Below are 115,343 nucleotides of genomic sequence, written 5' to 3'. Positions count from 1 at the left end.
ACTTCGCGCTGATGACGGACGTCCTGCCCAAGGCCATGGACCGGGGCAAGGACCTGGGCGTCATCAACGTCGCCAACTCCCTGCCCCAGGTCGCCGCGCCCGCGCTCGCCGCGCCGATCGTCACGTACCTCGGCGGCTACCGCGTCCTGTACCTGGTCGCGGCGGTGATCGGACTCGCGGGGGCACTCCTGGTGAGGCGGATCCGGTCGGTGGCCTGACGGGCGGGCGCTACAGCGCGCCGGCGTCCAGCGCCGTCCACACGGACGGGAAGAACGGGCGGAAGCCCAGTTCGCGGCGGATGCGGGCCGTCGACATGACGCCGGCCCAGGGGTCCGGGTCCACCTTGTCGTACGCCTCCGGCGGCACCGGCACGCCGTTCAGCTGGAGCACGTCGACCAAGGTGACCGGGGCGTCGTCCGCGATGTTGTAGACGCCGTGCGCGCCCGGCGCGTACAGCAGCCGTTGCAGCCCCTGGGCGACGTCCGCGTGGTGGCCCATGTGCAGGCGCTGCATGGCGGGCCAGTTCGACGCCAACTGTGTCACGTCGGCCAGGTGCGAATCCCCGTCTCCGTACACGAAGGGCAGCCGGGCGATGCGGAGGTCGTCGAGGCCGTCCATCGCCCGCAGCACGCGCTCCGCCTCCCACTTCGACTCGGGGTAGGCGCCCCACAGGTGGCCGCCCGGCACCGTCTCGTCGTCCTCGACCATCGGCCTGCCGCGCCCGCTGCCGTACACCAGACCCGTGCTGACCTGCACGAACCGCCGCACGCCCGAGGCCACGGAGGCCCGGGCCAGCTCGATGGCGGCGTCCCTGTTGACCGCCCGCGCCTCCTCGTCGGGCACTCCGCGGAAGGCGGCGGCGACGTTCACCACGGCGTCCGCCCCGGCCGTCGCCTTGCCGAGCACGTCCGCGTCCCGCAGGTCGCCGACCACCACGTCCGCGCCCAGTGCGGCGAACCGCTCGCCGCGTGCCGCGTCCCGTACGAGCACCCGCACCTGGTCGCCCGGCGCCGTGTTCTGCAGCAGTCGCGGCACGAACCGCTGCCCGACCTTGCCCGTCGCGCCTGTCACCAGTGTCAGCATGGCCGCCTCCTCGTGTTCGTAGCCATGTCCTGAGCCTGCGCGCTCGGCGGGCCGGGCGGGAGAGACGCGGTTATCCGGGGACTGGCGCTCCCTGGTTACGGGGACGGTTCCGAGCGATCCTGAAGAGGTGAACCGAGCCGAACTCGCCGACTTCCTGCGCCGCTCCCGCGCCCGTCTGGTGCCCTCCGACGTGGGCCTGACCACGGGCCCGCGGCGCCGCACACCGGGGCTGCGCCGCGAGGAGGTGGCGCAGCTCGCCGGGATGTCCACGGACTACTACACGCGCCTGGAGCAGCGCCGAGGCTCCCATCCGTCGCGGCAGATGCTGACGGCGCTGGCCCGTGCGCTGCGGCTCAGCGACGCCGAGCGCGACCACCTGTTCCATCTGGCGGGCGAGGAGCCGCCCCGTCCCGGCCGTTCCTCCGGGCATGTGCGGCCGGGGCTGCTGCTGATTCTGGACCGGCTGCACGATCTGCCGGCGTCGGTGATCAGCGACTGGGGCGAGATGCTCGCCCAGAACACGATGTCGGTGGCCCTGACCGGCGACCACACCGGCAGGAACATGATCCGCGACTGGTTCACGAACCCGGCGACCCGGCCCATGTTCCCGCCCGAGAACCACGAGGCGCACGCCCGCGCCCACGTGGCGAGCCTGCGGAAGGTCGCCGCGGCCCGCCCGGACGACCCGGGCCCGGCCGCCCTCGTGGCCGAACTGCGCGCCGGATCACGGGAGTTCGAGGAGCTGTGGCAGTCCCACGACGTCGTGGTGCGCCGCCCCTCACCGAAGCGCTTCCTGCACCCCGTGGTCGGCGCCCTCGACCTCGACTGCGAGGTACTGCTCAGCGACGGCCACGACCAGCAGCTCGTCGTGCACTCGGCACGACCGGGCACGGAGGCGCACGAACGCCTGGAGCTGCTGAGGGTCGTGGGCCTCCAGGACCTGACCCCGAGCACGTACGAGGGCTAGCGCCTTTCGGACCTGGAAGCCGAGCTTGCGCAGCCGGCGCAGATTCCGCCTCAGAACCCCAGCTTGCGCAACTGCCTCGGGTCGCGCTGCCAGTCCTTCGCGACCTTCACGTGCAGGTCCAGGAAGACGGGGGTGCCGAGGAGTGCCTCGATCTGCTTGCGGGACTTGATGCCCACGTCCTTGAGGCGCTTGCCCTTCGGGCCGATGATGATGCCCTTCTGGCTGGGGCGCTCGATGTAGACGAAGGCGTGGATGTCGAGGAGGGGCCTGTCCGCCGGGCGGTCCTCGCGCGGCAGCATCTCCTCGACGACGACGGCGATGGAGTGCGGCAGCTCGTCACGCACACCCTCCAGCGCGGCCTCGCGGATCAGCTCCGCCACCATGACCTGCTCGGGCTCGTCCGTGAGGTCGCCCTCCGGGTAGAGCGCGGGGCCCTCCGGCAGCAGCGGGACGAGCAGGTCGGCGAGCAGGCCGACCTGCTTGTCGCCGACGGCCGAGACGGGCACGATCTCCGCCCACTCGAAGCCGAGCTCCTTGCCGAGCTGGTCGATGGCGATGAGCTGCTCGGCGAGCTGCTTGCTGTCGACCAGGTCGGTCTTGGTGACGATCGCGACCTTCGGCGTCTTCTTGATGGAGGCGAGCTCCTTGGCGATGAAGCGGTCGCCGGGGCCGAGCTTCTCGTTCGCGGGCAGGCAGAAGCCGATGACGTCGACCTCGGCCCACGTCGTGCGCACGACGTCGTTGAGCCGCTGGCCCAGCAACGTGCGCGGCTTGTGCAGGCCCGGGGTGTCGACCAGGATCAGCTGGGCGTCGGGCCGGTGCACGATGCCGCGCACCGTGTGCCGCGTGGTCTGCGGCTGGTCCGCGGTGATCGCGACCTTCTTGCCGACCAGAGCATTCGTGAGGGTGGACTTGCCCGCGTTGGGGCGGCCGACGAAGCAGGCGAAGCCGGCCCGGTGGGAGGCTTCCCCGGACGGCTCGGATGACTGGGTACGAACGCTCATGGCGCCCATTGTCCCTGATCCATCGCGTCCTGCCGCACCTGCGGGGCAAGCCGGTCCGCCGTGAGGCCCCGGAAACCCCCGCGCAACACGAAACACCGCGGAAACGCACGGGTCAGCGAACGGAAACGCGGGACGGTGAGGCTCGTCGTCCGCCCCCACGCCCGAGGAGACTCCCCGTGCAGACCGAGAACGCGCCGCTGGCCGCCGCCGGCGGCCTCGACACCGGCGACACCGCGTGGCTGCTGGCCGCGACCGCGCTCGTCCTCCTGATGACGCCGGGCCTGGCCCTCTTCTACGGCGGCATGGTCCGTACGAAGAGCGTCCTGAACATGCTGTTGATGTCGTTCGTGTCGATCGCGCTGGTCACCGTCGTCTGGCTGGTCGCCGGCTACTCGCTCGCCTTCGGCGACGACGCGTTCGCGGGCCTCATCGGCGGTCTGGAGCACGCGGGCATGGCGGGCATCGGCCCGCACAGCCTGACCGGCACGGTCCCCACGTTCCTGTTCTCCACCTTCCAGCTCACCTTCGCGTTCCTGACGGCCGCGCTGATCAGCGGCGCGGTCGCGGACCGCACGAAGTTCGCCGCCTGGCTGGTGTTCGTACCGGTGTGGACGCTGCTCGTATACGTTCCCGTGGCGCACTGGGTGTGGGGTCCCGGCGGCTGGATCTCGCAGTCGCTCGGCGGGCTCGACTTCGCGGGCGGCCTCGTCGTGGAGATCGCCTCGGGCGCGTCCGGTCTGGCCCTGTGCCTGGTCCTGGGCCCGCGTCTCGGCTTCAGGAAGGAGGCGATGCGCCCGCACAACCTGCCGATGGTGATGACGGGTGCGGGTCTGCTCTGGTTCGGCTGGCTCGGCTTCAACGGCGGTTCGGCGTTCGCCGCGAACGGCCTGGCGGCCGCGTCCGTCCTCAACACGCTGATCGCGGGCTGCACCGGCCTGCTCGGCTGGCTCTTCGTGGAGCACAAGCGCGACGGTCACCCCACGACGTTCGGCGCGGCGTCCGGCGCCGTCGCCGGCCTGGTCGCGATCACCCCGGCGTGCGGCGTGGTCGGCGTGCTGGGCGCCTGCGTGGTGGGTCTGGTGGCGGGCGTCGTCTGCTCGTACGCCGTCGCGTGGAAGTTCCGCTTCGACTACGACGACTCGCTGGACGTCGTCGGTGTGCACTTCGTCGGCGGTGTCGTCGGCACCCTGCTGATCGGCCTGTTCGCGACGGCCACGATGACCGGCGGCAAGGAGGGCCTGTTCTACGGGGGCGGGTTCGGGCAGCTCGGCAGGCAGGCGGTCGCCGTGGTCACCGTCGCGGCGTACACGTTCCTGGTGACGTACGGACTCGGCAGGGCGATCGACCGGGCGATGGGCTTCCGGGCCTCCGCCGAAGAGGAGCTGACGGGCCTCGACCAGACGGTGCACGCGGAGACCGCCTACGATCACGGCGTCCACGCCGGACACACCGCCCCGCACACCGCCCACTCCGCCCCGCCGAAGGAGCCCTCCGCATGAAGCTCGTGACCGCGATCGTCAAGCCGTTCCGCCTCGACGAGGTGAAGACCGCGCTCCAGGAGCTCGGCGTGCAGGGCCTGACCGTCACGGAGGCGAGCGGGTACGGGCGCCAGCGCGGCCACACCGAGGTCTACCGCGGGGCCGAGTACCGGATCGACCTCGTCCCCAAGATCCGGATCGAGGTCGTCGTCGAGGACGAGGACCTCGAGCCGGTCATCGACGCGATCGTGCGCGCGGCGCAGACCGGGAAGATCGGTGACGGCAAGGTGTGGGCGGTGCCGGTGGAGACCGTCGTCCGCGTACGGACGGGCGAGCGGGGGCCGGACGCGGTGTAGCCGTGCCGGCCCGGGGCCGGCTGTCTCAGCCGGCGGCCACGGCCCCGTGCACCACGCCGTCGGGCCCCGCGAGGAACACCGGCGTACCCGCGCCCCCAAGATCCCGTACCGCCGCCAAGTCCTCCCCGTCGACGTCCGGACCGTCGGAGACGACGGCGGCGGCCTCCAGCGACTGCGCCCCCGAAGCGACGGCCATCGCGACGGCGGTCCGCAGCGCGGAAAGCTTCAGGGAGTCCAGCGAGACGGTCCCCGCCACGTACGTACGCCCCGTCTCGTCCCGCACGGCGGCCCCCTCGGGCACACCGTTGCGGGCGCGGGCGCTGCGCGCCAGCGTGACGATCTTGCGGTCCTCGGCGGTGAGGTCGTTGCTCTCAGTCATGGGGTGAGCATAAGGAACGCCGCGACGCTCACCCGGCAACGGGGTACATGACCCCATGCCGCCCCTCGGGCGTCGCCGGCCGCTTCGGCTTCGCGGCCGTGTCGGCCTCCGGCAGCGGCGTGCGGAGGATGGTCAGCCACGGTCGAGTCTGAGGCGCTCGGCCCTCGGCAGGCCGGCCACCACGAGGTCGTACGAGTCCTCCACGAGCTCGCGGACCATCCTGTCCGGGAGTTCGCCGACGGTCACCGTGTTCCAGTGCCGCTTGTTCATGTGCCAGCCGGGCGCGACCGCGTCGTGCTCGGCGCGCAGGCGCACCGCGTCCTCGGGGTCGCACTTGAGGTTGACGGTGAGGGGCCGCGCGTCCAGGTTCGTCAGGGCGAAGAGCTTGCCCAGGACCTTGAAGACGGACGTGTCGGGGTTGAACGGGAACTCCTCGACGGCCGCGTTGAACGACAGACACAAGGCGCGCAGCTCCTGCGGCGTCACGACGTCACTTCCCCTCTTCGCCCACCGGCTCCACGAGCACGGTCACGATCTTGTTGCGCCGGCCCGCGGCGGCCTCCGCGGTGAGCCGCAGCGCTCGCCCGTCGGGCAGTTCGACGACGGACGAGGCCTCCGCGATCGGCACGCGGCCGAGCGCCTTGGCGAGGAGCCCGCCGACGGTCTCCACGTCCTCGTCGTCGTACTCCTCGATGCCGTACAGCTCGCCGAGGTCGCCGATGTCGAGGCGGGCGGTCACGCGGAAGCTTTCGTCGCCGAGGTCCTGCACGGGCGGGAGTTCACGGTCGTACTCGTCGGTGATCTCGCCGACGATCTCCTCGAGGATGTCCTCGATGGTGACGATGCCCGCGGTGCCGCCGTACTCGTCGATCACGACGGCGACGTGGTTGCGCAGCTGCTGCATCTCGCGCAGGAGGTCGCCCGCGTTCTTCGTGTCGGGCACGAACGTGGCGGGCCGCATCGCGGTCGAGACGAGTTCGCTCTCGGCGTCCCGGCTGATGTGCGTCTTGCGGGCCAGGTCCTTCAGATACACGATGCCGACGACGTCGTCCTCGCTCTCGCCGGTGACCGGGATGCGGGAGAACCCGGACCGCAGTGCCAGCGTGAGCGCCTGCCGGATCGTCTTGTACCGCTCGATGGCGACCAAGTCGGTGCGGGGGACCATGACTTCGCGGACCAGGGTGTCCCCCAGCTCGAAGACGGAGTGCACCATGCGGCGCTCCTCGTCCTCGATGAGGGACTCCTTCTCGGCGAGGTCGACCATGGCGCGCAGCTCCGCCTCGGAGGCGAAGGGCCCGCGCCGGAACCCCTTTCCGGGGGTCAGGGCGTTGCCGATGAGGATGAGCAGCGGCGGGATGGGCCCCATGATCCGGGCCAGCGGCAGCAGCACGTACGCGGCGGCCGTGGCCGTGTTCAGCGGGTGCTGGCGCCCGATGGTGCGGGGCGAGACGCCGACGGCCACGTACGAGACGAGCACCATCACGCCGATGGCGACGGCCAGCGCCTCCCAGGTCGCGTCGAACTCCTGGAGACAGGCGTACGTGACCAGCGAGGCGGCGGCCATCTCGCAGGCGACCCTGACCAGCAGGGCCACGTTCAGATAGCGGGTCGGGTCGGCGGCCACCTGGGCGAGCCGGTCGCTGCCGCGCCGCCCGGACCGGACGGCCTCCTCGGCGCGGAAGCTGGAGGTGCGGGCGATGCCGGCCTCGGCACAGGCCGCCAGCCAGGCGACCACGACGAGGGCGACGGCGCCCGCGACGAGCGAAGGACTCATGACACGGTGGGCGCGGGGGACGGACCGGTCAGGCCCTTGTCACCCCGCCACCCGTCCACGATGGCCGCCTGAAGTCCGAACATCTCGGCCTTCTCGTCGGGCTCCTCGTGGTCGTAACCGAGCAGGTGCAACACCCCGTGCACGGTGAGCAGCTGGAGCTCCTCGTCCATGGAGTGCTGCGTGTCGGCGTCCTCGCCCTGCTTCTTCGCGACCTCCGGGCACAGCACGATGTCGCCGAGCAGGCCCTGCGGGGGCTCCTCGTCGTCCTTCGACGGCGGCCGCAGCTCGTCCATCGGGAACGACATGACATCCGTGGGCCCCGGCAGGTCCATCCACTGCATGTGCAGCTGCTCCATGGCGTCGGCGTCCACGACGATCACCGAGAGCTCGGAGAGCGGGTGGATGCGCATCCGCGCGAGCGCGTAGCGGGCGATGTCGAGGATCGCCTGCTCGTCGACCTCGGTTCCGGACTCGTTGTTGACGTCGATCGACATGCGGTGCTTGCTACTTCCCTCTGCCGCGGCCCTGGTGCGAGCCGTTCTCGGTGCCCTGCTGGCTGTCGTACTTCTCGTACGCGTCGACGATACGGCCGACGAGCTTGTGCCGGACGACATCCTGGGACGTGAGCCGCGAGAAGTGGACGTCGTCGAGACCCTCCAGGATGTCCTGGACCTGCCGCAGGCCGCTCTTCGTGCCGCTCGGCAGGTCGACCTGCGTCACGTCACCCGTGACCACGATCTTCGAGTCGAAGCCGAGCCGGGTGAGGAACATCTTCATCTGCTCGGCGCTCGTGTTCTGCGCCTCGTCCAGGATGATGAAGGCGTCGTTCAGCGTGCGGCCTCGCATGTAGGCCAGCGGCGCCACCTCGATGGTGCCCGCGGCCATCAGACGGGGGATGGAGTCGGGGTCGAGCATGTCGTGCAGCGCGTCGTACAGGGGGCGCAGATAGGGGTCGATCTTCTCGTAGAGCGTGCCCGGCAGGAATCCGAGCCGCTCCCCCGCCTCCACGGCCGGCCGCGTCAGGATGATGCGGTTGACCTGCTTGGACTGGAGGGCCTGCACGGCCTTGGCCATGGCGAGATAGGTCTTGCCCGTACCGGCGGGGCCGATCCCGAAGACGACGGTGTGCTTGTCGATGGCGTCGACGTAGCGCTTCTGGTTGAGGGTCTTCGGACGGATGGTCCGGCCCCGGGACGAGAGAATGTTCTGAGTGAGAACCTCGGCCGGGGTCTCCTGGCCGTCACCCTCCCCGTTCTCGCTCGCCTTGAGCATGGCGATCGAGCGTTCCACTGCGTCCTCCGTCATCGGCTGTCCGGTGCGGAGCACCAGCATCATCTCGTCGAACACGCGCTGGATGAGGGCGACTTCCTTCGCGTCGCCCGCAGCGCTGATCTCATTGCCCCGGACATGGATGTCGGCCGCCGGGAAGGCCTTCTCGATCACGCGAAGGAGCGCGTCGCCGGATCCGAGGACGGTCACCATGGGGTGGTTCGCCGGGACCGTGAAATGCGCTCGCGCCTGAGCGGTGGGTGTCTGAGTCATGGGCCGGCACTGAAGGCCTGCTCATCCTCCTCGTGCGGGGGCTCGCGCCGCGTCGACAGCCTTGCACTGCCCAGGGTACGACGGTGCACCGACAACGCCGTAGGCCTTTTCCGCGGGCCTAGGCGGACCGTCCGAAGCCGATGGTCGGCACCGCACGCCGCAGGGGCCACGGCCGGCTCACCTCGGGCAGCAGCGCCTCCAGGAAGGCGTACCGGCGCAGGGCCGCGGGCTCCTGGTCGTCGTAGGCCTGCACATGACGCCACCAGGCAGCTATTTCCGACCAGCCGGGAGCGGACAGTGATCCGCCGAACTCCTGCACGGACAGGGCGGCGGTCAGTCCGGCGAAGGCGAGCCGGTCGGCCAGCGGCCACCCCGCGAGGGTCCCGGTCACGAACCCGGCGACGAACACGTCACCGGCCCCGGTGGGGTCGAGGGCGGCGACCTCGATGGCGGGCACGGAGGCGGTCTCCCCGCTCCGGGCATCCACGGCGTAGGCGCCCTCGGCACCCAGGGTGACCACGGCCAGCGGCACGTGTTCGGCCAGGGCGTGCGCGGCGGCCCGGGGGCAGGACGTACGGGTGTAGCGCATGGCTTCCTCGGCGTTCGGCAGGAAGGCCTCGCAGCGCGACAGGTCGTCGAGGGAGCTCAGGTCCCAGCTGCCCGTGTCGTCCCATCCCACGTCACCGAAGATCCGCGTCCCGCGGCCCGCGGCCGTGGCGATCCAGGGTTCGCTCACCCCGGGGGCCAGCGACGCGACGGCGGCCCGAGCCTGCGGCGGGCACTCGGGGGCGGGCTCCTCCGGCGGCGGCTCGTGACCGTGGCTGACCATGGTCCGCTCGCCCTCGTACGCCATGGAGACGGTGACGGGCGAATGCCAGCCGGCGACGGTCCGCGACGACGTCAGGTCGATGCCCTCGCCCTGCTCCAGGCTGTCCCAGCAGTACTCGCCGTAGTGGTCGTCCCCGAAGGCGGCGGCCAGCGACGTCCGCAGCCCGAGCCGCGCGAGGGCGGTGGCCATGTTGGCGACGCCACCGGGGCTGGACCCCATGCCGCGCGCCCAGGACTCGGTCCCCCGCACGGGGGCGCTGTCCAGCCCCGTGAAGATGATGTCGAGGAAGACGGTCCCCGTCAGATAGACGTCGCAGGGCGGATCGGCGGGGGTGCGCAGCCGAGCGAGCGGATCCACATGCGCCGGGTCGTTGGAGTTCACGGTGGGCTCCCCAGAGTGGTGAGGGTCCGCACAGTGTGCCTGATACCCCCCGGACAACGCGCGTAGCACGGCGTACGGAACGGGAGCCGGTGCCCCCGGAACGGCGCCGCAGCCAGAGCCCCGGCACCCCGGAAAAACAGGCTCGCCTACCCCTACTCCTACCCCCCAAACAGAACGTGGCCCAGATCACACCGGCCCGGCTGTTTTCACCCTCCCCGCGCTTGATACAAATTGGCCGCGCCCCCTCGTATCGCGAGCCCCCGGCGCACCCCCCAAATCCCCTTGCCTGTTCAGGCATCCCCGTAATTCCGCACGCCCTGATCCCCGTACACCGCCACGCCTTGGAACGCCCGTGTCCCGCCGCACTCCCCGGCCCCTTGTCGCTCTCTTCACGGCCGGTTATCTGGCCCCGTATCTGCTGCCCACCGTCGTGGGCCGCCTCGGCGACAGCCTCCATCTCCCCCCGGCGCAGGCGGGCCTCATCGGCAGTGCGCTGCTGATGAGTTCGGCCGCGGCGGGCTTCACCTTCGCCGGCCGTGTGGACCGCATGGGCCCCCGCACCCTCGCGAGAGCGGGCCTGCTGCTCGCGGCGCTGGGATACAGCGCGGCCGCGGCGACGTCCTTCGTACCGCTGGTGGTCATCGGCGCGATGGCCGGAGGCTTCGGCTCGGGCACGGCGACGACGGTCGCCGCGACGGGAATCGCAGGGCAGCGCGACCCGCACCGGGCGTCGACGCTGGGCCTGCTCAGCGTCTCGGCGCTGGCAGGCGCGCTGTATCTGACGATGCCTCATCTGGGCACCGGTCACGCGCTGCCGTTCGCGGCGATCGCGCTGACGGCGCTGGCGACGTGGCCGGCGACCTCCGGTCTGGAGAGCGGCACCGCCCAACTCGCCACCCCGGCCGGGCAGCCCAGGCCCGCCGGCCCTCTCCCCTTCCGCCGCTCGGGTCTGGTCCTTGCCGCGGCGATGCTCTGCTGGTCGATGGCGCAGAACTCCCTGTGGGGCGTCAGCAGCCGCATCGGCACGGACCAGGCGGGCCTGACGGAGATCACCGTCGGGGCGGTCTTCGCGGTGGCGCTCGGCACGGCGCTCGTGGGCGTGCTCGGCGCGGGGGCGCTCGGGTCCCGGCTCGGCCGCGCCGCCCCGATCGGCGCGGGCACGGCACTGATCGCGTGCTGCATCGTGGTGAGCGCCCGCGCGGACGACCTCACGTCGTTCGCGACCGGTGAGATCGCGTGGAACACGCTGTACCCGGTCGTCCTGTCGTATCTGATCGGCCTGGCCGCGTCCCTGGACCCGCGTGGCCGCTGGGCGGTCCTCGTCGGCTCGGCGGCGTCGCTCGGCACGGCCTGCGGGCCGCTCACCGGCAGCGTCCTCTCGCAGACGGCGGGCTACCCGGCGATGGGCACGACGCTCGCCGTGGCGCTGCTCGTCCTCGCGCTGCCGCTCACGGCGGTGGCGCTGCACACGGGCGGCAGCCCGCTGCTGCGGCCAGGCACGGTCCGCAGGAGGGGCGGCGCACCCGCCGCCCTGGTGGCCGGTGTGACGGGCGCCCCGGCGGGCGCGGTCCCGCAGATGGGCGCGCCGGAGCAGCCGGTCGTGGAGATCACGGTGAGCACGCCCCAACCGGCCCCGACGCAGGAGGAGTTCTCCACGGCGGGACCGCGGGGCGGTTCGGCGGGGCTCGGTCAGTCGTCGAACGCGAACGCGTCGACCTCGGCGAGGTAGCGCGAGCGCAGCTCCTCGTCGTCGTCGAGGAACGACGCGACGAACGAGTTGCGGGCGAGCTCGCGCAGCCGCTCGTGGTCGAGCGCGAGCGCCTCGTGGACCGCGTGGAAGGTGTCTCCGACGTACCCGCCGAAGTAGGACGGGTCGTCGGAGTTCACCGTGCAGAGCAGACCGGCGTCCATCATCCGCGGCAGCGGGTGGTCCTCCAGTACGTCGACGGCGCGCAGCCGCACGTTCGACAGCGGACACAGCGTCAGGGGCACCCGGTCCCGCACGAGCCGCTCGACGAGCGCCGGGTCCTCGACGCAGCGGAGCCCGTGGTCGATGCGCTCGACGCCGAGCACGTCGAGCGCCTCCCATACGTACGAGGGGTCGCCCTCCTCGCCCGCGTGGGCGACCTTGCGCAGGCCGAGCGCGCCCGCGGCCTCGTACACCTCGCGGAACTTGGAGGCGGGGTTGCCGACCTCGGCGGAGTCGAGACCGACACCCACGATCCGGTCGAGGTAGGGCTTCGCGGACTCCAGGGTCTGCATCGCCGACTCGGCGGACTGGTCGCGCAGGAAGCACATGATGAGCCGGGTGGAGACGCCGTGGCGCTCCACGCTCTTCGACAGGGCGGCGCTCAGGCCCTCGACGACGGTCCCGATCGGCACGCCGCGGGCGGTGTGGGCCTGCGGGTCGAAGAAGATCTCGGCGTGCCGCACGCCCTGCTCGGCGGCGCGCGCGAGATAGGCGTCGGCGAGCTGCTCGAAGTCCTCCTCGGTCCGCAGGACTGCCATCAGGCCGTAGTACAGGTCGAGGAAGGACTGCAGGTCTTCGAAGAGGTAGGCCTTGCGGAGGGCCTCGGTGTCGGCGAACGGCAGGTCGACGCCGTTGCGGGCCGCGAGCTCGAAGGCGAGCTCGGGTTCGAGCGTGCCTTCGATGTGCAGGTGGAGTTCGGCTTTGGGGAGCGAGGCGAGGGACATCAGAGCATGGTACGCCCGGTATTAGATACGTTTGGGCACCTGGACCCGGTCCAGGTCGCGTGCCACCGTCAGCTCTCCGGTGAAGCCGACGGCGCGGGCCTGGCGCTCGAACTCCTCGGGGTCGGAGTAGCGCTGACTGAAGTGCGTGAGCACGAGATGCCGCACCCCGCCCTCGGCCGCGACGCGCGCGGCCTGTCCGGCGGTCAAGTGGCCGTGGTCGGCCGCCAGTTGGTGGTCACCATCGAGGAAGGTCGACTCGATGACGAGCATGTCGCACCCCTCGGCGAGCTCGCTCACCCCGTCGCAGAGCCGGGTGTCCATGACGAACGCGAACCGCTGCCCGCGCCGCACCTCGCTCACGTCGTCGAGGGTGACGCCGCGCAGGGACCCGTCGCGCTGAAGGATCCCCACGTCGGGCCCGGAGATGCCGTGTTCGGCGAGCAGTCCGGGCAGCATGCGGCGCCCGTCGGGCTCCACGAGGCGGTAGCCGTAGGACTCGACGGGATGGGAGAGGCGGCGCGCGTCCAGCGTGTACGACGGCGTCTCGGCGAGGACGCCGCCCACGCCGCCCACCGGCTCCTCGGCGAGCGCGACGCTCTCGCGGTACGCGGTGGCGTACCGCAGCCGGTCGAAGAAACGCTGCCCGGAGCGCGGGTAGTGCGCGGTGACGGGATGCGGCACCCGGTCCAGGTTGATGCGCTGGATGACCCCGGCGAGGCCGAGGGAGTGGTCGCCGTGGAAGTGGGTCACGCACAGCCGGTTGAGGTCGTGCGCGGCGACGCCGGCCCGCAGCATCTGGCGCTGCGTGCCCTCGCCGGGATCGAAGAGGATGCCCTCCCCGTCCCAGCGCAGCAGGTAGCCGTTGTGGTTGCGGTGCCTCGTCGGCACCTGGCTCGCGGTACCGAGCACCACCAATTCCCGTACGGACACGGTGCGTTACCCGGCGCCCGCTAGCCGGGGGGCCACTGGAGGCCGCGGCCCCCGAGGACATGGGCGTGGGCGTGGAAGACGGTCTGGCCCGCGCCGCTGCCGGTGTTGAACACGACGCGGTAGCTGTCGAGCTTCTCCCCGGCGGCGACCTCGGCCGTCTCCCGCAGCATGTCGGCGGCGATCTGCGGCTCGGCGGCGGCGAGGGTCGCGGCGTCGCGGTGGTGGACGCGCGGGATGACGAGGACATGGGTCGGCGCCTGCGGGTTGATGTCCCGGAAGGCGACGGTGGTCTCGGTCTCCCGTACCAGCGTGGCCGGGACCTCCCCCGCGACGATCTTGCAGAACAGGCAGTCGGCCTGCGGCTCTCCGGCCACGATCACGTCTCCTCACACCGTCCGGTCAATACGCCGGGAATGCTATCCGGCCCGCCGCCACCCGCGACGCCTGCCTCCTACGACAGGCCCTGCGCCCGCCCGCGCGGCTCCGGGAGTTCGGGTGCCGTCCGCGCCGGGCTCTCGGCGAGCGCCGCGAGGGCGATGCGCACGGCCTCGTCGAGCTGCGGGTCGCGCCCGGCCGCGTGGTCCTGCGGGGCCGCGACCACCTCGACATCGGGGTCGACGCCGTGGTTCTCCAGCCCCCACTCGTAGCCGTCCAGCCAGGTCGCGTACTTCGGCTGGGTCACCAACGTGCCGTCGACGAGCCGGTAGCGGCTGTCGATGCCGATGACGCCGCCCCAGGTGCGTACACCGACCACGGGCCCGATCCCGAGCGCCTTGATCGCCGCGTTGACGATGTCGCCGTCGGAGCCGGAGAACTCGTTGGCGACGGCCACCACGGGGCCGCGGGGCGCGTCCATCGGGTAGCTGAAGGGGCGGGAGCCGCGCGGCAGGTCCCAGCCGACGACCCGGCGGGCCAGCTTCTCGACGACGAGCTGCGAGGTGTGTCCGCCGCGGTTCTCGCGCACGTCGACGACGAGTCCGTCACGCGCCACCTCGACCCGCAGGTCGCGGTGGATCTGGGCCCAGCCGGGGGCCTGCATGTCGGGCACGTGGAGATAGCCGAGGCGGCCGCCCGACTGCTCGTGGACGTGGGCGCGGCGGTCGACGACCCAGGCGTGGTAGCGCAGCGGCTCCTCGTCGGCGACGGGGACGACGACCGCGTGGCGCGGGTCGCCGCCGCCGGCCGGGGAGACGGTCAGCTCGACGGGCTTGCCCGCCGTCCCGACGAGGAGCGGTCCCGGACCGGTGACGGGGTCGACGGGTCGTCCGGCCACCGCGATGATCGCGTCACCCGCGCGCACGGCCACCCCGGGCGCGGCGAGCGGTGCGCGGGCGAGCGGGTCGGACGTCTCGGTGGGCAGGACGCGGTCGATGCGCCAACTTCCGTCCTCGTGGCGGGAGATGTCCGCGCCGAGGAGGCCCTGCCGCCGGTCGCCGCCGCTCCAGCCGCCGCTCGGTGTGACGTAGGCGTGGGAGGTGCCGAGTTCGCCCTGGACCTCCCACAGGAGGTCGACGAGGTCGTCGTGGGTGGCGACGCGGTCGAGGACGGGCCGGTAGCGCTCCAGGACGCCGTCCCAGTCGACGCCGTCCATGTCCGCGCGCCAGAAGTTGTCCCGCATGAGGCGGCCCGCCTCGTCGTACATCTGCCGCCACTCGGCGACAGGGTCGACGTCCTGGCGGACCCGGCTCAGGTCGACGGTGATGTTGGTGTCGCTGTCGTCGTCGGAGGAGGCGCGCCGGTCGCTCGGCACGACCTTCAGCTTGCCGTCGGTCCACAGCAGGACGCGCTTGCCGTCGCCGCTGACGGCCAGGTGGTCGGCGTCGGAGGCGAGGTGCTCGATGCGCTGCTGGGCGAGGTCGTAGCGTTCGAGCTCGCTCTTGGGGTCGGGGTCGTCGGGGGTGGCCCGGGACGCGCCGAGTACGCCCTGGAGCGGGTGCCGCAGCCACAGGACGCCGTCCTTGGCCGCCCGCAGGGTCGTGTAGCGGGCGGCCTCGACGGGGAACGCGACGATGCGGTCGGCGAGCCCTTCGAGGTCGATACGGGTGGTGGGGGTGCCTTCGCTGTCGGGGGTCTCGGCGGCGGGGCTGTCCGGGGTGTCGAAGGGGCGGCCGTGGCGCTGCGGGCCGAACGGGGACGGCGTCGCCGCGGCGAGCGTGATCAGGTGGGGCCGCGAGCCCCCGACGAACGCGAGGTCGAAGACGTGCTCGTCGTAGACCGGGTCGAAGGAGCGCGCGGAGAGGAACGCGAGGTGTTTGCCGTCGAGGGTGAACGCGGGCGCGTAGTCCCGGAACCGCAGCGGCGTCGCCTCCGTCACCGACAGGTCGGCGGTGTTGGCGAGCTTGAGGTGGCGCAGGGGCGAGGGGCCGGGGTGCGACCAGGCGAGCCACGCCGAGTCCGGCGAGAAGACGAGACCCGTCACGTCGCCGTCCTCGCTGCGGTCGACCTCCCTGACCTCGCCGCTCTCGCGCTCGACGAGCAGCACGCGCCCGTCGTGCGAGGCGACGGCGGCCCGGCTGCCGTCGGGCGCCATCGCGAGGTTCAGTACGCGGCCGAGCTGCCCGGCGGCGAGCCTGCGCGGGGTGGCGCCGGGCGCGATGCCGGTGGCGGGCGCGAACTCCAGGGCGTCGTCGCCCTCGGCGTCCGTCACCCACACCACGTGTTCCTCGCCCTCGACGCGGAAGGTCCGCGGGAGGCGGGCTCGTACGCCGGATCGGGCGGCCAGCGCGCGGGCGGGCCCGGAGCGGTGGGTGACCCAGTGGACCGCGCCGCGCACCGCGACGGCGCTGCCGCGCGCGGTGTGGTCGGGTGCCGCCGCGCCGAACCAGCGGGCGGCGCTGACGGGGTGGGGCTGGAGGTCGACGCGCTGCCCGCCGAGGCGGACGTCCAGGCGGCGCGGCGCGGCGTCCTCCGCGCCCGGCGCGCTGTCGAGGTCGTCCACGATCCACAGTTCACCGGCCGACGCGTACACGACGCGTGTGCCGTCGCTCGACGCGTGCCGGGCGTAGAAGCCGTCGAGCGGCGTGTGCCGGCGCAGTGAACTGCCGTCCGCGAGAGACGAGTACAGGGCGCCGACGCCTTCGTGGTCGGACAGGAAGGCGACCCGGTCTCCCACCCACATCGGGTACTCGATGTTCCCGTCGAGCTCCTCGTGGAGGCGGACGAACTCGCCGTCGCCCGCCCGGTCGATCCACAGCTTCCCCGCGGTGCCGCCCCGGTAGCGCTTCCACCAGGCGGCCTCGCGGCCCATCGGCGCGGACAGCAGGACGACCTGCCCGCCGGGCCCGGTCACGACGTCGCCCACGGGCCCGTAGGGGAGCGTGGTGGCGGGTCCGCCGTCGAGGGGTACGGCCCTCGCCCAGCTGCGGCGCAGGGACGCCTGGCCCTGGGTACTGAGCGCGAGGACCTGCCCGTCGGGGGTCCAGCCACGCACCGTCGTCCTCGAACTGCCCCAGTACGTAAGGCGTTTCGAGGGTCCGCCGTCGACCGGGGCGATGTGCACCTCGGGAGCGCCGTCGCGGGTGGACGTCCAGGCGACGGTGGTGCCGTCGGGCGAGATCCGGGGGTGGCTGACGGGAACGTTGTCGGCGCTGACGCGCCAGGCGCGCCCGCCGTCGAGAGGGGCGACCCAGACGTCGTCCTCGGCGGTGAAGGCGGCCAACTCGCCGTGCAGATGCGGGAACCGGAGATATCCAGAGTGCGCTGTCCGTGTCACCCGATCACCCTAGGCACGCGCACGGTGCCCGGTCAGGGCTTTCGTCACTTGCCCGCGGCGATACGGCTTGTTCCGGCGCCCTGCGGGACCGAAGATCGCTGCGTGCTCAGCCGCCCATCAGCAGCCATTCCTGGAGCTCCACGATGTTGCCCTCGGGGTCCTTGAGGTGTGCGACCCGCATCCGGTCGGTCATCGGCGCGGGCCCGTGGAGGATCTCGGCGCCGCGCGCGACGATCTGCTCGCAGTACTCGTCCAGGTCGTCGACCCGCAGCACGACGAGGGAGCGGTACCCGTCCGGGGCGCCACTCAGATCGCCGATGACCTGCGCCATCAACGCCCGGTCCTCGAGCGCGATGCCCGCGGAGCCCGCCGCGGGGCTGAACTTCTCGTACGGGCCGTCCTGAGCGCCCGACTGCGGCTTGAGACCGAGCACGTCCGCGTAGAAGCGGTAACAGGCACGGAAGTCGGTGACGAGGAGTCTGACCTGGGCGAGTTCCACGCGTTCCCCTCGGGGGTTGATCAGGACCAGCGGCCGGTACGGCCGAGGAGCAGCGCCGTCGCGGCGGTCCCCGCGGTCGACGTACGCAGAACGCTACGCCCGAGCCGGTACGGACGCGCGCCCGCCTCGGCGAACGCGGCGAGCTCGTCGGGCGAGACGCCGCCCTCCGGGCCGACCACGAGGACGATGTCCCCGGCCGTGGGGAGCTCGGCGGTGGCGAGGGCGCCGCTGTCGCAGTCACGGTCCTCGTGCAGGACGGCCGCGAAGTCCGCCCCGGCGAGAAGCGCCGCCACCTGCTTGGTCGTCGCGGCGTCGGCGACGTCCGGGAAGCTCACCCGGCGGGACTGCTTGCCCGCCTCGCGCGCGGTGGCCCGCCACTTGCCGAGCGCCTTGGCGCCGCGGTCGCCCTTCCACTGCGTGATGCAGCGGGCGGCCTGCCACGGCACGATCGCGTCGACACCGGTCTCCGTCATGGTCTCGACGGCGAGTTCGCCCCGGTCGCCCTTGGGCAGGGCCTGGACGACGGTGATCCTGGGCGCCTGCGCGGGCTCCTCCTGGACGGGGCCCGCCGTGACGACGAGACGGTCCTTGCCCTCGGCGGCTTCCACGACCGCCTCGGTCCAGCGCCCGCGCCCGTCGGTCAGGACGACGTCCTCACCGGCCCGGAGCCGCTTCACGGATACCGCGTGCCGCCCCTCGGCCCCGTCGAGCACGAACGTTTTGGCGGACGGCACCTCGTCGACGACGAACACCGGCGCCGTCATGCGGCACCCCGCGTACCCAACGCGTCCTTCGCCTCGGCGAGTTCGGCCGCGAGCACCTCGACGAGCTGTCCGGCGGGCAGCTCACGGGCGAGCCGGTGACCCTGCCCCGCCCACAGCGCCATCCCCTGCGGGTCCCCGGCCTTGGCGGCGGCCTTGCGCAGCGTCGACGTCATGTGGTGGATCTGGGGGTAGGCGGCGGGCGCGTACGGGCCGTGCTCGCGCATGAACCGGTTCACGAGGCCGCGCGCCGGGCGCCCGGAGAACGCCCGGGTCAACTCGGTCCGCACGAACAGCGGGTTGGTCATGGCCTGCTTGTGCAGCAGGTTGGCGCCGGACTCGGGGCAGACCAGGAAGGCCGTGCCGAACTGTCCGGCGTCGGCGCCCGCGGTGAGCACGGCGGCGAGCTGCCCGCCGCGCATGAGGCCGCCGGTGGCGATGATCGGGATCTGCACGGTCTCACGGACCTGGGCGATCAGCGCGATGAGCCCGATGCCGGAGCCGTCTGCCTCCGGGTTGTCCCGGTGGGTGCCCTGGTGGCCGCCCGCCTCGATGCCCTGGACGCACACCGCGTCGGCGCCGACCCGCTGGGCGGCCTGCGCCTCCTCCGGGGTGGTCACGGTGACGGCGGTGAGGGTGCCGACACGGGCGAGGGAGTCGAGGACGTCGCGGCTCGGGCAGCCGAACGTGAAGGTGACGACCGGTACCGGGTCGTCGAGGAGGATCGCGAGTTTCGCGTCGAAGCCGTCGTCGCGGCCGCCGTCCGGATCGCCGAGCTGCGTCTCGTACCAGGCGGCCTCACCGGCGAGCTGGCTGGCGTAGACGGCGACGGCCGCGGGGTCCGCGTACTCGGGCTGCGGCATGAAGAGGTTCACGCCGAACGGCTGGTTGGTCAGCCCCCGTACCTGCTTGATCTCCTGGTACATCCCGTCGGCGGTTTTGTACCCGGCGGCGAGGAATCCGAGCCCGCCGGCCTCCGACACGGCGGCGGCGAGCTGCGGACAGGAGGCACCGCCCGCCATGGGTGCCTGCACGATCGGATAGTGACAGAGATCGGTCAGCGTGGGGGACATGACCGCATCGTGCCACGTCCCCCGCATCGGACCGAATCGGCCCTTCCGCGTGGCATGTGCCACGCGTGATGCGGGGGACGTGGTCCCTGCTTCTTGTGTACGCCGGGCTCGGTCAGCGCCCGTTGAACGCGTCCTTGAGCCGCGAGAACAGCCCCTGCTGGCCGGGCTGGAACTGCCCCGTGGGACGTTCCTCGCCGCGCAACTTCGACAGCTCACGCAGCACCCGCTCCTGCTCGGCGTCCAGCTTCGTCGGCGTCAGGACCTCCACGTGCACGATGAGGTCGCCGCGGCCGCCGCCGCGCAGGTGCGTGATGCCGCGCCCGTGCAGCGGGACCGACTGACCGGACTGCGTGCCCGGCCGGATGTCGATCTCCTCCAGGCCGTCGAGCGTCTCGAGCGGCACCTTGGTGCCGAGCGCCGCGGCCGTCATCGGGATGGTGACGGTGCAGTGCAGATCGTCGCCGCGCCGCTGGAAGACGGGGTGCGGCAGCTCGTGGATCTCGACGTACAGGTCACCGGCGGGACCGCCGCCGGGGCCGACCTCGCCCTCGCCCGCGAGCTGGATCCGCGTGCCGTTGTCGACGCCGGCCGGGATCTTCACGGTGAGCGTGCGCCGCGAGCGGATGCGGCCGTCGCCGGCGCACTCCGGGCACGGCGTCGGCACGACCGTGCCGAAGCCCTGGCACTGCGGGCACGGCCGCGAGGTCATGACCTGGCCCAGGAAGGACCGCGTGACCTGGGACACCTCGCCGCGGCCGCGGCACATGTCACAGGTCTGCGCGGACGTGCCGGGCGCGGCACCCTCGCCGCTGCAGGTCGTACAGACGATGGCCGTGTCGACCTGGATGTCCTTGGTGGTCCCGAAGGCGGCCTCGTCCAGCTCGATCTCGAGCCGGATCATGGCGTCCTGGCCGCGGCGTGTGCGCGACCGGGGACCACGCTGGGACGCCGTTCCGAAGAACGCGTCCATGATGTCGGAGAAGTTCCCGAAGCCGCCGGCGCCGAAGCCACCGGCCCCGCCTCCGCCCGCCTGCGAGAGGGGGTCGCCCCCGAGGTCGTAGACCTGCTTCTTCTGCGGGTCCGACAACACCTCGTAGGCGGCGTTGATCTCCTTGAACCGCTCCTGTGTCTTCGGGTCCGGATTGACGTCCGGGTGAAGCTCACGGGCCAGCCTGCGGAAGGCCTTCTTGATCTCGTCCTGGGAGGCGTCGCGGCGCACGCCGAGTACGGCGTAGTAGTCCGTGGCCACTTACGACTCCGCCAGGATCTGTCCGACGTAACGTGCCACTGCGCGTACTGCTCCCATCGTTCCCGGATAGTCCATGCGGGTCGGTCCGACCACGCCGAGCTTGGCGACTGCCTCGCTGCCCGAACCGTAGCCGACCGAGACCACGGAGGTTGAGCTGAGTCCCTCATGGGCGTTCTCATGACCGATCCGTACGGCCATGCCCGAATCGTTGACCTCACCAAGGAGCTTGAGGAGCACGACCTGCTCCTCCAGTGCCTCCAGCACGGGCCGGATGGTGAGGGGAAAGTCATGTCCGAAGCGGGTGAGATTGGCGGTGCCGCCGATCATCAGCCGCTCCTCGGTCTCTTCGACGAGCGTCTCCAGCAAAGTGGAGAGCACCGTCGCGACCGTGCCGCGGTCCTCCGTGTCGAAGGACTCCGGCAGGTCCTGCACCAGCTGCGGCACGTCCGCGAAGCGGCGTCCCGCGACCCTGCTGTTGAGCCGGGCCCGTAGATCGGCGAGAGAGGTCTCGCCGAACGGCGCCGGGCAGTCGATCATCCGCTGCTCGACCCGCCCCGTGTCCGTGATCAGTACGAGCATCAGGCGGGCGGCGGCGAGCGAGAGCAGTTCCACGTGGCGCACGGTGGACCGCGTCAGGGACGGGTACTGCACCACGGCGACCTGCCGCGTCAGCTGCGCGAGCAGCCGCACGGTCCGGCCGACGACGTCGTCGAGGTCGACGGCGCCGTCGAGGAAGTTCTGGATGGCGCGGCGCTCGGGCCCCGTCATCGGCTTGACCGCCGTCAGCTTGTCCACGAACAGGCGGTAGCCCTTGTCGGTCGGGATCCGCCCGGCGCTCGTGTGGGGCTGGGCGATGAAGCCCTCCTCCTCGAGCGCCGCCATGTCGTTGCGCACCGTCGCCGGTGAGACGCCGAGGCTGTGCCGCTCGGTGAGCGCCTTGGAGCCGACCGGCTCCTCGGTCCCCACGTAGTCCTGGACGATGGCGCGCAGCACTTCGAGCCTGCGTTCACTGAGCATTCGCGCGCACCTCCAGCTGTGTCGTCCGCGGCTGGCACTCGGTGCGGCCGAGTGCCAATGGTCTCCGAGTCAGTGTACGGCCGGTGGGTACGGGCCCGGCAAGGGCGCTAGCGTCGGCCCCATGGACGACCTGGACTGGAATGCGGTGGGCTGGGAGGAGCTGTCCGCTCGGGCGGGGCGGGTCCGGCTGCCGGGCTGGGACTGCACGACGGGCCTTGTCGTGGGCGACGGGGCGGCGTTGCTCGTCGACACGGGTTCATCACTTCGTGAGGGTGCGGCGCTGCGGGCGGACACCCGGCGCCTCATCGGCCCGCACGCGCGCGTGACGCATATCGCGCTGACGCACCCCCATTTCGATCACGTTCTCGGCACGGCGGCGTTCGCCGGTGTCGAGGTGTACGGCGCCGCGGGCATCGACACGGTGTTCACGCGGGGCCGTGACGAGCTGCGGGCGTCCGCGGTGGCGCACGGCGTGCCGCACGAGGAGGCGGCCGAGGCCGCTGACGTGCTCGTCGTGCCGCACCACCGGGTGTGCGGGGAGTGGACGCTCGATCTGGGCGGCGGGCTCCAGGTGCTGCTCGCGAACATGGGCCCGGCGCACAGCGGGCACGACCTGGCGGTCCTGGTACCGGGCACGCCCGAGGTCGTCTTCTGCGGCGATCTGGTCGAGGAGTCGGGCGAGCCGCAGGCGGGCCGTGACGCGGTGCCGAGCCGCTGGCCGGCCGCCCTGGACCGGCTGCTGGAACTGGGCGGTGAAGATGCCGTGTACGTCCCCGGGCACGGAGCTGCGGTGAATGCGGAGTTTGTCCGTGCGCAGCGTGCCGCGCTGGCGGCGCGTTTCGGCGTGTCGTGACCCTCGGACCGCACCTTCTTCCTATCGTCGTTCGAATGCGCCAGTACTCCCCCGACTTCACCCCGCCATGGAAGAAGCAGCAGGCCGCGCCCGAGGTGGCGGCGGACGTGGATCTCGTGGTCGAGGAGGTCACGACCGGGTTCTGCGGGGCGGTCATCTGCTGCGAGAAGACGGCCCAGGGCCCGACGGTGACCCTGGAGGACCGCTTCGGCAAGCACCGGGTGTTCCCCATGGAGCCGCGCGGCTTCCTGCTCGAGGGCCGGGTCGTCACCCTCGTACGTCCTGCGTCCGCCGCGCCCGTACGTCCCACACGCACGGCCTCCGGGTCGGTCGCGGTGCCCGGGGCACGGGCCCGGGTCGCGCGGGCCGGGCGCATCTATGTGGAGGGCCGGCACGACGCGGAGCTGGTGGAGCGGGTCTGGGGCGACGACCTGCGCATCGAGGGCGTGGTCGTGGAGTACCTGGAGGGCGTCGACGACCTGCCCGCGATCGTCGCCGAATTCGCCCCGGGGCCCGACGCGCGGCTCGGCGTCCTCGTCGACCATCTGGTGCCCGGCTCGAAGGAGTCACGCATCGCGGCGCAGGTCACCGGCGAGCACGCGCTGGTCGTCGGCCACCCCTACATCGACGTGTGGGAGGCCGTGAAGCCGTCGGCCGTGGGCATCCGGGCGTGGCCCCGGGTGCCGCGCGGCCAGGACTGGAAGACGGGCGTGTGCCGGGCGCTCGGCTGGCCGGAGAACACCGGCGCAGCCTGGCAGCACATCCTGTCGCGGGTGCACAGCTACCGCGATCTGGAGCCCGAACTCCTGGGCAGGGTCGAGGAGTTGATCGATTTCGTGACGCTGCCCTGACGCTCCCCCGACAGCGAGGCTGCGCGGGCTCAGTCGACGAGGTCGCGGACGACCGCGTCGGCGAGGAGACGGCCGCGCAGGGTGAGGACAGCGCGCCCGGACTCGTACGGGGCCGCTTCGAGCAGGCCGTCGGACAGGGCCCGGCCGGCGGCGGCGCGGCCCGCCGGCTTCAGGAGCGACAGGGGGCAGCCCTCGAGGAGGCGCAGCTCCAGCAGGATGCGCTCGACGCGCCGGTCCTCGTCCGACAGGAGCTCGCGCCCCGCGCCGGGCGAGCGCCCCTCCGCGAGGCGCCCGGCGTAGGCGCCCGGGTGCTTCACGTTCCACCAGCGCACGCCGCCGACGTGGCTGTGCGCGCCGGGACCCGCGCCCCACCAGTCGGCGCCGCGCCAGTACAGCTCGTTGTGCAGGCAGCGCCCGGCGTCGGTGGTGGCCCAGTTCGACACCTCGTACCAGTCGAAGCCCGCCCCTGCGAGGACCTCGTCCGCGATCAGGTAGCGGTCCGCGTGGACGTCGTCGTCCGTCATCGGGACCTCGCCGCGGCGGATGCGCCGGGCGAGCTGGGTGCCCTCCTCGACGATCAGCGCGTACGCCGACACATGGTCGGGCCCGGCGTCGATGGCCGCCTCCAGCGAGGCCCGCCAGTCGTCGTCGCTCTCGCCTGGGGTGCCGTAGATCAGGTCCAGGTTGACGTGGTCGAAGCCCGCGGCGCGCGCCTCGGCGACGCAGGCCTCGGGGCGTCCGGGGGTGTGGGTGCGGTCGAGGATCTTCAGGACGTGCTGCTTGGCGCTCTGCATGCCGAAGGAGATCCGGTTGAAGCCCCCTTCGCGGAGGGTCTCCAGGTAGGCGGGGCCGACGGACTCGGGGTTGGCCTCCGTCGTCACCTCGGCGTCGGTCGCGAGCCCGAACTCGTCGCGGATCGCCCCGAGCATCCGTACGAGGTCGTCGGCCGCGAGGAGCGTCGGGGTGCCGCCTCCGACGAAGACGGTGCGCACCTGGCGCGGGTCGTCGCCGAGTACCTTGCGGGCGAGGCGCACCTCGTCGACGAGGGTGTCCGCGTAGTTGTCGCGAGAGGCGAGCACACCGCCGGAGCCGCGCAGCTCGGTCGCGGTGTACGTGTTGAAGTCGCAGTAGCCGCAGCGCGTGGCGCAGTACGGGACGTGCAGATAGAACCCGAGGGGCCGCTCGGCCGCCCCGGCCAGGGCGGAGGCGGGCAGCGCGCCGTCGTCGGGGACGGGCTCACCGTCGGGGAGTGCGGAAGGCATGGACCTATTGTCCCGCAGCCGTGAGGTTGCCCTGCCGGTCGCTGCTCCGGGGGTCACCGCGCCTGGAGGACCAGGAGGGCGAGGTCGTCGTCCGGCGGGCTCTCCGAGAACTCGTGGACCAGGCGTTTGATCCGCTCGGCGAGCAGGGGTGCGGTGAGTCCCGTGCAGCCGGCGAGGGCGTGGGAGAGGCCGTCGCCGTCGTCGAACTGGCGGTGCCCGTCCCTGCGCTCCGTCACCCCGTCCGTGACGCACAGGAGGGTGTCGCCGTCGTGGAGTACGAGGCTCTCGCTGGTGTAGCCGGGGTCGTCGACGACGCCGAGGAGCACCTGGGGCTCGGCGGCGGACCCGACCAGGCCGTCGGGCCGCAGCAGGAGCGGCAGCGGGTGTCCGGCGGAGGCCAGGGTGCAGCGCATCCCGTCCTCGGTGGGCACCAGCTCCCCGTAGAGCAGGGAGAGGAAGCGGGGGGCTCCCTCGGATGTGAGGCCCTGGCCGCCCGCGGCGGCGAGCGCGCGGGCCGCGGCGTCGGCCGCCTCCGTGGCGTCGTCGAGGAGGAGCCGGTTGAGACGGTCGAGGACCTCGGCGACCTGGTACCCCTCGCGGGCGAGCAGCCGCAGCCAGGGCCGGGCGAGGCCGATGACGACGGCCGCCTCCGGGCCCTTGCCCTGGACGTCGCCGAGCGCGAAGCACCAGCGGCCGTCACCGGCGGGGAACACGTCGTAGAAGTCGCCGCCCGGGCCGCCCGCGTCGCGCGGCTCGTAGACGAGCGCGGACTCGATGCCGGGGATCTGGGCGACGGCGGAGGGCAGCAGTCCGCGCTGGAGGATGCGGCTGATGGTGGCCTGGCGGGCGTAGCGGCGGGCGGCGCTGACGGCGAGGGCGACGCGGCGGGCGAAGTCCTCGACGAGGCCGGTGACCTCGTCGGGGAAGCGGGTCAGGCCGGCCCGCCCGATGAGGAGGGTGCCCACCGCGCGGCCGCCCGCGCTGAGGCGGTAGGCGAGCGCGGCGCCGGCCGGGTCGCCGCCGAGGGACTCGAAGGGCCACGGCACGGGGACGGCCGCGCTGCGCGCCGCGTCGGTGGGCTGTGGCGGGTCCTTCTCCAGGATCTTGCGGAGCTCCTCCATGCGGTTCTCGCTGGTGTGCCAGACGCGGGCGAGGCGGGGCGTGGCGAGGGCACCGGTGCCGCGGGCCGCCCGGTCGGCGGCGCCCCGGTCCGGCCTGCCGTCCTCGTCGTCGAGCCAGACGGCGCACCAGTCGGCGAGACGCGGCACCAGCATCTGTCCGGCGAGTGAGGCGACCTGGTCCTCGTCGAGCTGTCCCGCCAGCAGGTCGGAGGCCTCGGCGAGGAAGGAGAGCGCGCCGCGGTTGACCCAGTCCTGGTCGTGCGGGAAACGGCGCGGCGTGGGAGCCAGTATGTCGGCGGCGCGCAGCCCGCGCTGAAAGGTTCTTGCGCCGGGGAACGCCTCGGGGTCACCGCCCCGCGGCTCGGCGCCGTCGACGGGGAGGCGGGCCCAGACGGTCTTGGTGCCGTGCTGGTACGTGATCCCCCAGGCGTCGGAGAGGGAGGCCACGAGGCGCAGGCCGCGGCCGCACTCGGGGGTGTCGGGGCCCATGTCGGTGCGGTCGCTGCGGACGGCGCGGGCGGGGTGGTGGTCGGAGACCTCGATGACGAGGGCGGCGGGCGCGCACCCGCCGTCCAGGTCGTCGGGGTGGCCGGTTTCGAGACGGCACAGCAGCTCGACATTGGTGCCGGCGTGGACGACGGCGTTCGTGACGAGTTCGCTGAGTACGACCACGGCGTCGTCGGTGAGCCGGTCGCCGACGCCGTCCGTGGCAGTCAGGCCGAGCTCGGCCCAGTCGGTGAGAGCACCCCGTACGAAGCGGCGGGCGGCCGCGGGGGCCAGCGGGTTTCCGGGCAGCGAGGTCCGCACGACGGCCGGTGCTCCCGGCGGACGGGAGGGCTCGTCGGTGGCGTAGGTGGTCTCCCGTTGCAGCGGAATGGACCCCACGGTGCGGCTCCTGAGCAGTTCGGGCATAGACGCCTCAGGCGACACGGACAGAGTGACAGACTGATCCCGCCCATAAGCACCGAGTTACCGAAGTGGGCCACCATGAGCGCGAACAGTGCTACGCGTACTCCGGATCCGGACCGGATCGAGGCCGCCGAACCGCGTGCGCTGCTCGCCGCGATGACGTCGGCGCGGGACGGGGATTTCGCCAAGGCCCCGGAGACCGGGGAGAGCCTGGCGGCCGAACGCGGCGCGATGTTCCACCAGATCATGGACCGCAGCCGGCACTACGACGCCGAACTCACGCGTGTGCGGCAGGAGATCGTGCGGCACGGGCGGCTCGACGAGCGGGTCGAGGCGAGCCAGGGGAGGGCTCGCACTGGTGACGACGGCAGCGGCGCGGGGCGATCCGGCGCGTACGGTCACGATCGAGGCGACCGGTGAGCTGCTCGAACCGAATCTGACCGTGAACACGAGGCCGACCAACTATCCGCGTTCGCCGACGAGGTCACGCGTGTGGCCCGCGAGGCCGGCACCGAGGGCCGGCTCGGCGGCCACGTGCCGGAGCTGACGGCCCGCCGGTCCGCCGTCGAACGCGAACTGACGGCCGGCACCCTGCCGGACGCCGCCAAATGGCGCCGCCAGGTGACACAGATGATGGAGCTGTTACGGGAGATGCGTCGCGGCCGCACACCGTAGTGGCGGACCGCGACACATCCCTCAAGCGGTGACGCGGGGCGTCACTTCTCGCGCGAGGCCGCGTACATCTCGTCGATCAGGTGCCCGGCTGCATCGGTGCGGGGGCCGACCCCCGCACCCCCAGCCGCACAACCGCCGCCTCACGCCTCACGCCTCACGCCTCACGCGAGCCCGCGTACATCTCCTCGATCAGGTGCCCGTACTCGCGCTCGACGACCGGCCGCTTCAGCTTCAGGCTCGGGGTCAGCTCGCCGTGCTCGATGTCGAGGTCGCGCGGCAGGAGCTTGAACTTCTTGATGGTCTGCCACTTCTGGAGGCCCTGGTTGAGCTCCTTGACGTAGCCCTCGACCAGTTCGACCGTGACGGGGGCCGCGACCACATCGGCGTACGACTTGCCCTCCAGCCCGTGGCCCTTGGCCCACTCCAGGATGGACGGCTCGTCGAGGGCGATGAGCGCCGTGCAGAAGTTCCGGTCGGCGCCGTGCACCAGGATGTTCGAGACGTACGGGCACACGGCCTTGAACTGGCCCTCGACCTCGGCGGGCGCGACGTACTTGCCGCCCGAGGTCTTGATCAGGTCCTTCTTGCGGTCGGTGATCTTGAGGTAGCCGTCGGGCGACAGCTCGCCGATGTCGCCGGTGTGGAACCAGCCGTCGGACTCCAGGACCTCGGCCGTCTTCTCGGGCAGCCCGTGGTAGCCCTGCATGACGCCGGGGCCGCGCAACAGGATCTCGCCGTCGTCCGCGATCCGCACCTCCGTGCCGGGCACCGGCTTGCCGACCGTACCGGTGCGGTACGCCTCGCCGGGGTTGACGAAGGACGCGGCGGAGGTCTCCGTGAGGCCGTAGCCCTCCAGGATGTGCACACCCGCGCCGGCGAAGAAGTAGCCGATCTCGGGGGCGAGCGCGGCGGAGCCGGAGACGCAGGCGCGCAGCCGGCCGCCGAACGCCTCACGCAGCTTGGAGTAGACGAGCGCGTCGGCGACCTTGTGCTTCGCACCGAGTCCGAACGGCACCGAGGCCGAACCGGTCCTGCGGAAGTTGTCCTGGCCGGCCTTCGCGTACTCGCGCGCGACCTCGGCGGCCCACTGGAAGATCTTGTACTTGGCGCCGCCGCCCGCCCGCGCCTTGGCCGCGACCCCGTTGTAGACCTTCTCGAAGATGCGCGGCACCGCGGCCATGTACGTCGGCTGCACGATGGGCAGGTTCTCGATGATCTTGTCCACGCGGCCGTCGACGGCGGTGACGTGCCCGACCTCGATCTGCCCGGAGGTGAGGACCTTGCCGAAGACGTGCGCGAGGGGCAGCCACAGGTACTGCACGTCGTCCGGGCCGACCAGGCCGGTCGCGGAGATGGCCTTCGCCATGTACGACCAGTTGTCCTGCGGGAGGCGCACACCCTTGGGGCGGCCGGTGGTGCCGGAGGTGTAGATCAGCGTCGCGAGCTGGTCCGCGGTGATCGCGCCGACCTTCTCCTTGATCAGGTGCGGGTGCTTCTCCAGGTACGCGGCGCCGCGCTTCTCCAGGTCGGCGAGCGTGAGCAGCCAGCCCTCGGGGTCCGCGGCGTCCGGCTCGACCCCGGCCTCGTCGATGACGACGACATGGGCGAGGTCAGGCAGCTCGGCCCGGCGCTCGCGGGCCTTGGCCAGCTGCGCCGCGTCCTCGGCGATCAGGACCTTGCTGTCCGAGTCCGCGAGAATGAACGCCGACTCCTCGGCGTTGGTCTGCGGGTACACGGTGGTCGTCGCGGCGCCCGCGCACAGGATGCCGAGGTCGGCCAGGATCCACTCGACCCGCGTGGAGGAGGCGAGCGCGACCCGCTCCTCCGGCTGCACGCCCAGCTCGATCAGGCCGGCCGCGATGGCGTAGACCCGCGTCGAGGCCTGCGCCCAGCTCAGCGACTTCCACTCGTCGGGGCCCTCACCGGCGGCTGGTACCGGGTAGCGGTAGGCCTCGGTATCCGGCGTGGCCGCCACGCGCTCCAGGAAGAGGGCCGCCACTGACGGCGGACGGTTCTCGATCAGGGTCTGTGTGTCGCTCACGACGTCCTCCGGGGGCCCGCGGCAGCGCGGCGAGACTGGGCGCGGCTGGCTGATGGCGGCTGTTGTTTAACTGGCGAGTAACTACCGAGCAGTGATCAGAGTAGAGCGCGGTCGCCCGGTGCGTAAGGGGCCGCAGCCTGTCACTTCTTGTCGACAGCCGCTGTACACACGGCCCCCACAAAAGGCCCGCACAACAATGCCGGGAAATCAAGAGGCCCGCCGCACTGACGCGCGACGGGCCCCGGACAGCTGTGCCGACCGGCCTACTTCTTCTTCGTGCCGCTGTCGTCGCTGGAGAGCACGGCGATGAAGGCTTCCTGCGGCACCTCGACGGAGCCGACCATCTTCATGCGCTTCTTGCCCTCCTTCTGCTTCTCGAGCAGCTTGCGCTTACGGGAGATGTCACCGCCGTAGCACTTGGCGAGGACGTCCTTGCGGATCGCGCGGATCGTCTCGCGGGCGATGACCCGGGAGCCGATGGCGGCCTGGATCGGCACCTCGAAGGCCTGCCGCGGGATGAGCTCACGCAGCTTGGCGACCAGCCGCACACCGTACGCGTACGCCGCGTCCTTGTGCGTGACCGCGGAGAAGGCGTCGACCTTGTCGCCGTGCAGCAGGATGTCGACCTTGACCAGGCTGGAGTCCTGCTCGCCGGTGGGCTCGTAGTCCAGGGACGCGTAGCCGCGCGTCTTGGACTTCAGCTGGTCGAAGAAGTCGAAGACGATCTCCGCGAGCGGCAGCGTGTAGCGGATCTCGACGCGGTCCTCGGAGAGGTAGTCCATGCCGAGCAACGTGCCGCGGCGGGTCTGGCAGAGCTCCATGATCGAGCCGATGAACTCGCTGGGGGCGAGGATCGTGGCGCGCACGACCGGCTCGAAGACCTTGTCGATCTTGCCTTCGGGGAACTCGCTCGGATTGGTGACCGTGTGCTCGGTGCCGTCCTCCATGGCCACGCGGTAGACCACGTTGGGCGCGGTGGCGATGAGGTCGAGCCCGAACTCGCGCTCCAGGCGCTCACGGATCACGTCGAGGTGGAGCAGGCCGAGGAAGCCGACGCGGAAGCCGAAGCCGAGGGCGGCCGAGGTCTCCGGCTCGTAGACGAGCGCGGCGTCGTTGAGCTGCAGCTTGTCGAGGGCCTCGCGCAGGTCCGGGTACTCCGAGCCGTCCAGCGGATAGAGGCCCGAGAAGACCATCGGCTTCGGGTCCTTGTAGCCGCCGAGCGCGACGGTGGCGCCGTTGTGCAGGGAGGTGATCGTGTCACCGACCTTGGACTGACGGACGTCCTTCACGCCGGTGATGATGTAGCCCACCTCACCGACGCCGATGCCGTCGGCCGGGGTCATCTCCGGCGAGGAGACACCGATCTCGAGCAGCTCGTGCGTGGCGCCGGTGGACATCATCCGGATGCGCTCACGCTTGTTGAGCTGGCCGTCGACGACTCGTACGTAGGTGACGACGCCGCGGTAGGAGTCATAGACCGAGTCGAAGATCATCGCGCGGGCGGGCGCATCGGCGACACCGACCGGGGCCGGAATCTCGGCCACGACCTTGTCGAGCAGCGCCTCGACACCCATGCCGGTCTTCGCGGAGACCTTCAGCACGTCGTCCGGGTCGCAGCCGATGAGGTTCGCGAGCTCCTCGGAGAACTTCTCGGGCTGGGCGGCCGGCAGGTCGATCTTGTTGAGAACCGGGATGATCTTGAGGTCGTTCTCCATCGCCAGATAGAGGTTGGCGAGAGTCTGCGCCTCGATGCCCTGGGCCGCGTCGACGAGCAGGACCGTGCCCTCACATGCCGCGAGGGACCGTGAGACCTCGTACGTGAAGTCCACGTGCCCCGGGGTGTCGATCATGTTGAGGATGTGAGTGCTGCCCGGGTCCTCGCTCGGGGCCCAGGGCAGACGCACCGCCTGGGACTTGATCGTGATGCCGCGCTCGCGCTCGATGTCCATCCGGTCGAGGTACTGAGCACGCATCTGCCGCTGATCGACCACACCGGTCAGCTGGAGCATCCGGTCGGCGAGCGTGGACTTGCCGTGGTCGATGTGCGCGATGATGCAGAAATTGCGGATCAGAGCCGGGGCGGTACGGCTCGGCTCGGGCACATTGTTAGGGGTCGCGGGCACGCAGGGTCCTGTCTCTTGAGGCGCCTGTCGCCTCGGGTCGGATCGATACGTAGATTCCATGGTCCCACGGACGCGGGACTGCGCCCGGTTTGGGCCGCTCGGAGCACGGCTGGTAACGTTGACAGCTGTGTCTCTTGCCTTCTCAGCACGAGGCACCTCAAGAGAAATCACCGGCACGTGGGCGTGAGCTCGCGTGCCTGAACCTGAAAAGGCTCATTTCGTGGCGAACATCAAGTCCCAGATCAAGCGGATCAAGACCAACGAGAAGGCTCGTCAGCGCAACAAGGCTGTCAAGTCCTCCCTGAAGACCGCGATCCGCAAGGCCCGCGAGGCCGTTGCCGCGGGTGACACCCAGAAGGCCGAGGAGCTCACGCGCGAGGCTTCGCGCAAGCTCGACAAGGCCGTCTCCAAGGGCGTCATCCACAAGAACCAGGCCGCCAACAAGAAGTCGGCGCTTGCTTCCAAGGCTTCTTCCCTCAAGGGCTGAGTACCCGCTCCCTCACGGGACGGGCACTCCTTTGATGTGATCGCCGGACGGACCCGAGCGGGCCCTCTCTCTCCGCTCCCGGCCGGCACCCCGGATCTGCACGCGACTGCGTTCGCCACGCGGGTGCGGATCCATCGAGCTTGAACCTGAAACCCCGCACAGCCGCCCTTCCCCGGGACGGCAGGGCGGGGTTTTTGGCGTTCAGGCGGTCACGTGTCCCAGGACCCGTATTCGGATGGCTCAGCCGCGGCGGGAGCGGGCGGCCCTTGCGATGGCGACCACGGCTTTCTCCAGGGCGTACTCGGGATCGTCCCCGCCGCCCTTGACGCCCGCGTCGGCCTCGGCGACGGCCCGCAGCGCGACGGCCACTCCGTCCGGCGTCCAGCCCCGCATCTGCTGACGCACCCGGTCGATCTTCCACGGCGGCATCCCCAGCTCGCGGGCGAGATCAGCGGGCCGGCCGCCGCGTGCCGACGACAGCTTGCCGATGGCGCGGACCCCCTGGGCGAGCGCGCTGGTGATCAGCACGGGCGCCACCCCCGTCGACAACGACCACCGCAGCGCCTCGAGCGCCTCCGCGGCGCGGCCCTCGACGGCCCGGTCGGCGACGGTGAAGCTGGATGCCTCCGCCCGGCCCGTGTAGTACCGCGCGACGACCGCCTCGTCGATCGTGCCCTCGACGTCCGCGCTGAGCTGCGTCACGGCGGAAGCCAGCTCCCGCAGGTCACTGCCGATCGAGTCGACCAGGGCCTGGCACGCCTCCGGCGTCGCGGAACGGCCGATCACCCGGAACTCGCTGCGCACGAACGCCAGCCGGTCCGCCGGCTTGGTCATCTTGGGGCAGGCCACCTCGCGGGCCCCCGCCTTGCGGGCCGCGTCGAGCAGCCCCTTGCCCTTGGCGCCGCCTGCGTGCAGCAGCACCAGCGTGATCTCCTCGGCGGGAGCCGCCAAGTAGCCCTTCACGTCCTTGATCGTGTCGGCCGAGAGGTCCTGCGCATTGCGTACGACCACGACCTTGCGCTCGGCGAAGAGCGACGGGCTGGTCAGCTCGGCGAGCGTGCCGGGCTGGAGCTGGTCGGACGTGAGGTCACGCACATCGGTGTCCGCGTCGGCGGCGCGGGCGGCCGCCACCACCTGCTGCACGGCGCGATCGAGCAGCAGGTCCTCCTGCCCCACGGCGAGGGTGACAGGGGCTAGCACGTCGTCTGTTGCAGTCTTCCTGGCCATCGCGGTCAAGCATCCCACGCGGCACTGACAACCCCCGCAGTGCCGGAGAATGGCCGGGTGACCGATGCACGACATGTACTGGTGCTGCCCGACCGCGACGCCGCGGAGGAGGTGGCCGAGGAGCTTCCCGACCGGTTCGGAGTCACCGAGGAGCCCCAGCTCGTACGGGACGCGCTGGCCGGTGAGGACGACGCCGAGGACGCCCAGTGGCTCGTGGTGATCGAGGACCCCACCAGCCGTCTCGACACCGCCTCACTCGACGAATTCGCCGCGGAACACGACGGCTGGCTCGAAACGCCTTAGCCGGGGCTGCCCTGGCCGGGGCTGCGGGGGCCGGGGCTGCGGGGGCCGGGGCTGCCCTGGTCGGGGCGGCGGGGGCGTTGCGTCAGCCCTTGGGGACGATCTGGATGTCGAGCTCGATCGTCACGCTGGAGCCGACCGCCGCGATCCCACGGGCCAGCATCGTCTGCCAGTTGACCGTGAAGTCGTCGCGGTGCAGCTCCGTGGTGGCGCGGCAGGCCGCACGGGTCTCCCCCTCCATGCCGTTGCCCAGACCCAGGTACTCCGCGTCGAGCGTGACCGTACGCGTCACACCGTGCAGGGAGAGAGCGCCCGTGATCGCCCAGCGGCTGCCGCCCTTGTGCACGAACCGCTCGCTGTAGAACTCGAGCGTCGGGAAGTGGTCCACGTCGAGGAAATCGGCCGACCTGAGGTGGTCGTCGCGCATCTTCACGTTCGTGTCGATGGACGACGCGTCGATGACCACGTGCATCGCCGACTGCTCGACCCGCTCGGCGATGCGCAGCGCGCCCGCGAATGTGTTGAACCGGCCGTGGATCCGGGCCAGTCCGATGTGGCGCGCCGTGAACCCGACAGACGAGTGCATCGGCTCGATCTCCCAGTCCCCGGCGTCGGGCAGGGCGGGCGGCTGGGCGACCTGGAGCATGACGTCACCGAGAGAGGAGTGCGCGCTGTCGCCGACCGAGGCGCTCCCCCGGTACGGCGTGTAGCCCTCCGCCGTGACCGCGAGCCGGTAGTCACCGGCGGGAACGGCCGCGACGAACGAGCCGAACGGGTCGGCCCCGCCACTCACGACCGTGCGCCCCATGGCGTCGCTCACCGCGAACTCGGCGCCGCGCACGGGCTCGTTGACGGGGTCGAGCACCCGGCAGCTGACGAACCCCGCACCGGGCGGCACGCTCACCCCCGCGAGCGGACTCGTTCGTTGAGCCCGGTTCGTACGGTTTCCCAGCCAGCGGCCGAACATGTGCGAGACACCCCAGTGAAGCTTGACACCACCATCAACGAAGATGCATTCGACCATCGTTGTGGCATTCGAGGCAACACGGGCTCACATCGCGGGAATGCCAGAGACTGTTACCCCCTGTACAGAGATGCCTGAATTAGTCATTCCGCTTACCGTTTCACCAGCTCGGAGGCATTTCTACCAACCGGTAACAGCGCGTCCGACTCGGGGCACCCGTCATGACCCGCCCGCCACCACACCGAGCCCCGCGCCCTCCCGCTCCCCCGCCCCGGAACGGGCCGGCCCTGATCCGCCCTGCCCTGATCCGCCCTGCCCGGACCCGTCCTGCCCGGACCCGGTGACCGCCAACACCCCGTCCCGGTCCGTCCGGAGGACCACCGCTCCCCCGGCCCGCAACTCCGCGACCGTACGCGCCGACGGATGTCCATATTGGTTGTTCTCGCCGCAAGAGATCAGAGCAAGCCTGGGCGCGACCCGGCGCAGGAGTACCGGATCCTGGTAGGCCGAGCCGTGGTGGGCGACCTTGAGAACGTCCACGGGTGGCAGCGCCGCCACCCCGGGGGATCTCAACAGGGCGCGCTGCGCCGGTGGTTCGAGGTCACCCATGAGCAACAGGGTGAGGCCCGCGGTGCGGACCAGCAGCGTGACGCTCGCGTCGTTCGGGCCGTCCGGGTCCGGGGCGGGTCGCGGCGGCGGCCACAGCACCTGCCATGCGAGCCGGCCCGTCCGCCGCTGCTCCCCCGCGGCGGCCCGGGTCATCGTGATGTGCCGCGCTTCCGCCAACCCCCTGACAAAACGCACCTGCTCAGGCGGCTCGTCGAACCCCGTCGTCTCGATCGCCCCCACCTCACGACCCCGCAGCACCCCGGGCAGACCCGCGACGTGATCCGCGTGGAAGTGGGTCAGCAGGACGAGCGGGACCCGGGTGATCCCGAGCGAGCGCAGACAGCGGTCGACCAGCACCGGATCGGGCCCCGCGTCGACCACCACGCCGGCCCCCGCGCCCACCGCGAGCACCAGCGCGTCCCCCTGCCCCACATCGCACATGACCATCCGCCACCCCGGCGGGGGCCACCCCGTGATCACCCGGGTCAAGGGTCTCGGCTGCATGACCACGAGAACCAGCAGCAGCACACATATCCCCATGGCCCACGCAGACTTGAGCACCTGACGGCCCACGAGGATCACGCCCAGAGTGACGACTGCGAGCAGCAGCCCGCCACTCGGGCCACCGGGCCAGTCCACGCCTCCGCCGGGCAGTGCGGCGCCCGCGCGTGCGATGTCCGCGATCCATCCGGCGGGCCAGCTCGCGCACCAGGCAAAGGCCTTCGCGACCGGCATCGCCAGCGGCGCGGCGGCCAGCGCGGCGAACCCCAGCACCGTCGCCGGCGCGACCGCGAACTCGGCGAGCAGATTGCAGGGCATCGCCACCAGACTCACCCGTGACGCGATGACCGCGACCACCGGCGCACACACCGCCTGCGCCGCGCCGGCGGCGGCGAGCGCCTCCGCCAGTCGCGGCGGACACCTGCGCCGTCGCAGTGCCTCACTCCAGCGCGGTGCCAGGGTCAGCAGCGCACCCGTGGCCAGGACGGACAGCAGGAACCCGTAACTCCGGGCCAGCCAGGGGTCGTACAGCACCAGCAGCAGTACGACGGTGGCCAGGGCCGGGATCAGGGACCTGCGTCGCCCGGTGCCGATGGCGAGCAGCGCGACGGACCCGCAGGCCGCCGCCCTGAGCACGCTCGGCTCCGGTCTGCACACGATCACGAAGCCGAGCGTGAGCGCGCCGCCGAGCACAGCGGTTGCCCGAAGCGGGATGCCCAGCCTCGGCGCGAGGCCACGGCGCTCGGACCGGTGGGCGGTGCCGGGCGGGCCGATGAGCAGAGCGAGCAGGATCGTGAAGTTCGCCCCGCTGACCGCCGTCAGGTGCACCAGGTCAGTGGCCTCGAACGCCTCGTGCAGCTCAGGCGGAACACGTGAGGTGTCCCCGACGACCAGCCCGGGAAGCAACGCGCGCGCATCCCCCGGGAGCCCCTCGGTCGCCTCCCGCAGCCCTCCCCTCAGCTTCCCCGCGAGCCGCTGAGCCGTGGAGGGCGCGCCGACGACCCGCGGGCTCTCGTCCCGCCCGACGCGGAGCAGGGCCGCGACCCGGCCTCCGCCGGCCGACGCGGGCGCCAGCCCTCCGTGCACGACCAGCCGCGTGCTGGGCAGGAGCGACAGCCACGGCGTCCTCCCCGCGGCGGCGCGGTCCACGTCGACGAGGACCAGGACCGGTGTACGCACCCGCGTTCCGGCACCGCCCGAGGACCCGCCCTGCGCGCCGACTCTCAGCACATCGGCGGCGATGACGACGGAGGAGGGAGCCGGGCGGTCCCCCTTCACGCGGGGGCGCGTCAGCCGCGGGTCGGCCGTCACCTCCAACTCGACCGTCACCCGAGCGAATTGCCGGGCAAGCCCGGGAACAGGCCCGCGCGTCAGATCCGCGCCGTGCAAGGCGGCCGAGGCCGCGGACGCGGCAACGCACAGCAGCACGGCGGCCACGGACATACGAGGCCAGAGCGAGAACACTCTGTCGGGAGGGCGGGGTGGCGGTGACCGTAATCCCGAGGGCGGGGGCTGTAGTGGCGGACACGACGGCTCCGTCCTTCCGTGCCGCCCCCGCGTCGCCCCTCCCAGTAACAACACTCCGGCCACCGCCGCGCAGGTCAGCGCCAGAGCCGTCACCCAGACCGCCGGAGCGTCCAGGGTCACCGCTGCCGTGGCCCATGCCGCGAGCGCCGGAGGGACGAGACGGAGGTCTGCCGGACCCTCCTGCCGAGGGCTCGAGTCGCCCAAGGAAGAGTCCGAGGCCGGTGCAACTCCCCTGTTCCTCATGGCCGTACGAGATTCTGGAGGTCGGAGAAACGCCGGTCGCCGATGCCGTTGACCTCGCGCAGCTCGTCGACGGAACGGAACCCTCCGTGCTCGGTGCGGTAGTCGATGATGTGCTGGGCCAGCACCGGTCCGACGCCCGGCAATGTGTCGAGTTGCTCTGCGGTAGCGGTGTTGAGCCCGATCGGCCCCGCAGCCGCGGCCCCGGTTCCGGCCCCCGTCCCGGCAGAACCCGCCGAACCCGCGGAACCCCCCGAGCCGATCCCTCCCGGGGCCGCCGGTACGCCCACGACCACCTGCTCGCCGTCCGCAAGCAGTCGTGCCCGGTTGATTCCCGTGGGGTCCACGCCCGGACGAATCCCTCCGGCGGCGCGCAATGCGTCGGCGACCCTGGATCCGGCCGGCAGCCGATGGATCCCGGGACTCCGCACCTTCCCGCTGACGTCCACGACGATCCCCGCCCCCGACGCCCCGGCCGCCTCATTCGTACCGCCCGCAGCCGACGCCCCGGCCGGGGCGGGTACCGACGGCCCGGTGTCCGGCTCCTGACCGGCGGCGGACGAACCCGCCGCCTCCTCGGGTGCCGCCGATCGGACCACCTCGGGCACGCTCACCGGCTGAGCCCGTCCGGTCCAGAAGTGGTGCACGGCGAAGCCCGCCGCCGCGACCAGGACCACGACCAGAGCGATCACGCTCCGCCGCTCCAGCCCGCACCGCGTCTGCATCCACAGCGGCAGCCGCTCCCTCACGGCGAGCCCTGCCCGCTCCCGCCACGAGGCCGTATCCGTCTCCGCCTCGCCCGCCGGACCGTCCCACTCCTCCCTGAACTCCCTCGGCGCCGCCCCCACCCCGACCCCGCCCTCGTCGGCATCGGCATCGGCATCGGCATCAGCCCGTGCCCACCGCGGCGGACGTGAAGAGACTGTCCCGGCCCACGGTGGAAGTGGCGGACGCAACGGCGGCACCCACTCGGCCGGATCAGGCGGACCCGGCACTCCCGGCGGACCGGGAGGGCCGGGCGGGCCGGGCGAGAGACTCGGGGCTCCAGGCAAACCCGGTGAGCCCGGCTGTCCGTCCCGCCCCTCGGCGAATAACGCCTCCGCCCGCAACCTCAACGCCTCGGCCGACGCCTGCCGATAGCGCCGCCGCACTCGCCTACGCCTCTGCCACGTCCCCGACTCCGCCCCGGCGCCGGACGCCACCCCCGACGCCACATCCCCCGCGGCCGCGTCCGGCGTCACTGAACGTACCGGTGTGCCTGAACGTACTGATGTCCCTGAAAGTGCTGATCCAAGTGCCATGCCACGAACGCTAGGCACTCCGCCGAAGCTGCGGTGATCTTGCTCATTTCCCGGGGACAACCGGGCAGTTGTGGATAACTCCGTCACCCACAAGCGCAGCCCAACTCACGGACCACGCCCCCGGCTCAGCGCACTGCACCTCACCGAGGCGAGACAACCGCCCCCAGCAACCCCGGCCCCGTGTGCGCCCCGATCACCGCGCCGACCTCGCTGACATGAAGGTCCATGAGCCCCGGCACCCGCTCCCGCAGCCGGTCCGCGAACGTCGCCGCCCTGTCCGGCGCGGCGAGATGGTGCACCGCGATGTCGACCTCGCTCGTTCCCGCGCGCTCGGCGACGATCTCCTGGAGCCGGGCGATCGCCTTCGACGACGTGCGCACTTTTTCCAGCAGTTCGATGCGACCGCCTTCGAGCTGCAACAGCGGTTTCACGGCGAGCGCCGAGCCGAGCAGAGCCTGGGCGGTGCCGATACGGCCACCGCGGCGGAGGTAGTCCAGGGTGTCGACGTAGAAGAAGGCGGACGTGGCGGCGGACCGCTTCTCCGCCGCGGTCACGGCCTCGTCGACCGTGCCGCCGCCGTCGGCCACCTCTGCGGCGGTGAGCGCGCAGAAACCGAGGGCCATCGCGACCATGCCGGTGTCCACGACTCTGACCGGCACCGGCGCCTCGCGCGCGGCGAGTACCGCGGCGTCGTAGGTGCCGGAGAGTTCGGACGACAGATGGAGCGAGACGACGCTGGTGGCACCCTCTTCGGCCAGCTTGCGATAAGTGGCGGCGAAGATTTCGGGGCTGGGCCGGGACGTGGTCACCGGCCGGCGCTTCTGCAGGGCTTCGGCGAGTGAGCGGGTGGAGATCTCGGCGCCCTCTTCGAGGGCCCGGTCGCCAAGGACCACGGTCAGGGGGACCGCGATGATGCCGTGGCGCTCCATCGTCCGCCGCGGCAGGTAGGCCGTTGAATCCGTGACGATCGCGACATGGCGGGACATGAGCTGGAGATTACCTGCCCGGGCCGGTGGACGGCAGCCCGGCCCCGGTGGCCCGGTCACACGTCAAGTCGTGCTCTCCGGGCGGGCTTTCTTCTGCCAAGGATAGGCCGGGCGCGGGTCAGTGGGTGAGAGCGCGGGCCGGTCGGGCTCCTCGGCCTGTCCGCCCTGGGGAGTCCCTGGCCAGGTCTGATGCGCGCCAGGGCGCTCCGGGGCCGATGCCTCGGGCCACGAGGGCGGCGTCTGCGCGGGCTCGGGCGACGGTTCGGTCGTCCAGTGCCGCAGTGCGCCCGCCTCGATGTCGATCTGGGCGCTCAGGGAATCCAGGTCATCATCGGCGATCCGGTGGGCGCGGTCCCTGGCCGCCCGGCGCAGGGAGTCGGCCGACGCGGTGATCTGCTCCGTCCGCTTGCGCAGGTCGGGCAGGAGTTCGGCGAGGTGCGCCTTGTCCGGCTCGGTCTCAAGACGCTTGAGGTCGTCGTCCAGCTCGCGCCCGTGCACGCTGAGCCGGCCGAAGAGGTCCAGCGATTCCTTGAGCGAGGCGTCCTCGGCCACGCGCGCGTGGAGCGCGTCCTGCGTGGACCTCATCGACGTACGCAGCTTGAGCCGCAGTTGCGCGAGCTCGCCGGCCGCGCCCGGCTGCACGAAGGTCCGAGCCTTGAGCGTCGTGTCCTCGACGGACCGGCGGGCCTGCGCGACCGTGCGGTCCACTCCCCGCTTGGCAGCGCCGACGACCTTCACCGTCACGTACGCGCCCAGGGCCAGGAACAGTACGAACATGAGCGCCACGATCGCGATCACAGCCTCTCCCATGACGCTCCTCCCGACAAGGTCGGCGGTCCGTCCGCCTCTTCCACCGTAAACGGAAAAGGCAGGCCGGAGGTTCCAGCGGAACCCCCAACCTGCCCGTAGGGAACAACCCTGATCCGGCTGAACGGAGTGGCCGCCCAGCACCGGCCACCGCTCACGCGAGGCCGAGGTCCCCACTCACGCGGGAACGATGTTCACCAGCTTCGGCGCCCGCACGATGACCTTGCGGATGCCCGCGCCGTCCAGCGCGGCGACGACGCGCTCGTCGGCCAGGGCCACCTTCTCCAGCTCCTCGTCGGAGATCGACGGGGACACCTCCAGGCGCGCCTTGACCTTGCCCTTGATCTGCACGACGCAGGTCACGGACTCGTCCACGACGTACGCGGGGTCGGCGACGGGGAAGTCCTGGTGCACGACGGAGTCGGTCCGGCCCAGCTTGCGCCACAGCTCCTCGGCGATGTGCGGGGCCAGCGGCGCGACCAGCAGCACCAGGCGCTCGGCCACGCTGCGTGACAGCGGGCCGCCGACCTTGGTCAGGTGGTTGTTCAGCTCGGTGACCTTGGCGATGGCGGTGTTGAACCGCATGCCCTCCAGGTCCTGGCGGACGCCGTCGATCGCCTTGTGCAGTGCACGCAGCGTGGTCCCGTCGATGGCGGAGTCCTCGGTGTCGACGACAGTGACCTCGCCGCTCGCCTCGTCGACGATGTTGCGCCACAGGCGCTGCAGCAGACGGAACTGGCCCACCACCGCGCGCGTGTCCCACGGCCGCGAGACGTCCAGGGGGCCCATCGCCATCTCGTACAGGCGCAGGGTGTCCGCGCCGTACTCGGCGCAGATCTCGTCCGGCGTGACGGCGTTCTTCAGGGACTTGCCCATCTTGCCCAGCAGACGGGAGACCTGCTCGCCCTCGTAGTAGTACGCGCCGTCGCGCTCCTCGACCTCGGCGGCGGGCACCGCGATACCGCGGCTGTCGCGGTACACGTAGGCCTGGATCATGCCCTGGTTGTACAGCTTGTGGAACGGCTCGGCCGACGAGACGTGGCCCAGGTCGAACAGCACCTTCGACCAGAAGCGGGCGTACAGCAGGTGCAGCACGGCGTGTTCGGCGCCGCCCACGTACAGGTCGACTCCACCGGTCGGCTGACCCTCACGGGGGCCCATCCAGTACTGCTCGATGGCCGGGTCGACCAGCTTCTCGCTGTTGTGCGGGTCCAGGTAGCGCAGCTCGTACCAGCACGAACCCGCCCAGTTGGGCATGGTGTTGGTCTCGCGGCGGTACTTCTTGGGTCCGTCGCCCAGGTCCAGCGTGACGTGGACCCAGTCGCCGTTGCGGGACAGCGGGGTCTCGGGCTGGGTGTCGGCGTCGTCCGGGTCGAACGTGCGGGGGCTGTAGTCGTCGACCTCCGGCAGCTCCAGGGGCAGCATCGACTCGGGCAGCGAGTGGGCGACGCCGTCCTCGTCGTAGACGATCGGGAAGGGCTCGCCCCAGTAACGCTGGCGGCTGAACAGCCAGTCGCGCAGGCGGAAGTTGACGGTGCCTCGGCCGATGCCGGTGCGCTCCAGCCACTCCGTCATGCGCGCCTTGGCGTCGGTGACGCCCAGGCCGTCGATGGAGATCTGCTCGCTCGCGGAGTTGACCAGCCGCGCCTCGTAGGAGGCGAACGCGTCGTCCCACGTGGTGGTGTCGGTGCCGCGGTCGTCCGAGGGCTCCACGACGCAGCGCATAGGCAGCTCGAAGGCGCGCGCGAACGCGAAGTCGCGGGTGTCGTGGGCGGGGACGGCCATGATCGCGCCGGTGCCGTAGCCCATCAGGACGTAGTCGGCGATGAAGACGGGGACCTGCTCGCCGCTGACCGGGTTGGTCGCGTACGCGCCGGTGAAGACGCCGGTCTTGTCCTTGGCCTCGGCCTGGCGCTCGACGTCGGACTTCGAGGCGGCCTGCTTGCGGTAGGCGGCGACGGCCTCGGCGGGCGTCGCGTGGCCGCCCGTCCAGACGTCGTGCGTGCCCTCGGGCCAGGCGGCGGGGGCGATCCGGTCCACCAGGTCGTGCTCGGGCGCCAGGACCATGTACGTGGCGCCGAACAGGGTGTCCTGACGAGTCGTGAAGACGGTGATGGCGTCGTCGCCGACGGGGAAGTCGACGCGGGCGCCCTCGGAGCGGCCGATCCAGTTCCGCTGCTGCAGCTTGATCGCCTCGGGCCAGTCCAGGGCGTCCAGGTCGTCCAGCAGGCGGTCCGCGTAGGCGGTGATGCGCATGTTCCACTGGCGCAGCTTGGCCTTGAAGACGGGGTAGTTGCCGCGCTCGGAGCGGCCGTCGGCGGTGACCTCCTCGTTGGCCAGGACGGTGCCCAGGCCGGGGCACCAGTTGACGGGCGCCTCGGAGGCGTATGCCAGCCGGTTCTCACTCAGTACGTCGGCCCGCTCGGCCCCGTTCAGCTCGTGCCACGCGCGCGTGGAGTCCGGTACGGCGCGTTCACCGCTCTCGAACTGCGCGATCAGCTGGTCGATCGGACGGGCCTTCTTCGCCTCGTCGTCGTACCAGGAGTTGAAGATCTGGACGAAGATCCACTGGGTCCACTTGTAGTACTCGGGGTCGATCGTGGCGAACGACCGGCGCTTGTCGTGGCCCAGGCCCAGCCGGCGCAGCTGGGACTTCATGTTGACCATGTTGGCTTCGGTGGACGTGCGCGGGTGGGTGCCCGTCTGCACGGCGTACTGCTCGGCGGGCAGGCCGAAGGCGTCGAAGCCCAGCGTGTGCAGGACGTTGTGCCCGTTCATGCGCTGGAAGCGCGCGAAGACGTCCGTGGCGATGTAGCCCAGCGGGTGGCCGACGTGCAGGCCCGCACCCGAGGGGTACGGGAACATGTCCATGACGAACTTCTTCGGCTTGGCGGCCAGCGCCCTGTCCGCCTCGGTGTCGCCCGCCAGGTCACCGCTCGGGTTCGGCGCCTCGTACGTGCCGTCGGCGTCCCAGAAGTCCTGCCAGCGTGCCTCGATGTCGGCGGCCATCGTCGCCGTGTAGCGGTGCGGCGCGGCCACCTCGGAAGCGGCAGCGGAATTCGTCTCGCTCATGATCCTCAAAGCTCCATCGATCGTCTCTGCTTACGGAACTGACCGCGCTGGCCAAACAAAAATGCCCCTCGCACAGGAGGGGGCGCCGCGCCGATTCCGATCCGCGATTCGTCAGCGGTCGGGACTGATCAGCGCGGCTCGCTAAGCAGAAGGCGTACGGCACGCATGGCGTCAGGGTACCGCAGGGCCCACACGGGCCGCGACGAGCTTACCGGGGAGGGCCTCGGGACGGCCGCGCAAGGGCCGAAGGAGGCCTTCGGAACGTGCATGGGCCAAGGGTTACCCCGCGTACCGACCCCTATCGGGGCAACACAAAGTCCACACCTCCGATAGATAACAACGAGATAACTCAAACCTCGTACTGGCTGGTATGGGTCGACCTAGAGTGCGGCAGCGGGACCACTTTGCCGAACCATTCGGAGTCGCCCCCATGAACCCTCCACTGAACTCCCCGTTGAACTCCCCGACGAACGGGCAGCCGCTGAATCCGTTCCCCCCGCTTCGAAATACCCGGCGCCCCCGGCGCAGGATCCGCCCGTCCCCCGCGCCCAGCCGGACGGCACGAGGGGCCCTGTGCGCGGCGGCGCTGCTGCTGATACCCCTGGTGGTGCTCGTCGGGAGCGACGCCTTCCGCGCCGCGCTCGACTTCACCACCGGGGTGCTGTCCCTGGTCTCCCTGACGGCGTCCGTCGTCTGGGGCCTGGTCGCCTCCGACCGGCTGTTCCTGACCTCGCGCCAGCGCCTTCTCTCCCAGGGCGTGCACCGGGCCACGGCGGTCGCCTCGATCGGCTTCCTGCTGCTGCACGTCACGGTCAAGCTGGCCCTCGACCATGTGTCCGTGGTCGGCGCGCTGATCCCCTTCGGGCTCGGCGTGACCGGCAGCGCGGGCCTGATCGGCCTCGGCTCGCTCGCCGGGCTCCTGATGGTCACCACCGGCGTCACCGGCGCGCTGCGCAAGGCCTTCGCCTCCCCGGCCCAGATCGCCTCCCGCTGGCGCGCCCTGCACATGCTGGCCTACCCCGCCTGGTGCTCCGCGCTGATCCACGGCCTGTACGCGGGCCGGCAGCCGAAGACCTACGTGGTGGTCCTGTACTGCCTGTGCCTGGTCGCTGTGGGCGGCGCGGTCGCCCTGCGTGCGGCGCCGGGAGCGGTCAAGCGCAAGGTCGCCTCCCGTGTCCTCGCACTCCTCGACGGGGACGGCAGGACACAGGGCACCCGCCGCAGGGACGTCACCGAATCCCCGCTGCCCGGCGGCGCCGGACGCCCCGCACCGTCCGACCCCCGCTTCGACGTGAACCGCGAGCCCCCGCCGCGGCCGCGCGACAACCCGCTCCAGATGCGGTCCCCCGGCATGCCACCGCTGTACGAGGCCCCGGCGCGCCCCGCGTTCGAGCCGCGCCCCGCCACTGCGGGCATCGGCTTCTCGGCCGCCTACCGCGCGGTCTCGACCCCGGTGGACCCGCTCTTCGGCGACCCGCCCCACGGGGAGCCGCTGACCCTCCTGGACCTCCAGCCCACCGAGGCCCTCCCGTTCGTCGACCCCGAGCCCCCCGAGCGCTGGCCGGCCCCGTCCCCACCGCCCCCCGCTCCGGCACCCCCCTCGGCGTACGACCCCACTCTCGACACCCCCTACGGCGGCATCCCGAGCTTCGAGGAAGAGTCCGCCACCGAAACGCTGCCCGGCCCGTTCCAGGCCCCCGCCGCGGGTGAACCCTGGAACACGCCGCCCGGAGGCATTCAGTGAACACCGCGCTGCCCGACGTCCCCGAAGTCCGCGTCGTCGGTCTCCCCCAGCTCACCTCGGGCTTCGACCTGGTCGAGCGACTCGACCTCGACATGCATCTGAAAGTGCACGGCCCGCTCGAACCGATGGGCGGTGAGCAACTGGCCGCGCTGGCCGGGCAGATATCGCTGCGCGGCCGCGGCGGCGCGGGGTTCCCCTTCGCCAAGAAGCTGCGCGCCGTCGCCCAGTCCGCGATACGCCGCGGGGTGCGCCCCGTCGTCGTGGTCAACGGCAGCGAGGACGAACCCGCCTGCCGCAAGGACACGGTGCTGATCAACCGCGCCCCGCATCTCATCCTCGACGGCGCGCTCCTGGTCGCCGAGGCGCTCGGCGCCCGCACCCTCGTGGTGGGCGTGACCCGCGACTCCACCGAGGCGTCCATGCAGGCCGCGCTCCTCGAAAGGGGCCTGTCCAACCGCCGTGGCGCCCCGCTACGCGCGCGCGTGCAGCGCAACCCCGTACGCATGGTCACCGGGGAGTCCTCCGCGCTGATCCGCTCGGCGGACGGCGGACCCCCGGTGCCTCCGGGCCGCAAGGTGCGCGCCTCCGACTCCGGGGTGGGCGGCGCGCCCACGCTGCTGTCGAACGCCGAGACCTTCGCCCAGCTCGCCGTCGCGGCCCGCACCGGGCCCGAGCGTTACTGCCGCACGGGCCTGCGCGACGAGCCCGGCACGATCCTGCTGACCCTCTCCGGAGCCGTCGCCCGCCCGATGGTCCTCGAAGTGCCGGCGGGGGTGCCCCTTCGGTACGTGCTCCAACTCGCGGGCGCCCCGCCGATGCCCCAGGGCGTGCTCACGGGCGGCTATCACGGCAAGTGGCTCGACGCCTTCGCGGCGCAGGAGGCGGTGGTCTCCCGCGCCTCCCTGGAGGCCGCCGGTGGCGCGCTGGGCGCGGGCGCGATCCTGCCGATCGGCCCGGACACCTGCCCGCTCGGCGAGGCGCTGCGGGTGGCGCAGTGGCTGGCCTCGGAGAGCGCGGGCCAGTGCGGGCCCTGTTATCTGGGTCTGCCGGCGGCGGCGCGCGGCCTGGAGGACGTGCTGAACGGCGGCGGCCCCACCGCCCTAGAAGCCCTCCAGCAGGTCACCAGGGCGGTGAAGCGGCGCGGCGCGTGCAAGCACCCGGACGGTTCGGCGGCGTTCCTGGAGTCGACGATCTCGGCGTTCACGGACGATCTGGCCGCGCATGTCCTGGGCGGCGGCTGCGGACGCCCGGTGCAGGGCGTGCTGCCCCTGCACACGGAGGCGCCGCAGGGTGAGTCCCCCAGCGGCCGGCGGCTCGCGGTGGACTGGACGCTGTGCGAGGGCCACGGCCTGTGCGCGGACATCGTGCCGGAGCTGATCCAGCTGGGCCCCGACGGCTATCCCTCGGTGGCGGAGGCCCCCGTGGCGCGCTATTCGGAGGCGCGGGCCGTACGGGCCGTACGGCGGTGCCCCGCGCTGGCGCTGCGTATCGAGGAGGACCCGGCGGCGGTTCCTGCCCGCCCGGCCCTGCCGCCGGCGCTCCCGCCGGGCCGGGGGCGCAGGGCGCTGGGCAGCGGGCGCGGCTGACGCCGTGAGCGCCCCCCGCGGGGCTGCGTGAGGGCATACGAAAGCGGGCCACCCTGTTCGGGTGGCCCGTCTTCATGTCCAACTATTGTGGAGCTAAGGAGAATTGAACTCCTGACCTCCTGCATGCCATGCAGGCGCTCTACCAACTGAGCTATAGCCCCGTGTGGCCACGCGGCGGAGCCGCATGTTCACCGTGTCGCCCGGTTTCCCCGGCGGCGACGCCAACATTACCGGGCACCCGGTGCATCACCAAATCGTTTCCGCCTTGGTCTGATTTGCCCGAATTTAGGCCACCCTCAGGCCGTGGCGAACGAATAGAACCGCTTGAGCGTGCAGTGCTCGTCGAGCAGCCGGCCGTAGATCGGCTCGCCCTCCAGTTCCCGATATGTCTCGATCGGGTCGCCCTTTATGATCAGCGCCCGCGCGCACTCCTCGCACCAGTACTGATAGTCGGGGTTGACCGGCTCCATGTCCCTGACGATGGGCGTGCCGCTGCCGCACCAGTCGCACGTCCTCCTGTGTGCACCCATCGATCAGCTCCAGCTGTGGCCGCAGGCCGTGCACACGTACGAGATCCCGCCGTTGTCGCCGAGCATCTGCGCGACGTGGAGGGAGCCGCAGGACGGACAGTCGGGGAAAGAGGAAGAAGAGGGGGAGGGGGAAGGGGAAGTCATGTGCTGCCCGCAATGGGCTGCTTCGGCCGGTCTCACTGTCACGCCGAGGGGGCGGTCGGCCGCCTCGGTGATGCGCGCGGGCATCGCGTTCTCCCTCCCGTCGGGCCGTCTTCGTCGATCGGACGCGGCCCTCTACCGGCCGTCCGATTCTGCCACGGCCGGAGCGTCACGGTCAGCGACGCATGAGTACCGGTCCGGACACGGCGCCGAGTTCGCCCGCTCCGGCCAGCACTTACGCACAGACCCACACACGAGGACCACATCCGCAGACCTATACGCTCCTGGACACCAAGCGCCTCAGGGCAGTTGGAAAAAGTGTGCCGGGTAACAAAAAATCCCGCCCTTACCCGGACGGGATCTTTGTGAAGCGGACGCTTCGACTGTGGAGCTAAGGAGAATTGAACTCCTGACCTCCTGCATGCCATGCAGGCGCTCTACCAACTGAGCTATAGCCCCTTGCGTTCTCCCCGCTCTGCGCGGCTGCGAACAAGAAGAACTTTAGCCTGCGACCTGCCGGAAAGTGAAATCCGGCCGTCCGGCCCCGTCGGGGGCTCAGTCGTCGTCGCCGAGCACCGGCTCCGGGAGCGTGCCCGCGTTGTGCTCGAGCAGCCGCCAGCCGCGTGCCCCCTGGCCGAGGACGGACCAGCAGCAGTTGGAGAGACCGCCGAGACCTTCCCAGTGGTGGGACTCGAGACCGAGGAGGCGCCCGATGGTGGTGCGGATCGTGCCGCCGTGGCTGACCACGACGAGCGTGCCGTCCTGCGGCAGCTTCTCCGCGTGGCTGAGCACGATGGGGGCGGCCCGGTCGGCGACCTCCGTCTCGAGTTCTCCGCCACCGCGGCGCACCGGCTCGCCGCGCTTCCACGCGGCGTACTGGTCGCCGTAACGGCCGATGATCTCGTCGTGCGTGAGGCCCTGCCACTCACCGGCGTAGGTCTCGCGCAGGCCCTCGTCGTGCGTGACGTCGAGGCCCGTGAGCGCGCCCAGCTCGGCGGCCGTGGCGGCGGCCCTGCTGAGGTCGGACGCGACGATGGCGTCCGGCTTCAGCGAGGCGAGCAGCCGGGCGGCCCGGCGGGCCTGGGCGACGCCGGTCTCGGTCAGGCCGATGTCCGTGGAGCCCTGGAAGCGGCGCTCCAGGTTCCAGGCGGTCTGGCCGTGCCGCCACAGGATGACGCGCCGTCCGCGGGCCGGTCCCCCGGCCGCTCCGGCGCCGGCCCCCGCGGCGGTCAACGCAGCTCTCCGCCCAGCTCGCGAAGCTCCTCGGCCTCCTCCGCGGCCTGCGTCCGCTGGGCGTGCTCCGCCGCCTTGCCACGGGTGGCCTTGGCGTCCTCGGGAAGCTCCAGCTCGGGGCAGTCCTTCCACAGGCGCTCGAGGGCGTAGAAGACGCGCTCCTCGCTGTGCTGGACGTGGACGACGATGTCGACGTAGTCGAGGAGGATCCAGCGGGCGTCGCGGTCGCCCTCGCGGCGGACCGGCTTGGCGCCGAGCTCCTTGTTCAGGCGCTCCTCGATCTCGTCGACGATCGACTTGACCTGGCGGTCGTTGGGCGCGGAGGCCAGCAGGAAGGCGTCGGTGATCGACAGCACATCGCTGACGTCGTACGCGATGATGTCGTGCGCGAGCTTGTCGGCAGCCGCCTGTGCGGCGGTGGTGATGAGCTCGAGGGAACGGTCAGTGGCGGTCACTACAAGGCTTTCCGTCGGCGGGCAGTAATCCCCTGAAGGGATACCCCAAGGGTCTCACGGACCGCCGACGGCCCTTACTGGATTCTCCTGGCCCCGGGAGCGCGCCCCCGGGGCCGGGCGCGCCTACTGTCCGCCCGTGTAGTTCTGCCCGAGGACCACGGACACGTCCGCGTTCGCCACGGTCTTCCCCTTGCGCACCGCACTCGTCGGCAGACCCAGGGTCTTGGCGACCTCGACGGCGTCCTGCTTGCGGTCGGCGTCCTGGTACGTGACCTGCGACGCGGGCTGGGCCGCGGTGCCCGTCCCGGCGTCGACGAAGGTGTAGCCGCCGTTCACGAGCGAGACCCTGGCCTTCTCCGTGCGGGCCTTCACGCCGGTGGCGTTCTTGATGCCGACGCGTACGGAGGCGTCCTTGCCCGGGTTCTTGACGGTGCCTCCGAGGACGTCCTTGACGACGCTGTCGGTGGCCTGCTCGGACAGGGTGCCGTCCTGCTGCACGGGCAGGAGCGCCGTCTTGTAGTCGCCGCCCTTGGCCCGGTCGGCGAGCTTGGCGAGGAACGCGCCGAGGTCCTTCTCGCCCAGCGACGGGTCGAGGATCTGGGCGAGGGACTGGACGGTGACGGTGGCGGCGTGCGGGTCGGACGACAGCTTGCGCAGTACGCCCTGCATGACTTGGCCGAACCGCATGAGCTGCGCGGTCTCGGACTCGCCGGGCGCGCGGTAGGTGGCGTACGCGACGGCCATGGGGCCGCTCAGCGTCTGCTGCTTGCCCTTCTTGACCAGCGGGGACGTCGCCTTCTTCCCGGACTTGGCGGCCGGGTCGGGGACGTCGGCGTTCGTGTCGATGTCGATGTTGCCGACGAGTTCGACGAGGTTGTTGAGGTACGGGGTGTCCAGCCGCCACGTGCCCTCGACGTCCGTGCCGAGGACGGTGTCGATGGCGTCGCGCGTGCCGGAGGACCCGTCGCCGCCGACGGACTTGCCGAGCGTCGTCGTGCTGCCCTCGTCGTCCGTCAGGGCAAGGGAGTTGGGGAGCAGGACGGTGGTGCCCTGCTTGGTGGTGGTGTTGTTGACGAGCAGCGCGGTGGAGGTGCCGCCGCCCTTGGTGTTGTGGAGATGGACGACGATCACGTCGCGGTTCTGCGGGCCCGCGGTGTCTGCGGCGCCCTTGCCGGAGTCGGCGGAGCCGAAGCCGGGCAGCTTGCCCGCGTACCAGAGGTAGCCGACACCGCCGGTCACGCAGAGCACGAGGACTATGACGAGGGCGACGACCCGGCTGCGGCCGCGGCGGCGGGCCTCCTCGCGGCGCTCGGTGCGCGACTCGGTGAACTTCAGCCAGTCGATGACGTCTTCGGAGTTCTCGTCCGGCTCCTCGACGAAGGAGAACTGCTCGGTGCGGTACTCGGGCGCCCCGTCGCGCTCGCGCGCCGCGGGCTCGGTCCGGGGAGCGGCCTGCGCCGGGATGTGAGCGGTCGCGGTCTGCTCCTCGACGCGCTGCTGCTGCCCCGTTCCCGCGACAGCCCCGTAGGGGTCGTAGGAAGGGGGCGGCCCCTGCTGCGCGGGCGCACCCGCCCCGTAGGGGTCGTACGTGTCGTACGAGGGCACCGGCGGCTGCTGGCCGGTGGCGTACGGGTCGTAGCCGTAGCCCTGGCCCTGGGTCGCTTGCGGATACTCGTACTGCGCAGGCTGCTGGGGCACCTGCCGGTACACGGGCTGCCCGTACTCGTCGTAGCCGACGAGCTCGTACTGGTCGGACGTGTTGGACGCGTCCCCCGAGTAACTGCCCGAGTAACCGTCGTATCGGTCGTTCACCGGTGCCCCTCTCGGCTCACTCGCCGCGGTACAGCTCGCGCTTGTCGATGTAGCGCACCACACCGTCCGGGACCATGTACCAGACGGGGTCACCCTTGGCGACCCTCGCTCGGCAGTCCGTGGACGAGATGGCGAGGGCCGGCACCTCGACGAGCGAGACACCGCCCTCCGGCAGACCGGGGTCGGTCAGCGGGTGGCCCGGCCGGGTGACCCCGATGAAGTGCGCCAGGGAGAACAGTTCTTCCGTGTACCGCCAGGTGAGGATCTGACCCAGGGCGTCAGCGCCCGTGATGAAGAAGAGGTCCGTGTCCGGGTTGAGCGCGCGCAGATCGCGCAGCGTGTCCGTGGTGTACGTCGGCCCGCCACGGTCGATGTCGATGCGGCTCACCGAGAACTGCGGGTTCTCGGCGGTCGCGATGACCGTCATCAGGTAGCGGTCCTCGGCCGGCGTGACCAGGCGGTCCGTCTTCTGCCACGGCTGCCCCGTCGGCACGAACACGACCTCGTCGAGGTGGAACTGCGCGGCGACCTCGCTGGCCGCCACCAGGTGTCCGTGGTGGATCGGGTCAAACGTTCCGCCCATGACGCCGAGACGCCGCTTGGCGGTGCTGATCCGGGCCCGGTCCGGGCCGCCGGCCGGGCCGTTGACCGGGCCGGTAGGCATGTCCTGCTCTCCCATGCGTGCAGAGCCTACTGGCCCGGTCGGGGTGCCTTCGCCCTCAGGGCCTAGCGGTCCCGGTTGAAGCGGGTGACGATCCACAGCAGCAGCAGCAGGAGGAACAGGGCGCCGCCGCCGGTGAGGTAGGGGCTGAGGCTCGGGTGGTTGCCGCCGCCCTCGCCGCCCTCGGCGGCGAGAGTGGCCAGCTGGGCAGCGGTGCTGTGGAGGCTCATCGTCAGCAGGACCTATCCGGGTGAGACGGGATGGGGAGTCGGGCTCTGGGTGGTGACATGAGGTCTGGATAAAGACTTCCCGCTCATCGTATGCGGGGGTGTCCTCGGCGATCACGCCGACTCTGCCGTATGTGTGTCCGCCCCGCGGCCGCGTCAGTCGTCGCGCTTGTAGCCCCGCAGCAGGAACCAGCCCAGGAACACGCTGCCGAGGACGCCCACGACGATCACGGTGCGCAGCAGATTGCCGGCGCCCTGCTGGTCGGAGGCGGCGGCGTTGACCACCTGGGTGAGCCAGGCGGCGTCGGGTGTGTGCTCCATGGCGTTTCGCTCCTTCGGTGTGCTGCCCCGCCACGGTATCTCCGCCTACTGTGGAGACCTCCTCGGGGGCACAACCGAACATGACGGCACACGAACATGGGGGACGCATGCCCGACGTCAACGACGGCAACGACGACCAGCGCGAGCACGTACCGAGCAGACAGCGCCGGCGCTTCGAGGGGATCTCCTCGCGGGCGTACGAGCACCCGGCGGACCGGTCGGCCCTGGTGGCACTGCGCAAGCTCAGCGGTTTCGACACGGTGTTCAAGGCGCTCAGCGGTCTGCTGCCCGAGCGCAGCCTGCGCCTGCTGTTCCTGTCGGACTCGGTCCGGGTCTCCGACGAGCAGTTCGCGCACCTCAACGACATGCTGCGGGACGCCTGTTACATCCTGGACCTGGAGAAGGTCCCGCCGATGTACGTCAACCAGGACCCCCAGCCGAACGCGATGTGCATCGGCCTGGACGAGCCGATCATCGTCGTCACGACCGGCCTGGTGGAGCTGCTCGACGAGGAGGAGATGCGGGCGGTCGTCGGCCACGAGGTGGGCCACGCGCTGTCCGGCCACTCGGTCTACCGGACGATACTGCTCTTCCTGACCAGCCTGGCGCTCCGCGTCGCGTGGATCCCGCTCGGCAACTTCGCGATCATGGCGATCGTCACGGCGCTGCGCGAGTGGTTCCGCAAGTCGGAGCTGTCCGCGGACCGCGCCGGCCTGCTGGTCGGCCAGGACCTCAACGCGTCGATGCGCGGCCTGATGAAGATCGCGGGCGGCAACCATCTGCACGAGATGAACGTGGACGCGTTCCTCAAGCAGGCCGAGGAGTACGAGGCCGGGGGCGACCTGCGCGACTCCGTGCTCAAGATCCTCAACGTGATGCCGCGCACGCACCCCTTCACCACGGTCCGCGCGGCCGAGCTGAAGAAGTGGGCCGCGACCCGCGACTACCAGCGCATCATGGACGGCCACTACCCGCGCCGCACCGAGGACAAGGACACCTCGGTCACCGACTCGTTCCGCCAGTCGGCCTCGCACTACGCGGACAACGTGCGCAGCTCCAAGGACCCGCTGATGAAGCTGGTCACGGACATCGCGGGCGGCGCGGGCGACCTGGGCGGCAAGCTGCGCGGCAAGTTCGGCGGCGGCAACGGCGGTGCGAACACGGGCAACCACGGGACGCCGGAGGACGGCGCGTAGGTCCCGCGGGGCTCAGAGCGAAGGCTGGGCGCCCGGCGCGAGGGCACCGCACAGCGAGGTGGTGCCGCCCGTGGCGAACGGGTCGGTGCCGGCCGGGCCGCCCTCCTTCGGTGTCTGCCCCGCGAGCAGCGGGCGCAGCTGCGCGGTCGAGTCGACGGAGCAGGACAGCGGCCCGGCCTGCACATAGCTGACGAGCACCTCGGCCTGATGCATGCGCAGGTCGTCCCGGTCGAAGCGGAAGTGCAGCTCGCGGCGGACGGTGAACAGGGACGCCTTCGCCTCGGCGCCGGCTCCGGCCGGGCGCAGCGCGTAGACGAAGGTGTGGTCGGAGACGACCTCGAGGGTGTCCGCGTCGGACTCCGTGGCGCGCAGCGTGCCCTGGACGCGGATCCCGTTGTCGGCGAGCTCGGCCTGCTTCGGGTCGAAGCGGACGAGCCAGCCGGTGGCCTGGTGCCGTCCGTCGGCGGCGGGCCGGTCGAAGCTCCGGTCGAACTGGTCGAGCTGCTGCGGGTCGAGAAGGATCCGCACGGGCCGCACGGCCTTCCCGGTGAGCACGTCGGGGTCGAGCGAGGACTCGACGAGATAGTCCTTGGCGGTGGTCAGGGCGGCGTAGACCTGGCTCTCGGAGAAGTGCGCGGTGTGCTGCTCCGGAGGCAGATTGATGCCCTCGGCGGCCGTCCTGAACTCGGCGGCGGGACTGTGCGCGTAGAGCTCGGACACCGAGACCGCGCCGGGCACCCGGCCCTGCGGCGAGAGCGGGATGACGGTCATCCGCAGCGGTTCGGGCCGGCGGGCGGCGGTGACGCCCTGGTAGGGGTTGCGTACGCCCATGTAGATCGCGGTGCCGAACGCGATGACGATCAGGATGACGAGGATGACGGCCTGCCGGGTGAGGCCGCGCCGCAGTCCGGGGCGTCGGCGTACGGCGGGCGCGTGGTCGGTGATGCGCTCCTGCGCGGAGAACTCCTGGAGCCGGGCAGCGCGGATGAACGACTCGTCGAAGACGACGGATCGGTACTCGTCCTCGCCACCACCGCCGGGAGCGCTCTCGGGGGTCCCCTCCGGTGGGTCTCCTGGCTCGCCCATACCTTCAGGGTAGGTCTGCGGGGGGTCCGGTAAACGCCCTGGTACGCGACAACTTCCGACAGGGTCTCAACCCTGTGCTGACGGGGTGTGCCCGTGTGTGGTCAGGGGAGCCGCGGGGTGGCGGGGACCGGTGACTGGGAGTAGTCGGCGGAGGCGCTGGGGGCGGACGGGAAGCCCTTCTCCAGCTCGGTCGTCGCGGGCGGCGGGACCCGGTCCTGGCGGCCGCCCGACGAGGCGCCGCGGTAGACGGCGGTGAAGGCGAGCGCGACCATGCCGATGCCCATGACGAGGGCGAGCAGCCAGGCGACGGGGCGGCGCCAGCGCACCTTCGCGGCGTACGCGCCGGGGCGCGGGTAGCCGTCCTCGTCGACATCGGGGTCGTAGAGGTCGTCGGCGTCAAGGCCGTGGCCGTAGCCGCCTCGTGGGTCGGGGCCGTACCCGTCGTCGTAGAGGTCGTCGTCCACCGCGGAGCCACGCGTGCGGGCCCTTCGCGCCTCTGCTTCCTGGGCCTCGGCGCGCGCCTGCGCCGCGGCGAGCAGCCGCTCGACCGCGGTCGGTTCATGGACCTCGGCGGCCTGCACGAAGTCCTCGTCGAAGACCACGGAGGCGAACTCTTCGTCCGCACCCCCGCGGTCGCGGTCGTCGTCGGGCTCCCAGCCGTCAGGGAACGGCGTGCCCCCCACGTCCTCCGGCACGCGTCCAGAGTAGACCTGGGGGGTCGTTTTGGGCAGTCGGTGCGGGAATTCCCTTTGTCGCCGTCCGCATGCCCACGGCTACCGGATGTGGCCGTCGCCCGTGACGATGTACTTGGTGCTCGTCAGCTCCGGAAGGCCCATGGGACCCCGGGCGTGGAGCTTCTGGGTGGAGATGCCGATCTCGGCGCCGAAGCCGAACTGGCCGCCGTCGGTGAAGCGTGTCGAGGCGTTCACGGCGACCGTCGTGGAGTCGACCAGTTGGGTGAAGCGGCGGGCCGCCTGCTGCGAGGTGGTGACGATCGCCTCGGTGTGGCCGGACGACCAGAGGCGGATGTGCTCCACGGCGGCGTCCAGGGAGTGCACGACGGCGGCCGCGATGTCGTACGAGAGGTACTCGGTCTCCCAGTCCTCGGGGGTCGCCTCGACGACGGTGGCCTTGGAGCCCTCGGCGTACGCCAGGACGCGCTCGTCGGCGTGCACGGTGACGCCGGCCTCGGCGAGGGCCGCGAGGGCGCGGGGCACGAAGACGTCGGCGATGTCCTGGTGGACGAGGAGGGTCTCGGCGGCGTTGCAGACGCTGGGTCGCTGCGCCTTGGAGTTGATCAGGATGTCGACGGCCATGTCGAGGTCGGCGTGGGCGTCGACGTAGACGTGGCAGTTGCCGGTGCCGGTCTCGATGACGGGGACGATCGAGTTCTCGACGACGTTCTTGATGAGGGAGGCGCCGCCGCGCGGGATGAGGACGTCGACCAGGCCGCGCGCCCGCATCAGCTCGGTGACGGAGTCGCGGCCCTCGCCGGGCACGAGCTGGATGGCGTCGGCGGGCAGCCCGGAGCCGCCGACGGCGTCGCGCAGCACCCGCACGAGGGCGGTGTTGGACTCGTACGCGGACGAACTGCCGCGCAGGAGAACGGCGTTGCCCGACTTGAGGCAGAGGGCGGCGGCGTCCACGGTCACGTTCGGGCGGGCCTCGTAGATGATGCCGACGACGCCGAGCGGGACGCGGACCTGGCGCAGGTCGATGCCGTTCGGGAGGGTGTTGCCGCGGACGACGGTGCCGACCGGGTCGGGCAGGGCGACGACGTCGCGCACATCGGCGGCGATGGCGCGGACCCGCTCGGGCGTGAGCGTGAGGCGGTCGATGATCGACTCGCTGGTGCCGGCCTCGCGGGCGCGGGCGATGTCCTTGGCGTTCGCCTCGACGATCTCGGCCGTGCGCACTTCGAGGGCGTCGGCGATCGCGGCGAGGGCATCGTCCTTCGCGGCCCGCGGCAGCGGGGCGATCACACCGGCCGCGGACCGGGCGCGGTAGGCGGCCTGGGTGACGGGGGTCATCGAGTCGTACGGCGAGAGCGAGGTCATATCGGCAGGGTAATGGGCGCGCCGGGGCCGTCCGGCTGCTGTTCCGAACCCTGAGATGTGACCTAAAACGGGTGTACGCCGACCGGGGTGGCCGGCAGGGGCCCGTATCCCTCGGCGATGCGCTGGTGGTACGTGTCGCGGTCGATGACCTCAAGGCCGACGATCTCCCACGGCGGGAGCTGGGAACTCTGGCGGTGCTCGCCCCACAGGCGCAGCGCCACGGCTGCCGCGTCGTGCAGGTCGCGGGCCTCTTCCCAGTAGCGGATCTCGGCGTGGTCGACGGCGTACCGGCTCGTCAGCAGAAAGGGGTGGTCGTGCGCCAGTTGTTCGAGTCCCCGCCGCACCTCCGCGAGGGGCGCGTCGGCGCCGGAGACGCTGAGAGTGACATGCCAGAGGCGGGGGCCTTCCTCCGTCACGGCGCTCTCCTCCTGCCCGCTACCCTGGTACGACTCGCCGGCCGCGACGCTGGTCAGTGCCCGCTCCGCCGACCCTCGGGACGTCGCCCCCGGGCGCGCTCGTCTCACGACGGCCTCCTTTTGCGCAATGGTCGTGCGGAACTTCCTGAAACAAAGTTGAGCAGGCCAAGGGCCGTCGTGGGGCGGTTTTGGGGAAGGTGCCCCGCCGGAGGCCCGGCTTTCGGCCGTCTACACGGTTTACGACCGGTGCGGACGCCGGATCTTCACGTATCGCCGGGCGGTCAGGCCTGCAGCAGCACGAGGTCGTCCCGGTGGACGACCTCACGCTCGTAGGCGGGTCCCAGCTCGCGGGCCAGCTCGCGGGTGGAGCGGCCGATGAGCTGCGGGATCTCCTTGGCGTCGAAGTTCACCAGGCCGCGCGCGACCGCGCGCCCCGTGGTGTCGCGCAGCTCGACGGGGTCACCCGCGTTGAACTCGCCCTCGACGGCCGCGATGCCCGCGGGAAGGAGCGACTTGCGGCCCTCCACGACGGCCTTCACCGCCCCGTCGTCGAGCGTGAGCGCGCCCTGCGGCGTGGAGGCGTGCTGGAGCCACAGGAGCCGGTCGGCACTGCGCCGGCCCGTGCGGTGGAAGTACGTGCCCGTGTCGCGGGCGGCGAGCGCGTCGGCCGCGTGCACCGCGCTGGTGAGGACTACGGGGATGCCCGCGGCCGCGGCGATCCCGGCCGCCTCGACCTTGGTCACCATGCCTCCGGTGCCTACGCCCGCCTTCCCCGCACTGCCGATCTTGACGTGCGCGATGTCGGCGGGACTGCGGACCTCGGAGATCCGCGAGCTGCCGGGCTTGGCGGGGTCGCCGTCGTAGAGGCCGTCGATGTCGGAGAGGAGGACGAGGAGGTCGGCGTGGACGAGGTGGGCGACCAGGGCGGCGAGCCGGTCGTTGTCGCCGAAGCGGATCTCGTCCGTGGCCACGGTGTCGTTCTCGTTCACGACGGGCAGGGCGCCCATCGCGAGGAGCTGGTCGAGGGTGCGCGACGCGTTGCGGTGGTGGGCGCGGCGGGCCATGTCGTCACTGGTGAGCAGAACCTGGCCGACGCGGACGCCGTAGCGGGCGAAGGAGGCGGTGTAGCGGGCCATCAGGAGACCCTGGCCCACGCTCGCGGCCGCTTGCTGGCGGGCGAGGTCCTTGGGGCGCCGGCGCAGGCCGAGCGGCGCGAGCCCGGCGGCGATGGCGCCGGACGAGACGAGCACGATCTCCTTCTCACCGCCGCTGCGGACCTTGGTGAGCACGTCGACGAGGGCGTCGACCCGGTCGGCGTCGAGGCCGCCCTCGGCGGTGGTGAGCGAGGAGGATCCGATCTTGACCACGATCCTGCGGGCTTCCGCCACGTCCTGCCTCATGTCCTGCCCTGCCGCTGACACGTGCGTTCCCCATCGGTGCTGACCGGCCGCGGGCCTCGTCCCGGCCACGGCCCAGGTCCTGCAATCTACGTGAGCGACACGGCGCGGCGCCTCCGGGTTCCGAGGGGCGGACGGCAGGCTCACGCGAAAGGCATTCCACCGGAGGCGGCGAAAGGAATCGTTGCCCAGAGATCGTGGGGCCTTTGCCCCTTTATCCGGTGATTGCTGTCACGAAGGATTGCTAGCGAGGGCGCGAAAGTCATACGGTCAGTGGTCGGCCTTCGTCGAAGAATGCCGCACCCCCCGCAAATCTTCCCCCCCTCCACCCGACCCCCCCTGCCAGGAGCCCCGCCCAGTGCCCTCCGCCGGCCTTGCCCCCCGCCGCGTCGTGCAGCTCTCCGCGCTCTTCGCGATGTTCGCGCTCTACACGGCCCAGCTCGTCAGCGCGCTGATCCCGTACGTCCCGGTGTTCGTCGCCGCGAGCGCCGCAGGTCTCGCGCTCGACACGTATCTCCAGTACAAGCAGCCCGGCCTGCTCTCCCTCCTCGGCAAGATCCGCTTCGATGTCACCGTCCGGCAGCTGCTGCGCGACATGCTGATCCTGGTCGGTCTCCTGCGCATCGACGGCATCGAGCCGCTGGCCGAACAGTCGCCCCTCACCATCGCGCTGCTCGCCTTCTACGCCCTGCACTTCGTGTGCCAGGCGGTGGCCGTGCTGGTGCGGCGCACGCGCGCACTGCCCATCGTGACGCGGAACATCGACGCGTCCGAGCTGCGGCTCTCCGCGGCCCCGCCGCGCATCCTGGCCCGCCGCCAGGGCCACCGCCTGCTCAGCTTCGCCGCCCCCGGCACCGTCGGCCTGCTGATCACCGCGGCGACCACCGACGCGCTCTGGGGCGGCATCGGCCTCGCCGTGTCGATCGTGCTGCTCGGCGGCGGCACGGTCCACCTCGCGACCTGGCTGCTCCCGAAGAAGCGCGCCCTGAGCGAGCAGAAGGTCATGGCCTGGCTCGACCGGTGGCTGGCCGACTACGAGCCGACCGTCGCGATGTACTTCTCGGGCGGCACGTCGTCCGCGTACCAGGCCAACATGTGGCTCTCCACGCTCTCCGAGGTCGACGGCAAGCCGCTGATCGTGCTGCGCGAGCGGTTCATGGTCCAGAAGATCGACGCGACCGACGTGCCGATCATCTGCTTCCCCAAGGTCGCCACGATGTTCTCCCTGGAGAACTCGACGCTGAAGATGGTGCTGCACCCGGCGAACGCCGCGAAGACCTCCCAGGTCCTGCGCATCCCGACGATCAAGCACGCCTTCATCAACCACGGCGAGAGCGACAAGCTGTCCTCCTGCAACCCGTACGCGAAGGCGTACGACGAGGTGTGGGTGGCCGGGCCCGCGGCCCGCGAGCGCTACCAGCTCGCCGACATCGGCGTCGAGGACAAGGACGTCGTGGAGGTGGGCCGCCCGCAGCTGTCGCCCATCACGCGCTCCACCGGCGCGCACCAGGGCACGTACACGACGGTCCTCTACGCCCCCACCTGGGAGGGCTGGGACGGCAACCCGGGCAACACGTCGGTGCTGCTCGCCGGCGAGAACATCGTCAAGCACCTGCTCGCCGACGACTCCGTACGCCTCCTCTACAAGCCGCACCCGATGACCGGTTCGGTCGACCCGCGTGCGGGCGTCGCGAACGAGCGCATCAAGGCGATGGTCCGCGAAGCTGCCGCGAAGCGCTCCGGCGCCCGGCCCGGCCCCGAGGCCGCCGCCGAGCTGGTCCGCCGCACGACGGAGCTGGACAGGCTGACGTCGACCGCGTTCCGCGCCAGCGCGGACGAGATGGAGCGCATGATGCTCCAGGGCGCGCCCGACGGGGACCGGCAGTCCGCCGTCGCCGAGGCGACCGCCGCGTGGGAGGCCGCTTACTGGGCGTCCTTCCCGGAGTGGGAGCACCTGGTCATCACGGACGCCCGCCCGGCGATCTTCACCTGCTTCAACCAGGCCGACGTCCTCATCAGCGATGTCTCCTCGGTCGTCTCGGACTGGCTGACGAGCGAGAAGCCGTACGCCGTCGCGAACACCTCCGGCATGTCCGAGAGTGATTTCCGCGCCGGATTCCCGACGGTGAGCGCGGCGACGATCCTGACGCCCGCGGCAACGGAGGTACCCGCCCTTCTCGCGGCCGTACGCGCCCCGGAGACGGATTCCCACGCGGAGGCCCGCGCGGAGCTCAAGGAGCACCTCCTGGGCCCCTCCGACCCGCCGTCCCTGGACCGCTTCAACGACGCGGTGCGCGCGCTGTGCGACCGGGCCGACGAGCGCCGCGTCCGGATGGAGTCCCGCCTCGCGGCGGAGATCCCCGGCCAGCGCGACACGGACGGGGACGCGGACGAATTCGCCGAGGCTCTGGACTCCGACTCGGAGTCCGGCGACGCGGTCACGGCGTAGCGCTCGGCGCGCAGGCCGAACACTGAGGCTCGGCGCGCAGGCCGAACACTGAGGAAGGCCCCCGGGAGAATCTCCCGGGGGCCTTCCTCATGAGCTGGGCCGGAACGCCCGACTGCGCCTAGAACGGCTTGAACTCGTCGTACTCCTGCTCCGCGTCGTCCCGCTCCGTCTGCTTGTCGCGGCGGCGCTGGGCCGCGGGGCGGGGCTCCTCGAGGCGGTGGTCCTCGCCTCGGCGGCCGAGCATCTCGGCGCCCGCCATGACCGTGGGCTCCCAGTCGAAGACGACCGCGTTGTCCTCGGGGCCGATGGCCACGCCGTCGCCCGTGACCGCGCCGGCCTTCAGGAGGGCGTCCTCGACGCCGAGGCGGTTGAGGCGGTCGGCGAGGTAGCCGACGGCCTCGTCGTTGTTGAAGTCGGTCTGGCGCACCCAGCGCTCCGGCTTCTCGCCGCGCACGCGGAAGAGGCCGTCCTCCTCCTGCGCGACCGTGAAGCCCGAGTCGTCGACCGCCTTCGGCCGGATGACGATGCGCGTCGCCTCCTCCTTGGGCTTGGCGGCGCGCGCCGCGGCGACCATCTCGGCGAGGGCGAAGGACAGCTCCTTGAGGCCCTTGTGGGCCACGGCCGACACCTCGAAGACGCGGTAGCCGCGGGCCTCCAGGTCCGGGCGGACCAGGTCCGCGAGGTCCTGGCCGTCCGGTACGTCGATCTTGTTGAGGACGACGAGGCGCGGGCGCTTGTCGAGGCCGCCGTACTGCTTGAGCTCCTCCTCGATGATGTCGAGGTCGGAGACCGGGTCACGGTCCGATTCGAGGGTGGCCGTGTCGAGCACGTGGACCAGGACCGAGCAGCGCTCGACATGGCGCAGGAACTCCAGGCCGAGGCCCTTGCCCTGGCTGGCGCCCGGGATGAGACCCGGCACGTCGGCGATGGTGTACACAGTCTCGCCGGCCGTCACGACGCCGAGGTTCGGGACGAGCGTCGTGAACGGGTAGTCGGCGATCTTCGGCTTCGCGGCCGACAGGACCGAGATGAGGGACGACTTTCCGGCGCTCGGGTAGCCGACGAGCGCGATGTCCGCGACCGTCTTGAGCTCGAGGACGATGTCCTGGAGATCACCGGGCACACCGAGGAGCGCGAAGCCGGGCGCCTTGCGGCGGGCCGAGGCCAGCGCCGCGTTGCCGAGGCCGCCGCGGCCGCCCTGGGCGGCGACATAGGTCGTGCCCTGGCCGACGAGGTCGGCCAGCACGTTGCCCGCCTTGTCGAGGATGACGGTGCCGTCCGGCACGGGCAGGACGAGGTCCTGGCCGTCCTTGCCGGAGCGGTTCCCGCCTTCGCCCGGCTTGCCGTTCGTGGCCTTGCGGTGGGGCGAGTGGTGGTAGTCGAGGAGCGTCGTCACCGCCTGGTCGACGACCAGGATGACGTCGCCGCCACGGCCGCCGTTGCCGCCGTCCGGGCCGCCGAGCGGCTTGAACTTCTCACGGTGAACGGAGGCACAGCCGTGGCCTCCGTTACCCGCGGCGACATGCAGTTCGACGCGGTCCACGAAGGTGGTCATGGTTCAGTGCCTCCTGGGGGTTCCTCCGGCGAGAGGCCGGAGGAGTACGAAATGTCTTTGCTCGTCGTTCATTGGAAACACACGAAGGGCGGACCTGCTTCCCGATCCGGAAGCCGAAGCTTCTGGCCGGGCAAGCAAGGTCCGCCCTCGCGAAAACGCTCTACGGAGCCTGAGTCCTAGGAACTAGGGGTTTCAGGCGACCGGAACGATGTTCACGACCTTGCGGCCGCGGTGCGTACCGAACTCCACCGCACCGGCGCTCAGCGCGAACAGGGTGTCGTCGCCACCGCGACCGACGCCCGTGCCCGGGTGGAAGTGGGTGCCGCGCTGGCGGACCAGGATCTCACCGGCGTTGACGGTCTGACCGCCGAAGCGCTTCACGCCGAGCCGCTGAGCATTGGAATCGCGCCCGTTCCGAGTGGACGATGCGCCCTTCTTGTGTGCCATCTTGTCTCAGTCCCTTACTTCGCAGCCGCGGGGATGCCGGTGATCTTGATCGCCGTGTACTGCTGACGGTGACCCTGACGACGGCGGTAGCCGGTCTTGTTCTTGTACCGAAGGATGTCGATCTTGGCACCCTTGTGGTGGTCCACGACCTCGGCCTGCACCTTGATGCCGGCCAGCACCCACGGGTCGCTGGTCACAGCGTCGCCGTCGACAACGAGCAGCGTAGAGAGCTCTACGGTGTCGCCAACCTTGGCGGTGGAAATCTTGTCAACCTCAACGATGTCGTCGACAGCAACCTTGTGCTGGCGACCACCGCTGCGCACGATGGCGTACACGCGGATCTCTCTTTCGCTCGGAACGAAACCCCTGAAGCCAGCCGCTCACACGTGCCCGAGGACCCGTGATGTTCCGGATTGGACGAGCGGCCTCCCCCGGCGGACCGGGAGGTGAGGTGCTCAGGGGTGCGGCGCTCAACAGACGCCGACGGTCAAGGTTACGGGTCACCCGCCGAAAGGGTCAAACCAGCCCCCTTCCGCCGGGTGCGTGCGGGCTACGCGGGCGGCTTCTCACCGTCCTGCGGCAGCGGCTGCACGCCCTTGCACAGGTCCGTGGCGTCGGCCGTGCCGGGCCAGCTGACGTTCCACACCCGGTTGAAGTGGTCGCGGTAGGCGTCGTGCACGGAGTCGTCGTCGACCTTGACGATCGCCTCGTCGTTCTCGCGCAGCGCGGGGCCCGTGTAGTTCTGCGACCCGGTGAAGGTGATCTTGTTGCGCTTGCCGTCGTACATGCCGTCCACCAGCAGGTACTTCGAGTGGATGATGTACGGCGTCGTGAGCTTCTTGCCGGGGTTCAGCGGGTCCCGGTCGTCGTTGAGGCAGCGCAGCGAGGGCCCGCCGGTGGCGTGCAGCGCCTCCCACGTCCCCTTGGGGCCGCCCAGGCTCTTGGCGCTGTCGGTCTCCGCGTACATGAGGCTGACGGTGCAGCCCTGCTTCTTCAGCGAGACCAGCTTGTCGGCGATCTGCTTGCGGGTGACCTTGAAGATCGCGGCCCGGATGACGGTCTTCTTCGCGGCGCCGGTCACCGGGTCCTTGTAGGAGCAGGCGACGTTGTTGAGGACCGAGTACATCGTGTCGGACTCGTTGACCGTGCCGGCCCGCGGGAAGAAATACGCCTTGTACAGACCGCTGCTGACGGTGCGGTAGTCCCAAGTCGACCAGCTCTTGCCGGTCATGTCCGTGAAGTAGTCCGAGTACGCCTCGTACATCACGCCGTTGTTCGGCAGCATCAGCGCGTCGTTGTAGAACTTCGTGTGTGCCGACGGCGTCGAGTTCGACGTGGTCTGCACGACGACGTTCGTGGCGCCCTCGACCGCGGAGAACAGCCAGAACTTGTTGTGCATGATCGACTGGCCGTACTTGGGATCGCCCAGGCAGGATTTGTGCGCCGGGCAGAGCGTCACGAAGGACGGGCTCGTCCTGGTGGTGCCCAGGGCCGTTTTCAACTGGGTGTACGACGTGTTGGTGGGGCGGTCGCTGACACTGGACTCGTCGAGCAGTATCTGCACGTTCACGCCGCGGTTCTTGGCCGCGACGAGCGCGTCGACGACCGACTGCTCCCACACGTGGTAGACCGCGACCTTGATCACCGAACCGGGCAGCGCCGCGTTCGTCAGCTGGATCAGCCTGGTGCGGATCGCGTACTGCTGGTCCGTGGTGCCGTGCGGGTCGTTGAATATCGGCCCCTCGGTCCACGTCGGGGTGTCCGCGGCGGCGGTCCCCACGGACGCGGTGGCCTGGATCCCGGCCGCCGAGAAGACCGTGGCGATGGCCACGGCCTGTCTGGCGCCCTTGACCGGCTTCACGGCACGGTGACGGCCCGTGCCTCTCAGGCGCGCGTGCGCCATTGGTACCCCTCCCCAGTTTCACGGGCCGCGTGTTCTCCCCAACGCGCGGTCGCGTGATCGTTCATGTTCACTCGTGCGACTCCATGAGTTTTACAGGTAGTTGGCCGGTCTCCAAGAGCAGGGTGCGGTCCAGTCGGAGTTACGTGAGCTGCGACATGCCGACGCCCCCGTTCCGCGTAGTGCGGCTCGGGGGCGTCGGATCCGGATCTACCGTGTTGCTCAGGCCTCGTCGGCCGCGGCGGAGACGGACGGCTGAGCCTGCTGCTCGGCCGCCACGGTCTTCTTCGCGGTCGCCTTCTTGGCGGCGGTCTTCGTCGCCGCCTTCTTGGCCGTCGTCTTCTTCGCGGCCGTCTTCTTGGCCGCGGTCTTCTTGGTGGCGGCCTTCTTCGCCGTCGCCTTCTTGGCCGTCTTACGGGCCGTCTTCTTGGCGGCGGGCGCCTCCTCGGCGGCCTCGGCCTCGGCCTGCTCCGGCTCGGCCTGCGCCTCCGTGGCCGACGGGACGACCACGACGGCCGTCTCCTCGGACGCGGTGGGCGCGGTGGCCTTGCGGACGGCGCGGCGACGCGGGCGGGCCGGAGCCGCGCTCTCGACGGGCGCCTCGGCCTTCTCCTCGGCCTCAGCGGCCTTGGGCTCCTCGGCCACGACGGGTTCCGGCTCGGGCTTGGCGGGCGCCGTGACGGTCACCTCGGCCTCGGCGGCGGCCTTCGGCGAACCGGCCGGAGCCGTCGCCTTACGGGTCGCCCGACGGCGCGTACGCCCCTTGGGAGCGGCTTCCTCGACCGGGGCGGGCTCCGCCACGACCGGCTCGGCCACGACGGGCTCCGCCTCGACCTGCGGGGCCTCGGCCTTGGGAGCCTCGACCTGCGGGGCCTCCACCTTCGGAGCCTCCGCCTTGGTGGCCTCCTTCGGGGCTGCCTCGCCCTTGGGCGCGCCGGCCGGAGCCGACGCCCTGCGGGTCGCACGACGGCGCGAACGGCCACCACGGGCCGCGGCCTCCGCCTCGGCGGGGCTGCTGTACAGCTCCTCGTCGCGCACGAACTCGGGCTCGGCCAGCGCGACGGGGGCCGCGACCTCGGCGGCGACCTCTGCCTCGGTCTCCACCTCCGTCTCCAGCGCCGCCTGCTCGTGGTCGTGCTCGTACGTGGGCTCCGCGCCGTTGCCGCCACGGCCGCGCTTCTTGCGCTTGCCGCCACCACCAGCGGACGTGGGCTGCTCCATGTGGACGATGACACCGCGCCCGTTGCAGTGGACGCAGGTCTCGGAGAAGGACTCCAGGAGGCCCTGGCCCACACGCTTACGGGTCATCTGGACCAGGCCGAGCGAGGTGACCTCGGCCACCTGGTGCTTGGTCCGGTCACGGCCCAGGCACTCGAGGAGCCGGCGCAGGACCAGGTCCCTGTTGGACTCCAGGACCATGTCGATGAAGTCGATGACGACGATGCCGCCGAGGTCACGCAGGCGCAGCTGGCGCACGATCTCCTCGGCCGCTTCGAGGTTGTTCCTCGTCACGGTCTCTTCGAGGTTGCCGCCCTGGCCGGTGAACTTGCCGGTGTTGACGTCGACGACGATCATCGCCTCGGTCTTGTCGATCACCAGCGAGCCGCCGCTGGGCAGCCAGACCTTGCGGTCGAGCGCCTTGGCGAGCTGCTCGTCGATCCTGTACGTCGCGAAGACGTCGACCTCGGAGGTCCACTTCGAGAGGCGGTCGCCCAGGTCGGGCGCCACGTGGTTGACGTATCCGTGGATGGTGTCCCACGCCTCGTCACCGCTGACGATGACCTTGGAGAAGTCCTCGTTGAAGATGTCGCGCACGACGCGGACGGTCATGTCCGGCTCGCCGTACAGCAGGCTCGGCGAGCTCGTCGAGATCTGCTTCGACTTCTTCTGGATCTCCTCCCACTGGGCCTGCAGACGCTCGACGTCGCGGCTCAGCTCCTCCTCGCTCGCGCCCTCGGCGGCGGTGCGCACGATGACGCCCGCGTCCTCGGGGACGATCTTCTTGAGGATGGTCTTCAGACGCGCGCGCTCGGTGTCGGGCAGCTTGCGGCTGATGCCGGTCATCGACCCCTCGGGGACGTAGACCAGGTAGCGGCCGGGCAGCGAGACCTGGCTGGTCAGGCGGGCGCCCTTGTGGCCGATCGGGTCCTTGGTGACCTGCACGAGGACGGACTGGCCGGACTTGAGGGCGGTCTCGATGCGGCGCGGCCCGTTGGCCATGCCGAGCGCCTCGAAGTTGACCTCACCGGCGTAGAGCACGGCGTTGCGGCCCTTGCCGATGTCGATGAAGGCGGCCTCCATGGACGGCAGCACGTTCTGGACCTTGCCCAGGTACACGTTGCCGACGTACGAGGTCGACTGCTCCTTGTTGACGTAGTGCTCGACGAGGATGTCGTCCTCGAGCACGCCGATCTGGGTGCGCTCGCCGTGCTGGCGGACGACCATGACCCGCTCGACGGCCTCGCGGCGGGCCAGGAACTCGGCCTCGGTGATGATCGGCACACGACGGCGGCCCTGCTCGCGGCCCTCGCGGCGGCGCTGCTTCTTCGCCTCGAGTCGCGTCGAGCCCTTGATGGACTGCACCTCGTCGGCGCCGGTGCCCCGCTCCTCCTGCTTACGGGGCTCGCGGACCTTCACGACCGTGCGCTCGGGGTCGCCGTCGCCCGGCTCGCCCTCGGTGGAGGCGTCTCCCGCGCGGCGACGACGGCGACGACGGCGACGGCTGCTGCTGGAGCCGGACGGGCCGGACTCCTCGCGCTCGTCGGCCTCGTCGGCCTCATCGCTCTCGTCGGCGTGCTCGGCGCCCTCGTCGGCGTGCTCGGCCTCTTCGTCGCCCTGCTCGTCGGACTCGGCGTCCGCGGAGTCACCGCGACGGCGACGGCGGCCACCACGGCGCCGGCGGCGCGTGGGGCGGTCGCCCTGCTCGTCGTGGTCCTCGTGGTCTTGGTCGCCCTCGGCGTCCTCGGCCTCGGCCTCGGCAGGCTCCTCGGCGGCGGCGGGCCGCTGCGGCTCGGCGGCCGGTGCGGCGGGCTGCTCCTCGGCGGCACGGCCACGGCGACGGCGACGGCGCGGCGTCTCCTCCGCGACCACATCGGCCACGGTCACGGCCTCGACGGGAGCCTCGGCCTCGGCCGGCTCCTCCTCCACCGCGGCCTCGGCGGCGGCCGCTGCGGCGGCGGCGCGCTCCGGGGTCTGGAACATCGGCTCGGCGAAGACCGGCGCCTGGAAGACGGCGACGGACGGCCGCGCGGGACGGCGCGAGCCCTTCGTGCCCTTGGTCTCGTCGGCGGCGGGGGCGGCGGCGCGCGAGGCGGCCTTCTTGGCGGAGCGCTGCGCGGGCTCGGAGAAGCCGACCGCGGCCTTGCGGGTGGCACGGCGGCGGGGGCGGCGCCCACCTTCGGCGTCCTCGTCGGACGCGGCGGCGGGGGCCTCTGTCTTGGGAGCCTCGGTCTTGGGAGCCTCCGCCTTCGGAGTCTCCGCCTTCGGAGTCTCCGTCGCGGCGGGCTCGGCGGCGGCCACGGGCTCGGCCTGCTCGGGCGCGCCGGCGGGGGCGGTGGAGCGGCGGGTGGCGCGGCGGCGGGTACGCCCGGCGGGCGCGGCCTCCGGCTCGGTGACAGGCTCTTCCGCGGCCACGGCGGGCGCGGCTGCGGGCTCGGTCACCGCAGGGGCCTCGGCCTGCTCGGGGGTACCGGCGGGGGCGGAGACGCGGCGCGTGGCACGGCGGCGGGTACGCCCGGCGGGCGCGGCCTCCGGCTCGGCGACAGGCTCTTCCGCGGCCACGGCGGGCGCGGCGGCAGCGGCAGCGGCAGCGGCAGCGGGCTCGGCCTCGGCGCTCTCTGCCGCGTCGGAAGTCTTGGGTGCGCCGACGGGCGCGGAGGCGCGGCGGGTGGCACGCCGGCGCGGGCGCCCGGCGGGTGCGGCGTCCTGCGCGGGGGCCTCGGCGGCGGCCGCGCCTGCCTCGGTCTCTTCGGCCTCGTCGGCGACGGGGTCGGCGGCGGCCTTCGCGGCCGGAGCGGTGTCGGCGGCGGCACCCGTGGGCGGGCCCGCGGGGCGCGAGGCCGCACGGCGCCGGCGGCGCGGCGGCAGGGTGTCGCTGGGGCTGTTGTTGTCGGTTCCCACGGACGAAGACGTCTCAGTGGGTTCGGTCGGCTCGAGCATGCGGGTGGATCTCCCGTCAGGCTCCCGGGCGCCGCGCCTGGTCCGGTGACGTCCGCGGCTCGCGCGTTCATGCGCGGTGCCGCCGTCCGGGGCGCGGGCGCCGCACGGGAGCTCTCTGTCTGTTCTCGCCGGTTCCGTACGCCATGTGTGCGTACGGCCTGGCGAAAGTCCTTGGGTTCGTGCGCTGCCCGACCCAGGTGGCTCCCGAGTACGAGGGCGGCGCTTCGACGACCGTCCTTACGCGGAACCTGGCACCGGCGCCGTCGCGGCGGCAGCTGCGGCGCTCCCCCCGCTTGCGGGAGATGCGGCCTCGACTGCCTCGCGGTCGGGCGCGAGCGGGTCGGTCACCGTGCCGGTCTCTTCATCGAAAAGCCCCTGCGCCAGCCTGGTCACCGCTGCGGGGACCGGCGGCGCCAGGTCGGCCACAGCTCGGAGACCGGACAGAACGTCGTCGGGTCGAACGGCAGGCGTCACGTGCCGAACAACCAGGCGCAGTATCGCACAGGCCTTGTCGGTCGGCCTATCAGCCTGGGCGTCGTTCGCCTGCGGGGCCTCGACGGCCTCAAGGCTCACGACGGCGGCACGGGCGTCGAACGTCCGCATCCCGTTCTTGGTCCTTCGCTGGACCTCGACGGCCTCCGCCGCGACGAACGCGTCCGTGGCGGCCTCGGCCTCAGCGGCGTCGACGCCGTCGAGCCGCAGCTCCCAGACGGATGCGGTGAGCCTGTCGGCGAGGCCCGAGGTGCGGGACTCGACGGCCTCGATGATGTCGAGCCCCGTGGGGAGCGACTCGTCGAGGAGCTCGCGCAGCGTGTCCGGATCGCGCGCTTCGGTGAGCGCGATCTCCAGATACTCGGCTTCGCTGCCCGTGCCGGTGGGTGCGGCATTGGCGTACGACACCTTCGGGTGCGGCGTGAACCCCGCCGAGTACGCCATGGGCACCTCGGCGCGGCGCAGCGCACGCTCGAAGGCGCGCTGGAAGTCACGGTGGCTGGTGAACCGGAGGCGGCCGCGCTTGGTATAGCGCAGTCGGATGCGCTGCACCGCGGGTGCGGGCGGCGGGCCTTCGGGCTGTCGCTTGCCCAGTGTTCTAGTCCTTCGTGAGAGCGGTCGTACTGCTACCTAGAGTACGTGCCTGCGGCGGGCCAGGTTCCCGCCGGTCCCTGACCAGCTGTTCGGGCTCCGCCCGTTTTGCTCCGAAGAGCGCCCGGCGGACGTCGGCCCTGGCCTGGCGCACGCTCTCGCGCGCCGCCGCGAGGGCCTGGCGCGCGGTGCGCCCCGCGTCCTTGACCGCCTGGGCCGCGGGCCGCCATACGGAGTCCCGTACGAGGTGTCCCAGCGGGGTGCACACGTTGCGGTACGCCCAGCGCACCGGGTCCACGAAGATCCACCGCAGGAGCCGGCCGAGGAACCGTCCGACGGCCCGCGACATGTGTCCGGCGACACGCCACGCGTGCCCGAGCGCCTCGCCGGTCTCCCGCACGAGGACGACGACTGCCCGCCCGACGGGCACGAGCACCCAGCGCCAGAGGGCGACGGCGGGCACGACGAAGATCCACCGTACGAGGGTGACGGCGACGGTCCGGACCCCACGCCCGAACCATGCGACGCCGGCCCACACTCCACGTGCGAGCCACGCGAGCCCTGACCACACGCCCCGGCCGAGCCACGCCAGGCCCGCGCCCAGCGCTCGGCCGGCGAAGACGAGATGGGCCCCAACCAGCTTGAAAAGAAAGGCAGTTGCGCGTCCGACGGGTGCGAGTACGCGGGTGTGGAGCCAGACCCAGGGCCAGACGAAGAGGGCCTTGGCGAGCCAGGTGACGGCGGTCGCCGTGCCGCGCGCGAGGAGAGCGATGCCGGGGCCGAGCGGGCCCAGGGCGTGTGCGTATAGCCACACCGCGGGGACGACGAGGGCGCGCAGCAGTGCGGCGAGGCCCGCTCCCAGGGCACGGACAGCCGCCGCGATGCCCCGCGCCAGCCAGGCGATCCCGCCGCCGAGAGGCAGGAGCACGCGCGCGTACAGCCACACCCACGGCACCACGAAGAGCGCCCGCAGCAGCCACACACCACCCACGCGCAGGCCGCGCCCGGCCGCGGTGAGCCCGGCCCAGACGGAGGAGGCGAGGTGCGCGATGCCCCGGCCCACGGAGGCGAGACCCGCCCCGACCGCCCGCGAAAGCCACCCGGCCCCCCGCCCCACCGCGACAACCCCGCCCCGGACGACGGAGGCGAGCCGCGCGATCCCCCGGGCCACGAAAGCGAGACCCGCCCACACCCCCCGCGCCAGCCACGCGATCCCGTGCCCGGCCGGTGTCATCACCCGGAGGTACCACCAGGCGACCGAGGCGACGACGCCCTTCCACCACACCCACAGCGCGACGGCCCGCACCCCGCGGCCGACCGGCGCGAGGGCGTGGCGCCACAGCGCGACCCACGGCCGGACGAAGAGCGCTCTGCCGGTCCATGCCAGCGCGACGGCGACCCCCCGGCCGACCGGAACCAGCACGCGCCTCCACAACGCCACCCACGGCCGCACGAACAGCGCCCCGCCGAGCCACGTCAGCGCGGCGCCCACGCCCCGCGCCGCCGGAGCCAGTACGCGGACCCAAAGCCACACCCACGGCACCACGAACACCGCGCGCAGCGGCTGTCCGGTCCCGCGGGCCAGGGGCACCAGGCCACGACGCCACACAGCACGACCGCCGGCGGCGACGGCGTCCCAGGTCAGGCGGATCGGTACGACGAGGACCAGGACGACGATGCGCACCGGGATGCGGATCGCGGCCACGAGGCAGCCCTCGGGCGGCCGTTCGGCGGCAACGGGCTCCGCGGGCGTCGGGTGCTGCTCCCAGTCCATGTCTTCTCAGACGCCGGAGCGCGGCATACGGATCCGCGTCATGGGAACTTCACGCACACCTCTGGCCACGGCCACTTCTGTCTCGTATTCATAACGGGTCTGGGCCAAACAGGCCGCTTGCAGAAGGACGTTGGAGGACACCCCCGATGAGCACGAGCTCACCGCACCCCGAGCACAGACCCGAACTCTCCCGCCGCACCCTCATGGGTGGCGCCGCTGCCGCCGGAGTGCTGGCCGCGCTGCCACTGAGCCTGCGCACCGCGCTCGCCGCGCCGGGCAGGCCCGGCACGCTGGAGGACATCCAGCACGTCGTGGTGTTCATGCAGGAGAACCGGTCGTTCGACCACTACTTCGGCACGATGCAGGGGATACGGGGGTTCGGTGACCGCGCCGCCGTGCGCGGGATCAACGGCCGGCCCGTGTTCCACCAGCCCGACCCGTCGCGCGCCGAGGGCTGGCTCGCGCCGTTCGCGATGAACGCCGCGCACACCAGCGCCTACCAGCAGGGCGCCGCCGCCTTCGGGTTCGGCGACTCGATGAACGCCCGCAACGACGGTATGGCCGACGGCTACGTCACCCGACGCGGCAGCGGCTGGCTCGGCCAGGGCTACTACGAGCCCGCCGACATGCCCTTCTACAACGCGCTCGCCTCGGTCTTCACCATCTGCGACCACTACTACTGCTCGACCGAGACCAGCACCAACCCCAACCGCGAGCACCTGATGACCGGCACCAGCGGCGGCACGGTGCGCGACATCGCCGTCGTCGACAACCAGGAGCCCGGCTTCGAGTGGACGACCTACGCCGAGCGCCTCGAAGCGGCGGGCGTCAGCTGGAAGACGTACCAGGCGCAGGAGAACTTCGACGACAACGCGCTCGCCTGGTTCAACACCTTCCGCGCCGCCAGGCCCGGTGAGTCGCTGTACGAGCGCGGCATGAAGAAGGTCGGCAACCCCGCGCAGACGAACGACCCGTGGGCGATGGGTGACGCGCTGGTCGCCGCGTTCGCCGAGGACGTGAAGAACGACACGCTGCCGCAGGTCTCCTGGCTCGTCGCGCCGGCCGCCCTGTCCGAGCACGCCAGCTACGCGCCGCCGCACGGGGAGGATCTGACGGCGCGTCTGCTGTCCGCGCTCGCCGACAACCCCGAGGTCTTCGCCAAGACCGCGTTCATCCTGAACTACGACGAGCACGGCGGCTTCTACGACCACCTGGTCGCGCCCGTGCCGCCGGTCGCCGAGGGCCGCGGCCGGTCGACCGTGACGCCCGACGGCGAGGTCGTGGTGCGGGTCGGCAAGGGCAGCTCGACCTTCTACCGGCCCGTCAACCAGCGGGGCCAGTACCGCGTGAAGGGTGCCGACGGGTCGCTGACCTGGTCCGACACGCTGCCCGCCGGTGAGACGAAGGCCGCGGGGCCCTTCCCCCTCGGGCTCGGCATGCGCGTACCGATGATCGTGGTGTCGCCGTGGACGCGCGGCGGCGCCGTGGCGTCGACGGTGTGCGACCACACGTCCGTCATCCAGTTCCTGGAGAAGCGCTTCGGGGTGCGCGAGCCCAACATCAGCCCCTGGCGCCGCGAGATCACCGGCGACCTGACCGACGTCTTCGACTTCTCCGGCAAGAACCCGTCGTGGCCCACGCTGCCCGACACCAGCGGCAACCGCCAGAAGGTCACCGACACCGGCAAGCTGCCCGCGCCCACCGTGCCCGAGCCGCAGCTCCTGCCCGCGCAGCAGCGCGGCAGCCGCACCGCCCGCCCCACCCCGTACGACCTGCGGGTCACGCCCCGCGTGCGCGGCGGCAAGGTCACCCTGGACCTCGCCAACCACGGCCGCCAGGGCGCCGTCCTCGCGGTGTACCCCGAGCCCGGCATCGCGCCCAAGCACTACACACTGAGCCCCAAGTCGAAGCTGTCCGACGTGTGGAGCCCCGGCGACAACGGCTACGACCTGCGCGTCCACGGGCCGAACGGCGCTCTGTGGCATCTGCGCGGCGACGCGGCGGGGATGTACGAGGCGCACCTGGACCTCGCCGACGACGGCCGCGGCGCCGACGTCGAGCTGACCAACCACGCCCGCACCGCCCGCACGTTCCTCGTCGGCGACCTCGCCTACGGCGGCGGCACCCGCGAGTTCCGCGTCGGCGCGGGCGCACACCGCACCGTCCGGATCCGCGTGCCGCGCGAGGGCTGGTACGACGTGGCCGTCACCGTCCGCGACGAGCCCGGCTTCCTGCGCCGGTACGCGGGCCGGGTCCCCGGCAAGCTCGAAGGCGTCACCGACCCCGCGATGGGGCTGCCCGACGCGCTCGGCGTCACGGTGTCCCTGGAGGCGGCGTCGACCACGATCGACGAGGCGATCCTCGTCCCCGGCAAGGCCGCCCGCGTCCGCGCACGGTTCGACGCGACGAGCGCCTTGTCCGCGATCGAGGCGCACCCGGTGGTGCCCAAGGGCTGGGCGGTGAAGGAGGTTTCGGCGCCGCCGGCCTCGCTCGCGGCGGGCGCGTCGGCGACCGCCGAGTGGGAGGTACAGGTCCCCGGCGAGCTGTCGGGCACGGCCGCGTACCGGCTCCTCGTGACGGCGCTGGCCCGCTCCGGCGAACGGTTCGTCCTGGCCGACGGCGAGGTCTCGGCGCGTACCGCCCCGTCCATGGCGGGCCGTCTGCTCGGCGAGGACTTCGAGTCGGTGGCGGACTCGCTCCAGCCGGTGTCGGGTGTCGTCGGCTGGACCGCGACAGCCCCCAAGGGCTGGTCCGTGGTGAACGCGGCCGCCATGCCGCAGGGCACCGCCCGCCTCCAGGGCTGGACGTTCCACACCAAGCGGGCCTGGTCACCGGCCGGCCAGGACCGCGGCGGCTTCGGCCGCGCGCTCGGCGTGGTCGCGGTCGCCGATCCGGACGACTGGGACGACACCGGCTCGCCCTCCGCGAAGGGCACGTTCGACTCGACGCTGGTCTCCCCCGCGGTCCCGGTCCCGTCCGGCACGGCGAAGCTGTACGTGGCCTTCGACTCGCACTACCGCCAGGAGGCCCCGCAGAAGGCGGCCGTGACGGCGGTCTTCGACACGGGCGAGGAGACGCGCCTCCTCCACTACAGCTCCGACGCGACGGGCAACGACAACGCCGGCCAGGACGCCGAGAACACCTTCGTGACGAAGGAACTCGCGGTCCCGGCGGGCGCGAAGACGGTCACCCTGAAGTTCCGCATGTACGACGCGGGCAACAACTGGTACTGGGCGGTCGACCACGTCCGCGTGGACAGCAAGCCGATCACGGCCTGACACGGCTGAGGGGCCGGGACGCCATGACGGCGTCCCGGCCCCTCAACTCCCACTGTTCGTGCGCTACTTGACGACCGTCAGCGGCAGCAGCTTCTTGCCCGTCGGGCCGACCTGGATGTGCGTGTCCATCTGCGGACACACGCCACAGTCGAAGCACGGCGTCCACCGGCAGTCCTCGACCTCGGTCTCGTCGAGCGAGTCCTGCCAGTCCTCCCAGAGCCAGTCCTTGTCGAGACCGGAGTCCAGGTGGTCCCAGGGCAGGACCTCCTCGTACGTGCGCTCGCGCGTCGTGTACCAGTCGACGTCGACACCGAACTCGGGCAGCGTCTTCTCGGCGCAGGCCATCCAGCGGTCGTAGCTGAAGTGCTCGCGCCAGCCGTCGAAGCGGCCGCCGTCCTCGTAGACCGCGCGGATCACGGAGCCGATGCGGCGGTCACCGCGGGAGAGCAGGCCCTCGACGATGCCGGGCTTGCCGTCGTGGTAGCGGAAGCCGATGGAGCGGCCGTACTTCTTGTCACCGCGGATCTTGTCGCGGAGCTTCTCCAGACGGGCGTCCGTCCCGGCGGCCGACAGCTGCGGGGCCCACTGGAACGGCGTATGCGGCTTGGGCACGAAGCCGCCGATGGAGACGGTGCAGCGGATGTCGTTGCCCGCGACCTCACGGCCCTTGGCGATGACGTTCGCCGCCATCTCCGCGATCTGCAGGACGTCCTCGTCGGTCTCCGTCGGCAGGCCGACCATGAAGTACAGCTTCACCTGGCGCCAGCCGTTGCCGTACGCCGTGGCGACGGTCCGGATGAGGTCCTCTTCCGAGACCATCTTGTTGATGACCTTGCGCATGCGCTCGGAGCCGCCCTCGGGGGCGAAGGTCAGGCCGGAGCGGCGGCCGTTGCGCGTGAGCTCGTTGGCCAGGTCGACGTTGAACGCGTCCACACGGGTGGACGGCAGCGACAGGCCGATCTTGTCCTCGGTGTACCGGTCGGCGAGGCCCTTGGCGATGTCACCGATCTCGGAGTGGTCGGCGGAGGACAGCGAGAGCAGGCCGACCTCCTCGAACCCGGTCGCCTTGAGACCCTTCTCGACCATGTCGCCGATGCCGGTGATGCTTCGCTCCCGCACGGGGCGCGTGATCATGCCGGCCTGGCAGAAACGGCAGCCGCGGGTGCAGCCGCGGAAGATCTCGACGGACATCCGCTCGTGGACGGTCTCGGCGAGCGGGACGAGGGGCTGCTTCGGGTACGGCCACTCGTCGAGGTCCATGACGGTGTGCTTGCTGACGCGCCACGGCACGCCGGACCTGTTCGGCACGACACGGCCGATACGGCCGTCCGGCAGGTACTCGACGTCGTAGAACCCGGGGACGTAGACACCACCCGTCTTCGCGAGGCGGAACAGCACCTCCTCGCGACCGCCGGGGCACCCCTCGGCCTTCCAGGCGCGGATGATCTCCGTCATGTCGAGGACGGCCTGCTCGCCGTCACCGATGACGGCGCAGTCGATGAACTCGGCGATCGGCTCGGGGTTGAAGGCCGCGTGGCCGCCCGCGAGGACGATCGGGTCGTCGATCGTACGGTCCTTGGCCGCCAGCGGGATGCCGGCGAGGTCCAGGGCCGTGAGCATGTTCGTGTAGCCGAGCTCGGTGGAGAAGGAGAGCCCGAACACGTCGAACGCCTTGAGCGGCCGGTGCGAGTCCACGGTGAACTGCGGCACCTTGTGCTCGCGCATCAGCGCTTCCATGTCCGGCCAGACGCTGTACGTGCGCTCGGCGAGAACGCCCTCGCGCTCGTTCAGCACCTCGTAGAGGATCATGACGCCCTGGTTCGGGAGCCCGACCTCGTAGGCGTCCGGGTACATCAGCGCCCAGCGGACGTCGGAACTCTCCCACGGCTTGACGGTGGAATTGAGCTCACCGCCCACGTACTGGATCGGCTTCTGCACATGCGGGAGCAAAGCTTCGAGCTGTGGAAAGACCGACTCTGCGGCTTCGGCAGGCATACCCGGGACCTTCGTGAGCTGACAGGGATGACTGTCAAGCGTAACGCGGTCAGGAGACAGCCTTCGCCCACAGCGGCGACAGCTCCGCCTCGGCCCGCTCGGCGAGCGCCTCCTCGCGCCCGTACAGCAGCCCGTATGTGAAGGAGCTCTCCCCCGCCGCGTGGGCCTGCGCCGCCAGGTCGAGCAGCGCCTCGCGCGCCATCACGCTGTCCTGGTGCTCGCCCAGCAGGGACTGGAGCGCCTTCGCGTGCTTGCCGACGTCCTTCGCCCGGTGGCCGAGCGCGGGCGTCGCGACCTCGGCCGCGTACCGGCTGCGCTTGGCGGCCTTGCGGGCGTTGTGCAGGGCGAGGTCGCGGGCCGGGCCGGGGTCCGTGTCGAGCGCACCCTCGACACGGCCCGCGAGCCGCTTGTAGTCCCGCAACACGGCCTTGGACAGGGCGTTCTCCGGCTGCTCGGCCCGCAGCGGGGGCGCGTCGACGAGTGCGTCGAGCGCGGCGAGGAGAGCGAGGTAGCGCTTGCCGTCGAGTGCGTCGATCAGATGGCGGCGCGATCCGCGGCGCCGGGCCTGTGACCAGGCCTGCAGCCGGGCCCGGACGGGGCCCGTGGGCAGCTCGCGCGGCAGTTCGTCGAGGGCCGCGGTCAGCCGCTCGGTCAGGACCTCCTGGTCGCGGTCGACTCCGAGCTCACCGGCGAGCCACTTCAGCTCGTCGCCGATGGGGTCGGTCACGTCCCGGTCGAGAATCCTGCGGTACGAGCGCAGGGCGCTGCGCAGCCGGCGGGTGGCGACGCGCATCTGGTGCACCGAATCGGGCAGGTCGCGCCGGACGGCGGGGTCGAGGTCGACGATCGCGTCACGCTGGGCCCTGAGGTAGACGAGGACGTGGTCTGCGGAGGTCTCGGGATCGTCGGCGGGCCGGGGCGGGCGCGGGCCGATGCCGGTCTCCGTGAGCGCCCGCGCGAGCTTCGACGGGGAGGCCGAGCGGCTCGCGCCCGCCTTGCGGAGCTTCTTCTCGACCTTGCCCAGGAACGCCGGGTCGCCGCCGTCCGCCAGCTCGACCTCGATCTCGGTCCAGGCGGCGGCGCCGGCCCCGCCGGTGAGCCGCTCGGCCCGTACGCCGTCGACGCTGACCTCGGCGAGGAGCGCGCCGTCGGCGCCGGTGAGATCGCGGACGTCACGCGAGGAACGCAGCCTCATCACGGGTACGAGATCGGCCTCGCGCACCCGGGAGCGCACGAGGCCGGTGAGGTCGCGGGGCACGTCGTCGGAGAGCGGGGCCCGGATCTCGTCCCGTACGCCCTCGGCGAGGGAGACGGGGAGTTTGAGGTGCCAGCCCGCGTCGGCGCCGCCGGTGCGGCGCCGCAGGGTGATCGCGGCGGCCGCGAGGCGCTGGTCGGCGGTGTCGTAGTAGACGGCGTCGAGGTCGACGACGCCTTTGTCGATGACGGCCGAGACTCCGGCGACATGGCTCAGATCCGGCAGCCCGAAGCCTTCGTCGGCCACGGGCGCCTCGTACTTCCGCTCGATCTCGCGCTTCGTCTCCGCCATGAACCGAATTTAGTCGCGAATCCGGATTCTGGGCAGACCCCCTGGCAGAGCAGGCTCGTTCCTACGCCGACATGGGCCTTTGCACGCGGATCGACTGGAGGAGCCCGATCGCCACCCAGACGGCGAACATGGACGATCCTCCGTACGACACGAACGGCAGGGGCAGGCCCGCCACCGGCATGATGCCGAGCGTCATGCCGATGTTCTCGAAGGCCTGGAAGGCGAACCAGGCGATGATCCCGGCGGCGACGATCGTGCCGTAGAGCTCGGTCGTCTCGCGGGCGATGCGGCAGGCGCGCCACAGGACGACGGCGAGCAGGAGCAGGATCAGTCCGGCGCCGGCGAAGCCGAGTTCCTCGCCGGCGACGGTGAAGACGAAGTCGGTCTGCTGCTCGGGGACGAACTGGCCGGTGGTCTGGGAGCCGTGGAAGAGGCCGGTGCCGGTCAGGCCGCCCGAGCCGATCGCGATGCGGGCCTGGTTCGTGTTGTAGCCGACGCCGGCCGGGTCGAGCGCCGGGTTGGCGAAGGCCGCGAAGCGCGCGATCTGGTACTCGTCGAGGACGCCGAGCTTCCAGACGGCGACGGCGCCGAGGGCGCCCGTGCCGAGGAGCCCGAACACCCAGCGGTTGGAGGCGCCGGAGGCGAGCAGCACACCGAGCACGATGACGACCGCGACCATGATCGTGCCGAGGTCGGGCATGAGCAGCACGACGAGCATCGGGACGGCGGCGAGGCCCAGCGCCTGCAGCACCGTGCGGTGGTCGGGGTACTGCTTGTCGCCCGCGTCGACCCGTGAGGCCAGCAGCATCGCCATGCCCAGGATGATCGTGATCTTGGCGAACTCGGCGGGCTGGAGCGACACTCCGCCCGCGGACAGCCAGTTGCGCTGTCCGTTGATCGTGTCGCCGAGCGGGGTCAGCACCAGCAGCATCAGGAAGACCGAGGCGCCGTAGAGGATCGGCACGACCGTGCGCAGGGTGCGGTGGCCGAGCCAGATCGTGCCGATCATCAGGGTCAAGCCGATGCCGGTGTTCATGAGGTGCCGGAACAGGAAGTAGTACGGGTCGCCCTGGTTGATCACGGTGCGGTTGCGGGTCGCCGAGTAGACGAGCGCCGAGCCGATGAGGGACAGGGCGAGCGACGACAGAAGGATCGGCCAGTCGAGGCGGCGCATCACCGAGTCCCTGGCCATGAGCCGGGACAGGGTGGAGCGCTCGGGTCCGTACCCGGAGACGGAGAAACCGTTGGTACCGGCCATGGTGTCAGTGCCGCCTTCCGGTCACCGGGGTGCCGAGGACCGCCGCCAGTTGCGGCGTGGGGGACGGGCTCGGGTCGGCGGGCTTGTAGGGCTTGATGGTCGGCGCGTCGATCGAACCGTCCTGCTTGATCTTCGGCAGGTTCTTCTCCGGCGAGGGCAGCAGGGCCTTCTTCTTGTCGATCGTGCCGTCGGCGGAGACGCCGTACAGCGCGTTGTAGATCTTGCGGACGGCCTCACCGGAGGCTCCGGAGCCCGTACCGGCCTGGGAGATCGTCATGATGACCGAGTAGTCCTTGGAGTAGGTGGCCAGCCATGACGTGGTCTGCTTGCCGTAGACCTCGGCGGTGCCGGTCTTGGCGTGCAGCGGGATCTTGTCCTGGGGCCAGCCGCCGAACTTCCAGGCGGCGGTACCGCGGGTGACGACGCCGGCGAGAGCGTCGTTCATGCCCTTGAGGGTCGCCTTGGTGATCGGGAGCTTGGCCTTGACCTGGGGCTTGATCTTCCTGACCGTCTTGCCGTCGGCGCTGATGATCGCCTTGCCGATGGTCGGGACGTACTCGGTGCCGCCGTTGGCGAGGGCCCCGTAGATCATGGCCTCCTGAATCGGCGTGAGGAGGGTATCGCCCTGGCCGATGGAGTAGTTGATCGAGTCGCCCTCGCGCATCTTGTTGCCCTCGAGGCAGTTCTCGTAGGCGATCTTCTCGACGTAGCTGCCGTCCTTCTTGCCGGTCTTGCACCAGCTGTCCTTGTTGGCCTCCCAGAAGTCCTTCTTCCACCGACGGTCGGGGACGCGGCCCGTGACCTCGTTGGGAAGGTCGATGCCGGTGGTCTTGCCGAGGCCGAACTGGTGGGCGGCCTTGTAGAAGTAGTCCTTGGGGGTCCCCTTCGGATTGATGCCGCCGTCCTTCTTCCACTCCCGGTCGGCGAGGCCGTAGAAGACGGTGTCGCAGGAGACTTCCAGCGCGCGGCCGAGAGAGATGGGGCCGAAGTTCTCCCCCTCGAAGTTCTTGAAAACCTGGCCGCCGACCGAGTACGAGCTGGTGCAGGGGTAGCCGCCGTCCCACTTGTAGCCGGCTTCGGCCGCGGCGGCCGTGGAGATCACCTTGAACGTCGAACCGGGCGCGGACTGACCCTGGATGGCCCTGTTGAGCAGCGGGTAGTCGGAGCCCTTGCCGGTGAGCTGCTTGTAGTCCTTGGCGGAGATGCCGCCGATCCAGACGTTCGGGTCGTACGACGGTGCGGACGCCATGGAGACGATCCGGCCGGTCTTGGCCTCCATGACGACGACCGCGCCGGAGTCGGCCTTGTAGTTCTCGCCGGTGATCTTGTCGAACTGCTGGCGGGCGGCCTTCATCGCCTCGTTCAACTCGCGCTCGGCGACGCCCTGCACGCGCGCGTCGATCGAGGTGACGACATTGGCTCCGGGCTCGGCCTCGTCGCTCTTGGCGCGCCCGATGACGCGGCCGAGGTTGTCGACCTCGTAGCGGGTGACGCCGGCCTTGCCGCGCAGCTCCTTGTCGTAGGTGCGCTCCAGGCCGGAGCGGCCGACCTGGTCGGAGCGCAGGTACGGCGACGAGGTGTCCTTGGCCTTCTCGATCTCGGCGTCGGTGACGGGCGAGAGGTAGCCGAGGACTTGCGCGGTGTTGGAGTCGCCCGGTCCCGCGTAGCGGCGCACGGCCTCGGGCTCGGCGGTGATGCCAGGGAAGTCCTCGGAGCGCTCGCGGATCTGGAGGGCCTGCTTGGGTGTGGCCTCGTCCGTGATCGGGATGGGCTGGTAGGGCGAGCCGTTCCAGCAGGGCTGCGGCGTCTTGGCGTCGCAGAGGCGGACCTTCTCCGTGACGTCCCCGGTCTTCATCCCGAGGACGGCGGCGAGCTTGGCGAGGACGGCCTTGCCGTCGTCGGGCATCTTCATCAGGTCCGTGCGGGACGCGGAGACGACCAGGCGGGTCTCGTTGTCGGCGATCGGCACACCGCGGGCGTCCAGGATCGAGCCGCGCACGGCGGGGCTGACGACCTGCTGGACGTGGTTGCCGGAGGCCTCCTTGGCGTACTCGGCGCCGTTGCGGATCTGGAGGTACCAGAGGCGGCCGCCGAGGGTGAGCAGGAGGGAGAGGACCAGGATCTGGAGGATGACGAGCCGGATCTGGACGCGTGGGGTCCGCCCGGTCTCGGGAATGTTGGTCATGCTGCCTCCCCCTCCTCAGTGCGTGTACGCGGTGATGTGCGCGGCGGTCACAGGCGCTTGACCCCCTTGATGCGGCCGGCCCGCGCGGTGCGCGCCCTGGTGGCCTTCAGGCGGATTCCGCCGCGCTGGTTGCCGATGCGCAGGCCGGTGCCGGAGGAGAGCCAGCCGGCGGTGACGTCGGTGGCCTTGCCGGCGCCGGGCGAGGAATCGGCGAGCGGATCGTTGTCGGCGCGTCTGGCCAGGGCGATGATGAACGGCACGGTGAACGGCGCGAGGAGCAGGTCGTAGAGCGCGGCCGTGAACAGCAGGCTGCCGATGCCCACATGGCGGGCTGCGGTGTCGCCGACGAGGGCGCCGACGCCCGCGTAGAGCAGGGTCGAGCCGATGGCCGCGGCGACGACCACGACCATCGGGCCGAAGGCGGACCTGAGCTGGCCGTTGTCCGGCTTGGCGAGGCCGACGAGGTAGCCGACGACGCACAGCACGAGGGCGTAGCGCCCGGCGGCGTGGTCGGCCGGCGGCGCCAGGTCGGCGAGTAGACCCGCGCCGAACCCGATGAACGCGCCGCCGACATGGCCGTACACGAGGGCGAGGCCGACGACGGTCAGGAGCACGAGGTCCGGCACGGCGCCGGGCAGTTGGAGTCGGGCGAGTACGCACACCTGGACGACCAGGGCGACGATCACCAGGGTGGTGGAGAGCAGCAACCGGTTGAAGCGCATGGGATCCAGCTCCTACTGCTCGTCGTTGCCGTTGGCGCCGGCCGGGGGCCCGGACGGCGTGGCCGTGACGGTGACGGTGGGCGTCGGCTTGGGCTTGGCCGGCTTGGACGGCAGTACTTCGTCGCGCGGATCGGTGCGCGGAGCCTGTACGACCACGCCCACGACGTCGAGCTTGGTGAATCCGACGTACGGCTTCACATAGATCGTCCGGGTCAGGTCGCCGCCGGACGGATCGACGCGCACCACCTGCCCCACGGGCACGCCGGGCACGAACGGCTTGTCGGCCTGGGACCCGAAGGTCACCAGACGGTCGCCCTTCTTGACGTTGGCCTTGCCGTTGAGAAGCTGCACGCGCAGCGGCCGGTCGCCCTGTCCGGAGGCGAAGCCGAGCTCGTCGGTGCGCTCCATGCGGGTACCGACGGTGAAGTCGGGGTCGTTGGCAAGCAGGACGGTCGCGGTGTTGGGTCCTACGGTGGTCACGCGCCCCACGAGCCCGTCCCCGTTCAGAACGGTCATGTCGCGCTCGAGGCCGTCGTTGGCGCCGGAGTCGATGGTGACGGTCCAGGAGAATCCCTGGGCTGCTCCTATGGCGATGACCTGCGCCCCCTTGATGCCGTACTGCCCTGCGCCCGCCGTCTTCAGCATGGAGTCGAGCTGGCGGATCTTGCTTCGGTTGCGGTCGTCGCTGCCGAGCTTCGCCTTCAAGGCGGCGTTCTCGCGCTCCAGTTCGCTGACGCGGTTGTGCCGCTTACCGGAGTCCTTGACGGCAGCTATGGCGTTGCCGATCGGGTCGACTGCGCTGGAGACGCCGTTCTCCACGGGGCCGAAGACCGTGGCGGCGACCTGGCGGGCACCGTCGACCGGCGAGTCCTCCCCACCGCGGATGTCCACCGTGATCAGTGCGAACGCGATGGCGATCAGCAGCACCAGGAGCAGCCGGCTCTCTCGTGTGTCCCTCACGTGCGGCGGCCGTGCCTTCCTCAATCGGATTCTGCGGAACCCTGAGGTACCGCAGGTTATGGGGAATTACTACGCCTTGCCTATATATCAACGATCCGCCGTACGAAGTGGCAGGCACTCGTACGGCGGACGTCTCGCGTCAGGTCATCTGCGCGGCTGGGCGTCCAGCACCTGCTGGAGCGCCTCGAACTCCTCGACACACTTGCCGGAGCCGAGCGCCACGCTGTCGAGGGGGTCCTCGGCGATGTGGATCGGCATGCCCGTCTCACGGCGCAGCCGCTCGTCGAGGCCGCGCAGCAGAGCGCCGCCGCCGGTGAGCACGATGCCCCGGTCCATGACGTCGCCCGACAACTCGGGCGGGCACTTGTCCAGGGTCGTCTTGACGGCGTCGACGATCGCGTTGACCGGTTCCTCGATCGCCTTGCGCACCTCGGCGGCCGAGATGACGACGGTCTTCGGGAGTCCGGACACGAGGTCGCGCCCGCGGATTTCGGTGTGTTCGTCGGAGTCGAGGTCGTACGCGGAGCCAATCGTGATCTTGATCTGCTCGGCAGTCCGCTCACCAAGAAGCAGCGAGTACTCCTTCTTGATGTGCTGGATGATCGCGTTGTCCAGCTCGTCCCCGGCGACCCGGATGGACTGTGCTGTGACGATTCCGCCGAGCGAGATCACCGCGACCTCGGTGGTGCCGCCGCCGATGTCGACCACCATGTTGCCCGTGGCCTCGTGGACCGGGAGGCCGGAGCCGATGGCCGCGGCCATGGGCTCCTCGATGATGTGCACCTGGCGGGCACCGGCCTGCGAGGAGGCCTCGATGACCGCGCGCCGCTCGACACCGGTGATGCCGGAGGGCACACACACCACGACACGGGGGCGAGCGAGGTAGCGCCGCTTGTGGATCTTCAGGATGAAGTAGCGGAGCATGCGCTCGGTGATCTCGAAGTCGGCGATCACGCCGTCCTTCAGCGGGCGCACGGCGACGATGTTGCCCGGCGTGCGGCCGATCATCTTCTTGGCTTCGGCGCCGACAGCGAGGATGCCGCCGGTGTTGGTGTTGATCGCGACGACGGACGGCTCGTTGAGTACGATCCCGCGACCCCTGACGTACACCAGCGTGTTGGCGGTCCCGAGGTCGACAGCCATGTCACGGCCGATGAACGACATTGAGTTCCCCATCAGGATTCGTCTGGCCTTCCCAAGTGGAGCGTTTGATGGCTTGTTAGGTAGGCGAGGTGGGTGCGAGTGGCGTGGAGGCTTACATCGTAGTCTCGCCTGCACGAACACGGCGCGAGGGTCTTCGCCATTGTCAGCAGATGAATCCCCGCTCCGCTAATGGGGACGTGCCGACGGAGTGTCGCGTTCCCCCAATGGGGGCGCATATGCCAAAAGGCGGCCGAATTTCTCCGGCCGCCCCTGTTCAGCGGCGCTCCCCGACTGACGGAGTGTCAGAAAAAGAACTTTCCGGTCTCACGGACCGGACTACACCTGTCCGGGGAAGAAGATCTTCAGCTCGCGCTCGGCCGACTCCTCCGAGTCCGAGGCGTGGATCAGGTTCTCTCGGACGATGGTGCCGAAGTCGCCACGGATGGAGCCCGGAGCGGCGGCGATCGGGTCGGTCGGGCCGGCCAGCTGACGCACACCCTCGATGACCCGCTCGCCCTCGACGACGAGAGCCACCACGGGCCCGGACGCCATGAAGGCGACCAGCGGCTCGTAGAAGGGCTTGCCCTTGTGCTCGCCGTAGTGCTGCTCCAGGGTGTCCTGGTCCAGGTTCCGCAGCTCCAGCGCGCTGATCGTCCAGCCGGCCTTGCGCTCGATCCGGCCGATGATCTCGCCGACGAGACCCCGGCGGACGGCGTCGGGCTTGAGAAGGACAAGAGTGCGCTGACTCATGGTGCGGCTCCAAAATCTTCGTGGGATGTCCGCACGATACCGGGCACGGCTACGCGGTGTTACCTCCGGCCTCGGCCTGGGCGGCCCACCTGGCCTTGGCCTCGTCGATCCTGCGGCCGAAGTGGACGGAGGCCCACCAGAGCCCGGCGAAGCAGAGACCCAGGATGAACATCATCGGCACGACGAACCCGCTGGCGACGAGCGCCGCTTGAAGCACCCACCCCAGCTCGATGCCGCCGCGCCGCCCGAGCGCCCCGCACAACAGCACGGACAGCAGCATGGCGACACCGCACACGCCCCACACGAGCCCGCCCGAGAGGTCGGGGTCCTTCATGGCGACGAGTCCGGCGAAGCCGATGACGAAGAACTCACCGATCAGGGTCGATGAACACAGCACGCGCACAGCGGATCAGCCCTTCCCCAACAGCAGCCGGGCCTCGCCGACAGTGATCACGGACCCGGTGACGAGCACACCGCCGCCGGAGAACTCGCCCTCTTCCTCGGCCAGCGTGATGGCGGCCTCGAGAGCGTCGTCGAGTCGGGGCTCGACCTGCACGCGCTCGTCCCCGAAGACCTCGACCGCGATGGCGGCGAGCTCGTCCGCGTCCATCGCGCGATGGCTGGAGTTCTGCGTGACGACGACCTCGGCGAAGATCGGCTCGAAGGCCTCGAGCACCCCGCGCACGTTCTTGTCGCCGCTCGCTCCCACGACTCCCACCAGCCGGCTGAAGTCGAAGACCTCACTGATGGCTTCGGCGGTGACGCGGGCACCGGCCGGGTTGTGCGCGGCGTCGAGCACCACGGTCGGCGAACGCCTCACGACCTCGAGCCGGCCGGGCGACGTGGCGCCGGCGAAGGCCTGACGGACGGTGTCCACATCGAGCAGCCGGGCCTGCTCGGCCCCGATCCCGAAGAAGGCCTCGACCGCGGCCAGCGCGACAGCCGCGTTGTGCGCCTGGTGGGCGCCGTGCAGCGGGAGGAAGATCCCGTCGTACTCGCCGCCGAGCCCCCGCAGGGTCAGCAACTGCCCGCCCACGGCGACCTGGCGGGAGACGACGCCGAACTCGAGCCCTTCCCGGGCCACGGTGGCGTCCACGTCGACGGCCTTCTTGAGGAGCACCTGCGCGGCGTCGACGGGCTGCTGCGCCATGATCACCGTGGCGCCCTGCTTGATGATTCCGGCCTTCTCCTGGGCGATCTCGCCAGGGGTGGAGCCCAGCCGGTCCGTGTGGTCCAGATCGATGGGCGTCACGACGGCCACCGAAGCGTCGATCACATTGGTGGCGTCCCAGCTGCCGCCCATTCCGACCTCGACGACGGCGGCGTCGACGGGCGCGTCGGCGAAGGCGGCGTACGCCATCCCCGTGAGCACCTCGAAAAAGGAAAGCCGGAATTCCTCTTTCTGGTCGACCATCTCCACATACGGGGCAATGTCCCGATAGGTCTCGATGAACCTCTCGTAGTCGATCGGCGCACCGTCGAGACTGATGCGCTCGGTGATCGACTGGACGTGAGGCGACGTATAACGCCCGGTGCGCAGCTCGAAAGCGCCGAGAAGGGCCTCGATCATGCGGGCCGTGGACGTCTTGCCGTTCGTCCCCGTGATGTGGATCGAGGGATAGGCGCGCTGCGGGTCACCGAGCACGTCCATCAGAGCGGCGATACGCGAGACGGACGGCTCCAGCTTGGTCTCGCCCCACCGCCCCGCGAGCTCGGTCTCGACCTCTCGCAGGGCCTCGGCCACCTGGGGATCCTGCGGCCGCCCGGGCACACCGTCCCCCTGCGGAGCACCCCCCTGCGTCCGGAGGGTACGGCTGCCGGCCTCGATCAGTGCCAGATCGGGGTCACGCTCGGTCTCGGCGTCCACGATGTCGTCGAAGCCGTCGGATTCGCCGCTGTCACGCGGGGGGAGCTCACTCACACCAGCCAGTCTACGGAGAACCACCGACACGGCCCGGCCCGCACCCCACCCGGCAAGTCAGGGACTTTCGGCCCGTCCGTTTCGGGACCTTGGTCCATCCGGACCGCGGCATCACCCTGCAAACTTGGCGATCATGGACATAGGCATCGATCTCGGCACCGCCAACACTCTTCTCTACGTACGCGGCAAGGGGATCGTGCTCAACGAGCCGTCTGTGGTGGCGCTGAAACAGAACAAGACAACCGTCGCCGTCGGCACGGAAGCCAAGGCGACGCTCGGCCGCACCCCGGGCTCCATCACCGCCATCCGCCCCCTCCGCGACGGCGTGATCAGCGACTACGAGGCGGCGGAGGAGATGCTCCGCCACTTCGTGCGCAAGGCGGTCCCGGGTCGCCGCCCCAGGACCCGCATGGTCATCTGCGTCCCGAGCGGGGTCACTCCGGTGGAGCGCCGGGCGATCGTCCACGCGGCACAACGAGCCGGAGCCCGGGCGGTCCACGTCATAGAGGAACCCATGGCCGCGGCGATAGGCGCGGGCCTCCCGGTGGCCGAGGCACGCGGCTCGATGGTCGTGGACATAGGCGGCGGCACCACGGAGGTGGCGGTGATCTCGCTGGGCGGCATCGTCACCGCCCAGTCCCTGCGCGTCGGGGGCGACCGCATGGACGAGGCGATCACGGACCACGTGCGCAAGGAACACGGCCTGCTGATCGGCGAACGCACCGCGGAGGCGGTCAAACTGGCCATCGGCTCAGCGGCCCCGGCCGAGGAACTCTCCGAAACGGGCACCTTCACGGTGCGAGGCCGTCAAAGGCTGGCCGGCCTCCCCCACACCGCGACCCTCACCACCCAGGAGATCCGGGAAGCCCTCAACTCCCCCGTCGAAGCGATCGTCTCGGCGCTCAGGGCGACCCTCGAGGAGTGCCCGCCGGAGCTCTCCGGTGACATCATGGAGCACGGCATCGTGCTGACGGGCGGTGGCGCGCTGCTTCCGGGCCTGGACGTGCGCATGACGGAGGCGACGGGCATCCCGGTCTTCCCCGCGGAAGCACCACTGGACAGCGTGGCGCTGGGCTGCGGCAAGTGCGTGGAGGACTTCGACTCGCTCCAGCGCCTGCTGAAGGCCGCGTAAGTGGCCTGAGCCCACAGGTGCGTGGGGCCGGAAAGGGCTGACCCGAACCGGGGACGCCGGGAGACCCCCCGGCGCGGTGCGCCCCCGGCCCCGTACGGAGAAGGTCCAATCGGACCATGTGGTACGCACACAACCCCGGCCGCCGCGCATGCCAACTCCTGGGCGACGGCGCCGCCCTGCTGTGGACGGCGCTCTGGGCGGCGGTGGCGCTGGCCGTGCACCGGCTGGTGCTGCCGGCCTCCCAACCGGCCTCTCACCGCCCCCGTATCCCGCTCCTCGGCAGCTCGGTGGACGGAGCGCTGCGGGGCGTGGCGCACGCGGGCGATCGGATCGTGAGCGCGGCACCGGCCCCGCAGGGCCCCGCGGCCGCACAGGCCCTCGCGGTCCTGGGCGCGGTGGCGCTCTTCGTGATCCCGGTGAGCCTGATGCTCACGGTGTGGCTGCCCCGCCGCGTCCGCTGGACGCGCCAGGCGGCGGCAGCGCAGGAGCTGGCGGGGACGGAGGACGGCCGTGAACTACTGGCGCTGAGGGCGCTGTTGCGCCCGCTGGACGAACTGGCGGCTACGGCGGAACTGCTCCCGGCCGCGCCCCACGAGACCCCGGACATGGACCCGGACCTGGATCCGGACCCGGACCTGGACATCCCCCCGGGCCCCGGGCCGGGCTCGCTGGCGAAGGGCTGGCGAGAGGCGGACCCGGTGGTGCTGGACGCGTTGGCGGACGCGGAGCTGCAACGCCTGGGGCTACGAACGTAGAACCCCTCCGCCACCCGGAGAAACGCGAAGGCCCCCCGGAACCATGAGGATCCCGGGGGGCCTTCAGCGCACATCACGCACCTCACGCGCGTCGGACGCGTCGCACGTCGGAGGCGTCAGTCACGTCAGGCCTGAGGCAACCGGTCCAACTGCTGCTGAATGCGGGCGATGTCCTCGTCCGCCTTGGCGAGGCGCCCGCGGATCTTGTCGACGACGGCGTCCGGCGCCTTGGCGAGGAACGCCTCGTTGCCGAGCTTGCCCGTGGCCTGGGCCTTCTCCTTCTCGGCGGCGGCCAGATCCTTGGCGAGCCGCTTGCGCTCGGCCGCCACATCGATCGTGCCGGACAGGTCGAGCGCGACCTGCGCACCGCCGACCGACAGAGTGGCGGTCGCCGAGAAGGCGTCGCCCTCGGGCTGCAGCCGCAGAAGCTGCCGGATGGCGGCCTCGTGCGAAGCGAGCGCGGTGCCGTCGAGGCCGAGCCGGGCCGGCACGCGCTGACCGGGCTGCAGGCCCTGGTCGGAACGGAAGCGCCGGACCTCGGTGATGACCTGCTGAAGCGTCTCGATCTCGCGCTCGGCGGCCTCGTCACGGAAGCGGCTGTCCTTCGGCCACTCGGCGGTCACGAGCGTCTCGCCGCCCGTCAGCGTCGTCCAGAGCGTCTCGGTGACGAACGGGACGATCGGGTGCAGCAGACGCAGCGTCACATCGAGGACCTCGCCCAGGACACGGCCCGAGACCTTCGCCTGCTCGCCGCCCTCGAAGAACGTCGTCTTCGACAGCTCGACGTACCAGTCGAAGACCTCGTCCCACGCGAAGTGGTAGAGGGCGTCGGAGAGCTTGGCGAACTGGAAGTCGTCGTAGAAGGCGTCGACTTCGGCGACGGTCTTGTTGAGCCGGGACAGGATCCAGCGGTCCGTCGCGGTCATCGCCTCGGGCGCCGGCAGCGGTCCCTCGACGGTCGCGCCGTTCATCAGCGCGAAGCGCGTCGCGTTCCAGATCTTGTTGGCGAAGTTACGGGAGGCCTTGACCCAGTCCTCGCCGATCGGCACGTCGGCACCGGGGTTGGCGCCGGTGGCCAGGGTGAAGCGAACGGCATCGGAGCCGTACGCGTCCATCCAGTCGAGCGGGTCGACGGCGTTCGGGTTCGACTTCGACATCTTCTTGCCGAACTCGTCGCGGACGAGACCGGTGAGGGCGACGGTCTTGAAGGGGACCTGGTCCTCCATGGCGTACAGGCCGAACATCATCATCCGGACGACCCAGAAGAAGATGATGTCGTGGCCCGTCACCAGGACGTCGGTCGAGTAGAACTTCTCGAGGTCCGGGGTCTTCTCCGGCCAGCCGAGCGTGGAGAACGGCCACAGGCCGGACGAGAACCAGGTGTCGAGGACGTCCTCGTCCTGGGTCCAGCCCTCGGCCTCCGTGCCGGGGATCGGGTCGTCGGGGCCGACGCACACGACCTCGCCGTTCGGCCCGTACCAGACGGGGATCCGGTGGCCCCACCACAACTGACGTGAGATGCACCAGTCGTTGAGGTTGTCGACCCAGTCGAAGTACCGCTTCTCCATGTCCTTCGGGTGGAGCGCGACGCGCCCGTCACGGACCGCGTCACCGGCGGCCTGGGCGAGCGTGTCGACCTTCACCCACCACTGAAGGGACAGGCGCGGCTCGACCGTGGTCTTGCAGCGCGAGCAGTGGCCGACGGAGTGGACGTACGGACGCTTCTCGGCGACGACACGGCCCTGTTCGCGCAGGGCGGCGACGATCGCGGAGCGCGCCTCGAAGCGGTCGAGACCCTGGAAGGGGCCGTGCACGGTGATGACACCGCGCTCGTCCATGATCGTCATGGACTCCAGGTCGTGCCGCTGGCCGATCGCGAAGTCGTTCGGGTCGTGGGCGGGCGTCACCTTGACGGCGCCGGTCCCGAACTCGGGGTCGACGTGCGTGTCGGCGACGACCGGGATGGTCCGGTCGGTGAGCGGCAGCTTGATGCGCTTGCCGATCAGGTGCGCGTACCGCTCGTCGTCGGGGTGCACCGCGACGGCGGTGTCACCGAGCATGGTCTCGACGCGGGTCGTGGCGACGACCACCGTCTCGTCGCCCTCGCCGTACTTGAGCGAGACGAGCTCGCCGTCGTCGTCCTGGTAGTCGACCTCGATGTCCGAGATCGCCGTCAGACAGCGCGGGCACCAGTTGATGATGCGCTCGGCGCGGTAGATGAGCCCGTCGTCGTACAGGTTCTTGAAGATGGTCTGGACGGCCTTCGACAGGCCCTCGTCCATCGTGAAGCGCTCACGCGACCAGTCGAGGCCCGCGCCGAGGCGGCGCAGCTGGCCGAGGATCCGGCCGCCGTACTCGTCCTTCCACTGCCACACGCGGTCGGTGAACGCCTCGCGGCCCAGGTCCTGGCGGGACTTGCCCTCCTCGGCGAGCTGCTGCTCGACCTTGTTCTGGGTCGCGATGCCGGCGTGGTCCATGCCGGGCAGCCACAGCGTCTCGTAGCCCTGCATGCGCTTGCGGCGCGTGAGGGCGTCCATGAGCGTGACCTGGAAGGCGTGGCCCAGGTGGAGCGCGCCCGTGACGTTCGGCGGGGGGATGACGATCGTGTACGGCTCCTTCTCGCTGTTCGCGTCAGCGGTGAAGTAACCCCGGTCTACCCAGCGCTCGTAGAGCGCCCCCTCTACCTCGGCCGGCGCGTACTGGGTCGGCAGTTCGGTGGTGGGCGCTGGATTCTGCTGCTGAGTGTTCTCGGTCACGGGCCCAGTTTAGGGGCGCGGCAGGGGTGCCCCGAAACCGGATTCCCGTGCGACGCGGCGGCCGCCCCGGCCGTCTGGCACAACCTTTCAACAACCTGGCACCGATCCGACCCTGGGTTCCCCACACATGGCCACCTTCCGCCAGGATGTTCGGAACGCATAAGCATCGGGAGGGAACCCCAGAAATGAGCTACAACCAGCCGGGCCCGTACGGCGGGCAGCAGCCTCAGCAGCCCGGACCCTACGGCCAGCCGCAGCCGGGCCCTTACGGGCAGCAGCCCCCGGCCGCGCCCCAGCCCGGCTACGGGTACCCACAGCAGGCCCCGCAGGGCGTCCCGCCGCAGCAGCCCCCGTACGGCCAGCCCCAGCAGCCGTACGGCCAGCCTGGCGGCTACAGCCAGCCCCAGCAGCCGGGCCCCTACGGCCAGCAGCCCCAGGCCCCCTACGGGCAGGTCCCCCCGCCTCCCGGCCCGCCCCAGGGCGGCAAGAAGAAGACGGGCCTGATCATCGGCGCGGTGGCCGTGGTCGCGGCGATCGGCGTGGGCGCGTACTTCGTGTTCGGCGGTGGCGGCTCGTCCGTGGCGGACGACGGCCCGCACAAGCTGACGACGCCGGCGACGGTGCTCGGGGAGTACAAGAAGGCCGCGAGCGGCGACGACTCCAGCATGAGCGACAAGGACGTCAAGGACGCCGAGAAGAACGGCGTCAAGAACGCCCAGGGCGTCGGCGCGGAGTACCAGGCCGGCGACACCAAGACGAACCCGCTCGCGGTCAAGTACCTGAAGTTCATGGGCGTGTACGGCGAGATCTCCGACCCGGAGAAGGTCGTCGACGGGATGTTCGCCGAGATGAAGAAGAACTCGTCGAAGGACAACTCCGACACCGGCGAGCTGGTCGGCAGCCCGCAGAGCTTCGACTCCGACGGCGCGGTGATGAAGTGCCAGGAGACGAAGATCAAGAACGACACGCCCAGCAGCGGCGAGACCACCTCCGCTCCCAAGGAGATGTCGATGCCGGTCTGCATCTGGGGTGACCACAGCACCCTCGGCATCGTCATCCCCGTCGACCTCGCGACGGCCATGACGGGCAAGACCGCGGACCTGCAGGGCGCCGCCGACACGTCGACCAAGCTCCGCGGCGAGGTCCGCGTCAAGTCCTGACCTCGCTCGGCACCTCAGGCACGGCATGGAAGAAGGGCCCCGGTCAACCGACCGGGGCCCTTCCCATGCCTCACATGTGCGCTACGCCGACTTCTGCTCTCCGCTGCCCGAGCCGCGGACGTCGCGGGGGATCAGCGTCGGGTTCACGTTCGAGTGGACGGCCTCTGCCGTGATGACGACGCGGGCCACGTCCTTGCGGGAGGGGACCTCGTACATCACGGACTGGAGGACTTCCTCCATGATCGCACGCAGGCCGCGCGCGCCTGTGCGGCGCAGGATGGCCTGGTCGGCGATGGCCTCCAGGGCCTCGCGCTCGAAGTCCAGCTCCACGCCGTCGAGTTCGAAGAGGCGCTGGTACTGCTTCACCAGGGCGTTGCGCGGCTCCAGGAGGATCTGGAGGAGCGCCTCGCGGTCCAGGTTGTGGACCGAGGTGATGACGGGGAGACGGCCGATGAACTCGGGGATCATCCCGAACTTCACCAGGTCCTCCGGCATGACCTCCTGGAACTGGTCCTTCTCCTCCAGCTCGCGCTTGGAGTGGATCGTCGCGCCGAAGCCGATGCCCTTGGCACCCGCCCGCGACTCGATGATCTTCTCCAGGCCGGCGAACGCGCCGCCCACGATGAACAGCACGTTCGTCGTGTCGATCTGGATGAACTCCTGATGGGGGTGCTTGCGGCCGCCCTGGGGCGGGACGGAAGCCGTGGTCCCCTCGAGGATCTTGAGCAGGGCCTGCTGGACGCCCTCACCGGACACATCGCGCGTGATCGACGGGTTCTCGCTCTTGCGGGCGACCTTGTCGATCTCGTCGATGTAGATGATCCCGGTCTCGGCCTTCTTGACGTCGTAGTCGGCCGCCTGGATCAGCTTCAGGAGGATGTTCTCGACGTCCTCGCCCACATAGCCGGCCTCCGTGAGCGCCGTCGCGTCGGCGATGGCGAACGGAACGTTCAGCATGCGGGCCAGGGTCTGGGCCAGGAGCGTCTTGCCCGAGCCCGTGGGGCCCAGGAGCAGGATGTTGGACTTCGACAGCTCGATCGCGTCGTCGCGTCCCTGGGCTCCGCCGTTCTCACCGGCCTGAACCCGCTTGTAATGGTTGTACACAGCGACCGAGAGGGCTTTCTTCGCGGCCTCCTGGCCGACGACATAGCCTTCGAGGAACTCGTAGATCTCGCGAGGCTTGGGAAGTTCTTCCCAGCGGACCTCGCTCGTCTCCGCGAGCTCTTCCTCGATGATCTCGTTGCAGAGGTCGATGCACTCGTCGCAGATGTACACACCGGGGCCTGCGATGAGCTTCTTGACCTGCTTCTGGCTCTTTCCGCAGAACGAGCACTTGAGCAGATCGCCGCCGTCACCGATGCGTGCCACGAGGTGCTTCCCCTTCGCCTGGGAGACGCTCGCGTAAGCGACTCCTGGTGCCTGTATCCGACGGTACCTTGCCGGGCCCCCCGTTCGGGCCCCCCTTGGCACGGTTCACTTCTACGTGAAGCGTGCCAAGGAGCGGCAGACGATACAGCGCTGCGTCACGCGGCCGCGGAGTTGTTCATCTTCCGGGTGGAGATGATCTGGTCGATCAGGCCGTACGCCAGGGCGTCCTCGGCCGTCAGGATCTTGTCGCGCTCGATGTCGTCGCGGATCTTCTCGATCGGCGTCGTGGAGTGCTTGGCCAGCATCTCCTCGAGCTGCTCACGCATCCGGAGGATCTCGTTCGCGGCGATCTCCAGGTCGGAGAGCTGCTCACGGCCGGTGCCGCCGGAGGGCTGGTGGATCAGGACGCGGGCGTTCGGCAGCGCCATGCGCTTGCCCGGCGTACCGGCCGCGAGGAGCACGGCGGCCGCGGAGGACGCCTGGCCCATGCAGACCGTCTGGATGTCCGGCTTCACGAACTGCATCGTGTCGTAGATGGCCGTGAGCGCCGTGAAGGAGCCGCCGGGGCTGTTGATGTAGATGGAGATGTCGCGGTCCGGGTCCATCGACTCCAGGCACAGGAGCTGCGCCATGACGTCGTTGGCGGACGCGTCGTCGATCTGCACGCCGAGGAAGATCACGCGCTCCTCGAAGAGCTTCGCGTACGGGTCGTACTCACGCACGCCCTGCGAGGTGCGCTCGACGAAGCGCGGGATCACGTAGCGGTTGTCGACCTGCGGGCCGGTGTACAGACCGCTGCCGGGGATGTTGTTCATGGTCGGTGTTCCGTCCTGGTGAGGTGGGCTTGGATGACCGCGCAACCGGGGTTTCAGGCCCCGGTGCCGCCGCCGCCCGGAACACCCGTAGCGGCACTGATGATCTCGTCGATGAGGCCGTACGCCTTGGCCTCGTCGGCGGTGTACCAGCGGTCGCGGTCACCGTCACGGATGATCGTCTCGACGGTCTGCCCGGAGTGCCGGGCCGTGATCTCCGCCATGCGCTTCTTGGTGCGCAGCAGGTACTCGGCCTGGATCTTGACGTCCGAAGCCGTACCGCCGATGCCGGCGGAGCCCTGGTGCATCAGGATGTCCGTGTTCGGCAGCGCGAAGCGCTTGCCAGGGGTACCGCCGGTCAGCAGGAACTGGCCCATGGAGGCGGCCATGCCCATGCCGATGGTGACGACGTCGTTCTGGATGTACTGCATGGTGTCGTAGACCGCCATGCCGGCCGTCACCGAACCGCCGGGGCTGTTGATGTAGAGGTAGATGTCCTTGTCCTGGTCGGCAGCGGCCAGGAGGAGCATCTGGGCAGTGATCTTGTTGGCGATCTCGTCGTCGACCTGCTGGCCCAGGAAGATGATGCGGTCGTTGAGCAGTCGGCTGTAGACCTGGTCGCCGAGGCCACCACCGAGGGACGGCTCACCGGCGGCAGAAGGCATCAGATTCGTCACGTATCCACCTGCTCGTCTCTGACGGCAACGCGCCGTCTCGCGTCTTATCCGGAGGGCCGGGGCCCCGCACCTGCACACCGCCGTTCGGCGGCGGCTGCGGGGACTCATCTGCCCTCGTATTCATGGACCCTAACGCGCGGGTCCCTTCGGTGAATCCCGCAAGGGGAACTGTTCGCTGTGAGCGCATGTCGCGCCCCGCCCCGCAGGTACGACCGGGCCCCGGGACGATGTCGTCCCGGGGCCCGGTTACGCAGAAGAGATCAGACCGAGGCTCAGGCCTCGTTCTTGTCCTCGGCCTCGGCGGAGGCGTCCGCCTCGACGGTCTCGCCGGCGGCAGCCGACTCGTCCTCGTCGTCCTCGAGGTCGACGATCTCGCCGTTCGTGTCCTTGACCGTGGCGGCCTCGACGACGACCGCGAGGGCCTTGCCGCGGGCGACCTCGCCGACCAGCATCGGGACCTGGCCGCCTTCGACGACGGCCTGGGCGAACTGGTCGGGGGACATGCCGGAGGACTGCGCGCGCCGCATGAGGTGCTCGGTGAGCTCCTCCTGGTTGACGTTCAGCTTCTCCTTGTTGACGAGCTCGTCGAGGACGAACTGCGTCTTGATGCCCTTGACGGCCTGCTCGGCGGTCTCGGCGTCGAACTCCTCGACCGTCTTGCCCTGGATCTCGAGGTACTTCTCGAGGTCGAGGCCCATCTGGCCGAGCTGGTGGTGCTCGAGGTTGTGCTTGCGGGTCTTGACCTCGTCCTCGAGCAGCTTCTCGGGAACGGGGACCTCGACCAGCTCGAGCAGCTTCTCCAGGACGCGCTCCTGGGCCTGCGTGGCCTGGTCGTACTGCTTCATGTTCTCGAGGCGCTTGCGGCTGTCGGCCTTCAGCTCGTCGAGGGTGTCGAACTCGGAGGCGAGCTGCGCGAACTCGTCGTCCAGGGACGGCAGTTCACGAGCGGCGACCTGGGTGACCTTGACGGTGACCTCGGCCTCCTTGCCCTCGGCGGAGCCGCCCTTGAGCTCGGAGGTGAAGGTGGCCTCGCCACCGGCCTCCAGGCCCTTCACGGCCTCGTCGATGCCCTCGAGGAGCTCGCCCGAGCCGATCGTGTACGAGACGCCGGACGCAACGCCGTCCTCGAGCACCTCGCCGTCGACCTTGGCCTCGAGGTCGATCGTGACGACGTCGCCGTCCTCGGCGGCACGCTCGACCGGGGAGGTGGAGGCGAAGCGCTCGCGGAGCTGCTCCACCGACTTGTCCACGTCCTCGTCGCTGACCTCGATGGCGTCGACCTCGACCTCGATGCCGGAGTAGTCCGGAATCTCGATCTCGGGACGGATGTCGACCTCGGCGGTGAAGTTCAGCGTCTCGCCGTCCTTCAGCTCCGTGATGTCGACCTCGGGCTGGCCCAGCACGTTGAGCTCGGCCTCGTTGACCGCTTCGGTGTAGAACTTGGGAAGCGCGTCGTTGACGGCCTCCTCAAGCACCGCACCGCGGCCGAACCGCTGGTCGATGACGCGGGCAGGGATCTTGCCCTTGCGGAAGCCCTTCACCGTGACCTGCTGGTTGATCTTCTTGTACGCCGCGTCGAGGCTGTCCTTGAGCTCCTCGAAGGGCACCTCGATGCTGAGCCGAACCCGGGTCGGGTTCAGGGTCTCCACGGCGCTCTTCACGGTTCGGTCTCCTTGGGGGCTGACTTCTGGGTTCCTGCCCGGTTAAGAGACACACGGGCACGCAGCTTGCATAGTAACGGCAAGCCGGAGCCGACCCACAACGCGATCTTGAGGAGGCGTTTACCGCTTGAGACGCTGCTGTTGCGACGCTGGTCGGGGTGGCGGGATTTGAACCCACGGCCTTCCGCTCCCAAAGCGGACGCGCTACCAAGCTGCGCCACACCCCGTCGGTGCGAGACGTAGGGTACATGCACGCGGCCGGTGCGGCTCCCGCATTACGAGCGGAGTGAATGCGGTGTGCGACGAGGGGGTCCGACCCGCTACGATGCTTCCCGTTGCCGCGGTCACCGACCTGCGGCGCAAGCTGTGCGGGCGTAGCTCAATGGTAGAGCCCTAGTCTTCCAAACTAGCTACGCGGGTTCGATTCCCGTCGCCCGCTCTTGTGGCCCCGGGCCCGGTTCTCACGAACCGGGCCCGGGGTTTTTCACGTCCTGGGCCGGACAGTCTCCCGAGCGGTCAGAACTGGATCGAGTTGATCGTGTCCGCTATCGAGTTCAGGAACCTCTGAATGTCGTCGGCCATTCCGGTCGAGGCCAGGAAGAACCCGAACAGGACCGCCACGACGGCAGGCCCGGCCTTGATCGACCCTCCCCGGATCAGCACCACGAGAATGATCGCCAACAGCAGTACGACTGACAGCGAAATGGCCACACTGATCACACCCTAGGTCGGTCCGCACTCCCGGCCCGGGGGGTACGACCCCGCACACCCCCGCCAGAACCATCGTGCCACCAACACGGCCCCCGTATGCGGCGGGTGACGCATCGTCGGCCACTCCCGTGCGGCGGCGCGCCGGCCGCGCACCCTTGGGGCACATGATCGGCGCGCGCTCCCCGGGCAATTTCGCGGGTTCCCGTGGCCGGTAATTCGGCCTGATCGTTTCCATGCACACACAGCATGTCCACATCGCGGGCACGCGTGATCACGCATGTGCCGTTCGCCGCGAATTCGAATTGTCGCGGGGGCCACATCCAGGGTGGTCGAGTCCGGCCGATATGCACTATTTAATCAGGATGAGAGTGGTCATAACGGACTCATATGGATGCCTCCCGAAGTCCCTTCAGAAGACCTGCGAAAACTTCGCCATCGCTATGCCGACTTCTCCGAATCGGGGGTACTCGCGCAGTAAGGAGGATTTGACGTGAGGGTTTTACGAAATACCGCGGGCGCCGCTAAGGTGCCTCAGATGTTCCGCGCTGCCCCCACCCGAGCCCCGCTCCCTGCGGCACAGACGGCCCCCGCTCATCAGCCACCGAATACGGCAGCCGCTCCCCCCACACCGGCCGCCAAGCCCGCGAAACAGCGGGACGCGTTCTTCGACAACGCCAAGTACCTGGCCATCGTGCTGGTCGCGATGGGTCACTCCTGGGAACCGCTGACGGATCACAGCCGCGTCGCCGAGGCGCTGTACATGACCGTCTACACGTTCCACATGCCGGCGTTCATCGTGATCTCCGGCTACTTCTCCCGCAGCTTCGACATGCGGCCCGACCGGCTCCGGCGGCTCATCACCGGGGTCGCGGTGCCGTACGTGATCTTCGAGGTCGCGTACACCTTCTTCAAGCGCTGGGCGGACAACGATCCGACGCAGCCGTTCAGCCTGCTCGACCCCTGGTATCTGACCTGGTTCCTGGTCGCCCTGTTCATCTGGCGGCTCACCACCCCGCTGTGGAAGATCGTCCGCTGGCCGGTGCCGCTCGCCGTCGCCATCGCCGTGCTCGCCGCCGTCTCCCCCGACATCGGCGACGACCTCGACCTCCAGCGCGTCCTGCAGTTCCTCCCCTTCTTCGTGCTCGGCCTGTTCCTGAAGCCCGAGCACTTCCAGCTGGTGCGCCGGCGTGAGGTGCGGATCCTGTCCGTGCCGATCTTCGCGGCGGCCCTGATGCTGGCCTACTGGGCCGCTCCGCGGATGACGTCGGCGTGGTTCTACCACCGCGACAGCGCTCAGGAGCTGGGCGCGCCGTGGTGGGCCGGTGTCGTGATGACGTTCGCGCTCTTCGGCTGCTCGGTCGTCCTCACCGCGTGCTTCTTCGCCTGGGTGCCGCGGCGGAAGATGTGGTTCACCGTGCTGGGCGCGGGGACGCTGTACGGCTACCTGCTGCACGGGTTCATCGCGAAGGGCTCGCGGTTCTGGGGCTGGTTCGACGACTACGCCTGGCTGCACAAGCCGATGGGCGAGGTTTTCGTGACGGTCGTCGCGGCATCCCTGATCACGGCCTTGTGCACTCCCCCGGTCCAGCGGATGTTCCGTTTCGCGATGGAGCCGAAGATGGAGTGGGCGTTCAAGAAGGACGCGGCTCAGCTGGCGCGGGACCGCGGGCGCGTCAAGGCCTAGGGTCCCTCGTCCGGGCCTGGGTACCCAGGCCCAGCAGGGCCCGCATCCCCGCGTACTTCTTCGTCAGGCGGTCTCTGGTCGCTGTGTCCAGGACCGCCAGACGGGCGGGGTTCGCGTTGTGAGCCAGGTCCGACTCCTTCACCAGCAGCGCGCCCGGAGTGGCCAGAACTCGTTGCGCGTAGGCCTCTTGAGGCTCTCCGGAGCGCTTGGTGAGGGCGAGGACGACGGCCTTCGTGCGGTCCGTGAGGTCCGCTGCGGCCAGCCACTGCCGTGAGAGCGCGTCGTCCTCGATCGCGTCGTGCAGCCAGGCCGCCGCGATCTGCTCGTCGTCGCCGCCCCGGGCGCGTACGCCTTCGGCGACCGCCTCCAGATGTTCCGCGTAGGGGCGTCCGGCCTTGTCCGTCTGGGTGGCGTGGGCCCTGCGTGCCAGGGCCTCCACCTCGGCGAGGGTCAGCATGCGGCCGACCCTACGGCCTGTGCAGGGCCGCCCGAGCGCGGTCGCGGCCGGGCCGAGGACCAGGACGGACCCGGCGAAGGAGCCGTACACGAGCGGCGGGATGTACGGGGACTGCCCCGTCAGGCCGTTCATCATCGGCACCAGGGAGACGACGGCGATGCCCGCGCCGAGCCCGATGCCGGCGAGGACACTTCGCCTGGGTGCGGTCCGCGGTCCGCGGTGAGCTTCTCGCCGGTGAATGCGATGGAGCCCCAATTTGTGGGCGGCGACCGAGGCCTGGAAGACGGAGCCGAGGCGGGTGCGGCGCAGGGCGAGGTCGATGCCGTGCAGGGCGTGCACGGCGCCGCCGCGGCCGTACCGACGGAGGACGCCGCTGTTCGACGGCCCACCTGTCGTCACGCGATGCCTGATCGTGCCGCTTCTTGCGCAGGCCCATGGTCGCCCATGAGGCCGCCGGCGCAACAGGGGTGGGGAGAACCCCAACCGTGGCTCCGAAAATGGTTTGGTAAGCTAACTATTGACGCGTTCTTGACCTTCTCTTGACCTGAGCCACTCATTCGACCAAGCCAAGAACGGAAGGAACGGACCCATCGGACATGCAGACACCCTGATAGCCATGGGCGGCGCCTTTCTCGCCGCCGCTGTCCTCGCCCGCCTCGGCGGACGCATCGGACTCCCCACCATCCCCTTGTTCATCCTGGCCGGGATCCTCCTCGGCCCCCACACCCCCGGCATCGTGCTGGTCGCCGACCCGCACGACCTGGAGATGCTCTCCGCGCTCGGCCTGGTCCTGCTGCTCTTCTACCTGGGCCTCGAGTTCCATCTGGACGACCTCAAGACCGGCGGCCGGAAGATGGCCGTCGCCGGGGGGACGTACCTCGCGCTGAACGTCGGCGCGGGCCTCGGCTTCGGATTCGCCCTCGGCTGGGGCACCTCCGAGGCTCTGGTCCTCGCCGGGGTCCTCGGCATCTCCTCGTCCGCGATCGTCACGAAGGTGCTGGTCGACACCGGCCGCCTCGGCAATCCGGAAACGAAGCCGATCCTCGGGATCATCGTCGTCGAGGACATCTTCCTGGCCCTCTACCTGGCCGCGCTCCAGCCGATCCTGTCCGGCGCGGACAGCCTGGCGTCGGCGGTCATGGACGGCGGCAAGGCCTTCGGCTTCCTCCTGCTGCTCGCGCTCGCGGCGCGCTTCGGCACCCGCATCGTGGGCCGTCTCTTCAACACCAAGGACGACGAGCTCCTCGTCGTCTCCTTCCTCGGCGCGGCCGTGTTCGTCGCCGGGGTCTCCGAGTGGTTCGGGGTCGCGGACGCGATCGGCGCGTTCATGGTCGGCCTGATGCTCGGCTCCACCACCTCGGGCGAGCGCATCCGCAAGCTCGTGCACCCCCTACGGGACGCGTTCGGCGCGATCTTCTTCTTCGCGTTCGGCCTCTCCATCGACCCGGGGGACCTGCCGACGGTGCTGTGGCCGGTGCTGGCCGCTGTCGCGGTGACGCTGGTGATGAACGTGTTCGCGGGACTCGGTGCGGCGCGCGTGTACGGGTTCGGGCCCGGCCCCGCCGCGAACATCTCCACGACGCTGCTCGCCCGGGGCGAGTTCGCCCTGATCCTCGCCACGATGGCGGCGGGCGCGGGCCTGGACGAGCGGCTGTCGCCGTTCATCGCGGGCTATGTGCTCCTGCTCGCGGTCCTCGGGCCGATGGCGGCGGGCCGCTCGGAGTGGCTTGCGCGGGTCCTTCCAGGAGGGCAGGGGAATGGGGCGCCCCTCGATGAGCGGGTGGGCGCCGGGGTGTGACGGATCCGCGCCACAGGGGCGAGCTTTCGTTGCCGGGTGCGACGTACATCGTGGCTGGTCGCGCAGTTCCCCGCGCCCCTGAAGGCATGCGGCTTCGCCGCAGCCTCATCAAGCGCCCCTGAGGTGGCGCACGAAGTGCGCATCTCAGGGGCGCGGGGAACTGCGCGACCAGCCACAGAGGACCCGCACCCGGCAACGAACCCGCACCGACGCGGAGCGTCACGCGTCCCGGCAGATCAGCAGCAGCGCACGGTCGTCGTTGACGTCCTTGGCCACCGCCTCGATCAGGTGCCAGGCCGCGCCGTGGAACCCGCCCGACACGTAGCGGTCCGCCTCGCCGGTGAGGCGGTCGATGCCCTCGGTGATGTCGCGGTCGGACGTCTCGACCAGGCCGTCCGTGAAGAGCATCAGGACGTCGCCGGGGCGCAAAGAGCCCTTGGTGGAGTCGAACTGCGCGCCGTCGTAGACGCCGAGGAGCGGACCCTCGGCCGCCTTCTCCTCCCAGCGGCCGCTGCCCGCGCTGAGCTGGAGGCCCGGCGGGTGACCCGCCGAGAAGAGTTCGTAGTCGCCCGACTCCAGGTCGAGGACGAGGTGGATGGACGTGGCGAAGCCCTCGTCCCAGTCCTGGCGGAGCAGATAGCCGTTGGCGGCCGGCAGGAAGGCGTGCGGCGGCAGGGACCCGAGGAGCCCGCCGAAGGCTCCGGACAGGAGCAGCGCCCTCGACCCCGCGTCCATGCCCTTGCCCGATACGTCGGTGAGGACCGCCTCCAGCGTGCGGCCGCCGTTCGTACGGGCCGCGACGACGAAGTCGCCGGAGAAGGACTGGCCGCCGGCCGGGCGCAGCGCCATCTCGCGGTGCCAGCCCTTGGGCAGCTGCGGCAGCTTGCTCTGTACGCGGATGCGTTCACGCAGGTCGAACAGCATCGTGCCGCCACGCCGCCAGGGCACGCCGACGCGGCTGCGGAACTGGGCTATGAGCAGGCCGAAGAAACCGCAGGCGGCCACGACCAGGACGGTGCCGGGGGTGACCCGGGCGGCGCCCTCCGAGTACGGGCCGAGTCTGACCGACTCCACGATGAGCGCCGCGGCGGCCGCCGCGTACAGGCCGAGGAGGCTGGCCGGGCGCAGCAGCAGTCCGCCCGCCACGATCGGCAGGACGAGCGCCGTCGGGGAGCACCAGACCGGGTTGAGGAGGGTGCCGCAGGCGATGACCGGGACCATGAGGAGCAGGCCCACCATCGCGATCCAGTCGGAACCGTCGCCGCGGAAGTAGTCGACACCGGATTTGCGCATGCCGATGCGGGCCCGGTGCAGTCTCATCTTCATCCGGGCCGGAAACGTCTCGGCTTGCGCGCGTCGTCCTGCCATTGCTCGTGGACCTTATCCATCGGGCCAGGGGCTTCGCACGGGAGGTCCCACTTGTCCCTCTTCCAGGCAGCTCCGGCGCCTTCCGCGGGCGGGGAAAATCTCTCGCTTCGTCCACGGTGTCCTGGTAGGGATGCCTCATGACGATGGACGTACGGGTGCTGCGCCAGGACGACTGGCACGAGTGGTACGCGAAGCTGGAGCTGGCCTTCGGAGGAGTTCCCGAAGCGCCCGAGGAACACGCCCTGTGGGACGACCTCACCGAGTTCGACCGGTCCATCGGCGTGTGGGACGGCGACCGGTGCGTGGGGACGGCGGGGGCATTCACGTTCCGGGTGACGGTGCCGGGCGGGGCCCAGGTCCCGGCGGCGGGCGTCACGATGGTGTCCGTCGCGGCGACGGACCGGCGGCGCGGGGTCCTGACGTCGATGATGCGGCGCCAGCTCGACGACGTACGGTCCTGGGGCGAGCCGCTCGCCGTCCTCACCGCGTCCGAGCCCGCGATCTACGGCCGCTTCGGGTACGGGATCGCGACGCGGCAGGCGAGCGTGGAGATCGACTCGACGCGGGTGCGGATCAACGCTCCGGCGGGCACGGACGACGTACGGCTGCGGTTCGCCGACGTCGCCGAGGCCGCCGCCGCGTGCGAGGCCGTGTACGTGCGGACGATCGGCACCCGCCCCGGCATGCTCGCCCGCAGGCCCGGCTGGGAGCGGCTGCCGCTGCTCGACCCGCCGTCGGAGCGCGAGGGCGCGTCGCCGATGCAGTGCGTGCTGGCCGAGCGGGACGGCGAGACGGTCGGCTACGTCCGGTTCCACAACAAGCCCGAGTGGGACGCGGCCGGGCCCAAGGGCCGGATCACGCTGCGGCACATCGACGCGCTCGACCCGGCGGCGTACGCGGCTCTGTGGCGCTTCCTCCTGGACATCGACCTGACGTCGGCCGTCCAGGCGCGCAACCGACCGGTCGACGATCCGCTGTTCTCCCTCGTCAGCGACATCCGGCGGTGCCAGGTGCGGCTGCGGGACTCGATGCACGTACGGCTCGTGGACCTCGGAGCCGCGCTGGAGGCCCGCACGTATCAGGCGCCGGTCGACGTCGTCCTGGACGTGACGGACGAGTTCTGTCCGTGGAACGCGGGGCGGTGGCGGCTGACCGGGGACGCGAAGGGGGCGTCCTGCAAGCGCATGGGGGACAGCGAGGGCACAGCCGATCTCGCCCTGTCCGTACGGGAGTTGGCGACGGCCTACCTCGGTGACACGTCACTTTCGGCGCTGGCGGCGGCCGGACGGGTGGAAGAGCTTCGTCCTGGTTCCGTCGACGAGGCGGCGCTCGCGTTCGGGTCGACCGTGGCGCCCTGGCTGCCGCACGGGTTCTGACGCGGCGGGTGACGGGTCCCGGTCAGCGTGGGGGCTGGCACCTCGGGCACCAGAAGAGGTTGCGGGCCGCGAGGGACGCCGTGCGGATCTCCGTGCCGCACAGATGGCAGGGCATCGTGGCCCGCCGGTAGACGTACACCTCGCCGCCGTGGTCGTCGACGCGCGGCTGGCGGCCCATCGCCTCGGGGGTGTGCTCCGGGCGGACGGTGTCGATGCGGTTGTGGCGGACGCCCTCGCGCATGAGCGCCACCAGGTCCGTCCAGATCGCCGTCCACTCGCCGGGCGTGAGGTCCTTGCCCGGGGTGTACGGGTCGATGCCGCGCCGGAAGAGGACCTCGGCGCGGTAGACGTTGCCGACGCCCCCGATGATCTTCTGGTCCATGAGCAGCGCGGCGACGGTGGTGCGGCTGCGGGAGATGCGGTGCCAGGCGCGGTCCGGGTCGTCGCCGTTCCTGAGCGGGTCGGGGCCGAGACGGTCGTGTATCGCCTGCTTCTCGGCGTCCGTGATCAGGGCGCAGGTCGTGGGGCCGCGCAGGTCGGAGTAGTGCGTGTCGCTCAGCAGCCGCAGGCGGACGGTGTCCGTGGGCGGCGGGGCGGGGGTCTCTCCGAGGGCGTACTTGCCGAAGAGGCCCAGGTGGATGTGGATCCAGCCGGTTTCCGCGAAGCCCAGGAAGAGGTGTTTGCCGTGGGCGTCCACTCCGTCGAGGACCAGGCCGTCCACGAGGGCGGCGCTGTCGGAGAACTTGCCCTGCGGGCTGCGGACGCGTACCGGCCAGCCGGCGAAGCGCTCCAGGTGGTCCTGGGCCAGGCGGTGGATGGTGTGGCCCTCTGGCACGGGTCTCTGTCTCCTGGGGTTGGCGGGGGCGGGCGTGGGGGGATCTTCTCCCCCCACGCCCGCCCCTTCCCGAAAGTCCTGGGGCTCCGCCCCAGACCCCGCTCCTCGAACGCCGGAGGGGCTGGATCGAGGGGCTGGATCAGCCCTGCGGGTGATGGGGCGGGATTGCGGGGAGTTCGCCCGTCTCCTCGTAGCGCGACAGCATCTCGATGCGGCGCGTGTGACGCTCCTCGCCCGAGTACGGGGTGGAGAGGAAGATCTCGACGAACTTCGTCGCCTCTTCCTGCGTGTGCATGCGGCCGCCGATGGAGACCACGTTCGCGTCGTTGTGCTCGCGGCCCAGCGCAGCGGTCTGCTCGCTCCAGGCGAGGGCCGCACGGACGCCCTTCACCTTGTTCGCGGCGATCTGCTCGCCGTTGCCGGAGCCGCCGATCACGATGCCGAGGGCGTCCGGGTCCGCCGCCGTGCGCTCCGCGGCGCGGAGGCAGAACGGAGGGTAGTCGTCCTGGGCGTCATAGATGTGGGGCCCGCAGTCGACGGGCTCGTGGCCGTGGGCCTTGAGCCATTCGACGAGGTGGTTCTTGAGTTCGTAGCCGGCATGATCCGAGCCGAGGTACACGCGCATGGGTCCGAGTGTGGCACGTCCCACCCGGACACGGCGCGGTCGGGTCGTTGTCGCCGTTCGTTTACGCGCAAACCTCTCGGAGTCGAAAATCACGATACGGAGTCAGGTCTTCCGTCCGGTACGTCCCTGGGTTTGAATGCGTGGGCTCGTGACCCGAGACTTAAGGATTCGTCCATGACCTCGCAACCCTCCCTTGCGAAGGCCGACCAGGCGCCCCACAATCCTGGAGATTCACAGCCTGACAGCGGTCAGACCGGAAGTAACGGTCCCGACCAGCTGAAGGCCGGCCTCAAGAACCGACACCTGTCGATGATCGCCATCGGCGGCGTGATCGGCGCCGGCCTCTTCGTCGGCTCCGGCTCGGGCATCGCCAAGGCCGGACCCGCCATCCTCATCTCGTACGCCCTCGTCGGCCTCATGGTCGTCATGGTCATGCGGATGCTCGGAGAGATGGCCGCCGCACGGCCGTCGTCCGGCTCCTTCTCCGCCTACGCGGACCAGGCGCTCGGCCGCTGGGCGGGCTTCTCCATCGGCTGGCTTTACTGGTTCTTCTGGGTCGTCGTCCTCGCGGTCGAGGCCACCGCCGGCGCGGTGATCCTCAACGGCTGGGTACCGGCCGTGCCGCAGTGGGGCTGGGCCCTGATCGTGATGGTCGTCCTGACCGCGACGAACCTGGCCTCGGTCGCCTCGTACGGCGAGTTCGAGTTCTGGTTCGCGGGCATCAAGGTCGTCGCGATCGGCGGGTTCGTGATCATCGGCCTGCTCGCCGTGTTCGGCGTGCTGCCGGGTTCGGACAACCCGGGCGCGGGATTCGCTCATCTCACGGACGCGGGCGGATTCATGCCCAACGGCGCCGGGTCGATCCTCACCGGCGTCCTCATGGTCGTCTTCTCCTTCATGGGCAGCGAGATCGTCACGCTGGCCGCCGGCGAGTCCGAGGACCCGCAGCGTGCCGTCACCAAGGCCACGAACAGCGTGATCTGGCGTATCGGCGTCTTCTACCTCGGCTCGATCTTCATCGTCCTGACGCTGCTGCCGTGGAACGACAAGTCGATCGCCAAGGACGGCTCGTACGTCGCGGCCCTGAACTCGATCGGCATCCCCCACGCCGGTCAGGTCATGAACGTCATCGTGCTGACGGCCGTGCTCTCGTGCCTGAACTCCGGGCTCTACACCGCCTCCCGCATGGCGTTCTCGCTCGGTCAGCGCGGTGACGCGCCCAAGGCGTTCGCCAGGACGAGCAAGCGCGGTGTGCCGCAGGCCGCGATCCTCGGGTCCGTCATCTTCGGCTTCGTCGCCGTCTGGTTCAACTACCAGTGGCCGGACACCGTCTTCAATTTCCTGCTGAACTCCTCCGGCGCCGTCGCCCTCTTCGTCTGGCTCGTCATCTGCTTCACGCAGCTGAAGATGCGCGGAATGATCCTGCGCGAGCAGCCCGAGAAGCTCGTCGTGAAGATGTGGCTCTTCCCCTATCTGACGTGGGCCACGATCGCGATGATCTCGTTCGTGCTCGTCTACATGCTCACCGACGACGCGGGCCGCGAGCAGGTCGTCCTGTCGCTGCTCGTGGCGGCCCTGGTGGTCGGGTTCGCGCTGGTGCGTGAGCAGGTGCAGAAGCGGAAGAAGGTCTCCGCCTGACCCTTCCGGGCATTCCCGGAAAGGTCTCAGCAAAAAAGCTGACGGCGGGTGTCAGGTAATGCGGGCAGAGTCCGCCGCATGAACTCCGACGACATCCGCACACAGCAGCTCGTCCTGCGGCCCGGCGACGCCGGGTACGACGAGGAACTGGCCGGTTTCCAGACCGGTTTCGCCCAGCGGCCCGACGTCATCTATGCGGCAACCTCCGCCGATGACGTCGAGGCCGCTGTCGCGTACGCGGCCGGTGCCGGCCTGCCCGTCGGCGTGCAGGCCACCGGGCACGGGCTGCCCGGAGACTCCGAGGGCGGGGTGCTGATCTCCACGCGGCGCATGGACGAGGTCGTGGTGGACGCGGCGGCGCGCACGGCGCGGGTCTCTGCGGGGACGCGCTGGGGGCAGGTCGTCGAGGCGGCCGCTCCCCACGGCCTCGCTCCGCTGAACGGCTCGGCGCCGGGCGTGGGCGCGGTCTCGTACACGCTGGGCGGCGGACTCGGCATCCTGGCGCGGGAGTTCGGTTACGCGGCCGATCACGTCCGGTCGGTCGACGTCGTCACGGCGGACGCACGCCGTCGCACGGTCTGTGCCGATACCGAGCCGGAGCTCTTCCGCGGCCTGCTCGGCGGTGGCGCGAATCTGGGCGTCGTCACGGGTCTGGAGATCGCTCTGGTGCCGGTGGCCCGGCTGTACGGGGGCTCGCTCGCCTATGACGGCGCGAAGGCCGACGCGGGGGCCGTGCTGCGGGCGTACGCGGACTGGGCGCGGACCGTGCCGGACGCGCTGACGTCGTCCCTCTCGGCCCTCGCCCACCCGGACATCCCCGCGCTCCCACCGCACCTGCGCGGCCGGTACGTGATCTCCGTACGCGTCGCCTTCACCGGGAGCGCGGACGAGGGCGAGCGGCTCGTGGCACCCCTGCGGGCGGCGCTCGGGCCGGCCCTGACGGACAGCCTGCGCGAGATGCCGTACGCCGAGAGCCACACCATCCACAGCGACCCGGACTTCCCGCACGCCTACTACGGGGACAGCGCGGTGCTGCGGGAGCCGGCTGTGGAGGGCGTGTCCGACCTCCTCGCGCTGTGCGGGCCGGACGCCTCATCCATGCACGTCGTGCAGGTCAACCACCTGGGCGGGGCCCTGTCGAGGCCCGCCGCGAACTCCGTGCCGTACCGGGAGGCGGGGTGGCTGGTGCGGATCCTGTCGCCGCTGGACGGGACGGACCGTGAGGCCGTCCGCGCTCATCACGCCCTCGCGTTCCAGCAGGTCGAGGAGCAGCGGATGGGCCGGTCCCTGAACTTCGCGTTCGGCGGCGGCGACCGTACGGAGGGGCTGTACGACGCACAGACGCGGAAGAGGCTCGCCGATGTGAAGGCCGCGTACGACCCGGCGAACCTCTTCCGGAGGAACTACAACGTGCGCTGAGCGCCCGTGGAGCGAGAACTACTTGTTGGCGAACTTCCAGGCGGTGGGCAGCACGCCCATCGCCAGGGCCGCCTTCACGGCGTCGCCGATGAGGAACGGGGTGAGGCCCGCGGCGACCGCCTGCGTGAAGGTCATGCCGGTGGCGGCGGCGAGGTAGGGCACGCCGACCGCGTAGATGATCGCGGAGCCGAGGACCATCGTGCCCGCGGTGCGCAGGACGGAACGGTCGCCGCCGCGCCGCGCGAGCGCGCCCACGACGGTGGAGGCGAGCAGCATGCCGATGACGTAGCCGAAGGAGGCACCGCCCGCACCGGAGGTGCCCTGCGCGAACCACGGCATGCCGGCCATGCCGACGAGCGCGTACACGGCGAGGGACAGGAAGCCGCGGCGGGCGCCGAGCGCGGTGCCGACGAGGAGAGCGGCGAAGGTCTGCCCGGTGACCGGGACCGGGGAGCCCGGCACGGGCACGGCGATCTGGGCCGCGATGCCGGTGAGGGCGGCGCCGCCGAGCACGAGCGCGATGTCGCGGGTGCGCGAGGCGGGCAGCAGGTCGGCCAGGACCTTGCCGGGGCGGGTGGAGACGGCAGCCGTACTCATCGGGACTCCGCGGGGGTGAGGGCAGGTTGGGACACCGTGACGCTATCCCAGGGGCCGATCCCCGATCACGGTCACTGCTCGACAAAGGGTGACGGCGGGTGTTGGTGGGCTCTTCACAAAGGACGTTGCTCATGCGCGACTTGGCGTGATGCTCATCACTGGGGCCAGAGCCGAAACGGACCGTTTTGCGCCCGGGGCCGGCCGCCGGGGAGACTGTAGGTTCCTGCCAAACCCGCGCGACCCCCGAAAGCAGTCTGAACCTCCCATGCACGACCAGCTCCCGTCCGGACCCGAACCGCTCGGAGGCGGGCTCAAGCAGCGGCATCTGACGATGCTGGGCCTCGGCGGTGTCATCGGGGCGGGGCTCTTCGTCGGCTCGGGCGCCGGTATCGCCGTCGCGGGGCCTGGCATCGTCGTCTCGTATCTGATCGCGGGCACGCTTGCGATGTGCGTGATGCGGATGCTGGGCGAGATGTCGGCAGCGATGCCGGCGTCGGGTTCGTTCTCCGTGCACGCGGAGCGGGCGCTCGGCCGCTGGGCCGGGTTCAGCGTCGGCTGGCTCTACTGGTTCCTGCTCGTCGTCGTCCTCGCCGTGGAGGCGACGGGCGCGGCGCAGATCGCGAACGGCTGGGCGCCGGGCGTGCCCCAGTGGGCGTGGGTGCTGGTGTTCATGCTGGTCTTCACCGGGGCGAACCTGGCGGCCGTGAAGAACTTCGGCGAGTTCGAGTTCTGGTTCGCCGCCCTGAAGGTGTTCGCGATCGTCGCGTTCCTGATCCTCGGCACGCTCGCGGTCTTCGGGCTGCTGCCGGCTGCGTCCGATTCTTTTGGGGACCCGGTCGGCTTCACCAACCTCACCGGGCAGGGCGGCTTCCTGCCGCACGGCTGGCAGGGCGTCATCTCCGGTGTGCTCGCCGTCGTGTTCGCGTTCGGCGGCCTGGAGGTCGTGACGATCGCGGCCGCCGAGTCCGACGACCCGGTGCGCGCGGTCTCGCGGGCGGTGCGCAGCGCGGTCTTCCGCATCCTCTTCTTCTACGTCGGCTCGATGCTGGTCATCGTGACGGTGCTGCCGTGGACGGCACAGAAGGCGGGCATCAGCCCGTACGTCACGGTCCTCGACGCGATCGGAGTGCCGTCCGCGGGCCAGATCATGAACATCGTGGTGTTCGTGGCGCTCCTCTCGGCGCTCAACGCGAACCTCTACGGCTCGTCGCGCATGGTGTTCTCGCTGGCCGAGCGTGGTGAGGGGCCCCGCGCGCTGCTGAAGGTGAGCGGCGGGGGCGTGCCGCGTCGGGCGGTGTTCGCGTCCGTCGCGTTCGGCTTCGTCTCGGTGCTGCTCAATCTGGAGTGGCCGGAATCCGTCTTCCTCTACATGCTCAACTCGGTCGGCGCGGTGCTGCTGTTCGTATGGGCGCTGATCGCGGCGTCGCAGCTGCGGCTGCGGCGACTCGTCGAACGGGAGGCGCCCGAGCGGCTCGTGCTGCGGATGTGGGGCTTCCCCTGGCTGACGTGGGTGACGCTCGCCGCGATGGCGGCCGTCATCGGGCTGATGCTGACCGACGACACGGCCCGTCCGCAGCTGCTGTGGTCGACCGGCGCGACCGCGCTCGTCGTGGCCGTCGCGGGAGTGCGGGAGCTGCGCGCGCGGCGTGCCTGAACCTTCACGATGTGTGAGCGTCGTGTCCGTATACCGGTCAGCTGTTCCCTGTACGCGGTGCCGCTGCTCAGACTGTGGGCCTTTCCCCGTCTCAGCTAATGAACAGGGCACATCCATGTCTCGGACGTCCGCGCAGTCGCCGGTCGACGCGCAGCCGATCGACCAGTCGCCGGCCGAGCCGTCGCTGTCGCGCGGCCTCAAGCAGCGCCATCTCTCCATGATCGCGCTCGGCGGTGTGATCGGCGCCGGCCTCTTCGTGGGCTCCGGAACCGCCATCGCGGCCGCCGGCCCGTCGATCATCCTCGCCTACGCGATCTCGGGCGCACTCGTGATGCTCGTGATGCGCATGCTCGGCGAGATGGCCGCCGCGTATCCCGCCTCCGGCTCGTTCTCCGTGCACGCGGAGCGGGGCATCGGCCCGTGGGCCGGGTTCACGGCAGGCTGGTCGTTCTGGTTCCTGCTCTGCGTGGCCGTGGGCCTGGAGGGCATCGGCGCGGCGGGCATCGTGCACGGGTGGCTGCCGGGCGTGCCCGAGTGGGCGCTGGTCGCGCTGTTCATGCTGCTGTTCACCGGCACGAACCTCGCGGCCGTGAAGAACTTCGGCGAGTTCGAGTTCTGGTTCGCGACGCTCAAGGTCGGCGCCATCGTGCTCTTCCTCGTCATCGGCGTACTGGCGATCCTCGGCGTCCTGCCCGACGTCTCCGCGCCCGGCATGGACAACCTCACCGGCCACGGCGGCTTCATGCCCAACGGCACGGAGGGGCTGATCGTCGGCCTCCTCGCCTCGGTCTTCGCGTACGGCGGTCTGGAGACCGTCACCATCGCCGCGGCCGAGTCCGAGCACCCGGTGCAGGGCGTCGCGAAGGCGGTCCGTACGGCGATGTGGCGCATCGCGCTCTTCTACGTCGGCTCGATGGCCGTCGTCGTGGTCCTGCTGCCGTGGACGGCGAAGGAGATCCCGACCAAGGGCCCGTACGTCGCCACGCTCGACCACCTGGGCATCCCCGGCGCCGGCCAGATCATGAACGTGGTGGTCCTCATCGCCCTGCTGTCCGCCATGAACGCCAACATCTACGGCGCCTCCCGCATGGCCGGCTCGCTGGTCGCCCGCGGCATGGGCCCGAAGGTCATCGGCAAGGTCACCGGCGGCGTGCCGCGCGTCGCGGTGGTGCTCTCCGCCGTCTTCGGCTTCGTCTGCGTCCTGCTCAGCTACTGGCGCCCGGACGACGTCTTCGCCTGGCTGCTCAACACCATCGGCGCGATCATCCTCGTCGTCTGGTTCTTCATCGCCTTCTCGCAGCTGATCCTGCGCCGCAAGCTGGAGCGCGAGGCCCCCGAGAAGCTCGTCGTGAAGATGTGGGCGTACCCGTATCTCACGGTCCTGGCGCTCGTCGCGATGGTCGTCATCTTCGTCCTGATGGCCCGCGAGCACGACACGCGCGTGCAGTTGTACTACACCGGCGGCCTGACCATCGTGCTCGCGATCGTCGGCTACGTACGCCAGAAGGCGGCGGAGTCGCGGGCGGCGGCCGACGCGTAGCTCGCTCCCCGCTCACCGAAGGACCCCCGGGCCAGTGCAACTGGCCCGGGGGTCCTTCGCGTTGCGCCGGGCACTCCTGCTGCTAGGCTGCACTTGCACATTACTTGCAATAAGCTCTGCAGTACGCAGCCGGAGGGCTCGGACATGGCCATTTACACGCTTCCTGAACTTCCGTACGACTACGCGGCGCTCGAACCGGTCATCAACCCGCAGATCATCGAGCTTCACCACGACAAGCACCACGCGGCGTATGTGAAGGGGGCGAACGACACCCTGGAGCAGCTGGAGGAGGCCCGCGACAAGGAGTCGTGGGGCGCCATCAACGGCCTGGAGAAGAACCTCGCGTTCCACCTCTCGGGCCACATCCTGCACAGCATCTATTGGCACAATATGTCCGGCGACGGCGGCGGCGAGCCGCTGGCCGCGGACGGCGTGGGCGATCTCGCGGACGCCGTCACCGTCTCCTTCGGCTCCTTCGCCGGGTTCAAGGCCCAGCTGACCAAGGCCGCCGCGACGACGCAGGGCTCCGGCTGGGGCGTCCTCGCATACGAGCCGGTGAGCGGGCGCCTCGTCGTCGAGCAGATCTACGACCACCAGGGCAACGTCGGCCAGGGTTCGGTCCCGATCCTGGTCTTCGACGCGTGGGAGCACGCGTTCTACCTCCAGTACAAGAACCAGAAGGTCGACTTCATCGAGGCCATGTGGCGTGTCGTCAACTGGCAGGACGTCGCCAAACGGTACGCGGCCGCGAAGGACCGGGCGTTCAACCTGCTGGTCGCCCCCTGAGCCCCTGAAGCGTCCCGCCTCGTGATCGTCTTCTCAACCTTCGCGACGGCGGGCGGAAAGACGGAAGACCCCCGCGAGGACATGACTCGCGGGGGTCTTTCGGTAGGGGTGCTTCCGGGGGATCGTGTGGCTATGCCGGAGTCGAAACCGATGCACTGCCACACCTGCAAGGGCAAGGACCGACCCCACAGGCCTTTGAACAAGGCCGAGAGGGAATGGCTCAAGAAGACCAGAGGCCAGAAGAACGCCGACGGCTACTTCCTGTGCACCGAGGAAGGCTGCAGGCATCCGCGCACGACGTTCAAGAAGAACCCCTTCGCAGACGAGTTCCGCATCCCCGACGTCGACTGACCGTCAGTCGAAGACCGGCCCCTGCGTCCGCGTGCGCTTGATCTCGTAGAAGCCGGGGACCGAGGCGACCAGGAGCGTGCCGTCCCAGAGCCTCGCGGCCTCCTCGCCCTTGGGGGCCGGGGTGACGACGGGACCGAAGAACGCGATCTGCTCGCCGTCCGCGCCGGGTACGGCGATGACGGGCGTGCCGACGTCCTGCCCGACCTTGTCGATGCCCTCCTTGTGGGAGGCGCGCAGCTCGGCCTCGTACTTCGTGCCGTCCCAGTGGTCGAGGAGGGAGGCGGGCAGGCCGACCTCGTCGAGGGCCGCGGCGACGGCTTCCTTCGTGGGGCCCTCGCCGCCGTTGTGGATGCGCGTGCCGAGCGCGGTGTAGAGGTCGCCGAGCACCTCGGGGCCGTGCTCCTCCTGCGCGGCGATGACGACGCGGACCGGGCCCCAGGCCTTCGTCTCGAGGAGCTCGCGGTACTCGTCGGGCAGGTCGTCGAGCTTGTCCTCGTTCAGGACCGCGAGGCTCATCAGGTGCCAGCTGACCTTGATGTCGCGGACCTTCTCCACTTCGAGGACCCACCGCGAGGTCATCCAGGCCCAGGGGCACAGGGGGTCGAACCAGAAG

General features: G+C 70.7%; 97 protein-coding genes, 4 tRNA genes and 1 pseudogene (2 of these 102 running past the window's edge). 29 read left to right on the top strand and 73 right to left on the bottom strand.

Annotated features, from left to right (window positions below; all coding sequences use genetic code 11):
- Nucleotides 1–218, top strand: the final stretch of a protein-coding gene (locus OG758_RS31825) for an MFS transporter (protein WP_326713081.1). It extends 1,030 nt beyond the left edge of the window; only the last 218 of its 1,248 coding nucleotides appear in the window; its start codon lies off the left edge, out of view; its stop codon occupies nucleotides 216–218.
- Nucleotides 219–228: 10 nt separating this feature from the next.
- Here the strand turns inward: OG758_RS31825 and OG758_RS31820 are convergent, their stop codons facing one another.
- Entirely contained in the window at nucleotides 229–1,083 is an 855-nt protein-coding gene (locus tag OG758_RS31820; RefSeq protein WP_326713080.1) for an NAD-dependent epimerase/dehydratase family protein, read from the bottom strand.
- 127 nt (nucleotides 1,084–1,210) lie between these two features.
- On the opposite strand from OG758_RS31820, the gene OG758_RS31815 reads away from it, so the two are divergent.
- Nucleotides 1,211–2,050: a helix-turn-helix transcriptional regulator gene (locus tag OG758_RS31815; protein WP_326713079.1), complete on the top strand. Its 840-nt coding sequence runs from the start codon at nucleotides 1,211–1,213 to the stop codon at nucleotides 2,048–2,050.
- A 50-nt stretch (nucleotides 2,051–2,100) separates the two neighbouring features.
- Here the strand turns inward: OG758_RS31815 and era are convergent, their stop codons facing one another.
- Nucleotides 2,101–3,063: a GTPase Era gene (era, locus tag OG758_RS31810; RefSeq protein WP_199841793.1), complete on the bottom strand. Its 963-nt coding sequence runs from the start codon at nucleotides 3,061–3,063 to the stop codon at nucleotides 2,101–2,103.
- 167 nt (nucleotides 3,064–3,230) lie between these two features.
- On the opposite strand from era, the gene OG758_RS31805 reads away from it, so the two are divergent.
- Nucleotides 3,231–4,553 carry an ammonium transporter gene (locus OG758_RS31805; protein WP_326713078.1) on the top strand — a complete coding sequence of 441 codons (1,323 nt, stop codon included), beginning with the start codon at nucleotides 3,231–3,233 and terminating at the stop codon, nucleotides 4,551–4,553.
- Nucleotides 4,550–4,888: a P-II family nitrogen regulator gene (locus OG758_RS31800; protein ID WP_326713077.1), complete on the top strand. Its 339-nt coding sequence runs from the start codon at nucleotides 4,550–4,552 to the stop codon at nucleotides 4,886–4,888. Before OG758_RS31805 ends, OG758_RS31800 begins: the two co-directional genes overlap by 4 nt.
- Nucleotides 4,889–4,913: 25 nt before the next feature.
- On the opposite strand, the gene OG758_RS31795 is transcribed toward OG758_RS31800, so the two are convergent.
- The 6 genes from OG758_RS31795 to OG758_RS31765 form a co-directional block, all read right to left on the bottom strand.
- Nucleotides 4,914–5,267 carry a cytidine deaminase gene (locus OG758_RS31795; protein WP_326713076.1) on the bottom strand — a complete coding sequence of 118 codons (354 nt, stop codon included), beginning with the start codon at nucleotides 5,265–5,267 and terminating at the stop codon, nucleotides 4,914–4,916.
- 132 nt (nucleotides 5,268–5,399) lie between these two features.
- On the bottom strand, nucleotides 5,400–5,753 hold the full coding sequence (locus OG758_RS31785) for an MmcQ/YjbR family DNA-binding protein (protein WP_266564388.1): 354 nt from the start codon (nucleotides 5,751–5,753) through the stop codon (nucleotides 5,400–5,402).
- Nucleotides 5,754–5,757: 4 nt separating this feature from the next.
- Nucleotides 5,758–7,041 carry a hemolysin family protein gene (locus OG758_RS31780; protein WP_326713075.1) on the bottom strand — a complete coding sequence of 428 codons (1,284 nt, stop codon included), beginning with the start codon at nucleotides 7,039–7,041 and terminating at the stop codon, nucleotides 5,758–5,760.
- Nucleotides 7,038–7,535 (bottom strand): rRNA maturation RNase YbeY, encoded by a 498-nt coding sequence (ybeY, locus tag OG758_RS31775; RefSeq protein ID WP_266564384.1) that lies wholly within the window; start codon nucleotides 7,533–7,535, stop codon nucleotides 7,038–7,040. Before ybeY ends, OG758_RS31780 begins: the two co-directional genes overlap by 4 nt.
- 10 nt (nucleotides 7,536–7,545) lie before the next feature.
- On the bottom strand, nucleotides 7,546–8,583 hold the full coding sequence (locus OG758_RS31770; RefSeq protein WP_326713074.1) for a PhoH family protein: 1,038 nt from the start codon (nucleotides 8,581–8,583) through the stop codon (nucleotides 7,546–7,548).
- A gap of 118 nt (nucleotides 8,584–8,701) precedes the next feature.
- On the bottom strand, nucleotides 8,702–9,793 hold the full coding sequence (locus tag OG758_RS31765) for a carbohydrate kinase family protein (RefSeq protein ID WP_326713073.1): 1,092 nt from the start codon (nucleotides 9,791–9,793) through the stop codon (nucleotides 8,702–8,704).
- A gap of 352 nt (nucleotides 9,794–10,145) precedes the next feature.
- On the opposite strand from OG758_RS31765, the gene OG758_RS31760 reads away from it, so the two are divergent.
- Complete coding sequence (locus OG758_RS31760) at nucleotides 10,146–11,522, top strand: MFS transporter (RefSeq protein WP_326713072.1); 1,377 nt, start codon at nucleotides 10,146–10,148, stop codon at nucleotides 11,520–11,522.
- Here OG758_RS31760 and OG758_RS31755 read toward each other — a convergent pair.
- The 9 genes from OG758_RS31755 to hrcA form a co-directional block, all read right to left on the bottom strand.
- Nucleotides 11,483–12,487 carry an adenosine deaminase gene (locus OG758_RS31755; RefSeq protein WP_326713071.1) on the bottom strand — a complete coding sequence of 335 codons (1,005 nt, stop codon included), beginning with the start codon at nucleotides 12,485–12,487 and terminating at the stop codon, nucleotides 11,483–11,485. The genes OG758_RS31760 and OG758_RS31755 overlap by 40 nt on opposite strands.
- 21 nt (nucleotides 12,488–12,508) lie before the next feature.
- Nucleotides 12,509–13,417, bottom strand: coding sequence for a ribonuclease Z (locus OG758_RS31750; protein WP_326713070.1), 909 nt, complete (start codon nucleotides 13,415–13,417; stop codon nucleotides 12,509–12,511).
- 20 nt (nucleotides 13,418–13,437) lie between these two features.
- Complete coding sequence (locus OG758_RS31745; RefSeq protein WP_326713069.1) at nucleotides 13,438–13,791, bottom strand: histidine triad nucleotide-binding protein; 354 nt, start codon at nucleotides 13,789–13,791, stop codon at nucleotides 13,438–13,440.
- Nucleotides 13,792–13,868: 77 nt separating this feature from the next.
- Nucleotides 13,869–17,129, bottom strand: coding sequence for a S41 family peptidase (locus OG758_RS31740; protein ID WP_326713068.1), 3,261 nt, complete (start codon nucleotides 17,127–17,129; stop codon nucleotides 13,869–13,871).
- A 106-nt stretch (nucleotides 17,130–17,235) separates the two neighbouring features.
- A complete protein-coding gene (locus tag OG758_RS31735) occupies nucleotides 17,236–17,628 on the bottom strand; it encodes a VOC family protein (protein ID WP_326713067.1) in 393 nt (130 codons plus the stop codon).
- 20 nt (nucleotides 17,629–17,648) lie between these two features.
- Complete coding sequence (locus OG758_RS31730) at nucleotides 17,649–18,392, bottom strand: 16S rRNA (uracil(1498)-N(3))-methyltransferase (protein ID WP_326713066.1); 744 nt, start codon at nucleotides 18,390–18,392, stop codon at nucleotides 17,649–17,651.
- Nucleotides 18,389–19,462: a nitronate monooxygenase gene (locus OG758_RS31725; RefSeq protein WP_326713065.1), complete on the bottom strand. Its 1,074-nt coding sequence runs from the start codon at nucleotides 19,460–19,462 to the stop codon at nucleotides 18,389–18,391. Before OG758_RS31725 ends, OG758_RS31730 begins: the two co-directional genes overlap by 4 nt.
- 112 nt (nucleotides 19,463–19,574) lie before the next feature.
- Nucleotides 19,575–20,711 carry a molecular chaperone DnaJ gene (gene dnaJ, locus OG758_RS31720; protein ID WP_116513037.1) on the bottom strand — a complete coding sequence of 379 codons (1,137 nt, stop codon included), beginning with the start codon at nucleotides 20,709–20,711 and terminating at the stop codon, nucleotides 19,575–19,577.
- On the bottom strand, nucleotides 20,712–21,728 hold the full coding sequence (gene hrcA / locus OG758_RS31715) for a heat-inducible transcriptional repressor HrcA (RefSeq protein ID WP_326713064.1): 1,017 nt from the start codon (nucleotides 21,726–21,728) through the stop codon (nucleotides 20,712–20,714).
- Nucleotides 21,729–21,849: 121 nt separating this feature from the next.
- On the opposite strand from hrcA, the gene OG758_RS31710 reads away from it, so the two are divergent.
- Nucleotides 21,850–22,581 (top strand): MBL fold metallo-hydrolase, encoded by a 732-nt coding sequence (locus OG758_RS31710; RefSeq protein WP_326713063.1) that lies wholly within the window; start codon nucleotides 21,850–21,852, stop codon nucleotides 22,579–22,581.
- Nucleotides 22,582–22,616: 35 nt separating this feature from the next.
- Nucleotides 22,617–23,432, top strand: a complete 816-nt coding sequence (locus OG758_RS31705) for a DUF3097 domain-containing protein (protein WP_326713062.1) — start codon at nucleotides 22,617–22,619, stop codon at nucleotides 23,430–23,432.
- A gap of 29 nt (nucleotides 23,433–23,461) precedes the next feature.
- Here the strand turns inward: OG758_RS31705 and hemW are convergent, their stop codons facing one another.
- Nucleotides 23,462–24,694 (bottom strand): radical SAM family heme chaperone HemW, encoded by a 1,233-nt coding sequence (hemW, locus tag OG758_RS31700; RefSeq protein WP_326713061.1) that lies wholly within the window; start codon nucleotides 24,692–24,694, stop codon nucleotides 23,462–23,464.
- Nucleotides 24,695–24,747: 53 nt separating this feature from the next.
- On the bottom strand, nucleotides 24,748–26,700 hold the full coding sequence (locus OG758_RS31695) for a SpoIIE family protein phosphatase (RefSeq protein WP_326713060.1): 1,953 nt from the start codon (nucleotides 26,698–26,700) through the stop codon (nucleotides 24,748–24,750).
- A gap of 102 nt (nucleotides 26,701–26,802) precedes the next feature.
- Here OG758_RS31695 and OG758_RS31690 point away from each other — a divergent pair, with 102 nt between their 5' ends.
- Nucleotides 26,803–27,144, top strand: coding sequence for a hypothetical protein (locus OG758_RS31690; protein WP_326713059.1), 342 nt, complete (start codon nucleotides 26,803–26,805; stop codon nucleotides 27,142–27,144).
- A pseudogene (locus OG758_RS49120) lies at nucleotides 27,074–27,255 on the top strand (hypothetical protein); the annotation flags it as partial. The gene OG758_RS31690 and the pseudogene OG758_RS49120, both read left to right, overlap by 71 nt.
- 298 nt (nucleotides 27,256–27,553) lie before the next feature.
- Here OG758_RS49120 and OG758_RS31680 read toward each other — a convergent pair.
- Together OG758_RS31680 and lepA are read right to left on the bottom strand one after the other, a co-directional pair.
- The gene (locus OG758_RS31680; protein WP_326713057.1) at nucleotides 27,554–29,440 is read right to left on the bottom strand and encodes an AMP-dependent synthetase/ligase; all 1,887 of its coding nucleotides are present in this window, start codon (nucleotides 29,438–29,440) and stop codon (nucleotides 27,554–27,556) included.
- Between the two features lie 263 nt (nucleotides 29,441–29,703).
- The gene (lepA, locus tag OG758_RS31675; protein WP_326713056.1) at nucleotides 29,704–31,563 is read right to left on the bottom strand and encodes a translation elongation factor 4; all 1,860 of its coding nucleotides are present in this window, start codon (nucleotides 31,561–31,563) and stop codon (nucleotides 29,704–29,706) included.
- Nucleotides 31,564–31,783: 220 nt separating this feature from the next.
- On the opposite strand from lepA, the gene rpsT reads away from it, so the two are divergent.
- On the top strand, nucleotides 31,784–32,050 hold the full coding sequence (rpsT, locus tag OG758_RS31670; protein WP_100594244.1) for a 30S ribosomal protein S20: 267 nt from the start codon (nucleotides 31,784–31,786) through the stop codon (nucleotides 32,048–32,050).
- Nucleotides 32,051–32,290: 240 nt separating this feature from the next.
- Here rpsT and holA read toward each other — a convergent pair whose 3' ends face one another.
- The gene (gene holA, locus OG758_RS31665; protein WP_326713055.1) at nucleotides 32,291–33,277 is read right to left on the bottom strand and encodes a DNA polymerase III subunit delta; all 987 of its coding nucleotides are present in this window, start codon (nucleotides 33,275–33,277) and stop codon (nucleotides 32,291–32,293) included.
- 57 nt (nucleotides 33,278–33,334) lie between these two features.
- Here holA and OG758_RS31660 point away from each other — a divergent pair, with 57 nt between their 5' ends.
- Entirely contained in the window at nucleotides 33,335–33,580 is a 246-nt protein-coding gene (locus OG758_RS31660) for a hypothetical protein (protein WP_326713054.1), read from the top strand.
- A gap of 82 nt (nucleotides 33,581–33,662) precedes the next feature.
- Here the strand turns inward: OG758_RS31660 and OG758_RS31655 are convergent, their stop codons facing one another.
- From OG758_RS31655 to leuS, 6 genes are all read right to left on the bottom strand, one after another.
- Nucleotides 33,663–34,544 (bottom strand): YceI family protein, encoded by an 882-nt coding sequence (locus tag OG758_RS31655; RefSeq protein WP_326713053.1) that lies wholly within the window; start codon nucleotides 34,542–34,544, stop codon nucleotides 33,663–33,665.
- Between the two features lie 216 nt (nucleotides 34,545–34,760).
- On the bottom strand, nucleotides 34,761–37,421 hold the full coding sequence (locus OG758_RS31650) for a ComEC/Rec2 family competence protein (protein WP_326713052.1): 2,661 nt from the start codon (nucleotides 37,419–37,421) through the stop codon (nucleotides 34,761–34,763).
- Nucleotides 37,418–38,266: a ComEA family DNA-binding protein gene (locus OG758_RS31645; RefSeq protein ID WP_326713051.1), complete on the bottom strand. Its 849-nt coding sequence runs from the start codon at nucleotides 38,264–38,266 to the stop codon at nucleotides 37,418–37,420. The genes OG758_RS31650 and OG758_RS31645 overlap by 4 nt, the downstream gene beginning before the upstream one ends.
- A 593-nt stretch (nucleotides 38,267–38,859) precedes the next feature.
- Nucleotides 38,860–39,705 carry a DegV family protein gene (locus OG758_RS31640; protein WP_326713050.1) on the bottom strand — a complete coding sequence of 282 codons (846 nt, stop codon included), beginning with the start codon at nucleotides 39,703–39,705 and terminating at the stop codon, nucleotides 38,860–38,862.
- A gap of 63 nt (nucleotides 39,706–39,768) precedes the next feature.
- Complete coding sequence (locus OG758_RS31635) at nucleotides 39,769–40,515, bottom strand: hypothetical protein (RefSeq protein ID WP_326713049.1); 747 nt, start codon at nucleotides 40,513–40,515, stop codon at nucleotides 39,769–39,771.
- 174 nt (nucleotides 40,516–40,689) lie between these two features.
- On the bottom strand, nucleotides 40,690–43,584 hold the full coding sequence (leuS, locus tag OG758_RS31630) for a leucine--tRNA ligase (RefSeq protein ID WP_326713048.1): 2,895 nt from the start codon (nucleotides 43,582–43,584) through the stop codon (nucleotides 40,690–40,692).
- A gap of 430 nt (nucleotides 43,585–44,014) precedes the next feature.
- Between leuS and OG758_RS31625 the strand changes: the two genes are divergently transcribed.
- Both OG758_RS31625 and OG758_RS31620 read left to right on the top strand, forming a co-directional pair.
- A complete protein-coding gene (locus OG758_RS31625; RefSeq protein WP_326713047.1) occupies nucleotides 44,015–45,328 on the top strand; it encodes a ferric reductase-like transmembrane domain-containing protein in 1,314 nt (437 codons plus the stop codon).
- Entirely contained in the window at nucleotides 45,325–46,914 is a 1,590-nt protein-coding gene (locus tag OG758_RS31620) for an NADH-ubiquinone oxidoreductase-F iron-sulfur binding region domain-containing protein (protein ID WP_116513022.1), read from the top strand. Before OG758_RS31625 ends, OG758_RS31620 begins: the two co-directional genes overlap by 4 nt.
- 88 nt (nucleotides 46,915–47,002) lie before the next feature.
- Here the strand turns inward: OG758_RS31620 and OG758_RS31615 are convergent.
- The 10 genes from OG758_RS31615 to OG758_RS31570 form a co-directional block, all read right to left on the bottom strand.
- A tRNA-Ala gene (locus OG758_RS31615) sits at nucleotides 47,003–47,075 on the bottom strand.
- A 135-nt stretch (nucleotides 47,076–47,210) separates the two neighbouring features.
- On the bottom strand, nucleotides 47,211–47,444 hold the full coding sequence (locus OG758_RS31610) for a hypothetical protein (protein ID WP_116513021.1): 234 nt from the start codon (nucleotides 47,442–47,444) through the stop codon (nucleotides 47,211–47,213).
- Nucleotides 47,445–47,447: 3 nt separating this feature from the next.
- A complete protein-coding gene (locus OG758_RS31605; RefSeq protein ID WP_326713046.1) occupies nucleotides 47,448–47,672 on the bottom strand; it encodes a hypothetical protein in 225 nt (74 codons plus the stop codon).
- A gap of 299 nt (nucleotides 47,673–47,971) precedes the next feature.
- Nucleotides 47,972–48,044 (bottom strand) — tRNA-Ala (locus OG758_RS31600).
- Between the two features lie 96 nt (nucleotides 48,045–48,140).
- Nucleotides 48,141–48,818 (bottom strand): histidine phosphatase family protein, encoded by a 678-nt coding sequence (locus OG758_RS31595; RefSeq protein WP_326713045.1) that lies wholly within the window; start codon nucleotides 48,816–48,818, stop codon nucleotides 48,141–48,143.
- A complete protein-coding gene (rsfS, locus tag OG758_RS31590; RefSeq protein ID WP_266564317.1) occupies nucleotides 48,815–49,273 on the bottom strand; it encodes a ribosome silencing factor in 459 nt (152 codons plus the stop codon). Before rsfS ends, OG758_RS31595 begins: the two co-directional genes overlap by 4 nt.
- 123 nt (nucleotides 49,274–49,396) lie before the next feature.
- Nucleotides 49,397–51,085, bottom strand: coding sequence for a LytR C-terminal domain-containing protein (locus OG758_RS31585; protein ID WP_326713044.1), 1,689 nt, complete (start codon nucleotides 51,083–51,085; stop codon nucleotides 49,397–49,399).
- A gap of 16 nt (nucleotides 51,086–51,101) precedes the next feature.
- Entirely contained in the window at nucleotides 51,102–51,764 is a 663-nt protein-coding gene (gene nadD, locus OG758_RS31580) for a nicotinate-nucleotide adenylyltransferase (protein ID WP_266670448.1), read from the bottom strand.
- A 47-nt stretch (nucleotides 51,765–51,811) separates the two neighbouring features.
- Nucleotides 51,812–51,976 carry a hypothetical protein gene (locus OG758_RS31575; protein ID WP_326713043.1) on the bottom strand — a complete coding sequence of 55 codons (165 nt, stop codon included), beginning with the start codon at nucleotides 51,974–51,976 and terminating at the stop codon, nucleotides 51,812–51,814.
- 153 nt (nucleotides 51,977–52,129) lie between these two features.
- Nucleotides 52,130–52,294, bottom strand: a complete 165-nt coding sequence (locus OG758_RS31570; protein WP_326713042.1) for a hypothetical protein — start codon at nucleotides 52,292–52,294, stop codon at nucleotides 52,130–52,132.
- A 107-nt stretch (nucleotides 52,295–52,401) separates the two neighbouring features.
- Between OG758_RS31570 and OG758_RS31565 the strand changes: the two genes are divergently transcribed.
- Nucleotides 52,402–53,490: a M48 family metallopeptidase gene (locus tag OG758_RS31565; protein WP_326713041.1), complete on the top strand. Its 1,089-nt coding sequence runs from the start codon at nucleotides 52,402–52,404 to the stop codon at nucleotides 53,488–53,490.
- Nucleotides 53,491–53,502: 12 nt separating this feature from the next.
- On the opposite strand, the gene OG758_RS31560 is transcribed toward OG758_RS31565, so the two are convergent.
- From OG758_RS31560 to proB, 5 genes are all read right to left on the bottom strand, one after another.
- On the bottom strand, nucleotides 53,503–54,576 hold the full coding sequence (locus OG758_RS31560; RefSeq protein WP_326713040.1) for an SCO2583 family membrane protein: 1,074 nt from the start codon (nucleotides 54,574–54,576) through the stop codon (nucleotides 53,503–53,505).
- Nucleotides 54,577–54,677: 101 nt separating this feature from the next.
- Entirely contained in the window at nucleotides 54,678–55,271 is a 594-nt protein-coding gene (locus OG758_RS31555) for an SCO2584 family spore wall biosynthesis protein (protein WP_326713039.1), read from the bottom strand.
- 78 nt (nucleotides 55,272–55,349) lie between these two features.
- Nucleotides 55,350–56,633, bottom strand: a complete 1,284-nt coding sequence (locus OG758_RS31550) for a glutamate-5-semialdehyde dehydrogenase (RefSeq protein WP_326713038.1) — start codon at nucleotides 56,631–56,633, stop codon at nucleotides 55,350–55,352.
- A gap of 62 nt (nucleotides 56,634–56,695) precedes the next feature.
- The gene (locus tag OG758_RS31545; RefSeq protein WP_100594227.1) at nucleotides 56,696–57,157 is read right to left on the bottom strand and encodes a hypothetical protein; all 462 of its coding nucleotides are present in this window, start codon (nucleotides 57,155–57,157) and stop codon (nucleotides 56,696–56,698) included.
- Nucleotides 57,158–57,330: 173 nt separating this feature from the next.
- Entirely contained in the window at nucleotides 57,331–58,437 is a 1,107-nt protein-coding gene (proB, locus tag OG758_RS31540; protein WP_326716096.1) for a glutamate 5-kinase, read from the bottom strand.
- 367 nt (nucleotides 58,438–58,804) lie between these two features.
- On the opposite strand from proB, the gene OG758_RS31535 reads away from it, so the two are divergent.
- A complete protein-coding gene (locus tag OG758_RS31535) occupies nucleotides 58,805–60,895 on the top strand; it encodes a hypothetical protein (RefSeq protein ID WP_326713037.1) in 2,091 nt (696 codons plus the stop codon).
- Between the two features lie 118 nt (nucleotides 60,896–61,013).
- Here OG758_RS31535 and obgE read toward each other — a convergent pair whose 3' ends face one another.
- From obgE to OG758_RS31500, 7 genes are all read right to left on the bottom strand, one after another.
- Nucleotides 61,014–62,450, bottom strand: coding sequence for a GTPase ObgE (gene obgE, locus OG758_RS31530; RefSeq protein ID WP_326713036.1), 1,437 nt, complete (start codon nucleotides 62,448–62,450; stop codon nucleotides 61,014–61,016).
- Nucleotides 62,451–62,642: 192 nt separating this feature from the next.
- Nucleotides 62,643–62,897 (bottom strand): 50S ribosomal protein L27, encoded by a 255-nt coding sequence (gene rpmA / locus OG758_RS31525; RefSeq protein WP_266564293.1) that lies wholly within the window; start codon nucleotides 62,895–62,897, stop codon nucleotides 62,643–62,645.
- 14 nt (nucleotides 62,898–62,911) lie between these two features.
- Nucleotides 62,912–63,232 carry a 50S ribosomal protein L21 gene (gene rplU, locus OG758_RS31520; RefSeq protein WP_116513007.1) on the bottom strand — a complete coding sequence of 107 codons (321 nt, stop codon included), beginning with the start codon at nucleotides 63,230–63,232 and terminating at the stop codon, nucleotides 62,912–62,914.
- A gap of 215 nt (nucleotides 63,233–63,447) precedes the next feature.
- Entirely contained in the window at nucleotides 63,448–64,800 is a 1,353-nt protein-coding gene (locus OG758_RS31515) for a phospholipase D-like domain-containing protein (protein ID WP_326713035.1), read from the bottom strand.
- A gap of 219 nt (nucleotides 64,801–65,019) precedes the next feature.
- On the bottom strand, nucleotides 65,020–68,955 hold the full coding sequence (locus OG758_RS31510) for an Rne/Rng family ribonuclease (protein WP_326713034.1): 3,936 nt from the start codon (nucleotides 68,953–68,955) through the stop codon (nucleotides 65,020–65,022).
- Nucleotides 68,956–69,192: 237 nt separating this feature from the next.
- Entirely contained in the window at nucleotides 69,193–69,999 is an 807-nt protein-coding gene (locus OG758_RS31505) for a TIGR03936 family radical SAM-associated protein (protein ID WP_326713033.1), read from the bottom strand.
- A gap of 46 nt (nucleotides 70,000–70,045) precedes the next feature.
- The gene (locus OG758_RS31500; protein WP_326713032.1) at nucleotides 70,046–71,812 is read right to left on the bottom strand and encodes a hypothetical protein; all 1,767 of its coding nucleotides are present in this window, start codon (nucleotides 71,810–71,812) and stop codon (nucleotides 70,046–70,048) included.
- A 146-nt stretch (nucleotides 71,813–71,958) separates the two neighbouring features.
- Between OG758_RS31500 and OG758_RS31495 the strand changes: the two genes are divergently transcribed.
- A complete protein-coding gene (locus OG758_RS31495; protein ID WP_326713031.1) occupies nucleotides 71,959–75,090 on the top strand; it encodes a phosphocholine-specific phospholipase C in 3,132 nt (1,043 codons plus the stop codon).
- A 63-nt stretch (nucleotides 75,091–75,153) separates the two neighbouring features.
- On the opposite strand, the gene OG758_RS31490 is transcribed toward OG758_RS31495, so the two are convergent.
- The 10 genes from OG758_RS31490 to folC all read right to left on the bottom strand — a co-directional run bounded on the left by OG758_RS31490 (nucleotide 75,154) and on the right by folC (nucleotide 87,570).
- Entirely contained in the window at nucleotides 75,154–77,085 is a 1,932-nt protein-coding gene (locus OG758_RS31490) for a TIGR03960 family B12-binding radical SAM protein (RefSeq protein ID WP_266564283.1), read from the bottom strand.
- Nucleotides 77,086–77,134: 49 nt separating this feature from the next.
- Nucleotides 77,135–78,631: a CYTH and CHAD domain-containing protein gene (locus OG758_RS31485; protein ID WP_326713030.1), complete on the bottom strand. Its 1,497-nt coding sequence runs from the start codon at nucleotides 78,629–78,631 to the stop codon at nucleotides 77,135–77,137.
- Nucleotides 78,632–78,692: 61 nt separating this feature from the next.
- On the bottom strand, nucleotides 78,693–79,889 hold the full coding sequence (gene rodA / locus OG758_RS31480) for a rod shape-determining protein RodA (RefSeq protein ID WP_326713029.1): 1,197 nt from the start codon (nucleotides 79,887–79,889) through the stop codon (nucleotides 78,693–78,695).
- A 4-nt stretch (nucleotides 79,890–79,893) separates the two neighbouring features.
- Complete coding sequence (gene mrdA, locus OG758_RS31475) at nucleotides 79,894–82,074, bottom strand: penicillin-binding protein 2 (protein WP_326713028.1); 2,181 nt, start codon at nucleotides 82,072–82,074, stop codon at nucleotides 79,894–79,896.
- A gap of 47 nt (nucleotides 82,075–82,121) precedes the next feature.
- Nucleotides 82,122–82,796 (bottom strand): rod shape-determining protein MreD, encoded by a 675-nt coding sequence (gene mreD / locus OG758_RS31470; protein WP_326713027.1) that lies wholly within the window; start codon nucleotides 82,794–82,796, stop codon nucleotides 82,122–82,124.
- Between the two features lie 12 nt (nucleotides 82,797–82,808).
- A complete protein-coding gene (gene mreC / locus OG758_RS31465) occupies nucleotides 82,809–83,756 on the bottom strand; it encodes a rod shape-determining protein MreC (protein WP_326713026.1) in 948 nt (315 codons plus the stop codon).
- Nucleotides 83,757–83,900: 144 nt separating this feature from the next.
- Entirely contained in the window at nucleotides 83,901–84,920 is a 1,020-nt protein-coding gene (locus OG758_RS31460; RefSeq protein WP_059131610.1) for a rod shape-determining protein, read from the bottom strand.
- A gap of 315 nt (nucleotides 84,921–85,235) precedes the next feature.
- Nucleotides 85,236–85,649, bottom strand: coding sequence for a nucleoside-diphosphate kinase (ndk, locus tag OG758_RS31455; protein ID WP_100594213.1), 414 nt, complete (start codon nucleotides 85,647–85,649; stop codon nucleotides 85,236–85,238).
- A gap of 49 nt (nucleotides 85,650–85,698) precedes the next feature.
- Entirely contained in the window at nucleotides 85,699–86,052 is a 354-nt protein-coding gene (locus tag OG758_RS31450) for a DUF4233 domain-containing protein (RefSeq protein WP_326713025.1), read from the bottom strand.
- A 6-nt stretch (nucleotides 86,053–86,058) separates the two neighbouring features.
- On the bottom strand, nucleotides 86,059–87,570 hold the full coding sequence (gene folC, locus OG758_RS31445; RefSeq protein WP_326713024.1) for a bifunctional tetrahydrofolate synthase/dihydrofolate synthase: 1,512 nt from the start codon (nucleotides 87,568–87,570) through the stop codon (nucleotides 86,059–86,061).
- 133 nt (nucleotides 87,571–87,703) lie between these two features.
- On the opposite strand from folC, the gene OG758_RS31440 reads away from it, so the two are divergent.
- Entirely contained in the window at nucleotides 87,704–88,702 is a 999-nt protein-coding gene (locus OG758_RS31440; RefSeq protein WP_326716095.1) for a rod shape-determining protein, read from the top strand.
- A 116-nt stretch (nucleotides 88,703–88,818) separates the two neighbouring features.
- Nucleotides 88,819–89,457, top strand: a complete 639-nt coding sequence (locus OG758_RS31435) for a hypothetical protein (protein WP_326713023.1) — start codon at nucleotides 88,819–88,821, stop codon at nucleotides 89,455–89,457.
- Nucleotides 89,458–89,582: 125 nt separating this feature from the next.
- Here the strand turns inward: OG758_RS31435 and OG758_RS31430 are convergent, their stop codons facing one another.
- Nucleotides 89,583–92,213 (bottom strand): valine--tRNA ligase, encoded by a 2,631-nt coding sequence (locus OG758_RS31430; protein ID WP_326713022.1) that lies wholly within the window; start codon nucleotides 92,211–92,213, stop codon nucleotides 89,583–89,585.
- 185 nt (nucleotides 92,214–92,398) lie between these two features.
- Here OG758_RS31430 and OG758_RS31425 point away from each other — a divergent pair, with 185 nt between their 5' ends.
- Entirely contained in the window at nucleotides 92,399–93,373 is a 975-nt protein-coding gene (locus tag OG758_RS31425) for a hypothetical protein (RefSeq protein WP_326713021.1), read from the top strand.
- A gap of 81 nt (nucleotides 93,374–93,454) precedes the next feature.
- Here OG758_RS31425 and clpX read toward each other — a convergent pair whose 3' ends face one another.
- From clpX to OG758_RS31400, 5 genes are all read right to left on the bottom strand, one after another.
- Nucleotides 93,455–94,741 (bottom strand): ATP-dependent Clp protease ATP-binding subunit ClpX, encoded by a 1,287-nt coding sequence (gene clpX, locus OG758_RS31420; RefSeq protein WP_116512991.1) that lies wholly within the window; start codon nucleotides 94,739–94,741, stop codon nucleotides 93,455–93,457.
- Nucleotides 94,742–94,896: 155 nt separating this feature from the next.
- Nucleotides 94,897–95,556 carry an ATP-dependent Clp protease proteolytic subunit gene (locus tag OG758_RS31415; protein WP_227294656.1) on the bottom strand — a complete coding sequence of 220 codons (660 nt, stop codon included), beginning with the start codon at nucleotides 95,554–95,556 and terminating at the stop codon, nucleotides 94,897–94,899.
- Between the two features lie 53 nt (nucleotides 95,557–95,609).
- Nucleotides 95,610–96,218 carry an ATP-dependent Clp protease proteolytic subunit gene (locus OG758_RS31410; protein WP_266569404.1) on the bottom strand — a complete coding sequence of 203 codons (609 nt, stop codon included), beginning with the start codon at nucleotides 96,216–96,218 and terminating at the stop codon, nucleotides 95,610–95,612.
- 284 nt (nucleotides 96,219–96,502) lie between these two features.
- Entirely contained in the window at nucleotides 96,503–97,891 is a 1,389-nt protein-coding gene (gene tig, locus OG758_RS31405) for a trigger factor (protein WP_266564251.1), read from the bottom strand.
- A gap of 150 nt (nucleotides 97,892–98,041) precedes the next feature.
- Nucleotides 98,042–98,118 (bottom strand) — tRNA-Pro (locus OG758_RS31400).
- A 141-nt stretch (nucleotides 98,119–98,259) separates the two neighbouring features.
- On the opposite strand from OG758_RS31400, the gene OG758_RS31395 reads away from it, so the two are divergent.
- Nucleotides 98,260–98,330 (top strand) — tRNA-Gly (locus OG758_RS31395).
- Nucleotides 98,331–98,407: 77 nt separating this feature from the next.
- Here the strand turns inward: OG758_RS31395 and OG758_RS31390 are convergent.
- Nucleotides 98,408–98,602, bottom strand: a complete 195-nt coding sequence (locus tag OG758_RS31390; RefSeq protein ID WP_100594330.1) for a hypothetical protein — start codon at nucleotides 98,600–98,602, stop codon at nucleotides 98,408–98,410.
- Between the two features lie 535 nt (nucleotides 98,603–99,137).
- Between OG758_RS31390 and OG758_RS31385 the strand changes: the two genes are divergently transcribed.
- Nucleotides 99,138–100,286 carry an acyltransferase family protein gene (locus tag OG758_RS31385; protein ID WP_326713020.1) on the top strand — a complete coding sequence of 383 codons (1,149 nt, stop codon included), beginning with the start codon at nucleotides 99,138–99,140 and terminating at the stop codon, nucleotides 100,284–100,286.
- On the opposite strand, the gene OG758_RS31380 is transcribed toward OG758_RS31385, so the two are convergent.
- On the bottom strand, nucleotides 100,276–100,743 hold the full coding sequence (locus OG758_RS31380; RefSeq protein ID WP_326716094.1) for an HD domain-containing protein: 468 nt from the start codon (nucleotides 100,741–100,743) through the stop codon (nucleotides 100,276–100,278). The genes OG758_RS31385 and OG758_RS31380 overlap by 11 nt on opposite strands.
- Nucleotides 100,744–101,359: 616 nt before the next feature.
- Here OG758_RS31380 and OG758_RS31375 point away from each other — a divergent pair.
- On the top strand, nucleotides 101,360–102,541 hold the full coding sequence (locus tag OG758_RS31375; protein ID WP_326713019.1) for a cation:proton antiporter: 1,182 nt from the start codon (nucleotides 101,360–101,362) through the stop codon (nucleotides 102,539–102,541).
- Between the two features lie 219 nt (nucleotides 102,542–102,760).
- Here OG758_RS31375 and OG758_RS31370 read toward each other — a convergent pair whose 3' ends face one another.
- Nucleotides 102,761–103,909, bottom strand: coding sequence for a PP2C family protein-serine/threonine phosphatase (locus OG758_RS31370; protein ID WP_326713018.1), 1,149 nt, complete (start codon nucleotides 103,907–103,909; stop codon nucleotides 102,761–102,763).
- 137 nt (nucleotides 103,910–104,046) lie between these two features.
- On the opposite strand from OG758_RS31370, the gene OG758_RS31365 reads away from it, so the two are divergent.
- The gene (locus tag OG758_RS31365) at nucleotides 104,047–105,285 is read left to right on the top strand and encodes a GNAT family N-acetyltransferase (RefSeq protein WP_326713017.1); all 1,239 of its coding nucleotides are present in this window, start codon (nucleotides 104,047–104,049) and stop codon (nucleotides 105,283–105,285) included.
- 22 nt (nucleotides 105,286–105,307) lie between these two features.
- Here the strand turns inward: OG758_RS31365 and OG758_RS31360 are convergent, their stop codons facing one another.
- Both OG758_RS31360 and OG758_RS31355 read right to left on the bottom strand, forming a co-directional pair.
- Nucleotides 105,308–106,120, bottom strand: coding sequence for an Fpg/Nei family DNA glycosylase (locus tag OG758_RS31360; RefSeq protein WP_326713016.1), 813 nt, complete (start codon nucleotides 106,118–106,120; stop codon nucleotides 105,308–105,310).
- Between the two features lie 139 nt (nucleotides 106,121–106,259).
- Nucleotides 106,260–106,745 carry a ribose-5-phosphate isomerase gene (locus OG758_RS31355; RefSeq protein WP_326713015.1) on the bottom strand — a complete coding sequence of 162 codons (486 nt, stop codon included), beginning with the start codon at nucleotides 106,743–106,745 and terminating at the stop codon, nucleotides 106,260–106,262.
- Nucleotides 106,746–106,919: 174 nt separating this feature from the next.
- Here OG758_RS31355 and OG758_RS31350 point away from each other — a divergent pair, with 174 nt between their 5' ends.
- Together OG758_RS31350 and OG758_RS31345 are read left to right on the top strand one after the other, a co-directional pair.
- Nucleotides 106,920–108,383: an amino acid permease gene (locus OG758_RS31350; RefSeq protein WP_326713014.1), complete on the top strand. Its 1,464-nt coding sequence runs from the start codon at nucleotides 106,920–106,922 to the stop codon at nucleotides 108,381–108,383.
- A gap of 78 nt (nucleotides 108,384–108,461) precedes the next feature.
- Nucleotides 108,462–109,802, top strand: coding sequence for an FAD-binding oxidoreductase (locus tag OG758_RS31345; protein WP_326713013.1), 1,341 nt, complete (start codon nucleotides 108,462–108,464; stop codon nucleotides 109,800–109,802).
- Nucleotides 109,803–109,820: 18 nt separating this feature from the next.
- On the opposite strand, the gene OG758_RS31340 is transcribed toward OG758_RS31345, so the two are convergent.
- Complete coding sequence (locus OG758_RS31340; RefSeq protein WP_326713012.1) at nucleotides 109,821–110,399, bottom strand: biotin transporter BioY; 579 nt, start codon at nucleotides 110,397–110,399, stop codon at nucleotides 109,821–109,823.
- 265 nt (nucleotides 110,400–110,664) lie between these two features.
- Between OG758_RS31340 and OG758_RS31335 the strand changes: the two genes are divergently transcribed.
- The 4 genes from OG758_RS31335 to OG758_RS31320 all read left to right on the top strand — a co-directional run bounded on the left by OG758_RS31335 (nucleotide 110,665) and on the right by OG758_RS31320 (nucleotide 114,730).
- Complete coding sequence (locus OG758_RS31335) at nucleotides 110,665–112,053, top strand: amino acid permease (protein ID WP_326713011.1); 1,389 nt, start codon at nucleotides 110,665–110,667, stop codon at nucleotides 112,051–112,053.
- 115 nt (nucleotides 112,054–112,168) lie between these two features.
- Nucleotides 112,169–113,593, top strand: a complete 1,425-nt coding sequence (locus OG758_RS31330) for an amino acid permease (protein ID WP_326713010.1) — start codon at nucleotides 112,169–112,171, stop codon at nucleotides 113,591–113,593.
- Between the two features lie 144 nt (nucleotides 113,594–113,737).
- Complete coding sequence (locus OG758_RS31325; RefSeq protein WP_326713009.1) at nucleotides 113,738–114,379, top strand: superoxide dismutase; 642 nt, start codon at nucleotides 113,738–113,740, stop codon at nucleotides 114,377–114,379.
- Between the two features lie 21 nt (nucleotides 114,380–114,400).
- The gene (locus OG758_RS31320; protein ID WP_326713008.1) at nucleotides 114,401–114,730 is read left to right on the top strand and encodes a hypothetical protein; all 330 of its coding nucleotides are present in this window, start codon (nucleotides 114,401–114,403) and stop codon (nucleotides 114,728–114,730) included.
- Nucleotides 114,731–114,733: 3 nt separating this feature from the next.
- Here the strand turns inward: OG758_RS31320 and OG758_RS31315 are convergent, their stop codons facing one another.
- On the bottom strand, nucleotides 114,734–115,343 hold the 3' portion of the coding sequence (locus OG758_RS31315; RefSeq protein WP_266564212.1) for a mycothiol-dependent nitroreductase Rv2466c family protein. 23 nt of this gene lie beyond the right edge of the window; the window shows 610 of its 633 coding nt (coding positions 24–633); its start codon lies off the right edge, out of view; the stop codon is at nucleotides 114,734–114,736.

It is taken from the genome of Streptomyces sp. NBC_01474 (assembly GCF_035918215.1).
Taxonomy (GTDB): Bacteria; Actinomycetota; Actinomycetes; order Streptomycetales; family Streptomycetaceae; genus Streptomyces; species Streptomyces aureus.
Note: the sequence above shows the minus strand (reverse complement) of the source record. Positions and strands in the feature narration are given on the sequence as shown.

Excerpts from the sequence above, each read along its gene's own strand:
- hrcA (WP_326713064.1), bottom strand. The coding sequence starts at position 21,728 with ATGCTCAGTGAACGCAGGCTCGAAGTGCTGCGCGCCATCGTCCAGGAC.
- OG758_RS31565 (WP_326713041.1), top strand. The coding sequence starts at position 52,402 with ATGCCCGACGTCAACGACGGCAACGACGACCAGCGCGAGCACGTACCG.
- era (WP_199841793.1), bottom strand. The coding sequence starts at position 3,063 with ATGGGCGCCATGAGCGTTCGTACCCAGTCATCCGAGCCGTCCGGGGAA.
- OG758_RS31690 (WP_326713059.1), top strand. The coding sequence starts at position 26,803 with ATGAGCGCGAACAGTGCTACGCGTACTCCGGATCCGGACCGGATCGAG.
- OG758_RS31730 (WP_326713066.1), bottom strand. The coding sequence starts at position 18,392 with ATGACGGCGCCGGTGTTCGTCGTCGACGAGGTGCCGTCCGCCAAAACG.
- OG758_RS31710 (WP_326713063.1), top strand. The coding sequence starts at position 21,850 with ATGGACGACCTGGACTGGAATGCGGTGGGCTGGGAGGAGCTGTCCGCT.
- OG758_RS31770 (WP_326713074.1), bottom strand. The coding sequence starts at position 8,583 with ATGACTCAGACACCCACCGCTCAGGCGCGAGCGCATTTCACGGTCCCG.
- ybeY (WP_266564384.1), bottom strand. The coding sequence starts at position 7,535 with ATGTCGATCGACGTCAACAACGAGTCCGGAACCGAGGTCGACGAGCAG.
- OG758_RS31365 (WP_326713017.1), top strand. The coding sequence starts at position 104,047 with ATGACGATGGACGTACGGGTGCTGCGCCAGGACGACTGGCACGAGTGG.
- OG758_RS31515 (WP_326713035.1), bottom strand. The coding sequence starts at position 64,800 with ATGGCGCACGCGCGCCTGAGAGGCACGGGCCGTCACCGTGCCGTGAAG.
- OG758_RS31725 (WP_326713065.1), bottom strand. The coding sequence starts at position 19,462 with ATGTCCCCCACGCTGACCGATCTCTGTCACTATCCGATCGTGCAGGCA.
- obgE (WP_326713036.1), bottom strand. The coding sequence starts at position 62,450 with ATGACCACCTTCGTGGACCGCGTCGAACTGCATGTCGCCGCGGGTAAC.
- OG758_RS31800 (WP_326713077.1), top strand. The coding sequence starts at position 4,550 with ATGAAGCTCGTGACCGCGATCGTCAAGCCGTTCCGCCTCGACGAGGTG.
- OG758_RS31340 (WP_326713012.1), bottom strand. The coding sequence starts at position 110,399 with ATGAGTACGGCTGCCGTCTCCACCCGCCCCGGCAAGGTCCTGGCCGAC.
- OG758_RS31570 (WP_326713042.1), bottom strand. The coding sequence starts at position 52,294 with ATGGAGCACACACCCGACGCCGCCTGGCTCACCCAGGTGGTCAACGCC.
- OG758_RS31755 (WP_326713071.1), bottom strand. The coding sequence starts at position 12,487 with ATGTCCCTCGCCTCGCTCCCCAAAGCCGAACTCCACCTGCACATCGAA.
- OG758_RS31385 (WP_326713020.1), top strand. The coding sequence starts at position 99,138 with ATGTTCCGCGCTGCCCCCACCCGAGCCCCGCTCCCTGCGGCACAGACG.
- OG758_RS31355 (WP_326713015.1), bottom strand. The coding sequence starts at position 106,745 with ATGCGCGTGTACCTCGGCTCGGATCATGCCGGCTACGAACTCAAGAAC.
- OG758_RS31820 (WP_326713080.1), bottom strand. The coding sequence starts at position 1,083 with ATGCTGACACTGGTGACAGGCGCGACGGGCAAGGTCGGGCAGCGGTTC.
- OG758_RS31610 (WP_116513021.1), bottom strand. The coding sequence starts at position 47,444 with ATGGGTGCACACAGGAGGACGTGCGACTGGTGCGGCAGCGGCACGCCC.
- OG758_RS31650 (WP_326713052.1), bottom strand. The coding sequence starts at position 37,421 with ATGAGGAACAGGGGAGTTGCACCGGCCTCGGACTCTTCCTTGGGCGAC.
- OG758_RS31460 (WP_059131610.1), bottom strand. The coding sequence starts at position 84,920 with ATGTCGTTCATCGGCCGTGACATGGCTGTCGACCTCGGGACCGCCAAC.
- OG758_RS31560 (WP_326713040.1), bottom strand. The coding sequence starts at position 54,576 with ATGGGCGAGCCAGGAGACCCACCGGAGGGGACCCCCGAGAGCGCTCCC.
- OG758_RS31375 (WP_326713019.1), top strand. The coding sequence starts at position 101,360 with ATGGGCGGCGCCTTTCTCGCCGCCGCTGTCCTCGCCCGCCTCGGCGGA.
- OG758_RS31635 (WP_326713049.1), bottom strand. The coding sequence starts at position 40,515 with ATGGGAGAGGCTGTGATCGCGATCGTGGCGCTCATGTTCGTACTGTTC.
- nadD (WP_266670448.1), bottom strand. The coding sequence starts at position 51,764 with ATGGGAGAGCAGGACATGCCTACCGGCCCGGTCAACGGCCCGGCCGGC.
- OG758_RS31350 (WP_326713014.1), top strand. The coding sequence starts at position 106,920 with ATGACCTCGCAACCCTCCCTTGCGAAGGCCGACCAGGCGCCCCACAAT.
- OG758_RS31780 (WP_326713075.1), bottom strand. The coding sequence starts at position 7,041 with ATGAGTCCTTCGCTCGTCGCGGGCGCCGTCGCCCTCGTCGTGGTCGCC.
- OG758_RS31425 (WP_326713021.1), top strand. The coding sequence starts at position 92,399 with ATGAGCTACAACCAGCCGGGCCCGTACGGCGGGCAGCAGCCTCAGCAG.
- OG758_RS31605 (WP_326713046.1), bottom strand. The coding sequence starts at position 47,672 with ATGCCCGCGCGCATCACCGAGGCGGCCGACCGCCCCCTCGGCGTGACA.
- OG758_RS31370 (WP_326713018.1), bottom strand. The coding sequence starts at position 103,909 with ATGGCAGGACGACGCGCGCAAGCCGAGACGTTTCCGGCCCGGATGAAG.
- OG758_RS31410 (WP_266569404.1), bottom strand. The coding sequence starts at position 96,218 with ATGCCTTCTGCCGCCGGTGAGCCGTCCCTCGGTGGTGGCCTCGGCGAC.
- OG758_RS31640 (WP_326713050.1), bottom strand. The coding sequence starts at position 39,705 with ATGTCCCGCCATGTCGCGATCGTCACGGATTCAACGGCCTACCTGCCG.
- OG758_RS31575 (WP_326713043.1), bottom strand. The coding sequence starts at position 51,976 with ATGAGCCTCCACAGCACCGCTGCCCAGCTGGCCACTCTCGCCGCCGAG.
- OG758_RS31500 (WP_326713032.1), bottom strand. The coding sequence starts at position 71,812 with ATGGACTGGGAGCAGCACCCGACGCCCGCGGAGCCCGTTGCCGCCGAA.
- OG758_RS31550 (WP_326713038.1), bottom strand. The coding sequence starts at position 56,633 with ATGACCTCGCTCTCGCCGTACGACTCGATGACCCCCGTCACCCAGGCC.
- OG758_RS31495 (WP_326713031.1), top strand. The coding sequence starts at position 71,959 with ATGAGCACGAGCTCACCGCACCCCGAGCACAGACCCGAACTCTCCCGC.
- rpmA (WP_266564293.1), bottom strand. The coding sequence starts at position 62,897 with ATGGCACACAAGAAGGGCGCATCGTCCACTCGGAACGGGCGCGATTCC.
- OG758_RS31335 (WP_326713011.1), top strand. The coding sequence starts at position 110,665 with ATGCACGACCAGCTCCCGTCCGGACCCGAACCGCTCGGAGGCGGGCTC.
- OG758_RS31485 (WP_326713030.1), bottom strand. The coding sequence starts at position 78,631 with ATGGCGGAGACGAAGCGCGAGATCGAGCGGAAGTACGAGGCGCCCGTG.
- OG758_RS31490 (WP_266564283.1), bottom strand. The coding sequence starts at position 77,085 with ATGCCTGCCGAAGCCGCAGAGTCGGTCTTTCCACAGCTCGAAGCTTTG.
- OG758_RS31625 (WP_326713047.1), top strand. The coding sequence starts at position 44,015 with ATGAACCCTCCACTGAACTCCCCGTTGAACTCCCCGACGAACGGGCAG.
- OG758_RS31510 (WP_326713034.1), bottom strand. The coding sequence starts at position 68,955 with ATGCTCGAGCCGACCGAACCCACTGAGACGTCTTCGTCCGTGGGAACC.
- OG758_RS31330 (WP_326713010.1), top strand. The coding sequence starts at position 112,169 with ATGTCTCGGACGTCCGCGCAGTCGCCGGTCGACGCGCAGCCGATCGAC.
- OG758_RS31345 (WP_326713013.1), top strand. The coding sequence starts at position 108,462 with ATGAACTCCGACGACATCCGCACACAGCAGCTCGTCCTGCGGCCCGGC.
- OG758_RS31435 (WP_326713023.1), top strand. The coding sequence starts at position 88,819 with ATGTGGTACGCACACAACCCCGGCCGCCGCGCATGCCAACTCCTGGGC.
- rodA (WP_326713029.1), bottom strand. The coding sequence starts at position 79,889 with ATGGCCGGTACCAACGGTTTCTCCGTCTCCGGGTACGGACCCGAGCGC.
- hemW (WP_326713061.1), bottom strand. The coding sequence starts at position 24,694 with ATGCCTTCCGCACTCCCCGACGGTGAGCCCGTCCCCGACGACGGCGCG.
- OG758_RS31440 (WP_326716095.1), top strand. The coding sequence starts at position 87,704 with ATGGACATAGGCATCGATCTCGGCACCGCCAACACTCTTCTCTACGTA.
- leuS (WP_326713048.1), bottom strand. The coding sequence starts at position 43,584 with ATGAGCGAGACGAATTCCGCTGCCGCTTCCGAGGTGGCCGCGCCGCAC.
- mrdA (WP_326713028.1), bottom strand. The coding sequence starts at position 82,074 with ATGACCAACATTCCCGAGACCGGGCGGACCCCACGCGTCCAGATCCGG.
- ndk (WP_100594213.1), bottom strand. The coding sequence starts at position 85,649 with ATGAGTCAGCGCACTCTTGTCCTTCTCAAGCCCGACGCCGTCCGCCGG.
- mreD (WP_326713027.1), bottom strand. The coding sequence starts at position 82,796 with ATGCGCTTCAACCGGTTGCTGCTCTCCACCACCCTGGTGATCGTCGCC.
- OG758_RS31705 (WP_326713062.1), top strand. The coding sequence starts at position 22,617 with ATGCGCCAGTACTCCCCCGACTTCACCCCGCCATGGAAGAAGCAGCAG.
- OG758_RS31655 (WP_326713053.1), bottom strand. The coding sequence starts at position 34,544 with ATGTTCGGCCGCTGGCTGGGAAACCGTACGAACCGGGCTCAACGAACG.
- OG758_RS31795 (WP_326713076.1), bottom strand. The coding sequence starts at position 5,267 with ATGACTGAGAGCAACGACCTCACCGCCGAGGACCGCAAGATCGTCACG.
- OG758_RS31380 (WP_326716094.1), bottom strand. The coding sequence starts at position 100,743 with ATGCTGACCCTCGCCGAGGTGGAGGCCCTGGCACGCAGGGCCCACGCC.
- OG758_RS31325 (WP_326713009.1), top strand. The coding sequence starts at position 113,738 with ATGGCCATTTACACGCTTCCTGAACTTCCGTACGACTACGCGGCGCTC.
- holA (WP_326713055.1), bottom strand. The coding sequence starts at position 33,277 with ATGGCCAGGAAGACTGCAACAGACGACGTGCTAGCCCCTGTCACCCTC.
- OG758_RS31415 (WP_227294656.1), bottom strand. The coding sequence starts at position 95,556 with ATGAACAACATCCCCGGCAGCGGTCTGTACACCGGCCCGCAGGTCGAC.